General features: G+C 48.0%; 84 protein-coding genes and 2 tRNA genes (2 of these 86 running past the window's edge). 46 read left to right on the forward strand and 40 right to left on the reverse strand.

Annotation, left to right across the window (positions count from 1 at the left end; translation table 11 throughout):
* The 14 genes from pgi to AC2CG4_RS00565 form a co-directional block, all read left to right on the forward strand.
* A protein-coding gene (gene pgi / locus AC2CG4_RS00500) for a glucose-6-phosphate isomerase (RefSeq protein ID WP_484484389.1) crosses the window boundary here: on the forward strand, positions 1–1,094 show its 3' portion. It extends 574 nt beyond the left edge of the window; only the last 1,094 of its 1,668 coding nucleotides appear in the window; its start codon lies off the left edge, out of view; its stop codon occupies positions 1,092–1,094.
* A 120-nt stretch (positions 1,095–1,214) separates the two neighbouring features.
* Positions 1,215–3,041 (forward strand): phosphogluconate dehydratase, encoded by a 1,827-nt coding sequence (edd, locus tag AC2CG4_RS00505; RefSeq protein WP_484484390.1) that lies wholly within the window; start codon positions 1,215–1,217, stop codon positions 3,039–3,041.
* A gap of 97 nt (positions 3,042–3,138) precedes the next feature.
* Entirely contained in the window at positions 3,139–4,626 is a 1,488-nt protein-coding gene (zwf, locus tag AC2CG4_RS00510) for a glucose-6-phosphate dehydrogenase (protein WP_062060695.1), read from the forward strand.
* The gene (gene pgl / locus AC2CG4_RS00515) at positions 4,620–5,330 is read left to right on the forward strand and encodes a 6-phosphogluconolactonase (protein ID WP_484484391.1); all 711 of its coding nucleotides are present in this window, start codon (positions 4,620–4,622) and stop codon (positions 5,328–5,330) included. The genes zwf and pgl overlap by 7 nt, the downstream gene beginning before the upstream one ends.
* Before the next feature lie 69 nt (positions 5,331–5,399).
* Positions 5,400–6,035: a bifunctional 4-hydroxy-2-oxoglutarate aldolase/2-dehydro-3-deoxy-phosphogluconate aldolase gene (gene eda, locus AC2CG4_RS00520; RefSeq protein WP_007642915.1), complete on the forward strand. Its 636-nt coding sequence runs from the start codon at positions 5,400–5,402 to the stop codon at positions 6,033–6,035.
* Between the two features lie 104 nt (positions 6,036–6,139).
* A complete protein-coding gene (gap, locus tag AC2CG4_RS00525; protein ID WP_484484392.1) occupies positions 6,140–7,144 on the forward strand; it encodes a type I glyceraldehyde-3-phosphate dehydrogenase in 1,005 nt (334 codons plus the stop codon).
* A 12-nt stretch (positions 7,145–7,156) separates the two neighbouring features.
* Complete coding sequence (gene pyk, locus AC2CG4_RS00530) at positions 7,157–8,602, forward strand: pyruvate kinase (RefSeq protein WP_484484393.1); 1,446 nt, start codon at positions 7,157–7,159, stop codon at positions 8,600–8,602.
* Positions 8,603–8,683: 81 nt separating this feature from the next.
* On the forward strand, positions 8,684–9,496 hold the full coding sequence (locus tag AC2CG4_RS00535; RefSeq protein ID WP_484484394.1) for a M23 family metallopeptidase: 813 nt from the start codon (positions 8,684–8,686) through the stop codon (positions 9,494–9,496).
* Between the two features lie 54 nt (positions 9,497–9,550).
* Entirely contained in the window at positions 9,551–11,383 is a 1,833-nt protein-coding gene (locus AC2CG4_RS00540; protein WP_484484395.1) for a C13 family peptidase, read from the forward strand.
* A 91-nt stretch (positions 11,384–11,474) separates the two neighbouring features.
* Positions 11,475–11,669, forward strand: a complete 195-nt coding sequence (locus tag AC2CG4_RS00545) for a Trm112 family protein (protein ID WP_484484396.1) — start codon at positions 11,475–11,477, stop codon at positions 11,667–11,669.
* Positions 11,670–11,730: 61 nt separating this feature from the next.
* On the forward strand, positions 11,731–14,355 hold the full coding sequence (gene alaS / locus AC2CG4_RS00550; RefSeq protein WP_484484397.1) for an alanine--tRNA ligase: 2,625 nt from the start codon (positions 11,731–11,733) through the stop codon (positions 14,353–14,355).
* 149 nt (positions 14,356–14,504) lie between these two features.
* Entirely contained in the window at positions 14,505–15,752 is a 1,248-nt protein-coding gene (locus AC2CG4_RS00555) for an aspartate kinase (protein WP_484484398.1), read from the forward strand.
* A 222-nt stretch (positions 15,753–15,974) separates the two neighbouring features.
* A complete protein-coding gene (gene csrA, locus AC2CG4_RS00560; RefSeq protein ID WP_062060719.1) occupies positions 15,975–16,166 on the forward strand; it encodes a carbon storage regulator CsrA in 192 nt (63 codons plus the stop codon).
* Positions 16,167–16,404: 238 nt separating this feature from the next.
* Positions 16,405–16,495: transfer RNA gene (locus AC2CG4_RS00565), tRNA-Ser, on the forward strand.
* 259 nt (positions 16,496–16,754) lie between these two features.
* On the opposite strand, the gene AC2CG4_RS00570 is transcribed toward AC2CG4_RS00565, so the two are convergent.
* The gene (locus AC2CG4_RS00570) at positions 16,755–19,613 is read right to left on the reverse strand and encodes a valine--tRNA ligase (protein ID WP_484484399.1); all 2,859 of its coding nucleotides are present in this window, start codon (positions 19,611–19,613) and stop codon (positions 16,755–16,757) included.
* A gap of 248 nt (positions 19,614–19,861) precedes the next feature.
* Between AC2CG4_RS00570 and AC2CG4_RS00575 the strand changes: the two genes are divergently transcribed.
* Together AC2CG4_RS00575 and AC2CG4_RS00580 are read left to right on the forward strand one after the other, a co-directional pair.
* Positions 19,862–20,674: a glycosyltransferase family 2 protein gene (locus AC2CG4_RS00575; protein ID WP_484484400.1), complete on the forward strand. Its 813-nt coding sequence runs from the start codon at positions 19,862–19,864 to the stop codon at positions 20,672–20,674.
* A 57-nt stretch (positions 20,675–20,731) separates the two neighbouring features.
* On the forward strand, positions 20,732–21,760 hold the full coding sequence (locus AC2CG4_RS00580; RefSeq protein ID WP_484484401.1) for a Stealth CR1 domain-containing protein: 1,029 nt from the start codon (positions 20,732–20,734) through the stop codon (positions 21,758–21,760).
* Positions 21,761–21,793: 33 nt separating this feature from the next.
* On the opposite strand, the gene AC2CG4_RS00585 is transcribed toward AC2CG4_RS00580, so the two are convergent.
* The 7 genes from AC2CG4_RS00585 to AC2CG4_RS00615 form a co-directional block, all read right to left on the reverse strand.
* Positions 21,794–22,618, reverse strand: a complete 825-nt coding sequence (locus AC2CG4_RS00585) for a glycosyltransferase family 2 protein (RefSeq protein WP_484484402.1) — start codon at positions 22,616–22,618, stop codon at positions 21,794–21,796.
* A gap of 33 nt (positions 22,619–22,651) precedes the next feature.
* Complete coding sequence (gene waaC, locus AC2CG4_RS00590; RefSeq protein WP_484484403.1) at positions 22,652–23,707, reverse strand: lipopolysaccharide heptosyltransferase I; 1,056 nt, start codon at positions 23,705–23,707, stop codon at positions 22,652–22,654.
* Positions 23,708–23,744: 37 nt separating this feature from the next.
* Positions 23,745–24,140 (reverse strand): DUF6165 family protein, encoded by a 396-nt coding sequence (locus AC2CG4_RS00595; RefSeq protein WP_062060737.1) that lies wholly within the window; start codon positions 24,138–24,140, stop codon positions 23,745–23,747.
* Between the two features lie 67 nt (positions 24,141–24,207).
* On the reverse strand, positions 24,208–24,903 hold the full coding sequence (locus AC2CG4_RS00600) for an MBL fold metallo-hydrolase (protein WP_484484404.1): 696 nt from the start codon (positions 24,901–24,903) through the stop codon (positions 24,208–24,210).
* Complete coding sequence (locus tag AC2CG4_RS00605; RefSeq protein ID WP_484484405.1) at positions 24,900–25,748, reverse strand: sulfite exporter TauE/SafE family protein; 849 nt, start codon at positions 25,746–25,748, stop codon at positions 24,900–24,902. Before AC2CG4_RS00605 ends, AC2CG4_RS00600 begins: the two co-directional genes overlap by 4 nt.
* Positions 25,748–26,275 (reverse strand): rhodanese-like domain-containing protein, encoded by a 528-nt coding sequence (locus AC2CG4_RS00610; RefSeq protein WP_484484406.1) that lies wholly within the window; start codon positions 26,273–26,275, stop codon positions 25,748–25,750. The genes AC2CG4_RS00605 and AC2CG4_RS00610 overlap by 1 nt, the downstream gene beginning before the upstream one ends.
* 15 nt (positions 26,276–26,290) lie before the next feature.
* Positions 26,291–26,623, reverse strand: a complete 333-nt coding sequence (locus AC2CG4_RS00615; protein ID WP_484484407.1) for an ArsR/SmtB family transcription factor — start codon at positions 26,621–26,623, stop codon at positions 26,291–26,293.
* Positions 26,624–27,004: 381 nt separating this feature from the next.
* On the opposite strand from AC2CG4_RS00615, the gene AC2CG4_RS00620 reads away from it, so the two are divergent.
* The 3 genes from AC2CG4_RS00620 to AC2CG4_RS00630 all read left to right on the forward strand — a co-directional run bounded on the left by AC2CG4_RS00620 (position 27,005) and on the right by AC2CG4_RS00630 (position 30,762).
* The gene (locus AC2CG4_RS00620; RefSeq protein WP_484484408.1) at positions 27,005–29,809 is read left to right on the forward strand and encodes a di-heme oxidoredictase family protein; all 2,805 of its coding nucleotides are present in this window, start codon (positions 27,005–27,007) and stop codon (positions 29,807–29,809) included.
* Between the two features lie 158 nt (positions 29,810–29,967).
* Positions 29,968–30,333, forward strand: coding sequence for a hypothetical protein (locus tag AC2CG4_RS00625; protein ID WP_484484409.1), 366 nt, complete (start codon positions 29,968–29,970; stop codon positions 30,331–30,333).
* A 9-nt stretch (positions 30,334–30,342) separates the two neighbouring features.
* Positions 30,343–30,762 carry a VOC family protein gene (locus AC2CG4_RS00630; protein ID WP_484484410.1) on the forward strand — a complete coding sequence of 140 codons (420 nt, stop codon included), beginning with the start codon at positions 30,343–30,345 and terminating at the stop codon, positions 30,760–30,762.
* A gap of 55 nt (positions 30,763–30,817) precedes the next feature.
* On the opposite strand, the gene AC2CG4_RS00635 is transcribed toward AC2CG4_RS00630, so the two are convergent.
* A complete protein-coding gene (locus AC2CG4_RS00635) occupies positions 30,818–31,363 on the reverse strand; it encodes a carboxymuconolactone decarboxylase family protein (protein WP_484484411.1) in 546 nt (181 codons plus the stop codon).
* 106 nt (positions 31,364–31,469) lie between these two features.
* Here AC2CG4_RS00635 and AC2CG4_RS00640 point away from each other — a divergent pair, with 106 nt between their 5' ends.
* From AC2CG4_RS00640 to AC2CG4_RS00655, 4 genes are all read left to right on the forward strand, one after another.
* Complete coding sequence (locus tag AC2CG4_RS00640) at positions 31,470–32,357, forward strand: AraC family transcriptional regulator (protein WP_484484412.1); 888 nt, start codon at positions 31,470–31,472, stop codon at positions 32,355–32,357.
* Between the two features lie 677 nt (positions 32,358–33,034).
* On the forward strand, positions 33,035–33,460 hold the full coding sequence (locus AC2CG4_RS00645; RefSeq protein WP_484484413.1) for a DUF1801 domain-containing protein: 426 nt from the start codon (positions 33,035–33,037) through the stop codon (positions 33,458–33,460).
* A 95-nt stretch (positions 33,461–33,555) separates the two neighbouring features.
* Positions 33,556–35,070 carry a glutamate--tRNA ligase gene (gltX, locus tag AC2CG4_RS00650; RefSeq protein WP_484484414.1) on the forward strand — a complete coding sequence of 505 codons (1,515 nt, stop codon included), beginning with the start codon at positions 33,556–33,558 and terminating at the stop codon, positions 35,068–35,070.
* Positions 35,071–35,182: 112 nt separating this feature from the next.
* A tRNA-Ala gene (locus tag AC2CG4_RS00655) sits at positions 35,183–35,258 on the forward strand.
* A 54-nt stretch (positions 35,259–35,312) separates the two neighbouring features.
* Here AC2CG4_RS00655 and AC2CG4_RS00660 read toward each other — a convergent pair.
* From AC2CG4_RS00660 to AC2CG4_RS00670, 3 genes are read right to left on the reverse strand one after another with little or no spacing between them, the layout of a single operon-like run.
* Positions 35,313–36,755 carry a hypothetical protein gene (locus AC2CG4_RS00660; RefSeq protein ID WP_484484415.1) on the reverse strand — a complete coding sequence of 481 codons (1,443 nt, stop codon included), beginning with the start codon at positions 36,753–36,755 and terminating at the stop codon, positions 35,313–35,315.
* Between the two features lie 43 nt (positions 36,756–36,798).
* Positions 36,799–37,113 carry an addiction module antidote protein gene (locus AC2CG4_RS00665; protein ID WP_484484416.1) on the reverse strand — a complete coding sequence of 105 codons (315 nt, stop codon included), beginning with the start codon at positions 37,111–37,113 and terminating at the stop codon, positions 36,799–36,801.
* A gap of 1 nt (position 37,114) precedes the next feature.
* The gene (locus tag AC2CG4_RS00670) at positions 37,115–37,411 is read right to left on the reverse strand and encodes a type II toxin-antitoxin system RelE/ParE family toxin (protein WP_484484417.1); all 297 of its coding nucleotides are present in this window, start codon (positions 37,409–37,411) and stop codon (positions 37,115–37,117) included.
* A gap of 299 nt (positions 37,412–37,710) precedes the next feature.
* On the opposite strand from AC2CG4_RS00670, the gene yafN reads away from it, so the two are divergent.
* On the forward strand, positions 37,711–38,004 hold the full coding sequence (gene yafN / locus AC2CG4_RS00675; protein ID WP_484484418.1) for a type I toxin-antitoxin system antitoxin YafN: 294 nt from the start codon (positions 37,711–37,713) through the stop codon (positions 38,002–38,004).
* 182 nt (positions 38,005–38,186) lie between these two features.
* Positions 38,187–39,116 carry a 23S rRNA (adenine(1618)-N(6))-methyltransferase RlmF gene (rlmF, locus tag AC2CG4_RS00680; protein ID WP_484484419.1) on the forward strand — a complete coding sequence of 310 codons (930 nt, stop codon included), beginning with the start codon at positions 38,187–38,189 and terminating at the stop codon, positions 39,114–39,116.
* Positions 39,117–39,189: 73 nt separating this feature from the next.
* On the opposite strand, the gene pyk (AC2CG4_RS00685) is transcribed toward rlmF, so the two are convergent.
* The 10 genes from pyk (AC2CG4_RS00685) to AC2CG4_RS00730 form a co-directional block, all read right to left on the reverse strand.
* The gene (gene pyk / locus AC2CG4_RS00685) at positions 39,190–40,602 is read right to left on the reverse strand and encodes a pyruvate kinase (RefSeq protein WP_484484420.1); all 1,413 of its coding nucleotides are present in this window, start codon (positions 40,600–40,602) and stop codon (positions 39,190–39,192) included.
* Between the two features lie 102 nt (positions 40,603–40,704).
* Positions 40,705–41,070, reverse strand: coding sequence for a DUF2956 family protein (locus AC2CG4_RS00690; protein WP_484484421.1), 366 nt, complete (start codon positions 41,068–41,070; stop codon positions 40,705–40,707).
* A 26-nt stretch (positions 41,071–41,096) separates the two neighbouring features.
* Positions 41,097–41,429: an EamA family transporter gene (locus tag AC2CG4_RS00695; protein ID WP_484484852.1), complete on the reverse strand. Its 333-nt coding sequence runs from the start codon at positions 41,427–41,429 to the stop codon at positions 41,097–41,099.
* On the reverse strand, positions 41,333–41,533 hold the full coding sequence (locus AC2CG4_RS00700) for a hypothetical protein (RefSeq protein WP_484484859.1): 201 nt from the start codon (positions 41,531–41,533) through the stop codon (positions 41,333–41,335). Before AC2CG4_RS00700 ends, AC2CG4_RS00695 begins: the two co-directional genes overlap by 97 nt.
* Positions 41,534–41,653: 120 nt before the next feature.
* A complete protein-coding gene (locus tag AC2CG4_RS00705) occupies positions 41,654–43,129 on the reverse strand; it encodes a flagella assembly protein FlgT middle domain-containing protein (protein ID WP_484484422.1) in 1,476 nt (491 codons plus the stop codon).
* 109 nt (positions 43,130–43,238) lie between these two features.
* Positions 43,239–43,976 carry an SPOR domain-containing protein gene (locus AC2CG4_RS00710; RefSeq protein ID WP_484484423.1) on the reverse strand — a complete coding sequence of 246 codons (738 nt, stop codon included), beginning with the start codon at positions 43,974–43,976 and terminating at the stop codon, positions 43,239–43,241.
* 18 nt (positions 43,977–43,994) lie between these two features.
* Complete coding sequence (locus AC2CG4_RS00715) at positions 43,995–47,276, reverse strand: hypothetical protein (protein WP_484484424.1); 3,282 nt, start codon at positions 47,274–47,276, stop codon at positions 43,995–43,997.
* A gap of 10 nt (positions 47,277–47,286) precedes the next feature.
* A complete protein-coding gene (locus tag AC2CG4_RS00720; protein ID WP_484484425.1) occupies positions 47,287–48,132 on the reverse strand; it encodes a fimbrial biogenesis chaperone in 846 nt (281 codons plus the stop codon).
* Between the two features lie 40 nt (positions 48,133–48,172).
* Positions 48,173–48,634 (reverse strand): DUF4402 domain-containing protein, encoded by a 462-nt coding sequence (locus tag AC2CG4_RS00725; RefSeq protein WP_484484426.1) that lies wholly within the window; start codon positions 48,632–48,634, stop codon positions 48,173–48,175.
* Between the two features lie 68 nt (positions 48,635–48,702).
* Positions 48,703–49,539 carry a DUF4402 domain-containing protein gene (locus tag AC2CG4_RS00730; RefSeq protein WP_484484427.1) on the reverse strand — a complete coding sequence of 279 codons (837 nt, stop codon included), beginning with the start codon at positions 49,537–49,539 and terminating at the stop codon, positions 48,703–48,705.
* A gap of 263 nt (positions 49,540–49,802) precedes the next feature.
* Here AC2CG4_RS00730 and AC2CG4_RS00735 point away from each other — a divergent pair, with 263 nt between their 5' ends.
* Positions 49,803–50,624 carry an HDOD domain-containing protein gene (locus AC2CG4_RS00735; protein WP_484484428.1) on the forward strand — a complete coding sequence of 274 codons (822 nt, stop codon included), beginning with the start codon at positions 49,803–49,805 and terminating at the stop codon, positions 50,622–50,624.
* 96 nt (positions 50,625–50,720) lie between these two features.
* On the opposite strand, the gene AC2CG4_RS00740 is transcribed toward AC2CG4_RS00735, so the two are convergent.
* Entirely contained in the window at positions 50,721–51,680 is a 960-nt protein-coding gene (locus AC2CG4_RS00740; protein WP_484484429.1) for a tRNA dihydrouridine synthase, read from the reverse strand.
* A gap of 129 nt (positions 51,681–51,809) precedes the next feature.
* Between AC2CG4_RS00740 and AC2CG4_RS00745 the strand changes: the two genes are divergently transcribed.
* The 9 genes from AC2CG4_RS00745 (at position 51,810) to AC2CG4_RS00785 (ending at position 68,556) form a co-directional block, all read left to right on the forward strand.
* Positions 51,810–53,186 (forward strand): DEAD/DEAH box helicase, encoded by a 1,377-nt coding sequence (locus tag AC2CG4_RS00745; protein WP_484484430.1) that lies wholly within the window; start codon positions 51,810–51,812, stop codon positions 53,184–53,186.
* Between the two features lie 412 nt (positions 53,187–53,598).
* On the forward strand, positions 53,599–54,405 hold the full coding sequence (locus AC2CG4_RS00750) for a PhoH family protein (protein WP_484484431.1): 807 nt from the start codon (positions 53,599–53,601) through the stop codon (positions 54,403–54,405).
* Between the two features lie 157 nt (positions 54,406–54,562).
* Positions 54,563–55,366, forward strand: coding sequence for a putative RNA methyltransferase (locus AC2CG4_RS00755; RefSeq protein ID WP_484484432.1), 804 nt, complete (start codon positions 54,563–54,565; stop codon positions 55,364–55,366).
* Between the two features lie 427 nt (positions 55,367–55,793).
* A complete protein-coding gene (locus tag AC2CG4_RS00760) occupies positions 55,794–57,596 on the forward strand; it encodes a TolC family outer membrane protein (RefSeq protein WP_484484433.1) in 1,803 nt (600 codons plus the stop codon).
* Positions 57,597–57,781: 185 nt separating this feature from the next.
* On the forward strand, positions 57,782–59,953 hold the full coding sequence (locus tag AC2CG4_RS00765) for a type I secretion system permease/ATPase (protein ID WP_484484434.1): 2,172 nt from the start codon (positions 57,782–57,784) through the stop codon (positions 59,951–59,953).
* Positions 59,950–61,368 (forward strand): HlyD family type I secretion periplasmic adaptor subunit, encoded by a 1,419-nt coding sequence (locus AC2CG4_RS00770; protein WP_484484435.1) that lies wholly within the window; start codon positions 59,950–59,952, stop codon positions 61,366–61,368. Before AC2CG4_RS00765 ends, AC2CG4_RS00770 begins: the two co-directional genes overlap by 4 nt.
* Entirely contained in the window at positions 61,365–61,961 is a 597-nt protein-coding gene (locus AC2CG4_RS00775; RefSeq protein WP_484484436.1) for a LuxR C-terminal-related transcriptional regulator, read from the forward strand. The genes AC2CG4_RS00770 and AC2CG4_RS00775 overlap by 4 nt, the downstream gene beginning before the upstream one ends.
* A 171-nt stretch (positions 61,962–62,132) precedes the next feature.
* Positions 62,133–68,168, forward strand: a complete 6,036-nt coding sequence (locus tag AC2CG4_RS00780; protein ID WP_484484437.1) for a retention module-containing protein — start codon at positions 62,133–62,135, stop codon at positions 68,166–68,168.
* Positions 68,169–68,226: 58 nt separating this feature from the next.
* The gene (locus AC2CG4_RS00785; RefSeq protein WP_484484438.1) at positions 68,227–68,556 is read left to right on the forward strand and encodes a hypothetical protein; all 330 of its coding nucleotides are present in this window, start codon (positions 68,227–68,229) and stop codon (positions 68,554–68,556) included.
* A gap of 58 nt (positions 68,557–68,614) precedes the next feature.
* On the opposite strand, the gene AC2CG4_RS00790 is transcribed toward AC2CG4_RS00785, so the two are convergent.
* From AC2CG4_RS00790 to ydiJ, 5 genes are all read right to left on the reverse strand, one after another.
* The gene (locus AC2CG4_RS00790) at positions 68,615–70,528 is read right to left on the reverse strand and encodes a bifunctional diguanylate cyclase/phosphodiesterase (RefSeq protein WP_484484439.1); all 1,914 of its coding nucleotides are present in this window, start codon (positions 70,526–70,528) and stop codon (positions 68,615–68,617) included.
* A 65-nt stretch (positions 70,529–70,593) separates the two neighbouring features.
* On the reverse strand, positions 70,594–71,244 hold the full coding sequence (locus AC2CG4_RS00795; RefSeq protein WP_484484440.1) for a transglutaminase-like cysteine peptidase: 651 nt from the start codon (positions 71,242–71,244) through the stop codon (positions 70,594–70,596).
* 214 nt (positions 71,245–71,458) lie between these two features.
* The gene (locus AC2CG4_RS00800) at positions 71,459–72,178 is read right to left on the reverse strand and encodes a GntR family transcriptional regulator (protein WP_484484441.1); all 720 of its coding nucleotides are present in this window, start codon (positions 72,176–72,178) and stop codon (positions 71,459–71,461) included.
* A gap of 569 nt (positions 72,179–72,747) precedes the next feature.
* Complete coding sequence (locus AC2CG4_RS00805) at positions 72,748–75,315, reverse strand: DUF349 domain-containing protein (protein WP_484484442.1); 2,568 nt, start codon at positions 75,313–75,315, stop codon at positions 72,748–72,750.
* Between the two features lie 58 nt (positions 75,316–75,373).
* A complete protein-coding gene (gene ydiJ / locus AC2CG4_RS00810; protein WP_484484443.1) occupies positions 75,374–78,427 on the reverse strand; it encodes a D-2-hydroxyglutarate dehydrogenase YdiJ in 3,054 nt (1,017 codons plus the stop codon).
* Positions 78,428–78,687: 260 nt separating this feature from the next.
* Between ydiJ and AC2CG4_RS00815 the strand changes: the two genes are divergently transcribed.
* Complete coding sequence (locus AC2CG4_RS00815; RefSeq protein WP_484484444.1) at positions 78,688–81,576, forward strand: TonB-dependent receptor; 2,889 nt, start codon at positions 78,688–78,690, stop codon at positions 81,574–81,576.
* 157 nt (positions 81,577–81,733) lie between these two features.
* Here the strand turns inward: AC2CG4_RS00815 and mltF are convergent, their stop codons facing one another.
* Positions 81,734–83,251: a membrane-bound lytic murein transglycosylase MltF gene (gene mltF, locus AC2CG4_RS00820; protein ID WP_484484445.1), complete on the reverse strand. Its 1,518-nt coding sequence runs from the start codon at positions 83,249–83,251 to the stop codon at positions 81,734–81,736.
* Between the two features lie 658 nt (positions 83,252–83,909).
* Between mltF and AC2CG4_RS00825 the strand changes: the two genes are divergently transcribed.
* The 4 genes from AC2CG4_RS00825 to AC2CG4_RS00840 all read left to right on the forward strand — a co-directional run bounded on the left by AC2CG4_RS00825 (position 83,910) and on the right by AC2CG4_RS00840 (position 90,824).
* A complete protein-coding gene (locus AC2CG4_RS00825) occupies positions 83,910–85,262 on the forward strand; it encodes a type II toxin-antitoxin system HipA family toxin (RefSeq protein ID WP_484484446.1) in 1,353 nt (450 codons plus the stop codon).
* A 20-nt stretch (positions 85,263–85,282) separates the two neighbouring features.
* Complete coding sequence (locus tag AC2CG4_RS00830; RefSeq protein WP_484484447.1) at positions 85,283–85,645, forward strand: helix-turn-helix transcriptional regulator; 363 nt, start codon at positions 85,283–85,285, stop codon at positions 85,643–85,645.
* 173 nt (positions 85,646–85,818) lie between these two features.
* A complete protein-coding gene (gene purL / locus AC2CG4_RS00835) occupies positions 85,819–89,688 on the forward strand; it encodes a phosphoribosylformylglycinamidine synthase (RefSeq protein ID WP_484484448.1) in 3,870 nt (1,289 codons plus the stop codon).
* 284 nt (positions 89,689–89,972) lie between these two features.
* Positions 89,973–90,824, forward strand: a complete 852-nt coding sequence (locus AC2CG4_RS00840) for a class I SAM-dependent methyltransferase (protein WP_484484449.1) — start codon at positions 89,973–89,975, stop codon at positions 90,822–90,824.
* Here AC2CG4_RS00840 and AC2CG4_RS00845 read toward each other — a convergent pair.
* Positions 90,821–92,407, reverse strand: a complete 1,587-nt coding sequence (locus AC2CG4_RS00845) for a winged helix-turn-helix domain-containing tetratricopeptide repeat protein (RefSeq protein ID WP_484484450.1) — start codon at positions 92,405–92,407, stop codon at positions 90,821–90,823. The two genes, AC2CG4_RS00840 and AC2CG4_RS00845, sit on opposite strands and share 4 nt — an antisense overlap.
* 343 nt (positions 92,408–92,750) lie before the next feature.
* On the opposite strand from AC2CG4_RS00845, the gene AC2CG4_RS00850 reads away from it, so the two are divergent.
* Entirely contained in the window at positions 92,751–93,434 is a 684-nt protein-coding gene (locus tag AC2CG4_RS00850; RefSeq protein WP_484484451.1) for a DUF3313 family protein, read from the forward strand.
* Between the two features lie 67 nt (positions 93,435–93,501).
* Here the strand turns inward: AC2CG4_RS00850 and AC2CG4_RS00855 are convergent, their stop codons facing one another.
* From AC2CG4_RS00855 to AC2CG4_RS00880, 6 genes are all read right to left on the reverse strand, one after another.
* A complete protein-coding gene (locus AC2CG4_RS00855; RefSeq protein WP_484484452.1) occupies positions 93,502–96,531 on the reverse strand; it encodes a TonB-dependent receptor in 3,030 nt (1,009 codons plus the stop codon).
* 388 nt (positions 96,532–96,919) lie between these two features.
* Positions 96,920–98,554 carry a family 43 glycosylhydrolase gene (locus AC2CG4_RS00860; RefSeq protein WP_484484453.1) on the reverse strand — a complete coding sequence of 545 codons (1,635 nt, stop codon included), beginning with the start codon at positions 98,552–98,554 and terminating at the stop codon, positions 96,920–96,922.
* A 243-nt stretch (positions 98,555–98,797) separates the two neighbouring features.
* Positions 98,798–99,514 (reverse strand): tRNA (adenine(22)-N(1))-methyltransferase, encoded by a 717-nt coding sequence (locus AC2CG4_RS00865; protein ID WP_484484454.1) that lies wholly within the window; start codon positions 99,512–99,514, stop codon positions 98,798–98,800.
* An 88-nt stretch (positions 99,515–99,602) separates the two neighbouring features.
* On the reverse strand, positions 99,603–101,693 hold the full coding sequence (fusA, locus tag AC2CG4_RS00870; protein ID WP_484484455.1) for an elongation factor G: 2,091 nt from the start codon (positions 101,691–101,693) through the stop codon (positions 99,603–99,605).
* Between the two features lie 127 nt (positions 101,694–101,820).
* Positions 101,821–103,047 carry an acyltransferase family protein gene (locus AC2CG4_RS00875; RefSeq protein WP_484484456.1) on the reverse strand — a complete coding sequence of 409 codons (1,227 nt, stop codon included), beginning with the start codon at positions 103,045–103,047 and terminating at the stop codon, positions 101,821–101,823.
* Positions 103,048–103,132: 85 nt separating this feature from the next.
* Positions 103,133–103,756: a CIA30 family protein gene (locus tag AC2CG4_RS00880; RefSeq protein ID WP_484484457.1), complete on the reverse strand. Its 624-nt coding sequence runs from the start codon at positions 103,754–103,756 to the stop codon at positions 103,133–103,135.
* Between the two features lie 197 nt (positions 103,757–103,953).
* On the opposite strand from AC2CG4_RS00880, the gene AC2CG4_RS00885 reads away from it, so the two are divergent.
* A complete protein-coding gene (locus AC2CG4_RS00885) occupies positions 103,954–105,597 on the forward strand; it encodes an RNA polymerase sigma factor (RefSeq protein WP_484484458.1) in 1,644 nt (547 codons plus the stop codon).
* A 134-nt stretch (positions 105,598–105,731) separates the two neighbouring features.
* On the opposite strand, the gene AC2CG4_RS00890 is transcribed toward AC2CG4_RS00885, so the two are convergent.
* Complete coding sequence (locus AC2CG4_RS00890; protein ID WP_484484459.1) at positions 105,732–106,718, reverse strand: zinc-dependent alcohol dehydrogenase family protein; 987 nt, start codon at positions 106,716–106,718, stop codon at positions 105,732–105,734.
* Between the two features lie 112 nt (positions 106,719–106,830).
* Here AC2CG4_RS00890 and AC2CG4_RS00895 point away from each other — a divergent pair, with 112 nt between their 5' ends.
* A complete protein-coding gene (locus AC2CG4_RS00895; protein WP_484484460.1) occupies positions 106,831–107,736 on the forward strand; it encodes a LysR family transcriptional regulator in 906 nt (301 codons plus the stop codon).
* Positions 107,737–107,869: 133 nt separating this feature from the next.
* Here AC2CG4_RS00895 and gcvP read toward each other — a convergent pair whose 3' ends face one another.
* Positions 107,870–110,779 (reverse strand): aminomethyl-transferring glycine dehydrogenase, encoded by a 2,910-nt coding sequence (gene gcvP, locus AC2CG4_RS00900; protein WP_484484461.1) that lies wholly within the window; start codon positions 110,777–110,779, stop codon positions 107,870–107,872.
* Between the two features lie 305 nt (positions 110,780–111,084).
* Here gcvP and AC2CG4_RS00905 point away from each other — a divergent pair, with 305 nt between their 5' ends.
* Positions 111,085–112,791: an ExeA family protein gene (locus tag AC2CG4_RS00905; RefSeq protein ID WP_484484462.1), complete on the forward strand. Its 1,707-nt coding sequence runs from the start codon at positions 111,085–111,087 to the stop codon at positions 112,789–112,791.
* 4 nt (positions 112,792–112,795) lie between these two features.
* Positions 112,796–113,596 (forward strand): hypothetical protein, encoded by an 801-nt coding sequence (locus tag AC2CG4_RS00910; protein ID WP_484484463.1) that lies wholly within the window; start codon positions 112,796–112,798, stop codon positions 113,594–113,596.
* Between the two features lie 88 nt (positions 113,597–113,684).
* On the opposite strand, the gene bfr is transcribed toward AC2CG4_RS00910, so the two are convergent.
* On the reverse strand, positions 113,685–114,161 hold the full coding sequence (gene bfr / locus AC2CG4_RS00915; RefSeq protein ID WP_062064161.1) for a bacterioferritin: 477 nt from the start codon (positions 114,159–114,161) through the stop codon (positions 113,685–113,687).
* Positions 114,162–114,318: 157 nt separating this feature from the next.
* Complete coding sequence (locus AC2CG4_RS00920) at positions 114,319–114,528, reverse strand: bacterioferritin-associated ferredoxin (protein ID WP_062064158.1); 210 nt, start codon at positions 114,526–114,528, stop codon at positions 114,319–114,321.
* A 386-nt stretch (positions 114,529–114,914) separates the two neighbouring features.
* On the opposite strand from AC2CG4_RS00920, the gene AC2CG4_RS00925 reads away from it, so the two are divergent.
* Positions 114,915–115,343, forward strand: partial view of a peroxiredoxin gene (locus AC2CG4_RS00925; RefSeq protein ID WP_062064155.1) — the 5' portion only. Its footprint extends 174 nt past the window's final position; the window shows 429 of its 603 coding nt (coding positions 1–429); the start codon lies at positions 114,915–114,917; the stop codon falls past the right edge of the window.

Here is a 115,343-nt window from a genome sequence, read left to right on the forward strand (position 1 = left end):
CTGAAGTACTCGCTGGCTTGAATCCTGAAACCACCTTATTTGTTATCTCATCCAAAACCTTCACCACCCAAGAAACCATGACTAATGCGCGCACCGCAGAGCAGTGGTTTATGGCGGCGGCAGGTGATAAGGCGGCAATTGCCAAGCACTTTGTTGCGGTATCGACGAATCGCAAGTTGGTTACTGCCTTTGGCATAGCAGAAGAAAATATTTTTGATATGTGGGATTGGGTCGGTGGCCGCTTCTCGCTCTGGTCGGCCATCGGTTTGCCGATTGTGTTGTCGCTTGGGTACGAGCTGTTTGATGAGTTGCTGCAAGGCGCTTATGAAATGGATCAGCATTTCCAAACCGCACCGCTGGCGGAAAATGCGCCGGTAATGTTGGCCTTGGTGGGTATCTGGAATCGCAACTTCCTTGGTTATCCGGCACAGGCGCTGCTTCCTTACGATCAATGCCTGCATCGCTTCCCTGCTTATATGCAGCAAGCGGAGATGGAAAGTAACGGCAAATCGGTGAACTGGGCGGGCGAACAGATCAGCTACGGCAGCGTGCCCTTGGTGTGGGGCGAGGTGGGGATCAATGGCCAACATGCGTTCTATCAAATGCTGCATCAGGGTACGGATATTATCCCGGCTGATTTTATTGGTTCGATCGCACCTACAGTGGCGGTAGAAGGGCATCACGATGCGTTGATGGCGAACTTCTTTGCCCAGACTCAAGCGCTGATGCTGGGTATTGATGCGGATCAGGTGCGTCGTGAATTAAGTGCCAAAGGCATGAGTCCTGCACGCATCGAAGAGATTGTGGAACACAAGGTGCATCGCGGTAATCGCCCCACCAATACATTCTTACTGAACAAGGTCGATGCGCGCTCACTCGGCGCCTTAATCGCGCTTTATGAGCACAAAATTTTTGTTCAAGGTATCATTTGGCGCATTCATTCATTCGATCAATGGGGTGTAGAGCTGGGCAAAGTGTTGGCCGCCGGTATTCAGCCTGAGCTGGATCTGGCCAAAGAGACCAATTCCAAGCACGATGCATCCACGCGCAATTTGATCGATTTCTACAAACGCGCCAAAGCGCAAAGTAATTAAGAGTAAGTAATCAGCTAGCTGAGAGACAGAAAAACCAAAGCGCCGGGCAACGTACCCGGCGCAATTGTGCGCAAACCCAAGGTTTGCGATAGATACAGCCCCACGAGCAATGGTATTCCCATGACTGATGTATTGAACACAGATCCACGACTTATTGAAATTACCGAGCGAATTATTAGCCGCAGCCGCGACTCTCGCGCTGCCTACCTCGCACGGGTGAATAAATTCCGCCGCAAAGGGCCTGCGCGTCATAATCTGGGTTGTGCCAACCTTGCCCATGGGTTTGCCGCCTGCAATACCGCCGATAAAGAAGCGTTGGCCGAAGGTCAGGCAGCTAATATCGGAGTAGTCAATTCCTATAATGAAATGCTTTCGGCGCACGTGCCATACGGTGAGTATCTTGAGCCGATTAAAGCAGCGGCCAAAGAAATGGGCATGACCGCGCAAATGGCGGGTGGTGTTCCGGCGATGTGTGATGGCGTAACTCAGGGTTTCCCTGGCATGGAGCTATCGCTGTTTAGTCGCGATGTGATCGCAATGAGTACCGCGATTGCTCTCTCCCACGATATGTTTGACAGTGCTATCTGCCTTGGCGTGTGCGATAAAATCGTTCCAGGTTTGATGATTGGTGCGCTGTCGTTTGGCCAGTTGCCCATTATTTTTATCCCCGCAGGTCCCATGACTCCCGGGTTACCTAATGCGGAAAAAGCCAAGGCGCGCCAATTGTTTGCCGAGGGCAAAGTGGGCCGTAAAGAGCTGTTAGCGGCTGAGAGTGCCTCGTACCACAGTGCGGGCACCTGTACCTTTTACGGTACGGCTAACACCAATCAAATGTTGATGGAAATCATGGGCATACATCTGCCCGGCAGTACCTTTATCAACCCTTATACGCCCATGCGTGAAGCGCTTACACGCGCCTCGGTGCACCAGTTGGCACGTATTACCCGCGATGATCCTGTCACTCTTGCCGATATAGTCACCGAAAAATCTATTGTGAATGGCATAGTGGGTTTGATGGCAACGGGTGGGTCAACTAATCATGCTATGCATATAGTTGCTATCGCTCGCGCTGCAGGCGTATTGATTAACTGGCAGGATTTGTCTGACATTTCAGATATAATTCCGCTCATGTGCCGAATCTATCCGAATGGTTTGGCCGATGTAAATCGCTTCCAAGCGGTAGGCGGTATGGGCTTCCTGATGCGCGAGCTGCGCAACGCCGGTCTGTTGCATGACGATGTTAAAACGGTCATGGGTGGCGCAGGTTTGTCTGCTTATACCAAAGAACCATTCTTGGAGAACGGTGAAATAATTTGGCGTGACTGCGTGCAGGAAAGCCTTGATGATGCGGTGTTGCGTCCAGTTGCCAAACCTTTCGCCCCAGAGGGTGGCATGCGTTTGCTCAAGGGCAATATTGGTCGCTCGGTAATCAAGATCTCAGCCGTTAAGCCGGATCATCGCAAAGTGGTTGCCCCTGCAGTTGTGTTTCACAGCCAGGAAGAGTTGCAATCAGCGTTCAAACGCGGTGATTTAGAGAAAGATTTTATTGCAGTTGTGCGTTTTCAGGGGCCAAAAGCCTGCGGTATGCCGGAGCTGCACAAGCTCACTCCACCCTTGGGTGTATTGCAGGATCGTGGTTTTAAGGTCGCGCTCCTGACGGATGGTCGGATGTCGGGCGCCTCTGGTAAGATTCCGGCAGCGATTCATATGACACCTGAAGCCTTGGATAACGGCCCTATTGGCCTGATTCGCGATGGCGATATGATTGAGTTGGATGCTGAATCCGGCACCTTACAACTGCTGGTCAGTGAGGATGAGTTAAGTGCTCGCCAACCTGCTCAATGTGATTTATCAGCCGTTCACTTTGGCATGGGACGCGAATTATTTGCCCCCTTGCGTGCCACAGTGGGCTTGGCTGAAGAAGGAGCTACAGTATTTAACTGGTAATAACCCGTTAAATCCCGGACCCCGGACCCATGTTCGGGGTCTTCGTTTTTAAAAAAGTAAATCCACTTTTCAAGATTCACAAACAGGATTACCCCTCATGCTTGAAGCATTTGATTTTGTCATCTTTGGCGGCGCTGGCGATTTGGCTTTGCGCAAGTTGATCCCAGGTCTTTATCGCGCCCATCGTGAAGGCTCGTTGGCTGCAGGTTGTCGCATTATTCCCACTTGTCGCAATCTTCAAATGGTTGCTGAATATAAAGACAAAGTGCGTGATGCAGCGGAAAAACACCTCAATGCAGATGAGTTTGATGCTGCAGCTTGGGAGGAGTTTGCCAAGTGTTTGGTTCCGGTATTTGTTGATATCGCCACTAAAGATGAGCACTGGGATGCTCTGGCGCAATTGCTGAATTCGGGCGGCAATAGCCAGCGCGTTTTTTATCTCTCAACACCGCCCTCTGTATTCAGTATTTGCTGTAAGCATTTGCATGAAATGGGGCTGATTACCGATAAGGCGCGTGTAGTGGTAGAAAAGCCGCTCGGATACGATGCCAAGACTGCCGAAGAAATTAATAGTCAAATCGCTGAATATTTCCGCGAAGAAGCCATCTTCCGTATCGATCATTATCTCGGTAAAGAAACCGTACAAAACTTGTTGGCTCTGCGTTTTGCCAATGGCATGTTTGAGCATTTGTGGGACGCTAAATCCATCGACCATGTACAAATCAGTATTTCTGAAACGGTTGGTCTTGAAGGCCGCGCTGGTTTCTATGATGGTGCTGGTGCACTGCGCGATATGGTGCAAAACCATATTTTGCAATTGCTTTGTCTGGTGGCGATGGAGTCACCCAATAAAATGACTGCTGATCGTATTCGTGCCGAAAAATTAAAAGTATTGGAGAGCTTGCGTCCATTACAAGGCAATACGGTTAAGTACAATACTGTGCGTGGTCAATATGTCGCAGGTGAAATGGACGGTAAAGCGGTTCCAGGTTATCTCGATGAGTTAGGTCAAGCCAGTAATACTGAAACATTTGTGGCTATTCGTGCCTATATCGATAGCTCTCGCTGGGCCAACGTGCCGTTTTATCTGCGCACCGGTAAGCGCATGAAGCAGCGTTTTGCTGAAATCGTAATTCAATACAAAGATGTTGCGCATCGTGTCTATCCCGAATCAGCAGGAATTGCTACGCCCAATCGTTTGATTATTCGCTTGCAACCGGAAGAGAGCATTAAAATCATCATGGTCTCCAAAGACTTGGAGAAGCATGAGACTCACTTGCGTCCGGTGGTATTAAATCTGAACTTTGCCGACACCTACAAAGACTTCTACTCAGATGCCTACAAGCGTTTGATGCTGGATGCCGCTGCCGGTGATGCCAGCTTGTTTATCCATCGTGCCGAAGTTGACGCGGCTTGGGCTTGGATTGACCCGATTATCGAAGCTTGGCAGCGCCCGGAAAACAAACCGCACGGCTATATGGCCGGTAGTTGGGGGCCGCAAGCATCCGCACAATTGATGGCAAGTGATCGCCGTCGTTGGTTCTCTATCGATGAAGTTTTGTCTGGAGCAGATCAAGAATGGTAAGCGAGCGTTTGTTTGAAAGTCGTGCGGAGATGATTGCCGCGCTGCAGGCAGAGTGTGAATCCGCTTTGCGAGAAGCAATTGAGGATCGCGGTGAGGCAACTTTTATGGTGTCTGGCGGCAGTACGCCAGAGCCACTGTACAAAGCACTGAGCGATGCGGATATTAATTGGGAATCTGTCTACGTCGCACTTGTTGACGAGCGCTGGGTTGAGTTTGAGCACGACAAAAGCAATGAAGCTTTTACTGTGAAACACTTGATCCAAAATAAAGCGGCTGTTGCCAACTTGGTCGGCATGAAAAACTCTGCGGCAACGGCAAGCGAAGGGCTTGAAGATTGCGAAGCGGCTTATCAGCAACTGGCGCAACCTTTTGATATAACGATTTTGGGAATGGGCTCCGATGGCCACACGGCCTCTTTGTTTCCCCATGCCCAGGGTTTGGATGAGGCATTAAATCCCGATTCGTCACAATTGTGCGCAGCGATTACCGCTAACCAAAGTGAAGTGACAGGTGCAATTGTTGAGCGTATGACCTTGTCTTTGGCTGGCTTGCTGCGTTCTAAATCACTGGTGTTGTTAATTACTGGCGATGAGAAACTGGCCGTATTGCGCGCAGCGCAAGCTGGGTCAGATGTAAAAGAAATGCCTATACGTGCGGTATTACAGCAGCAAAAAGTGCCCGTTGTGATTTACTGGGCACCTTGATTTTTTACTGAATATTGAACTGATCTTCGATCAGTTTTTCAAATTTTTTTGAACAACGAGGGACATACAGTGGCTTTAACTATCGATCAAATTGTCAGAGTAGCGCCAGTCGTACCCGTTATGGTGGTAGAGCGTATTGAAGATGCTGTGCCTTTAGCCAGAGCGCTTTATAACGGTGGTTTAAAAGTATTGGAAATTACCTTGCGTACACCTTGTGCGCTCGATGCTATCAGCGCCATGGTAGAAGACTTGCCCGATGATGCAGTTATCGGTGCGGGTACCATTATCACCCCGGCAGATTTGGAAAAAGCCGTAAAGGCGGGTTCTACATTTTTGGTAAGCCCAGGCACTACTCCTGCATTAATTGAAGCCGCTAAAGCCTGCCCGGTTCCCTTACTTGCTGGCGTTGCTACGCCGACAGAAGCGATGAATCTCTATGTGCAGGGTTTTACTCACCAGAAATTCTTCCCGGCTGAAGCAGCGGGCGGCGTACCTATGTTGAAATCTATTGCTGGTCCATTGCCGCAAATTACTTTCTGCCCAACTGGCGGTATTGATTTGGCTAAGGCGCCCAGTTATTTGGCTTTACCCAATGTGCACTGTGTAGGTGGCACTTGGATGGCGCCGAAAGAGTTGATGAAAGCAGGGCGCTGGGATGAGATTGAGCGCTTGGCTCGCGAAGCAGCCAGCTTGCCGCGCGGTTAATCTGAGGGCGCCGCTTGCTGCGCGCTACAAATACAACAAACAGGGCGCAGTAAACAGCGCCTCTACAGCAAAAGAATCAGCGAATTTTTACTTAGGAGAATGTAATGATTAGAGTGGCAATTAACGGTTACGGTCGTATCGGTCGCAATGTACTGCGTGCTTTATATGAATCAGGCAAGCGCAGCGAAATTCAAATCGTTGGAATCAACGATCTCGGTGATGCACATCTGAATGCGCACCTCACTAAATACGATTCGGTTCACGGTGGATTCGGCGGCACTGTGAAATTTGAAGGCGACACTATGTTTGTTAATGGCGATGCGATTCGTATTACCGCTGAGCGCGACCCAGCCAAATTGCCTTGGGGCGAATTGAATGTTGATGTTGTGTACGAATGTACTGGTATTTTCACCAGCAAAGAAAAAGCCAGTGCTCACCTTGCTGCCGGCGCTAAAAAAGTCATCATTTCTGCTCCAGGTACTGATGTAGATGCAACCGTAGTGTTCGGTGTAAATGACAAGGTATTGAAAGCTACCGATACCATTATCTCCAATGCTTCTTGCACCACTAACTGCTTGGCGCCAGTGGCAAAAGTATTAAATGATACCTTCGGTATTGTGCAAGGTTCTATGACGACCATTCACTCTTACACCAATGATCAGGTGTTGTCTGATGTGTTTCATAAAGACATTTACCGCGCGCGTTCCGCCACCCAATCAATGATCCCAACTACCACTGGCGCTGCCAAAGCGGTAGGTTTGGTGTTGCCTGAATTGAAAGGCAAGATGGATGGTATTTCTGTGCGCGTGCCTACCATCAACGTTTCTTTGGTTGACTTGAACGTACTGGTAGAAAAAGACGTAAGTGTTGAAGCAGTAAATGCAGCGATGAAAAACGCGGCGGAAACTGAAATGCCAGGTGTATTGGCTTATGTAGACGAACCACTGGTGTCTATCGACTTTAACCACAACCCACACTCTTCCAACTACGATTCACTGCAAACCAAAGTGTACGGCAAGTGGGTAAAAGTGTTGGCTTGGTATGACAACGAGTGGGGTTTCTCCAATCGCATGTTGGACAACACAATTGCATTGATGAACGCTAAATAAGAGAGCCCCATCATGTTAAGACGTACAAAAATCGTCAGCACTTTGGGTCCAGCGTCTGAGTCGGCAGAGGTGTTGGAAAAATTAATTCTGGCGGGCGTGAATGTGGTTCGTTTGAACTTCTCGCACGGCTCACCGGAAGATCATAAGCGTCGCGCGGAAATGGTTCGTGAGCTGGCTGCTAAACACAATCGCTTTGTAGCGGTGTTGGGCGATCTGCAAGGACCAAAAATTCGTGTGGCACGTTTTGCCGAAGGCAAGATCCACCTTAAAGTTGGCGACAAGTTTATTTTGGATGCCGCCTTGGGGCGTGACGAAGGCAATCAACAACAAGTGGGAATCGACTACAAAGAATTGCCCAATGATTGTAAGCCTGGCGATGTGCTGTTGTTGGATGATGGCCGCGTAGTATTAACGGTTGATAAAATCGAAGGTACTCGTATTTACACCACTACTAAAGTGGCAGGCCCTTTGTCGAACAATAAGGGTATCAACCGTCAAGGTGGCGGGTTAACTGCGCCAGCGCTGACTGAAAAAGATATTGCTGACATCAAAACAGCTGCTGAAATCGATGTGGATTATCTTGCGGTTTCATTCCCACGCTCTGCAGACGATATGAATTTCGCGCGCAAGCTAATGGTGGCCGCTGGTGGCCGTGCCGGCTTGGTATCCAAGGTTGAGCGTGCAGAAGCGGTAGCCGATGATGAAACCCTGGACGGCATTATTATGGCGAGTGACGCTGTAATGGTGGCACGTGGTGACTTGGGTGTTGAGATTGGCGATGCGGCGCTTATCGGCGTACAAAAGCGAATCATTGCGCGTTCACGTGCGTTGAATAAAACGGTTATCACCGCAACGCAAATGATGGAGTCTATGATCAATAGCCCGCTGCCAACTCGTGCAGAAGTGTTTGACGTAGCTAACGCCGTGCTTGATGGTACCGATGCTGTAATGCTCTCGGCAGAAACCGCTGCAGGCAGTTTCCCGGTAGAGACAGTTGAAGCGATGGTGCGCATTATTCTCGGTGCGGAAAAACATCCTACTGCCAGTTTTGATAACTACCGTATGGATCAAGCGTTCAGCAGTATTGATGAGTCAATCGCATTGGCTTCTATGTTTACTGCCAACCACTTGGATGGTGTGAAAGCCATTATTTGTTTTACCGAATCGGGTAGTACACCTCGTTTGATGTCTCGCGTAGGTTCACAGTTGCCTATTTTTGCGTTCTCGCGTCATGTGAGTACCCAGCGCAAAGTAGCGTTGTATCGCGGCGTGCAACCCATCGCCTTTGATACTGACAGTGTTCCTTGCGCAGAAGACTTTGTGCGAGCTATCGAGATGTTGAAGGCACAGGGTACATTGGTTAATGGTGACCTTGTGATTGTCTCTAGTGGCGATACCACTCTGTTGGGTGGTACCAATACGATGAAGATCTTGCGTGTTGATGACAAAATTATCTAATTGAAGATAATGATAAAAAACGGCAGCTAGTCTGCCGTTTTTTTTGCCCAAAATTTATTTTTGTTATTGGAGTTTATTGCGATGCTACAAAAGACTGCTGCATTTGTTGTGTTTTTGTTCGCCAGTATGGCCGCTAGCGCGCTCGAACTAAAAGGAGACTGGCAGCAGGGGGGCGTCATTGTTGGCAAAGTGCCGCAGGGTACGCTCGTTGAGTATCGTGGTAAAAAGTTGCAGATATCGCCCGCGGGAGAGTTTGTTATTGGTCTGGGGCGCGACGCCGCGCGACATGCAAAAATTATTACAATCAGTAGCGACGGCTTGCGTCAAGAACATGAGTTTGCAGTGAAACAGCGCACGTACAATATTCAAAAAGTGACCGGTGTACCACAGCGGACGGTTGATCCAGATCCCGCACAAGTTGAGCGCGCCAAGCGCGAAGCGCAAATGGCGGCTGATGCGCGCAAAGGTGACTTGCCGCTGACTTTTTTTGCGCAAAAATTTACATGGCCGCTAATTGGCCCGATCACCGGTGTTTATGGCAGCCAACGTTTTTACAATGGCGTGCCTAACTCGCCCCATTACGGGGTCGATATCGCCAAGCCTGTGGGAACTCTGGTAAAAGCACCCGCTGGTGGTGTGGTGACCCTTGTGCATCCCGATATGTTTTTTTCCGGTGGAACCTTGATTATCGATCATGGGCACGGCCTCTCATCTACGTTTATTCATTTAAGTGAAGTGCTGGTAAAAAAAGGTGATGTAATCACCCAGGGCCAAGCGATCGCTAAAGTGGGCAAAACCGGTCGCGCTACCGGTCCTCATCTCGATTGGCGGATGAACTGGTTTGAAGAGCGGGTTGATCCACAATTGTTGGTTGAGCCAATGCCGGCAGAATAGATCTGTCTTCTGCGCTTGTTACCATTTTCTATTTGCGTTTTTAGCGGGTGAAGTATGAAACGTATTTTTTTGATTGCTTGTGCGTTTGTTGCGGGCGTCATTTTTACTCTGATTGCAGTGCAAGGCACGTTTCGTGATTTGCGTTTCGCTTTTTCACCTTCGTTAGATTTTGCAGATGGAGCAAAGTATGTAGGCGATCTGAATGCGCAAGGTCAGCTGGAAGGGCAGGGGCGGATGAGTTGGGCTAATGGCGATAGTTATGATGGAGAGTTTTTTGCCGGCTTGTTTCACGGCAAAGGAAAATTTGTATCCGGAAGTTCTGGCTCCTATAAAGGCGATTACGTGCGGGGTCATATGGAGGGGCGCGGTGTACTGACTTATCCTGATGGTAATCGCTATGAGGGTGAATTTGTCGCCAATCAATTTGAAGGCAAGGGCCGTTTAATTTATGCCACTGGCGATATTTACGAGGGTGACTTTGCCAAGGGTGAAATGAACGGTTCAGGCAAGTGGCATTATGCGGACCAATCAATTTACATTGGGCAAGTGGTTCATGGCGTGATTCAAGGTAAGGGTGAGTTGCAGCGCGCAACCGGTGAAAAATACACCGGTGATTTTGTCGCGGGAAAAATGCACGGCCAAGGCGTATTCGATGATGGGCGCGGTAATCGCTACAGCGGTGAATTTAATGCGGACAACTTTACCGGTTCGGGTACTTACATCAATGAAGATGGCTATGCATATGTTGGCGAATTTAAAGATTGGCGGCTCAATGGAAAGGGAATACAAACTGATGCTGAGGGTAATCATTGGGAAGGTGAATATCAGGACGGCCAATTAGAGGGTAAGGGGAGCTATATTGCAAAAAATGGCCAGCATTACACTGGTAAATTTAAATATGGAAAATACCATGGAGAGGGAAAATTAATTGCCAGCAATGGCGATATTTACCAAGGTGAATTTTCTTACGGTAACAAACACGGTAAGGGTTTATTAGTTTACAAAACACCTATCGATGATGTTGAACGCATTAACGGGCGTTGGGAATATGGTCGTTTGGCTGACGGTGGCGATAGTGTAAAAATTTTCACCCCCGAAGAAGTTGCAGATTATGCGCTGTATAAAGAGTCTCATGAGTTGCAGCTCGCACTCGACGCTCTGCAGCCATCCGATCCACAAAAAATAGAGTTGTACAGTTTGGTGGTAGCGGGTTATGGCACAGAAGAAGTATTTCGCCGCGAAAGTAAATTTATTGAAAACTTGTTTAGCGCCCAGTATGGCAATAGAGCAACAGCACTCTATTTGGCCAATAGTCAGCGTTCGTTAGGTGAGCGCCCACTGGCCACATTAACCAGTATTCGTGCGGCGATTAGGCGCATTGCGGAGCGCATGGATAAAGAACAGGATATCTTCTTTTTGTATATCACCAGCCATGGTTCCAAGGATAAAAAAATTTTGCTCAATCACAATGGTCTCGCACTCAACGATATAGAAGCAAAGTGGCTGGGGGATTTGTTAAAGGCAACCGGCATCAAGCATAAAGTGATAGTGTTGTCTGCCTGTTTTTCCGGCGGTTTTATCGATGACCTTAAAGATCCCTATAGCTTGATCATGACCTCCGCTGCGGCTGATAAAACATCATTTGGTTGTGCGGATGACAGTCTGTTTACCTATTTTGGTAAGGCTTATTTTCAGGATTCACTCAAGCCGGAGGTGGATTTTGAGCAGGCTTTTTTTGCGGCAAAAAAGTTAGTTTCTTCATGGGAAAAAGAGCAAAAAATTACCAAGTCTAATCCTCAAATTCATTCTAATACCTTGGTGATTAAGCAATTAAAACGCTGGCAAATGGAGCTTATTTCTCCGTTTTTCAGTAGTTTAGAACCCTAATTGCCGCTATAGCTCCGCAGCTCTAGAGACAGGGCTGCGAAAGGCAGTGTAAGATAGCCGCCCCCAGTTGGCCTAAGCGTGAACTAAGACCATGATAGATAAAAAATTACTCAGTATTTTGGTGTGCCCTGTTAGTAAGGGCGAGCTTGAGTATCGTGCTGAACAGCAGGAATTAGTGTGTTGGGATAGTGGTTTGGCCTATCCCATTCGCGACGGCATTCCAGTGATGCTCGAGCATGAGGCGCGCAAATTAAGCGCAGAAGAGATAGAGGAACATCGCGCCTAATCAGGCATTTTTTGATCGTATTAACCAGATCGCATTAATTTGAACATTTAGTGGATGCATTATGAAGAGCGCTGAAATTCGCAACGCCTTTTTGAAATACTTTGAAAGTAAGGGTCACACCATTGTTGCCAGTAGTTCGCTGGTTCCTGAGAATGACCCTACCTTGCTGTTTACCAACGCGGGGATGAATCAATTCAAGGATGTATTCCTTGGCGGCGATAAGCGCTCATACACTCGAGCCACCAGTTCCCAGCGCTGTGTGCGGGCCGGTGGAAAACATAACGATTTGGAAAATGTTGGCTACACCGCGCGCCACCATACTTTTTTTGAAATGTTGGGTAATTTCAGTTTTGGCGATTATTTCAAGCGTGATGCCATCGCCTATGCGTGGGAATTTTTAACCGTGAGATTAAGTATTCCCGCTGAAAAGTTGTGGGTAACGGTCTACGCATCGGACGACGAAGCTTACGACATCTGGAATAAAGAAGTGGGTGTGTCAGCCGAGCGCATTATCCGTATTGGCGATAACAAGGGGGCACCTTACGCATCCGATAACTTCTGGACCATGGGTGACACCGGCCCTTGCGGTCCTTGTACCGAAATTTTTTACGATCATGGCGCCGATATATGGGGCGGCCCTCCGGGTTCACCCGAAGAGGATGGTGATCGTTACATCGAGATTTGGAATAACGTATTTATGCAGTTTAATCGCACGGCTGACGGGGTTTTGCATCCCTTGCCTGCGCCTTCCGTGGATACAGGAATGGGGCTTGAGCGTATTTCTGCGGTCATGCAGCATGTTCACTCCAACTACGAAATTGATTTGTTTCAGCACTTGCTGGCTGCAGCAGCTGAGGCAACCGGCACTAGCGATATGGAGAATAAATCCCTACGGGTGATTGCCGACCATATCCGCTCCTGTTCATTTTTGATTAGCGATGGTGTTGTACCTTCTAATGAGGGGCGCGGCTATGTATTGCGCCGTATTATTCGCCGCGCGATTCGCCACGGTAATCAGCTCGGTCAAAAGCAACCCTTCTTCCATAAGTTGGTTAAGTCCTTGGCAGAAGTGATGGGCGAGGCCTATCCCGAACTCCATAAAAATCAAGCACAAATCGAGCGTGTGTTGTTGCAAGAAGAAGAGCAGTTTGAAAAAACGCTCGATAAGGGTATCGCTGTTCTCGAAGACGCCCTGGCTAGACTTTCCGGTACCGAAGTTCCCGGCAAAGTGATATTTACCCTTTACGATACCTATGGTTTCCCAGTTGACTTAACTGCCGATATCGCCCGTGAGCGCGGTTTGACCATTGATCAGGCAGGTTATGAAGCCGCTATGGCTGAACAGCGCGCCCGCGCCCGCGCCGCTGGCAGTTTCAAAGTCGATTACAACGCCGCCGGTCTCGATTTACCTGCTAGTGAATTCCTCGGCTACAGCTCTTTAGCGGAGCAGGGCAAAGTAGTTGCACTGATTAAGGATGGTAAAAAAATAGAGCGTTTAGTCGAAGGAGATGATGGTGCAGTAGTGCTTGATCGCACACCTTTCTACGCCGAATCTGGTGGTCAGGCAGGCGACTGCGGCTATCTTGAATTGGGTGCTAATCGCCTTGAAGTGCGTGACTGTCAAAAGCAAGGCGCATCTCATGTACATGTGGTGCGAGTGCTGCAAGGCGTTGTGTCTGTCGGCGATAGTGTAGCGGCTAAAGTAGATGCCAATGTGCGCCAAGCGACCGCGTTAAATCACTCTGCAACACATCTGCTGCATGCAGCCCTGCGTAAAGTTCTTGGCGAGCATGTAACGCAAAAAGGTTCATTGGTAGATTCTGAGCGTCTGCGTTTTGATTTTTCTCATTTTGAGGCAGTTTCAGCGGATCAGTTGAAGGCAATTGAACTGTTGGTTAATGATCAAATTCGCGCTAACTCGGCGGTTGCGACCGAGCTATGCGATATGGAAGCGGCTAAAACCAAAGGTGCAATGGCGCTATTTGGTGAAAAGTACGGCGATACTGTACGTGTGCTGACCATGGGGGATGGTTTCTCTGTGGAGTTATGCGGTGGTACCCACGTTAACCGCACTGGCGATATAGGTCTGTTCCGTATTACCTCTGAATCTGGTGTGGCGGCAGGTGTGCGCCGTATTGAGGCGATCACCGGAGCTGCAGCGCTGGCATTGTTTGATCAGGTTGAGGCATTAGTGGATACCGCTGGCCGCAGTCTCAAGGCTAATCGCGATTCATTAATTGAAAAGCTTGACGCATTGGTTGCCCAAAACCGCAAGTTGGAAAAAGACCTAGCTGCGCTCAAGACAAAATTGGCTACTGCGGGTAGTGATGATGTTCTTGCACAAGCAGTTGATATTCAAGGAATTAAGGTATTGGCCTTGAATCTTGAGGGTGCCGACGCCAAGTCTTTACGTGAGACTGCTGATCAGTTCAAAAATAAGCTTGGTTCAGCGGTCGTGTTACTGGCTACTGTTGAAGACGATAAGGTCGCACTGATTGCAGGTGTCACCCAAGATACAACAAGCAAAGTTAAGGCGGGTGACTTGATGGCCTATGTCGCCGGCCAGCTCGGCGGAAAAGGTGGCGGTCGTCCCGATATGGCACAGGGTGGTGGGACAAATACTGCAGGCCTTGATGCGGCATTAGCGTCGGTGGTGCCTTGGGTAAAAACCCAGCTTGCTCAATAGCTGTACAGAACGACGCAGGAAATGCGATTAATCCGCATTTAATCGTCCATTTGGGTTAACTTTTGTCTCAATCTGGTGTTTAATTGGCGCCTTTTTGTGATCTAGTTAGTAAGTATTAGCAATCGTCAATTGATAGAGGATAGGCTGTAATGAGCTTATTGGTTCAGAAATACGGTGGTACTTCAGTAGGCTCCATAGAGCGTATCGAACAAGTTGCCGATAAGGTGGCCGGCTTTCGTGCGCAAGGTCACGAGATGGTTGTTGTGCTCTCCGCCATGAGTGGCGAAACCAATCGTCTGATCGGTTTGGCGCAGCAGATTCAGGACGTTCCTGATCCGCGTGAGTTGGATGTTCTGGTTGCAACTGGCGAGCAAGTGACTATCGCGCTTTTGTGTATGGCGTTGAAAAAGCGCGGTGTAGATGCCCGGTCCTACACCGGTGGCCAGGTGCGTATCCTGACAGATAACTCCTACAACAAAGCGCGCATTCAGGCTATTGATGAAGAGAATATGCGTGCCGACCTCAACGCCGGTCGCGTAGTGGTTGTCGCTGGCTTCCAGGGTGTTGATGAGCTGGGCAATATTACTACCCTCGGTCGCGGCGGTTCAGATACGACAGGTGTTGCGCTTGCTGCTGCTTTGAAAGCAGATGAGTGCCAGATCTATACCGATGTAGATGGCGTATACACTACTGATCCGCGGGTTTGTGAGCGTGCACGTCGTTTAGAAAAAATTACCTTTGAAGAAATGCTGGAAATGGCCAGCCAGGGTTCCAAGGTGCTGCAAATTCGCTCAGTTGAATTTGCTGGCAAATATAAGGTTCCTCTGCGTGTGTTACACAGTTTCAAAGAAGGCCCTGGAACCCTTATTACCCTCGATGAGGAAGACTCAACTATGGAACAACCTATTGTTTCCGGTATTGCATTTAACCGCGATGAAGCCAAAGTAACTGTTGCTGGAGTACCTGATACTCCCGGTGTGGCCGCAAAAATTCTTGCACCCATAGGTGCTGCTAACATTGAAGTTGATGTTATTGTTCAAAACGTGTCAGCAGACGGCACTACCGACCTGACTTTCACTGTGCACAAAAATGACATGAGCAAAGCTGTGGCTGTGTTAGAGTCGGTTGCTAAAGAAATTGGTGCACGTGAAGTACGTAGTGATGATAAGGTAGCAAAAGTATCCATCGTGGGTGTTGGTATGCGCTCTCATGCGGGAGTTGCTTCCACTATGTTTACTGCATTGGCAGAAGATCGTATCAATATTCAAATGATCACTACATCTGAAATCAAAATTTCGGTGATTATTGATGAGCGTTACTTGGAGTTGGCTGTGCGCAGTCTGCACACCGCTTTTGGTTTGGATGCCGAACCGTCAGAAGACCGTGTGAGGGGCTAGTCTTCTAAAAAGAGGCGGTTTAGTTAAGGTGTTTGAGTTGCATTGCTGTTTACGTAAAAAATAAACAGAAAAATGTTGGGGGTTTCTTCCCTTTCGCAAAAAGTAGTCAATACTTAACCTTAGACATTCGATTGTCGGGATGCGTTAGGGGGTATTCGGGGGTCGATGGTGGCAAGGGGTGTCTAAATCGTACTCTTACAGGATGAGTGAAGGAGATTAAAGATGTTAATTTTAACTCGCCGTATTGGCGAAACCTTGATGGTAGGTGACGAGGTTACTGTCACCGTATTAGGTGTTAAAGGCAACCAAGTACGTATTGGTGTCAATGCACCTAAAGATATCGCAGTGCATCGCGAAGAAATTTATCAGCGTATCCAACGCGAAAAGCAAAATCAGGAAGAACAAGACAGTTAATTTAATTGTTTTGTTGTTCGATGCTTTTCAACTACGCGGCGTATGAGAAATCATCCGCCGCGTAGGCGTTTTTAGCGATTGTATTTTTCTAATAATTCGCTAAATGAATACAAATTATGCAGATTTAAAATATTCATGATTTTGTTCTGTAATTTTGTCTTCAAGACTTTGATTTTTAGAGAATTATGGTATTATGCCGCACCTGCTGAGACGGAGCCTGCTTCGCTTCAGTAGACGTGGAGAAGTGGCCGAGTGGCCGAAGGCACTCCCCTGCTAAGGGAGCATACCTCAAAAGGGTATCGGGGGTTCGACTCCCCCCTTCTCCGCCATTGAATTCAAACAAAAAGCCCAATCGTAAGATTGGGCTTTTTGTTTTTTATTTCGTAAAAAATATTTGCTAGGCGTGTAGGTTGGGTCGGGCCGCGCAGGTCGGGCCGCGCAGGCTGAGCGCAGATGCCCAACACAAACATCTTTTTATTTAATGAATTCTTTAAAAAGAATAGATAAAGCTTTGTGAAATCAGAACAATAAAAAAGGCCAGCGCGCAAACGCTGGCCTTTGAGCTTTTAATGCCTGGTTTTTGAAAAGTTACAGCGCGCTGATCTTTTGAATCTGCTCGCGCAATTTTTCCACAGCAATTTTATTTTCTGCAACGCGATTGCGTTCATTGGCGACAACTTCGGCAGGTGCTTTTGCCACAAACGCCTCGTTTGCAAGTTTTGTTTCGGTGCGTTCGATATCCTGCTGCAATTTGTTGCTCTCTTTGGTCAAGCGAGCGATTTCAGCGTCTTTATCGATAATGCCTGCCATAGGCACCAAAATTTCCATTTGACCTACCAGCGCAGTAGCAGACATAGGTTCTGTATCACCAGCATTTAACCAGGTAACGCTTTCAAGAGATGCAAGCTTCTTGAGGAATTGTTGATTTGCTTGCAGGCGCTGTTGATCATCTGCACTGCCATTTTTAAACAGTACATTTAAATCTTTCGCGGGGGATATATTCATCTCACCGCGAATATTGCGCACACCTAAAATCACCGCTTGCAGCCATGCAACATCGTTCAGCGCTTGTTGATCGATTTTGCTTTCGTCTGCGACAGGGTAGGGGGCGTGCATAATAGTCTCACCCGTTACACCTGCCAGTGGTTTGATTTTTTGCCAAATTTCTTCGGTGATAAATGGCATTAGCGGATGGGTTAAACGCAGAATAGTTTCAAGTACGCGAATCAAGGTGCGGCGAGTACCTTTTTTGCGCGCTTCACTGCCTTCAGCTTTATCAAACAGAATCGGTTTGGATAATTCCAAATACCAATCGCAGTATTCATTCCAGATAAACTCGTAAATAGCTTGAGTTGCTAAATCCAAACGATAGCTGTCCAACGCTTCAGCAACTGTTTTTTCAGCCAATTGTAATTTGCTGATAATCCACCGGTCGGCAACCGATAATTCGTAATCAGTTGAGCCATCCTGCGCGCAATCTTGCCCTTCGCATTGCATCAATACATAGCGCGTCGCATTCCAGATTTTGTTGCAGAAGTTGCGATAACCTTCAACGCGGCCCATATCGAATTTAATATCGCGTCCGGTAGATGCTAATGAGCAGAAGGTAAAGCGCAGTGCATCGGTGCCGTAGGCTTGAATACCTTCCGGAAATTCTTTGCGGGTTTGCTTTTCGATTTTTACGGCGTCTTTTGGATTCATTAAGCCAGTGGTGCGTTTTTGCACCAGAGTTTCCAAATCGATGCCATCGATAATATCCAGTGGATCGAGCACGTTGCCTTTTGATTTTGACATCTTTTGGCCTTGGCCATCACGCACCAAACCGTGCACATAGACAGTTTTAAACGGGATCTGCGGTGTGGCATCTTCATGCTTCACCAAATGCATGGTGAGCATAATCATGCGCGCGACCCAGAAGAAAATAATGTCGAAGCCGGTTACCAACAAATCGGTTGGGTGGAATTTTTTCAAAAAATCCGTTTGCTCTGGCCAGCCCAGTGTTGAGAAGGTCCACAGGCCGGAGCTGAACCAAGTGTCCAGCACATCTTCGTCCTGATTTAAACTGATGTCGGCACCCAGATTATATTTACCGCGCACTTCCGCTTCATTGCGGCCAACATACACTTTGCCGCTAGCGTCATACCATGCCGGAATACGGTGGCCCCACCACAACTGGCGGCTGATACACCAATCCTGAATGTCGCGCATCCAAGAGAAATACATATTTTCGTATTGCTTGGGCACAAATTGGATGCGGCCATCTTCAACAGCTGCAATTGCAGGTTCAGCCAAAGGTTTGGTACTCACATACCATTGGTCGGTCAACCAGGGTTCGATCACCACACCTGAGCGATCACCGCGCGGTACTTTTAATCCGTGGTCATCGATACTTTCCAGCAGTCCAGCAGTTTCGAAATCAGCGACGATTTGTTTGCGCGCTTCATAGCGATCCAAGCCAGCGTATTGCGCGGGCAGGGTGCCATCAAGCTCGGTATTAAGGCTACCATCCAAATTAAAAATCTGTGATTGCGACAAAATCGCAGCGTTTTTATCAAGTACATTGATGAGCGGCAAGTTGTGGCGCTTGCCTACTTCATAGTCATTAAAATCGTGTGCTGGTGTAATTTTTACGCAACCGGTACCGAATTCGCGATCAACATAATCATCGGCAACGATTGGAATTAAGCGATTAACCAATGGCAATAAAACAAATTTGCCGATCAGGGATTTGTAGCGCTCATCTTCAGGGTGAACTGCTACGGCGCTATCGCCCAGCATAGTTTCAGGGCGGGTGGTGGCGACGACTAAATAATCCTGGCCATCTGCGGTAGTGGCGCCATCGGCTAATGGATAGCGCAGATTCCACAAAAAGCCTTTTTCATCGTGATTTTCAACTTCCAGATCAGAAATGGCAGTGTGCAGTTTAGGGTCCCAGTTTACCAGGCGTTTGCCGCGATAAATCAAGCCGTCTTCAAACAAGCGCACAAACGCCTCTTGCACTGCAGTTGAAAGGCCATCATCCATAGTGAAGCGTTCGCGGCTCCAGTCTACTGAAGAGCCAAGGCGGCGAATTTGGCGAGTGATGGTGCCGCCAGATTGCTCTTTCCATTCCCAGACTTTTTCAAGGAATTTTTCGCGCCCCAGATCATGGCGGCTAACACCTTGTGCAGCCAATTGGCGCTCTACCACCATCTGTGTAGCGATACCGGCGTGGTCTGTGCCCACTTGCCACAAAGTATCGTCGCCTTTCATGCGGCGATAGCGAATCACGGTGTCCATCACCGCATTATTAAAACCATGACCCATGTGCAAACTGCCGGTGACATTGGGCGGTGGGATCATCATGGAATAGGGAGTGCCGTCTCCAGCAGGCTTGAAATAGCCTTTTTCTTCCCAGGTTTGGTACCACTGGCGTTCAATAGCATGGGGTTCGTAGGTTTTTTCCATAGCAATAACAGACTCTTGCGGATGCCGCTGCGCGGCTGATCGATAGATGTAAATTAGGCTGGCGATTATACAGTCTGGGGCTGCTATGGCCTAGTTTGGATCTCGATTAGTTTCGCTGCTATCTGATACAGAATTAGTGCGCATCGGACGCTGGATATTTGCGCAACGCAAAATGGTATTATGCGGGCAAATTTCCTGCTGTCTGCGCGGGAGGTAATGCGGTAATGATTGTAAGGAATTGACTAGCGATGAAATTAAAAGAATTGCCACTTTCCTGGTGGACAGCGCGAAAATTAGCGCGTTTAACGGCAGATGAGTTGCTCAATGCTGGTGTGCCGCGTTTGCCGCTTATTGTATCGCTTACCTCAATACCCAGCCGTTTGGGCATTATTCATTTAACGATTCGCAGCCTGTTGGCCCAAACGCATCCAGCTGAAAAAATAATTCTCTGGCTGAATGACGATTTGCGCGGCCAGCTGCCTCAATCGTTGGTTGAATTGGAAGGTGGTGCGTTTGAAATTCGCTATGTGAATCTCACCTGTTCTCATCGCAAATTGATTCATTCGCTGGAATTGCATCCCGATAAAACTATTGTCACATGTGATGATGACCTGATGTACGACGCAACCTGGTTGTATCGGTTGTATCAAAGTCATTTAGTGCACCCAAAGGATGTCATTGCGCACGAGTGCCGGTTAATTCGGTTTGTGGCGCCGGGGCAACCAGCGCCTTACAGTGAATGGAAAACCGAGGCGCGTACCGACATCACCGAGCCATGGTTGATGCCGATCGGCTACGGCGGTGTTTTGTATCCGCCGCACTGTTTATATGCCGATGTGCAAAATCGTGAATTATTTTTGCGCCTAACACCAAAAGCTGATGATTTATGGTTTAAGGCTATGTCGTACCTTGCCGGGACTAATACTCGTCGCTCAGTAGATCCTGGAAAAAAACCTATCCCGATTATTGCATCGCAAAAAGATTCATTGAAGAAAACCAATGTGCGTCAGGATGGAAATTACCAGCAGTGGATGGCGCTGTGTAAGCACTATAATCTTTAGTTTTTTACCTAAGAAAATTTGAAATATCTTCGACTATTCTCGCAATAAGGTGTCATTTTGACCGCGGAACAAAACCCCAATAACTACCCTCCTATTGATGCCGTTATTACTTGGGTGGACGGTGCTGATCCAAATCACAAAGCCAAGTTAGATAATTATTTGTCGAGTATAGGCAGTGCTCGTCCGCACTCTGCCAATCCTGCGAGATTTAGCAGTGTAGGTGAGATTGAATACTGCGTTGTCTCTGTATTGCGTTATGCACCCTGGATTAGAACTATATTCATCGTTGCGGATCAGCAACAGCCAGAGTTTATGGCAAAGCTAGTTGGGACTGCTTACGAGTCACGGGTAAAAGTGATTGATCACCGAGTTATTTTCGCCGGTTACGAACAATACTTGCCGACATTTAATAGCATGTCGATCTCCAGTATGTTGTGGCGAATTCCCGGAATTGCAGAGCGATTTTTGTTTTTAAATGATGACTTTGCACTGATTCGCCCAATAGAACCTTCGGCCTTTTTTCGCGATAACAAGGTGGTTCTTCATGGTGGTTGGAGAACACAAACAAATAGACGCCTTGTGAAACGAGTCTCAGGTTTTTTTAAACGGCTGTTTGGTAAAAATGAAAAGATTAATAAAGATGAGCGTGTAAGATTTATAGGTGTACAGGAAAATGCCGCTCAAATGCTTGGCTACAGCGAGAAAGTGTTTCAACTAGAACACAATCCCCACCCGTGGAAGTTATCATCATGGAGCGATTATTTTTTAGCTCACCCTGAGCAGTTGGAAGAAAATATCAGTTTCCGATTGCGCTCTGCTAAACAGTTTGTTCCTGAAGGCTTTAGTGCGCACTACGAAATTAAAGTTGGTGGTGCTGTTATTGATAACAGTTTGAAAACCTTGCAGTTAAAACCGGCAGACCAGGCATTCCTTCGTTTGAAAGCAAAGCTGGTACAAGCTGAGCGCGATAACAATTATGTGTTCGTCTGTATTCAAAGTTTGGAAAACGCACAGCCTGAATCGTTTGTACTGGTTGTGGATTGGCTCGATGAAAAAATTGGCCGGTTTGATCAGTTGTTGCAGTAATGAAGCTGGCAACCAATGTTGCCAGCTAAGTGTTTATAGTTTTTTCTCAATCCCATTCTCCGCCCAAAATCTCCCTGTGCGTTTTACGTCATTGCGAATGGCGTAATTTTTTTTCCATGTTTCCGGGTTGTCGTAAGCGCGTGGGTGATCGAGGTGTAGGCAGTTAACGCTGTAGCGTACTTGTTTTCCTTTTAGGCCGTGATTGTATAAGCGCTCGCCTAATTCACGATCTAATCCGCCGTATTGCATATCTTCGTTAAAACCATTGCAGTCTTTAATGTCCGAAGTCCAGGTTGAGCTGTTCATACCGTTCCAAGTAGCTTTGGTGGGTGTGATGGCATTCAGTAGGGACTTGATGGTTTTGTTTTTAATTAGTTTCCACAGTTTGTGGTTGGAGGGTTGACCGGCCTTTTTGAGCCAGTCGATATTAAAAATGACACCGTTGGCGATATCTGTTTCGCTAATGGCTTCGGATACTGGTGTGGTTAATTTTACATAACCGCCCGATAAAAAATAACCCGGTTCTGCCAGTGTTTGGTGAAGGCGAATAAAATCCGGTTCGGGTATGCAGTCGCCATCTGTGAAAATTAAATAGTCACATGCAGTCTGCGCTATAGCTTTATTGAGAATCTGGCATTTTTGAAAACCTTTGTCTTCGTGCCAAACGTGTTCAATGGTTAATTTTCCGCGCGCTTGGAAAAATTCGATTACATCGCGTGTGGGTTGGCCTGAGCCGTCGTCGGCAATAATGACGGTGAAATTGTTATGGCGCTGCGCCTCATAACCAAACAATACATTTTTAAGCCACTTGGGTTGATTGTAAGTGGTGATGACTACGCCCATCTTTTGCGGTGTCATAAAAAATCCTAATTCAGTTTTGGTTTGAATCGATCAATGTGGGTTCGTATCGTTTACTACGTGTGCCGATAATTTTTCTTGTAAGGCTTGCCAAACCGCTTCGGCTTTCACACCGCTCATACACTGCGGTGTATCGTGGCTATTTTCAGGTAGCCATTTGCAGTGGCGTTTGTGGCAGGGCATGCAGTCTAGCGGTTCTTGTAATTGCAAATTCCGTGTGTGCTCACCAATTAAGCCCACCTTGACTGGCGATGTTGCGCCATAAAGGGCAATAGTGGGAGTCTCCAGCGCGCCAGCAAGATGAGAGAAGCCTGTGTCCAAGCCTACAACACCTACAGCTTCTACTAATTTTTCCGCAATGCGAGTAATGGATAAACGCTGTTCCGGTCGAGTGGCTTGTGGGCATGCACTAATAATATTGTCGGCAATAGCTTGCTCTTCTTGGCTGCCCCAAATAATTTCGATGCTGTAACCCGCATCTAGCGCAATTTTCCCCAGTGCCTGCCACTCGCTGGTTGCCCAGAGTTTGGTGACCCAGCTAGTGCCAATAATAAATACCAGTTTGCGCGGGTTTTCTTCAATGTGGGTAAAGTTTTGGTTGATGCCAAAATTTAATTTTTTCGATGGTGTATAACCAAGCGCTTGGCCAACCAATTGGCGTGTGCGTTGTACGGCGTGTTGATCTTTATCGATGTTATGGCGGCGTTTATAAAACCAATCGGTGATAGGTTCGCGCGCTGAGTGTTTGTCATAACCATCAATGCCTTGACCTTTGGCGCATTTGGCAACTACGGCGCTTTTGAGCAAGCCTTGTGCGTCGATAATATAGTCATAATTTTGTGTGCGTAATGACTGACGCCAGCGTTTAAATTCTTGCCAATTTTTTCTGCTGCGCTCTTTTGCCCAGAGGCGTAATTGGATGGGGATTACTTTGTTTACTCCAGGATGCCAGGCTACAATTTCTTTAAAACTGTCTTCCACTACCCAATCAATTTCTGCGTCAGGGAATTTTTTTTTGATATCGCTGATCGCCGGGAAGGTGTGGAATATATCGCCCATGGAGGACATTTTGACAAGCAGGATGCGCATGGGCGAAATCTTCAGTTAAGTCTGGCGGCAAATGGAACTATTGATAATTCTTGTACGACTTTTCTTCGATTAATTCCGAACCAAAGGCGAGGTTGATATCTTTTTTGACGGCGGCGCGTTTGTCGTTGGTGAAATACACGGCGCGCGCGAGTTGGATAAATTTATCGCTGAAGTCTTTAGCCAATTCACAATCGCGAATGTCGTCTTCAATGATCCACAATTCCTGATTGATGTCTTTCAAGGCTTGTTTGAGCGGCGCCAGTTTGGCTTGGCCTGCGGCGTCGAGCAATTGTGTCACCTTGGCATTGAGGATGTTCAGCTCGTGAGTCACATTCTTGAGTTTGGCTTCATCGCCAATATTGACGGCTTTGATTTCTAGAATGGTGATTTTATCGATCAGTTCGCCAAGGGAAATAGGGGCTTCAATCAACATAGTCGGGCTCTCAGGGATTTTTTTGTGGCGGCGATTCTAACAAATCAGTGGGCATCTAGCGAATGGATTAGTCCTTCCCACACGCCCGATTCGCCGGTACTGCAATGTCCATCATTTGCGGGTTCGGCAATTTGAGATTGTTCATAATTTCTACATAAGCGTTGATGTCTTTCACTTGTAAGCGAGGATTATGGGCTTTTTCTTCGCCGATGCTGCTCAGTGTCCAGCCTTTATAGTCGTGACCCGGGTAGACCAGGGTGTGATCGGGCAGGGCGAGTAGTTTGTTAAACAGGCTGTGATATTGGTCGCGCGCATTGCCATTTTGGAAGTCGGTGCGGCCTGTGCCACGAATTAACAACGTATCGCCACTGAATAAATAGGTCTGGCCTGCATCATCCAGCAGGTAGGAATAGGAGTCATCGGTGTGCCCAGGGGTATAGATTGCTTTGAGTTGAAGTTGGCCAATGCTAATCACATCACCATCTTGCAGCCCTTGCGATATGCAACTAGAACCCGCTTCTGCACCCAGCAGCGTGTTACAGCCAGTGGCATCGCGCAGGGCGCCAGCGCCGGTAATGTGGTCGGCATGAGTGTGGGTATCCAGCGCATAAACGAGCTTGAGCCCTAGCTCTTGCAGCAGTTGCAGGTATTTGGGCACTTCGCTTTTGACTGTATCGATAAGAACTGCTTGTTGGCTCTGCTCACAGCCAATCAGGTAGGTATAAGTAGACGATTCACGTTCAAACAGTTGACGGAAAATCATAAAAAGCTCCTCACCAGAGTAATGATGCAAACGATAACCAAGCTGACTGCAAAGATTTTTTGCAGTAGTGCGTTGGCAATTTTGTGACTCACCGCTTGGCCGATAATCATGCCCGCGACTCCACCTGCGGCGACTAACCCGAGGGTTGACCACTGGCTGCTGCCGGCAAGCGCGTCGTGGCTGGCGCTTAACCATAAATGGCTGATAAAACCCGAGCCGCTGATCAGGGCGATAATCATCAGTGAGGTGCTTACCGCTTGCGCCATGCTCACGGTGCTCAGTGCCAGCAGTAGCGGTACGATTAAAAACCCGCCGCCCACACCAAACAGCCCCGATAACAAACCCACAATCAGCCCCCCAATCAGCAACCCGCTAACGCAGCGTGGGCGCAGTTCAAATTGGCCGGTCTGGCTCAGCCGGCAGAGTAAATCGGGCGATGGTGTATCGCTAAAGTTACCTGCGCGCACCACGCTGGCAGCAGCGGGATTCTTCTGCGCGCTCGACCACATCCGCAGGGCGATAAGACCCGCCAAAAGGCTAAAGCCGCCGATCAACCAGAGTTCATCTAGCTGTAAACCCAGCCATTTTCCTGCTGGTGCGCTCATGGCACCGGCACCGGCGAGTATTACGCCGGGTTGCCAGAGTAGGGGCGCTGCACTCTTTTGCACCAGATTGCGCAGGCTGCCGTACAGTGTGCTGGCGGCCACCGCACCGAGTGAAATCCCCACTGCATCGGCCATCGGCATACCGGCCAGCAGCATCAGTAGCGGCACCGCAAACACCGAGCCGCCAGCGCCGGTCAGCCCTAAGATCAGCCCAATAATCATGCCGATTAAAAGCAGCATTAGCGGTTCCATGGCATACGCGCGATCAACATGCCCATCATGCAGGTGTCGGTAATGCCTGCGAACATCAGGCCGGCGCCGACGAACCCTGAGAGAAAGAAGAAGTTAGCGCTTAACTGAAACCCTAAGATCACCCCGATCAATACCAGAAAGCCCGCTGCGATACGCACTTGGCGCTCCAGTGACATGGCGCCTTTGCCTTCGGCGAGTGGGATGTTGGCGGCTTTCACCGCGTTAATGCCGCCTTCAATGACCACCAGTTCTGCCGGGATCTTGCCCTGCAGTTGCTCGGCTGCCATCTGTGCGCGCTTGCCGCCTTGGCAGAGTAAATACACGCAGCTACCGTTTTTGCCGCTCTTGGCAATTTCATCCTGCAGGCGCTCAGCGGTTAATTCGTGTAGCGGAATGTGCAGGCAGCCGGGCAGGTGGGCGGCTTTTATTTCGGCGGCGGTACGCACATCTAAAATGCACATGTCGGCCGTGTTATTGGCGATTAATTCTTGCGGATGTATGTGTTTGTGGCTCATGGAAACCTCGGCTGGTTAGTTGGGTGATTCGGTTGGGCAGTAAATGGATTGCAGCACCGCAATGATTTTCTGCGCTTCATCGCCCTGTAATGAGTAGTAAACGGTCTGCGCCTCTTTGCGTGTGCTCACCAATCCCGCTTCACGCAAACTGGCTAAATGTTGCGAAAGGGCTGACTGGCTCAGCGGCACCCGCGCATTTAATTCCCCCACCGACATCTCTCCGGCGATGAGTGTGCACAGAATCATCAAGCGGTTTTCGTTGCTCAATGCTTTTAGTAGAGCGACTGCGGCCTGGGCGTGTTGTTGCATTTCGGCCAGCTGTGTGTTGTTCAGTGAAATGGGGTTCATGGTCGCGCCTCGGGTGATCTGTACCTAATTATATTAGATTTAATTAAATTAGCAATATCTAATTTAATTAAATCTAATATTGCCTTGGGTGAGTTTGGTGGCGTCCCACCTGCAGATTTTGCTTAGTGGCACGCCGTTTTAAAGGGGGTCAACTCTGTGTTTGAGTGTGAAGAAAGTCGCGTTATCTTTGCCAAATTTGTTTCTTATATTCACGAATAGTTTCACCAGTTCGCATTTGTGAAGCTCACTTCACGCCAGTTCCATAGTGGGACGACACAGAATTTCCATCTGCCTAAAATCCCAGTCGTTAGTCGGACAACTCAACCCTCCACAACTCACTGTTTCAAAAAAACAATAATATTCAACAAGAGGCAAAATCACATGCGAATCACTCAAATTGGGCGCCGTGTACTCGGGCGCCGCGTTGTTTGTGCATTGCTGACGCTGGTCAGTAGCGCTTTTTATGTTCACGCCGCTAATGCGCAAATTATCAATATCAATCCCGTTTCTGCCAGTGGCAGCACTAATCTACAGCCGGCAAGTTTTGCCATAGATAACATTGGCAATACCCGTTGGGAATCCAATCACGGTGTTTCACCGAGTTCACTCACGCTCGATTTAGGGCAGCCTTACGCGCTAAATCAAGTGGTGATTTTGTGGGAGGCCGCCAATGCGGCGAGCTACGAAATTCTCGGCTCTAATAATAATTCCAGCTGGACACAATTAAGCCTGCGCACTGGCGGCACCTTTGGCAATCGTACCGACACCGTGCCTTTGTCTGGCACTTATCGCTATGTGCGCATGAATGCGTTAACACGCAGTGCGGGCAATAATTGGGGCTATTCGATTTTTGAAATGGATGTGTTCGGCGCAGTGCCTGCGGCTTCATTCGCTGCGGCATCCAGCGTGGCGACAGGTAATTGTAATCTCGGCTGTGTGACCACGCTCAATAGCACTACCTTGCGCGCGACTGTTACTCAGGCCGATATCGTTGATATTCACTACCGCATCAATAACGGCGCGCAACAAAATGTGCGCATGAATGTAGCGGGTGGTGTGTGGACCTATGACATTCCCAATTTGAATTCGAGCAGTGTGGTGAGTATCAATTTCACCATTATTAAAAACGGTGCGGGGCAGGATACGCCTTGGCAGAATTATTCCGTTAACGCGCCTGCCTCCAGCGTTGCGCCGTCAAGTTCATCACGCAGTTCGGTAGCGCCATCTAGTACACCGCTGTCCAGCTCTTCGCGCAGTTCTACGCCGGTAACGCCATCGAGCTCTTCTGCGGCGAGCCTTGGCAATATCGTGCCTTTATATAACTCATCAACCGTATTGGAAGGCGCGATTCAATTTGATCGCGGCGATGCATTAGTTACGCGTATTGCCGACCGTGGTCGCGACCGCCATGCAAAAGAAGATCAGTTCCAAGCCTACGATCACTTCCTCAGTTTTTATTGGGAGCATCGCACTGCAACAATTGAAATTGTTGACTACGTTGCCAAGGGTGGTAACACCGTACGGATGAATGTGGTTTCACAATTTAAGTTGAACGATACCGAAGCAGAAAATCGCTGGTTCTATCGCGGTGTAGGCACAGTGGCGGAATATTTCGATAACGGCACCATGAATGTGATTGATAATTTTCGCTACTACAAAGAGCGTAGCTACAACGCACGCGAAGGGCGTAACATTCAAATTGGCGATAAGCTTGAATTTGAGATGAGTCAATTCCTCGATCACAGTGTTCCCCATGGCCGCTCGGCTTATTACGGCACAACTTACTTGTATATCGTCGGCGAAGGTTTAGTGCCTTGGGACATCACCGGTAATTTTGGCACCTTGGGCGGCAGAAAAGATTCGGTAAAAATTCCAGAGAAAGCCTGGCTCGGCGGAAAAACAACGCTGCCGTATAACCATTCAAATGAGCCGGATAATCATTTCATCCAAATGGCGACCAATCTTGCATCGCAAAATGGTCAGCCATTTGTATTGGGTCGCCGCGTGCATCACGCTTCGTTTATCGATGGTTCGCACGATGAGCATGTTGTCGATAACGGCACTTTCCCTGACACAGTTGGCAAAGCGGGTCCGCATTATGTGAATGATCGCTGCGCCGGATGTCATGTGCGCAATGGTCGCGCGGCACCTGCACCGGTTGGTCAACCTCTCGATAAATGGGTATTTAAAGTGGCGGACATTAACGGCAATCCACACCCAAATCTTGGCCGCGCTTTGCAGCCAAAATCTACCAATGGTGCAGCGAGCGAAGGTCAAGCGTCGATTGCCTTCTGGTCAGATGTGAATGGTCTGCGTAAACCCAACTATCAATTCAGCGGCGTAACACCAGCGCGTTTTTCTGCGCGTGTTGCACCACAATTAGTGGGCATGGGTTTGTTGGAAGCAATTCCTGAAGCGACCATTTTGGCGAAAGAAGATATTAATGATGCTAATGGCGACGGCATTTCCGGCCGCGCTAACCGCATCAATGATCCTGCTACCGGTCAAACCCGCTTGGGTCGTTTTGGTTACAAGGCCGGTACTACCAGCGTGAAGCATCAAGTTGCTGCCGCATTTAATTCCGACATGGGGGTGATGACCAGTTTATTGCCCAGCCCGGATTGCGGTTCAGCGCAAACCGATTGCGGCAACAGTGGTTCCGAGTTGTCGGATACGCACCTGAATAATTTGGTGAAATACATTTCAACGCTCGGTGTTCGCCCACAGCGCAATCTAAATGATGCAGCGGTACAACGCGGCGAAACCCAATTCGCCAACATTGGTTGCGTGGGTTGCCACACGCCGCAGCATGTCACCAGCCAATACCATCCGCTCGGTGAATTGCGCAGCCAAACTATCAAGCCGTATACCGACATGTTGTTGCACGATATGGGTGCCGACATGGCGGATAATTTAGGTGAAGGTTTGGCGAGTGGAGCTGAATGGCGTACCGCGCCACTCTGGGGCTTGGGCTTGTCTGCTTGCGTAACCGGTGGTGTTACTAATGCAGGCCAAGGCTCGCAAGTGTGTACCCCAGTGCACAGCTACTTGCACGATGGCCGCGCACGTTCAATTGAAGAAGCAATCCTGTGGCATGGCGGTGAAGGTCAAGCATCTAAAAATGCCTACCAATCATTGTCTGCCTCTCAAAAACAAGATGTATTGCGGTTCCTCGAATCCCTCTAACGGTTACGTGCGTTAACACGTTAGGTTCTCCCTGCCCCAGCTAAATGCTGGGGCTTTTTTTACTACTGCCAATTTCTGGCGCAGGCTCACTGTAATTTGTCTATGCGAAATCAGTTGGTGGTTTCGTCAAGGTAGATAAATTAAACAGGAGCTTTGTTATGCGTTTTATGTCTTTTGGAATTTTTATTGCTTTTCTTTCATTGCATTCTATGGTCAGTGCGGGCGAATACTGCGCAGGAAAATCAGTTACTGAGGTGGTTATCTTCAAATTGGCTGCTGAGGCATCTATAGTTGAATTTAAAGCCTCGGCGCTTTCCGTTGAAAAAGAGTTACAAAAAATTCCCGGTTATCAACGGCGAAACTTATTGCAGAGCGATACAGGTGAGTGGGTCGATATTGTCAATTGGAGCCAATTAACCTCCGCAAAAGCAGCTGCTGTAGCAATACAAGAAAATCCAATTGCGCAACAATTTTTCAGTCACATCGACTTAAACTCTGTGACATTCAACTACTACTGTGAATAAGGAGGCTCTATGAATCAGGTTAATCCCTCGATTATTTCCCACGTATCGATTGGCACCAATGATTTTGCAAAAGCGCGTGCTTTTTATCAGCAAGTGCTCGCTGCACTCGATATTCAAATTCTAATGGATTTCCCTGGCGCGACTGCCTTTGGTCGTATGTATCCTGAATTTTGGGTGCAAACGCCGATTAATGGAAAGCCCGCAGGGCAAGGCAATGGCACTCACTTTGCGTTTATCGCCACCAACAAAGAGCAGGTGCATGCTTTTTACGAAGCTGCCATAGCCGCCGGTGCAACTTGCGATGGCCCACCCGGCCCGCGCCCGGAATACAGCGATGCTTATTATGGATGTTTCGTTCGCGATTTGGATGGACATAAAATTGAAGCGGCGTTTTGGGATGAGTCCTTAGCACCTGCGGCAGGGCATTAGAAAATATTTCAGTTGCTGAGTGAATTTGCTGCCCGTCAGGGCAGCAAATAATTACCTATTTTAGAAGAGCTAATACTTCAGGGTTCACTTCTGGGTGTGTGAGGTGGTTTATATAATTTGAAAGAGTTTTGATGGTTACCACCAAAATAATTTCCATAATTTGCTGCTGATTGAATCCTGCACCAAGAAAACTTTCCAGATCTGTATGTGCGAGATGACCTCTTTTGTTAACTACCGCCTGAGTAAAGTTAACGAGTGCGGCGTCTGTAGGGCATTCAATTTTCTGTCCAGTTAATATCGCATGGTAAGTTTGCTCTTTCACCCCAAATTTTTTCGCGAAAGCTTGATGCGCAATTCGGCAAAACTCGCATTGGTTTTCGATACTAGTGACCCATAGCGCTAACTGGGCGTTCTGTGGTGTCAATGATGATTTGGATATGAGTTCGTTTAAGGCTAGGTAGGCCTCGATTGTCGCGGGCGCTTCCGCCATGTAGGCGAATAAATTGGGAATGAACCCGTAGGAAGCATTGATTTTTTCAAGTAAGGGTTTCGCTTCAGGTGATGCGTTGATTAGAGAATAAAAATTAAAAAGACTGTCCATACATTAGCTCCGTTGTGAGGTGTTACTGAACTGGAGCTTGTACTTTACGCCTGCGGCTCTGTACTATTAATGCCTATAAGTGCACCTTTTATGCTGGATAGTACAAATGAATGCTTTCGTAGATTTGATTCGACGCACCCGCCTTAATGTGACGGTTTACCATAATGCGATGGTTTGTGGAGACTGGCAGTTGAGCGAATATCATTTGGGGGTGTGTTGTTTTCACATGGTCACCATAGGGAGCTGCCATATGTCTGTGATGGATCAAAAGATCGTGTTAAACCAAGGAGATTTGGTTTTTTTCCCGCGTGAAATCGCCCATAAAATTTACCCCGTTAATCCCTCCAAGGGAAACCATCAGCATCTGGCGTATTCGCGCAACGATGATCATGAGGGTACTGGCCTTTTATGTGGCGCTATTTATTTTGATCATCCGTCAGCTAGTCAATTGCTGGATTCTTTACCGGTATATTGTGTGATACCCGCAAACTCCAGCCAGGCTTGGTTTACGCCTCTTTATGAATTAATCCTAGCTGAGTGCTATGCGCCGACTCTTGCGTCTTCGGTGATTTTAGACCGTCTATCAGAATTGATCTTCTTTCAGTGCTTACAATATGTCCTTCAAACTTCACAGCAACACAATCTTCTTTCTTTGTATGCGCACTCACAATTAGCTCAGGTGGTTAACGCAATTCATAAGCAGCCGCAATATCCTTGGACGTTGGAGTCGCTGGCGCGACAGGCGAATGTCTCCCGCACGAAATTCGCCAAACTTTTTCGCGACACGAGCGGTTGGACACCTATGCAATACATCACGTGGTGGCGCATGCAAATTGCAGTGGATTTACTTCGCGATGGCGAGTCATTTGGCCAAATATGTGAGTCTATTGGGTACCAATCTGAGGCAGCTTTTCAACGTAGTTTTAAACAAATAATGGGAGTATCGCCGGGCAAGTTTCGCCACAATGCAGGTACTTCTCGACAAGTGAAATAACTTTCTTGAATGACGACAGTCCGCTATAACATGGCCGCGCGCGCCATTGAAAAAGCAAGCTTGTGGTGCGGCAGCTATGTGCGCGATCTCGATGTTAGTTGGCGCAGGCTGTGCAAATTACGTGTCATGACCAGCAGGGTTTCCTGTACTGCATCCTCGGCGTAATCGGCGTGGCAGTGCCGCTGCGAATAGCGGCGCAAATCCGGGTACCAAAAGTTCAATAAACTTTCGAGTGCAATAGGGTCACCTAATTGGTAGGTCAGCCAGGATTCGTTCTCGCGTTGAGTTAAATACTACTATTTCTTGAATGCCCGCAGACTCCAGTTCTTGTTGCCGTGTAATAAAACTGTGCAGGTGCAAATTACACACCGCACAGCCAGAATAGCGGCGGAACTGAATATGAGTCCAACGGTTTGCGTGAGGGATACACACCGGCTTGCGGTGTGCGTCGTGCCATTGTTGGGGTTGAAGTTGGTCGCCAGTCTGCAATTTGCTCATCTCTAATGTTCTCAGTCGATAGTGGATAAGTGCGGTTGTCGCACTGACTAGTGCTGGCAAATAGCAAAAAGGATTCGCAGGATAAAAAATATTTCAACTGCTGCAATTAGCATCCTGACTAATTCTGGCGCCCAACGGGGCTAGACTATGTAGGTAAAGTGAAATTGGGGAGTTAAGCGATGCAAACGATCCACAATCCCGCCGTTGCCGAAGTGGTTAACAATTACCCGCCTGAGATGCGCAAAAAATTATTATTCCTGCGTGAATTAATTTTACAAACCGCTGCAGAATTGGATGTGGGTAAAGTAGAGGAAACTCTGAAATGGGGTGAGCCCAGTTATATTGCCAAACAGGGCAGTACCATTCGTATGGATTGGAAGCCGCGCGATCCTGAGCACTATGCGCTTTATTTCAATTGCAATACCACACTGATCGAAACCTTTGAGGCGTTTTATGGCAATTTATTTTGTTACGAAGGGCATAGGGCGATCATTTTTACCCGCCTTGAACTTATCCCTGTTAAACAACTAAAACACTGTATCGCCTTATCCTTGCAGTATCATCGCCTCAAGCATTTGCCCTTGCTGGGTGCGCAGGCGAGCTAATCGCTAAATCCCCGTTTCTCCCACTGGCTGTTTCAAGCGTATAATGCGCGCCTTTTCCTATCTTCAATTTATCGATTCGCACAAAAGGCCGTTTCATGTCTGAAGTTCGCACCCGTATTGCCCCATCGCCCACTGGCGACCCCCACGTAGGTACCGCTTACATCGCCCTGTTCAATATGTGTTTTGCCCGTCAGCACGGCGGCAAATTCCTGTTGCGCATTGAAGATACCGACCAAACCCGCAGTACCCCCGAATCTGAACAGGCGATTCTGGACAGCCTGCGCTGGTTGGGCTTGGATTGGGACGAAGGCCCGGACGTAGGCGGTCCTCACGGCCCTTATCGCCAAAGCGAGCGGATGGATATCTATGGCAAGTACGCCATGGAGCTGGTTGAAAAAGGCCATGCGTTCTACTGCTTCGCCACCGCAGAAGAGTTGGATGAAATGCGCCGCGAGCAGCAAGCGCGCGGTGAAACACCCAAGTATGACGGTCGCGGTCTGCTGCTTTCGCAAGAGGAAGTCCAGGCCAAATTAAATGCGGGCGAGCCCTATGTGATCCGCATGAAAATCCCGGAAACGGGTGTGTGTGAAATCGACGATATGCTGCGCGGCAAGATCGAAATCGAGTGGTCGCAAGTGGATATGCAAGTGCTGCTCAAAGGCGACGGCATGCCCACCTATCACCTCGCCAACGTGGTGGATGATCACCTGATGCAAATCACCCACGTGATTCGCGGCGAAGAGTGGATCAACTCTGCGCCCAAGCATTTGAAACTCTACGAATACTTCGGCTGGCAGGCGCCCGTACTCTGCCACTTGCCGCTGCTGCGCAACCCGGACAAATCCAAACTCAGCAAGCGCAAAAACCCCACCAGCATCCTGTATTACAAGCGCATGGGTTACTTGCCCGAGGCCATGCTCAACTACCTTGGCCGCATGGGCTGGTCTATGCCGGATGAGCGCGAGAAATTTACCCTCGCTGAAATGCAGGAGCATTTTGACCTGCTGCGCGTGTCGTTGGGCGGCCCGATTTTCGATGTGGAAAAACTCAACTGGCTCAGCAGCCTGTGGATTCGCGAGAACTTCACCATCGAACAACTTGCCGAGCGTTTGCACGGTTGGGCGCTCAACAAAGACACGCTGCTGCAAGCACTGCCACACGCCCAATCGCGCATGACCACCCTGAGCGATTTCGCCCCGCTGGCTGGCTTCCTCGTCAGCGGCATGATGCCAGTGACCGAAGCGAGTTTCGCCGGCAATAAACTGGATGTCGAAAAACAAAAAGAATATCTGCAGTTCGCCCTCTGGCGCTTGGAAGCCCTGCGCACCTGGGAACGCGACAGTCTGTTTGCGGAGCTCAAACTGCTCGCCGACCAAATGGGCTTGAAGATTAAAGATGCTATAGCGCCCGTGTTTGTCGCCATCGCCGGTTCCACCGCATCCTTCCCGGTAGTGGATTCCATGCAGATCATCGGCCCCGACATGAGCCGCGCGCGCATCCGCCACGCGATCAACGCTTTGGGCGGCTTCGGTAAAAACAAACAAAAGGATCTGGAAAAGGTGTTTGATAAGTTGGGTGTAGTGGCCGAAGAGCCAGCGGCCAATAGTTAACCACTTGATTTATCGATAAAAACCCGGAGTACAAGCGGGAAACTTTTGCTTGACACTCCGGAGTCAGCTGCATAAAATGCGCGCCACTCAGAGACAGGATGTCGAAGATTCTGGGGCTATAGCTCAGCTGGGAGAGCGCAACACTGGCAGTGTTGAGGTCAGCGGTTCGATCCCGCTTAGCTCCACCAAATACTAAACCCGCTTATCGCAAGATAAGCGGGTTTTTTGTTTTTTCGTTTTAGCTAGTTGGAATTGTTATTTGCTGTTTCCTGCACGGATTGCCAATACATTCGGTTGTACCAGCCCTCGCGCGCAAGTGTGGGAGAGTTGATCTCAATTCCTTTTGGAACTTCTGCATCAAGCAAGATGAAAGCAAGTCGTTCAGAGAGTCGAGCGAAATGCCAGTGAGCTACAGCAATTGCTTGAGTATTGTGTCTCTGCCGTAAACCGTGCGCCAGAGAGTCTCGAATTTGTTTTAAGCCGGGTTTTTTTTCATTGCCTGAAACTGGCCACAAATCCGAAATATATCGGCTAAAGCTGGGATGACTATTTTGAAAATTTTTAAGCCTCACCATGAAGCTTGGGGATGGATTTTTGACTTTAGTGATTAATCCGTCTATTCGCGCTGCAAGTATGTCGGCATGAATCTCATTTTCGCTTTGGATGTTTAATTTTAACTTGAGCAGTGCCGAGATAAGCGCATCATCTGTTCCTTTAAGTTTCTTTTTCTCTTCTGCAGTTAATTTCTCAAGCGATATCACCTGCTCTAAAGCGCTAAATAAAGCCAAAAAATTTGCTGACGTTGTTTTTTCAATATGTGGTGCTAATGCGACAGATAGTAAGGTTACAGCCTCCTTCAAATCGGCATCGGCGACCAAAAAATTTTCAACCAAAATTTGTGCATGTGATTGAAATTCATTCGCAAGGCAGAGGTCTCTAATCGGTTCTAGTGCCATGTCAGGTGCGAGATTAGGTTTAAGAGGGTAAATCCAAGTGGTTTCTATGCCATCTCTTTTGCGCCATTCCCATCCATGCAGAGTGATGGCTTGCCGAGTCAATATTGACAGAGGAGTAAGAATGTCCCGGATTTTATTTGAAAGCTCTGCAATACGAGTTGTCATCGCTTCTTCACAATCTATTTCTGCAGCGAAGCTAGCATGAATTTCCGCCGTGCTCTCTTTGTTGCCAACTTGATGGATATGCCAATATTTGATGAATCGAATATCACCAAGTTCTGTTGTGTTTAATTTAAAGAGTTCTACTTCCATGCTCGGAGTATTTGAATAGTTCACAATTTTTGCATCGAAATGTTCTTGAAAGAACCTTATTGGTGATAGGTTAAATCTGAGCCGTGTCTGCTCACCTTTCCAGTTATTGATTCGTATTGAAAGCTCACTAGCATGATTGATATCAAATTTTGCTCGTGCATGTTTTCTGTGTGCGCTTCCAGTAAATATTGATCGATAGCAGAGATCCTTTATTTCAATTTCGTAGCTTCCGGTTGTACCGTGAAGTGTACAAGGGTTTTCCACGTCGTTGCATGTCCCACTACTTAGTGGAATTTCAACTGAAATATCTGCGGGTAAACCGCTTGAGAGTGGTTCGGAGATTTTGCATTCTGCTTCTAACGTTTTCCCGTTTGCATCGGTTATTACTGCGTCGAAGGAAATATTTCTAAGGTTCATGTATTCCTCTGGTGCTATGCAATGTTGTTAGGTAGGAAGTCTGTTAAACCTGAGCGCGCCCAGCTCCCACTTTGCTAACATGCAATTCCAAATTCAACGACTTGAGCACTTTGAGAATTGTAGCGAAGCTTGGATTGCCTTCACCCGATAAAGCTTTATAAAGACTCTCGCGGCCTAAGCCGCAATCTTTTGCTAATTGGGTCATGCCTCTGGCTTTGGCGACATTGCCTAAAGCTTTGGCGATGAAGGCTGCGTCATCACCTGCTTCTTCAAAGCAGGTTTCCAAATAAAGAGCTATGTCGTCTTCTGTTTTTAAATGTTCAGCAGATTCCCATTTGCGCAGTTTTAACTCGGCCATTTCACAACTCCAATTCTTCGGCGAGAGCTATCGCCATTTTTATATCTTTTGGTTGCGTTGATTTGTCGCCACCAACCAGCAGTACAATAATTTCCAGTCCCGAGCGTTTGAAATAAATTCTGTAGCCCGCGCCGTGATGTATGCGTAATTCAGATACCCCATTTCCGACAGGTTGGCAGTCACCAAAGTTGCCATCTTCCATGCGATCAATTCTGACTTGAACTAATGTTTTTGCCTTTCTATCGCGGAGGGCGCTGAACCACTTATCAAATTGCTCTGTGGTAAGAATGCTATACATGTTGAGTGTATCCCAAAATATACATATTTCAATCCTTGTGTGTTGCGGTAGTGTGAGGAATGTTTTACTTGTGGCCTAAGTTAGGTGTCTGGTTATTTTCGGTTCGCGCAATGTTTCCTGCAAATCACCTGAATATCAATAGCATGCTTTGCGCTCGGACTAATAAATATGCAGAAATCATCCAAGTTAGCGTAAGTATTGAAGCTGCAGCGAAAGGATTGGATTCTTGCCAAATATCAAAATGATGTATTATTTTGTACTATTAGATATACATTTAAATGTACATTGAGGTTTGCAACATGAATACCAGCCCGATTTATGCGGAGCAGACAGTATCAATTACCGAGTTGCGCAAAAGCCCGGCAAGTTACTTTATTAGTGAGCCGGTAGCGGTACTCTCCAACAATCGCACGGCGGGTTATATCGTACCTGCCGATATCTATCAGCACATGGTTAAGATGATCGAGCAAGCTTATCCTGAGGGGCGTAGCCGGTTTCGTCCTTCGCGGGCGCGGTTAGATGCGATTGTGAAAGAGGGTGAGGAATTGCTGGCGAATGCCAAAGCGGATGATCTGGGAGGTTTTTCTGAGTGATTCAGATATGTAAAACGGACTTTATTAAGCGGCAGCTTGAACCTGAGCAACTAAAATTTCCGTTATTACAAAGCACACCGAATATTGCCTAACTTATTTGGTCGGGATGCTCCGTATAATCACCCGAGTATATTCAAACCTCACAAGTGATAACCCCATTTTCCAGAGCGCCGAAATAGCCCGTGACTACACACAAGAACCCTTCAGTCGATAAACCTGTGATTCTTAAGCAAGGTCTACACCCTAAAAACCTGCATCGACATGGATACGACTTTGAATTGTTAGCTAATACTTATCCTCTACTGAAAACGTTTGTAGCAGAGAATGCTTATGGAAATCTTTCAATAGACTTTGCAGATGCTAATGCCGTAAAGGCGCTGAATGCGGCGTTGTTGGAGCAGTATTACGGAATTGTTGGTTGGAGTATTCCCGAGGGTTTTCTGTGCCCGCCAATTCCTGGCAGGGTGGATTACGTGCATTATGTTGCTGACTTGCTCGCGGAGGGCGATAAAAAAGTTGGTGTGGGCAGTGACATTAAGTTGCTCGATATAGGCACCGGCGCTAACGGAATTTATAGTTTGCTGGCGTGCAAAGTGTATGGGTGGCAGTGTGTTGCCAGTGATATTGATCCGCAATCGCTAGCAAATGTGGCGGAGATTATTGATAAAAATCCGAGCCTGAAGAGTGCCATAGATTTACGCCTGCAGCCCGAAAAGTCGCGTATTTTTGCTGGCATTATTCAAGCAAATGAAAAATTTGATGTGAGTGTGTGTAATCCACCTTTTCATGCGTCATTGGCGGATGCATTAAAAGGAAATCAAAAAAAGCGCAATAATTTAGGTGTAGGCGCAACATCATCCAGATTGAATTTTGGTGGCCAAAATGCCGAGTTGTGGTGTAAGGGCGGCGAGCAAAAATTTTTGCGCACTATGATTAAAGAGAGTCGCGAGTTTTCAACTCAGTGTCGCTGGTTTACCTCGCTTGTGTCTAAAAGTGAAAACCTGGCTCCGGCGAAAAAATTACTGCGCAAGCTTGCTGCAAGTGATATTCGTGAGATTGAAATGAAACAGGGCAATAAGATCACGCGGATATTAGCCTGGACCTTTGGTTAGGCTATTAATCCCGCGCAAAAAAAAAGCCCTCGGCGTTGTGCGCGAGGGCTTGGTAAGCGATTAAACAAATAAATTATTTGTTTAAGAAAGAATCCACGGTGTTGATTTCCATGCGGTTGGTTTCGCCTTTGGGTGCACCAGGTGCGCTTTTCGCGATAACCACCAAGCTATCGTTGGTTAAGGTTTTATTTTCCAGCAGCGGAGTGATTGAGGTCTTGATAATAGACGCTCGCTCTGGCGCATCTACCAGATAGGCATGAACGCCGTAACTTAACGACAGTAAACGCAACGCGCCAGGGGTATAACACGCAGCATAAATCGGAGCCGCAGGGCGGTGAGAGGCGATTTGGCGAACCGTGGAGCCGGTAGATGTCGGCACTATGATCCCGTCAACTTTAAGGTCGCGCGCAGATTTTGCCACTTGCTTACAGATGTACTCTTGCAGGTTATCTGTTTCAGAATCGAAGTTAATACCGTTGGCGGTTTTCTCTTCCACGTGAGTAGCAATGCGCGCCATGGTTTCTACGGCTTCAAAAGGGTAGTCGCCGTAAGCGGACTCACCAGAAAGCATTAATGCGTCGGTACCGTCTAACACGGCGTTAGCGACGTCCGAGATTTCTGCGCGGGTTGGGCGTGGGTTTTGGATCATGCTTTCCAACATTTGCGTAGCGGTGATTACTGGCACACGGGCTTTAATGCAACGTTGGATGATATCTTTTTGTACCAGCGGCACTTCTTCACCGGGAATTTCGATACCCAAGTCACCACGGGCAACCATTACGCCATAAACGACTTCTAAAATCTCATCGAGGTTTTCGACACCTTCGCGGTTTTCAATTTTAGCGATGATTTTAATCGGTGAGTTTTTCGCATCGAGAATGTTTTGTACATCAAGTACATCTTGCTTGTTGCGTACAAAGGAGTGGGCGATAAAGTCAACGCCAGCGTCAATCGCCATTTCGATGAACGTCTTATCGCGCTCGGTAACCGAAGGCAATTTGATGGCAACGCCAGGGACGTTAACGCTCTTTTTCTTTTTGATTTTGCCGTTGTTTAAGGCGGTAGTGTAAAGGGCGCCTTCGTCTTTGCTGTCAACTACCAGCTCTAACAGGCCGTCATCGATCAAGATGCGGGCACCCACGGGAACGTCTTTCACAAAACCAAGGTAGTTGACCTGCACTGCTTCGCGAGTGGTCGGTACGTCTAAACCATCTGCACGGAAAGTGACCTTGTCACCGGTTTTAATGGTTAAATCTTCCTCAATTTTGAGGTTGGTGCGCATTTCGGGGCCTTTAGTGTCCACCAGTACCGCCAGCTTTTCGCTCACGGCACGGACATTCTCGATCACTTTGGCCGTGTCTTCCGGGGTTTGGTGAGCGGTATTCAAGCGGATGACGTTAACGCCACGTTTATACAATTGGGTAATAAACTCAACATCGCCTTTGAGGTCGGAAACTGTAGCAACAATCTTGGTCTTTTTAGTCATTTTTCTATTCACACATTAGAGTAGGTAAAATTAGTAGTGCGCATTCTACCTCAAAAACACCGTTATTTTTATTTTAAGCATCAGGGCTAAAGCTTGAGGTGATCATTTCACTAAAATCATCACCCCTCCAGCGGCCAGAAATAATCCCCACGAAAGCGCAAGCAAAACCCAAGGTAAACGAGATTGCACGGGTGCATTGTTAACTTCTTCGCTCTCATCCCCTGATTTTTGTTGCGTTAATTGGTTTGATAGCTGTTTTACTTTTTTAACGCGCTTATCCAACTCCCGTGTTTTTTCACTCTGCTGCCGCAAAAATATTTCCATTCCGCGCTGGATACCATTGGCGATAGCTTTGGTTTCAACCGGTGTTTGGCCTTCGGTTTTGATGGTATTGGCGATTTTTATGGATTCGGCGCGCAGGTCGCGCGCGGTTTTTTTCTGTTTGGTCTTAGGGGTTGCTTGGGTCATGAGTGTGCCTCATTTAATTGCAGTGTTTATTTTTTGCTGGCTAGACTAACGCCGCCAATAACTAGCCCGGCACCCAGTAATTGCGCCAGAGTAATTTGTTCGTGCAGTACCAGTGCGCCTAAGAATAGGGTGATTACCGGACCTATGCTACCGAGTACCGCGGTTTTGCCGCTGCCGAATAAAATCTCCAATAAGCTGGATGCGTAATAGCTGAGTAATCCCAATCCGGCGATTTTCCAGCCATCACCTTTATTTAACGGTGTCAGTTGCTGTTTGTGTAACCAGAGCGCTGTGGCGGCGTAAAGGGCAGGGCAAATAACATGCGCAAGGTTAAGAGCGGAGTGGCAGTAATCCCGTATTGATAGGCGAGTTTGATCAGGATGCCTTTGCTGGCAAAACAAAAGGTGCCGGTAAATACACAGATAATTCCCAGAAACCGGGGCGATAGAGGCAAAGCGGACATGTGAGTGTTTATGCAAAAAACGGATGGCAACACTGCCACAGATTGTGCGGGCTAGCAAACCCAATTGACCTAATTGTGCGGACACCTAGATGCGTTGTAGATCTAGGTGTGGTGCAATATCTATCGCGCTCTTACCAAATACTGGCCGCTTAATACCGTTTCATCCACCACATGACCCACGCTGTGTGAGGGATAAATTTCAGTTAAATACACGCGGCCTTTACGTTTGACTAGTCGCGTATCAAAGCGTTGATATTCCCCAGTAATCGATTGGTATACCAGTTGATATAAATCCAGTGTGTCGCCGCTGTGCATGCCGTTATTGGTGCCGCTATGGATGACTACTTGTTGTTGACCTGGTGATGAATCTACTCGTGCCATATAGGGCTGGCAGTTAATGGTACTGGCCATATCGTCGCTGGCTTTGGCAACTAGATGCTGTATTTGAATGCCATAATCCGTTTTCCAAAAGCCCGGTGAGCCAAAACCCATCTGATTATCAGGCGATGTTTTCCATTTGCCAAAGGTTCGATACTGGTTGCTGAAAATAATCTGCCCGGTAAAACCATCGCGAATTTCCACGGTGAAACTAAATACACGGCTGCGTTTATCCAGCGGTGTGTTGATATGCAAAAGATTGTGCGCACCACTCATAAAGCGGGTGAAATAACTTGGATTCTCCACTGTATTAGGGAAGGTCATGGTCATATCATCTACTTCGCCACTAACAAAAAACTGCACACGGTTTTGTTGTGATATTGCCTGCACTTGTGTTGCAGCATTCACTTCGCCAAGTGCTTTTGTACTGGCAAACGAGTTGCGTAAATATGTTGGGGTCAGCATGGAATGGCGGTTGCGCAAATTGGCACCAATTAACATCGGCAGATGTTGTTCTACCTGATGCAAAGCACCCAAGCGGCTGGATATAGGCACTGCTCGTGGAAAACTCACAAACGCAATCGATTTTTTATAGCCATTATTAAAAGGCTCTGGGCAGAGGAACTGGCCAGGGGTATTAATGGGTGCAACTGCATCCACTGCGTAAGCGGTAGCGTCACTGGATGTGTGGATAAATGTTGTTGGTGGTATTGTGCTTGTAGCGCTGGCGTCAGGCTGATTGCTTAACGCGTTTTCAGCAAAAAATGGCGCAGTTGCCGGCGTCGTTGTAGTAGTTGGAGCAGTTGCCGGTTTTGTTATGGTTGTTTGAGCTGTAGTCGTCGTGTTAGTTGATGTTACCACCGGTGTGGTTTTAGCTGAGCTTAGTATCGGGGATGTTGTTTTAGCTGTTCCAGGTACTTGGCCTAAATCAGACATTTTGCTGACTTCGGATAATAAAAAAGACAAATCTGTTTCGAGCTTTGCGAGCCTGTCAATACTGGGTTTGCTGTTGTGCCATTCCTCTACGTACTGCTTGACGGTCTCGTCATTCAAATCGATAACTGTGCCATCCTCAGCTTTCAGTTTTTTTGTTTCGTTGCCCGTAAAAAAATTACCGCAGCCAGTAATACTTAATGTTAATCCACACAAAAATAGCACCAGCGGTAAACGATTGCCGGTTGCCTTGAACGAGTGAGTGTCATGCGATCGTTTTAACATCGTACCTTCCATCTTCATCAATTTAAGTGAGCCGGCGGAACTTTATTGCCGCTAGTAATGCTCCTGTTATCGATATCTGCAGATTTAATGCCAAAGCTGATCAAGTGTATTAATTGGTAATTTGATCAAAGTTAGAACTGGTGTAGTCCACTACCAAGCAGTTCATGCCTGCTGCTTTTAGATCATTACATTTGCGATTGGCATCTTGACGAGTAGCAAAGCTGCCAATTTTTAACCGGTAGTAATCGGTATTGCGCACATTGGTTTTTTGATAATTGGGCTCCATGTTGGCCAGTAATTGTGGATTTTTATCTAATAGTTGACCCCATATGGCAGGTAAACGGTAATACTCCGGAATGGATGCAACTTGCAGCGCGAAATTCGCATCCATTGGCGCGACTGGTTCGGTTTGTTCCGCCATGTCATCTGATGTTTCTATTGATACTGGTTCCGGTATTTCGGCGGTAGCTAGTACTTCCTGCACCGGTTGTGGGGAAGGGGTAGGGGTGTAGTGAGCAACGCTGGGTGTCGATGTATGATTTTCAGTGCTCGCCGCACTCTCTTCCAGGCTCGTAGAGAGTTGCGCGAGTTGTCCCAACAAGAGATTTAATTCTTGTTCAATGGCGAGTAGGCGCGTTAGACCAGGTTTGAGTTCGCTCCACTCTTTGAGCAGCTCATCGTGCTTTTTTAACAGTTTGTCGTGTTCTTGCTGTTTACGCGCAAGCGATTTCAGATCTGTCGCGGCGGCATCCGATGACTGCATTGGATTGGAACTGCAGGCGGCAAGGCTGGACAAAAGCCCAAGTAGGGCAAGCAATGGTAACGAGTGACGAATAAATTTTTTCATGATGTAGACTCGCTCTAATTAATACTTGAAATCTTGATATTGAACTTCGCATTGAATTTTATATTTGCTGAGGCCAATGCAGGCTTGATTGGCTTTTTTCTCTGCGTCAGTGCCCGCTTTCGGCGTGCCAGCAAAATAGGCTAACCCCAATTCATAACCACCTTTGTTAGGGTGTTTGATATAAAACGGTGTTTGAATAAATTGCGTGCCTAATTTTTTACGCAACAAGTGGTAATAGAGTTTTAGCATTTCAGGTGATTCAAATTTGCCTGCGCTTGCTACATAGCCGGCTGCTTCATCCAGTGGACGCAATACAAAATCGACTCCGGCGATGACATCCCCTTCAGAGGAAAAGTCCAGATTTTTATCGGCGCTTTTATAACCTCGCCGCTCGATAAATTCTTCATCCACTTTTAAGTGGTAGTTGCCAGGTTTGACGTTGGTAAACAGGTAGTAACCGTCGTATTCGGAGCGTGTGCTAGCAGCGATTTTTTTATTCTTATCTAACAAATTCAACATAATGTAAGGCGCTGGGCCACTTTCCCCGCCTTTTTCTTTTTGGTAGATAATGCCGTCTACTTCACCCGCTTTTACCACGGGTAGCTCAACCATATCGATAAAACCTTTACGGGCTTTAATCGCAACGCCGGGCGTGGCGTTAATCATAAACGGCCCGTCCAATGTAGATTCATCAACAATGATGTCGGTGGTTGTATTGTTGTAGAGTGAGCTTAAGACCGCGATGCCCGCTTCGTTTGTTTTTTCTTCGCGATAGGCTTGTACCGCTTTGACTGTGGCATTTTCGATCGGGCGTTCATTTGCATCAAACACGCCGTTCATATTAAGGTCTTCAAACACTAGCGCGGATACGGCACCTGATTGGGATATTGGGCGGCCAGAGGTAAACACACTTTTCCCTATGGGCTCATACCCCAAACTAAAGCGCAGGCCGATGCCGGCCGTCCAGGAGCCGTCTTCGTTATAACCTGCATTAGTACTTAAATGAAATGCATCTTTATTCCAGTTAAGTCCCAGCTTGATTTGGTATTTGTCGGCAAGCTTGTAATAAGCGTAGTTAAGCTCGCTGTTGAGGCTGGGTGACCAGCCATAATTCAAGGCTCCGCCGTAGCTATAAATTTCATTGGTCGGTTTAACTTCATAATTGGTAAACATGCGAGCATGTAGGCGACCAAAACTTTTACGGTACATAAATGACCCGGTAAGGCTGTCTTCTTTGGGAGGCATCCATTCCGGGTTTAGCAGTGGATCAAACTCCAAATTTACGGCCGCATCTTTGTGCAGCACGAGGCTATTGGAGAAATAACCTAATCGGCCACCTACGCCGATATTATTTTGAAAGTTTTCATTGCGTGTTTCTGAAGCTGCATCCTCGAGCCTATACCAGGAGTTTTGGTAGCTCAAAGGTAGCCAGCTGCCATTAAACAATTGCCCAGACATAGTGACACTTGAGGTATCGCGGATACTGATTTCCCCGTTGTTCGGGGAGCTGGGGGCATTAGTTTGAATTTCAGCGCGGTTGAAGTTGAAGGTGTAGGACGTATTCCATAGACGGGTGCGGTAATTGTAATCCTGACTCAATAAGTCATCTTTATTCTGTAGAGCCCGCGCACTCAGCAAGCCCAGCTTACCCATACTTGCACTGGCTCCCAGAGAAACAAAGTGCTGAGTTTCACCTTGCTTTGGCTCAAATACTGAGCTGCCGGCATTGAATGCGAGCCAATCGGTCAGGCCGTAATCTAATACAGTACTGGCCATGGTGCCTTGTTGGGTCGGATCATAGGCATAGGGAGCGATATTAAAAATAGATTCCCCCACCTCTACCAGCGAAAAGCGATACATGCTTTGGCCGCCGGCGACGGTGTTGCCCTCTACAATATAAGACTCTGATTTGGTTTCACGTTGCCCTTGCGGGCCGTAAAAAATCAATTCAAAGTCGTTATTACCGTAGTCCAACTGGGTGTCATTAAATTCGTAGCGACCACTGCTAATCCCCAGGCGTTGATCAATGAGTACGCCGTTGCGGTAAAGCTCTACATCCCAGCCCACCTGAACTTCACCGGTAATATTGACCTTGCGGTTGTCAGCTAATTGATTGATCGGAGTATTGCTAAAGCTCAATCCGCGACTCAAGGCCTGGGTGTTACCAAAACCAGCGTTTACCGGTACAACATCTCCAAACGCATACTCCGTGGCACCGAGGGGCCCCAGCAAATCGCCTCTGTCTGATTGGCGTGAAAATGTTAACCAAGCGTCACTTAATGAATCTGTTTTGTTACCTGCTAAAAACAATTCGGTATTGAGAAACGCAAGATCTTGGTTGGCAAGTATTGAGTAGTTTGCTGAGGTATTGCGATTCTCTGTGGCTTTTTCGCCAGCGGGTGAGTTGATTAATGGTTGAGTTACGGTGTTTGCTTCTTGCACCCAGGTTTGCACATCCAGCATGGGAGGGGAGAAGGCTTGGTATCCTGATTCTTGTAGCGGTAGCACCGATTTGGTGTTTGCTCCGGCAATAATTGCAGGCTTATTGAGGCGGTCGAAACGCTGCTGTACGGGAAATTTCTCCTTGCTGGTCAGTGACAGGCTGAGCATTGCTTCATTGAGCTGGTAATCAAAGTCAAACCAGCGTGCAATTTCATTCAACTCAACCAGCAAATCATCGTCCATAACATAATCATTCGCCGCTACCTGATAACTTGTTGAGCCGAGTTTGACTGCCAAAGCCCCATTCGCTTGATGAGTCAAATTAAAACGGTTTTGCTCGTTTTGATACCAGCCTTCGGCGGTTCCTGCGGCCACATCAACATAAATAGGAAGTTCGACAATTTGAAAAAAATCGTTGAGGCTAACTTGTAGGCCTTGTTCACTTTTAATTGCAAAAATACTTGCCAGTTCTTGGTCGCCAATCCAAACCGATAAAATCAATTCTTCACCAGCGGCAAAACGACTTGTATCGTCAGCTGTCGCACTCGTGGTTGTTACGTCAGAAAAATTGCTTTCGGCTGTCTCGTCAGGAGTGCTGTCAAAATTTTGGCTGGAGTTGGCGGAGGGGAGGCTAGCTTTTGCCGCTTCAGCTTGCGCAGCAAGAGCCAGTTGCTGCGCATCGTGGTCGGCATACTTTTGTTTGATGCTCTTAAAAATCGCTTGCAGATTATTGTTGACTTCAGTCAGTTTTGGATCTGCAGACTCTGCCGCATTAGATAATAAAATCGTTACTAAACAGGTAGTTATCGCATTTTTTTTGAATCTGATAACGGTTGTTTTTCGCGATTTTTTACGCATCTCGACCCACTCAATTAGCTGTTTTTATCATGCTCCTATTGATGGTGAAGGTTTTGTCGAAGAAGGTTTTGCCGCGAAAATCCTTGACGCCTTCATACACAATACGAAGCTTTCCATCTGTTACAGCAAAGTCCGCGCCAACCCATGCAAGCGAAGTTGTGGCAGATGCAAGCTCGGGCCAGAAATTGTAATCCCCTTGTTTAGCCAACAACACTTCCTTGCCTCCATTGGGAGTCCAATAAGCACTAATATGGCCGATGACGGAATGAGTTCCCGTGCGCGCCAAATTTATCGCTACCGAGCCATCTTTTCTGGTTGGGCTGTAGTTGATATGGGCATCATTTATAGCGATCTTGTAGTCAGGGGTACCTTGTTGAATGACAACCGGAATCGCGAAGCTGAGCACTATGTTCACCGACATGCTCGCTGCATTAGATTGCAAACCTTCTTCTGCTGTTTTTGGCGGAAGGGCTTTAAACAATAAATGTGAACGGTACTCGCCATTGGCTAAACCTTGAGGGCGCCTGATTGCTACTTTAATGGTTTGGCGCTCGTTGGGTTTGAGGGTTACTTGCTTAGGGGAAATTCGCAACATTTTGCTGGCGATAGGAAAGTTAGATGCATCCGTGCTGCTCAAATTGATATATCCACCATCAGACTTTGCTTTTTTTTCTTCCCATTCCAAGCGATAAGTAGTCGTTACTTTCGATATGTTGATGAGTGTGATGTCGGCGGTGCGGTCATTGGTGTTGATTTGTACCCGAGTGGGATTGATCAACAAATTGGCCCATGCGGTTTGGGCGATAAGGTAGAGTATCAGGCTGGGTAAAATATTTCTAAACAGGGTGTTGAGCATTTGTCAGATCCTTATTGGTCTTGTTAAATAGAGGAATCAATTAATAATCTATATTGATGTTTAGGTAAATAATATAGTCTGCGCCGCTGAAATAATTATTTTCAGGACTTCCCGAGGTGCTCAATGTTCCACCTAATTTAAATTGTGCACTGCCAGTTGCCCCCATATTAATCGACGATGGAATATCGACTGAGGTAAGGGAAAATTGTGCGGTTTGTGGATAGCTCATTGATGATGTTGCGGGTAAATCTACTGAAAGATTTACTGTAGTGTAAGGCGCAAAATTGCTAAGCGTGTATACACCAGGCGATCCAGGTTTAAGAATAAAAATATGGTTAGTACTTTGATAGGAACCATTTCGATAAATACTTACGGTGCTAACACTTGTGTTGCTGCGTATTGCGATCTCCCCAAAGTTAAGTGGGTTATCAACAGTAAAATCGGCAACTGATGTTGTAGATGCAAACACAAGAAAAAAAGCGTGGTATTTTTTTTTCAACATATTTCCTCATACAAAAAAGCCTTCAAACCAGTAGTTTGAAGGCTTTTTTGTCTTCAATCGCCTGGCTCTTAATAAGTTACGATAACATCAAAGCTACCAGTGTAGGCTAAGTCTTGATAATTACTGGTGGTGGGGCCGGTTGAATCAGTAATTAAGGTTGCGCCGACATTAAAGGTTGCGCCGCCGCCTGCATCGGTTGTGATGCCTGAGACGTTTGTAACAGCGCCCGCAGTACCAGAAGTTTTGTAGCCGGTAAAATCAACCAGTTTAAATTGAGCTGTACCTGGGCCTGTAGCTGCTGTTAAGTCTCTATTGCCGGGTAACGTCAGCTTGAGATTGGTGAAAGGTGCTACGCCTGCAATGGTAAATACAGGGCGAGCAGGGGTGCCGCCCACAGCTTGTAATGATAAACCGTTAGTGGTGTCTGTTTTGGTGGTACAAGCAATATCGTATGCCGTAGTAGTTCCCGTTGGGGCAACTAACGCCGCTGCACCTGCACCTGCTGGCAACTGTAAGCCAATGCATTTATTTGCATCCGGGCTTGCTTTGGCACGAACTTGACCAAAATCCAGGGTGCCAGTGAAGGTGAAGTTAATTGCGTTATTCACTGTCACTGTTGCAGGTACGGTAACAGTTTCCGCCAGTGCCACGTTGGCGCCCATTAACAGCATGGCAGCACTTAGGCCTGTAACGAGTTTTTGATTACGTTGTTTCATATGAGCACTTCCTATAGAAGAGTTGAACTGTTTAGGTAACAAAACGCCTGGGTACTGACATGCTTGCGCAAGGCGTATGAAGCTATCGACTAGTTTTTGCAAAGCTTTAATAATTAACGAATTATCAACACTTTGCTTACTTTTTGATCTCTTTTGCCGCTTTGCATTTCCCTGTGCGATCAAATCCATAAACGTGCCCTATTGATGCTGCAAAGATATTTACAGTCCTAATAAAGCCAGTGTTTCAAACTATAGAACAGGGGGGGCGCATTACAAGAAGGGTTCAGTATCAATGGCTGAGTAGAAATACGCAGCGCAAATATAAAAATATATTATCCCCTCTTATTGGGGATTTTTTATTCTGCCATTGCTATCTATTCATCCTTTGCTATAACAAATTCATGTAAAACGTTTTCATTGGTACATTCGGTCTTTATATAAGTGAGGGTTTTGTGGACTTAAAAAATTTAATCGATAACGCACAGAAGTTGCCACATATTCCTAAAGTGGTTCAGGAGCTGATAGAAAGTTTTGGCGATGAAAATATCAATAGTGACGAGATAGCGAAAAAGATCAGCGCCGATCAAGTGCTCACAGCAAAAGTTTTGCGCGCGGCCAATTCGGCGTATTACGGCGGTAACCGCAAGGTGTCCTCGGTGAACGATGCAGTATTCATCTTGGGTTTTAATGCGGTGCGCACTCTGGTGTTAGCTTCGGGCTTTACCGGAGCATTCAAGGCGCCGGAAGGTTTTGATTTGCCCGCTTTTTGGCGTAACAGCTTTGCGGTGGCGAGCACCTGTAAGTGGTTGGCGAAATTTTCTAAAGACGATGCAGAAACAGCCTTTACCTGCGGCATGATCCACAATATTGGCGAGTTGCTGATCCATATTATTCTGCCGGATGAGTGCAAAGACATCCAAAAAGTGGTAGATCGCGGTGCGCGTAGCTCGGATATTGAGAAGAACGTGCTCGGGTTTAATTTCCCGGAGGCAGGCGCTGAATTGGCTAATCGCTGGAAGTTTCCCGATACGATTGTCGCTGCTATTAATTACCAGCTAAATCCTGCTGCTGCCCCTGAGTTTTCACGCTTCGCAGCGTTGATTAATATTGCTGACTACATTGTGCTCGAAAATGAAAAAGGCAATAGCGCGGCGTTGATGGAGCATTTCCCCAATGACTTGGCAACTAAGCTCGGTATTAATTTGGCGAAACTGACTGAGCGGATAGACGAAACCAAAGATTTGATTGGCGGGTTTGACGATTTATTACATTGAGATAGTGTGTTGTATTAAGTTGCATTAGCAGTAAAGACAATAAGCGATGGTGAGAGAGCAAAGCCCGTGTTGATCACGGGCTTTTTTTGCTGGTTGTTAGTGACAGGATTGCAACGCATCCACAAAGCAAGCGTCGATTTCCGATGGCGTGGTTTTACGTTTGATCGCTTCAAAAAAAACGGTAGCTTGGGGATATTGGCGGCTTAAATACATCAACCATTGTTTAACCCGGTTGCCGCAGTTGCGCTCGCAGTAGAGCGGCGTGGTCAGTTTGTAGTAGTCGTAGAGCATATTGCAGATGTGGCTCCAGCTAAGCGGAGTGTAATCTTCACCTTTTATATGCGCTTTAATCTGGCGTGCGAGGTCAGGGCAGGCGAGCAGGCCACGGCCGAGCATTACATCGGCTCCATTTGATTGTTCGCGGCAGCGCAAGTAATCAGCTACCGACCAAATTTCGCCATTGGCGACAACGGGAATCTTCAGCTCAGCGCGAATGTCAGCAATGTAATTCCAATAGGCGGGCGGTTTGTAGCCATCCGCTTTGGAACGGGCGTGTACGGTGAGTTCATCGGCACCGGCAGCCTCTACGGCGCGGGCGTTGTCCATATAACTGCTGCGATCTTCATAGCCCAAGCGGATTTTGGCGGTGACAGGAATTTCGCGCGGCACGGCATCGCGCACGGCTTTAATGATTGAATACACACGATCCGGCGTGCGTAGTAAACAGGCGCCACCTTCGTGGGAGTTAACCGTTTTTGCCGGGCAGCCGAAATTCAGGTCAATCGCTTTGGCGCCATAGCGAACCAATTCCAGCGCGTTGATCGCCATAGGCTCGGGCTTGCTGCCGAGCAGCTGAACGCGTACCGGAGTTCCGTTCGGGGTTTTGCAATCGCTTTCCAGCTCTTGCGCGTACTTATAAAAGACCTTGTAGGGAAGTTTTTGGTCGGTAACGCGGATAAACTCGGTTACGCAGCCATCCAATCCACCAATACGCGATAATATGTCGCGTACATGATGTTCGACAACGCCCTCCATCGGGGCCAACATAATGCGCATAGGTTTGCTCAGGTTCGTTCAAAGGGCAGCATTTTAGCCGGATTTGATTGATAATTTGTTCTACTCTGCGTAGATTGCGCGGCCTTTTGCGGGTAAAACCCATCTTTTTACTGATTATCGAGGTTCTTAATGACGCAGCCTGTTTTTCACGACCTGATTAGCGATAGCCAATTGCGCAAAGCGATTGATGTATTGGGTTACGAACAGCCCACGCCAGTACAGCTCAAAGCGATTCCGGCGGCGGTGGCAGGGCAGAATCTCATTGTCAGCTCCAAAACCGGCAGCGGTAAAACGGCTGCATTTTTATTGCCCGCGATTCAGGGGATTTTGGCCAAGCCGCCGGTGAATCCGAGCTCAACCCGCATCTTGATTTTGACTCCTACTCGGGAGCTGGCTCGCCAGATAGTGAAAAATGCAGAACAGTTACTGAAATTCACCGGCTTGAAAGTAGGGATGGTGTGCGGCGGTGAAGAATTAAAGTATCAAAAGGCGATGCTTCGCAAGAACCCTGAAATCGTTGTCGGTACACCAGGGCGTTTGGCGGAGCATATCGCCCATAAATCTACCGAATTTTCTGGCTTGGAGTTTTTGGTGTTGGATGAGGCGGATCGCATGCTCGATATGGGGTTGAGCGAAGACGTACTGAAAATCACCAATACTTGCCGCACCGAACGTCAGACATTTTTGTTCTCCGCCACCATGGAGCAAAAAGGTCTGCGTCATTTGATTAAACAGGTAATTCTCGGTGAAGCGCAGGAAATTTATATTGACGAAAAACCCAATGACATTACACAGCAAATGTTATTGGCCGATGATTACAAACATAAAGAAAAATTACTGGTCGCGCTGCTGCAAAAATCGACCTTTGAAAAAGTCATCATCTTTACCAATACCAAACTTAAAGCCTCTCAGTTAGATAATTTGTTGCGCTATAACAAATTCCGCGTGGGCACCTTGCATGGCGATATTACGCAAGACCAACGCAAAATTACCCTCGACCATTTCCGCATGGGCAGAACAACGGTTTTGGTGGCGACGGACGTGGCGGCACGCGGGCTGGATATTCCCGGCGTAGAGTTAGTAGTGAATATGGATATGGCGTATTCGGGCGATGAGTATCTACATCGCATCGGCCGGACAGGTCGCGCCGATAACGAGGGCAGGGCAGTATCTTTGGTGGACGCAAAAGAGTGGAATCTCACCAAAGGTATCGAACGTTATTTGGGGGCAACGTTCGAGTTAATTACTATGCCGGGTTTAAAGGGTAAATATCAAGGGCCAGATAAAACTAAATCGTCCGGAAAATCGGTTGGTACTAAAAAGAAAACGAACGCAAAAGATAAAAAGCCAGACACTAAGGCACCCAAAGTGAAAGTGCGTGAGCGCGATAAGAAAAACATCGGCAATCGACGTGTGCCTACAGCGCTTAAGACAGCTGTTGCCGTCGATGGTTTTGCTCCGCCGAAAAAGAAAATTACTAAACAAGTTGAGGATAACGATGAGTAAAGGTGCTGCGGTTGTGTCTTTGCTTATGCGTTATTCTCATGTCAATTTTATTTCAATTAAGAGATTGACCGATTTTTAAAATAAGCCTAGTATCAAGTTAAAGGTGGTGAATAGATGAGTAACCACCTGATTTTCTTTAGTAGGTTCTGGCCAATGCGCCAGCGTCACCTAACTGTCACAGACTTTTGTTTTATTAGAAGTGCTCTACAAAAAGTGTTTTGCTTAAACTGTTTTATTGTTTTTAATCAGCGATTGAAGTGTAAATAAATCAACAACTGATCAATAAGTGATAGAAGGGGGTAAACGACACAAATATCATTCCATAGAAAATTGCGTTCTCGGGTAACTTCACGATACTGGGCTTTTGCGAAACCGCCCGTATTATTTTCAGACCTGAAGGGGATTATTCTTTATGGCAAGAAAAACGCATGCCAGACGTAGTGCAAACCATCACTCATACGATGATACCAGCTACCCAGCATCGCGACATAAATCGCGAAAAAATCAACGTAGTGATGACAACATTGTCGAAATAAAATCCCGCTCGCAGCAAGTCGAAACAGCTTACTCTCCCCCTCGCTCCCCCCAACCACTTCGCGCCAAAACAAAATCCCAGCAGCAGTACATCAATGCGATTAATAGTCACATGCTGACCTTTGGTATTGGCCCTGCCGGTACGGGTAAAAGTTATTGTGCAGGCGCATTGGCGGCAGAGGCGTTGGAATCCGGCCGCATTGAGCGCATTATTCTTACGCGCCCCGCAGTTGAGTCGGGTGAGAATCTCGGTTTTTTACCGGGCGATCTCGATCAAAAATTTTCCGTCTATATCGATGCCTTCCGCGATATTTTAAATGAACGTCTCGGTGCTGGTACAGTGGAGTATTGTTTGCGCCATGGTCGTATAGTAGCGGCGCCGCTCGCCTTTATGCGCGGCAAAACCTTTAATAGCAAAACCTTTGTTATTTTTGACGAGGCGCAAAATGCCAGCCCGGCGCAAATGAAAATGTTCCTCACGCGAATTGGTGAAGATTGCAAAGTCGTTATTAATGGCGATATAAATCAAAGCGATATTCGCGGTCCTAATGGTTTGGAGCATGCTGTGAATTTATTGGATGGCCTGGACAATGTCTATGTGCATGAATTTGAGCGTGAAGATATAGTGCGCAGTGGTTTAGTGCGCGATATTATTGATCGCTACGAATTGCCTGACGAAAATTAATCTATTTCAGGGCGTATAAGCGAGTTTACTAAAATTGCTTATACGCCCTTGTCTTTTGTGTCTGACTTGCTAAATGATGGGTGAGTCGGCATTCTGCGCGCTTATTTTTTAAGACCATTCTCGATTTTTATGATCCTCACTCGCTCTGATAATTATTATGAAAGATTTGCGCTGTCCACTGTGCCGTCACCCATTACTACAAAACGTCCAAGGCCTTGCTTGTGTTAATCGCCATCAGTTTGATCGCGCGAAAGAGGGCTATTTCAATTTATTGCCAGTGCAAAATAAGCACTCGCGTGAGCCAGGTGATGCTAAAGAACAATTGCTAGCGCGCCGCCAATTTTTACAGGCAGGTTTTTTTAATCCGCTTAAAAAGCGCTTGCAAGAATTGTTGCCCGCAACAACGGCGACGCTGCTGGATATAGGTTGCGGTGAAGGTTATTTCACCGCGGGGTTTTCAGAATCCCTACCTCGGGCGCAAGTGTATGGAATAGATATCGCCAAAGCCGGTGTGCGTCTTGCGGCAAAAGCCGCGAAAGATAAGGCTGGCTTACTCTACAGTGTGGCTTCCAGTTTCGCCTTGCCCTTTGCCGATGAGTCTATGGATGTGGTAACTCGCATTTACGCCCCAGGCAAAGACGCGGAGTTATGTCGTGTAATAAAACCCGGTGGCAAATTAGTTATAGTTACGCCTGGTGAAAATCATCTATTGGGGTTGCGTACGCGCATCTATAAGGAGGTGCGCCCACATCCCAAGCCAATTACACCCGAAGGTTTTGTAGTGGATGAACACTATCGACTAGGGAGCGATTTGCAGATTAAAGACCGGGAGATGTGTATCGCGCTTTTGACCATGACGCCTTTCGCCTGGAGGTTGGCTCCAGAGTTAAAAGCCTCCATTCTTGCAGATGAATTACAAGATACACTGGACTTTACGCTCAGCTCTTATAATAAAATTTAAATTAATCAATTGAATTAATAGCTTTTTCGTCCATATGGTAATTATAAGATGTGATTTTCATCACAATTTAGAATGCGGTTGTGGCATAAAGCATCAATGAGTTATGATGAAATCATTATTTATGGTTGTTTTTTGTGCCATAAACACAGTTGTTGACCTAAGAAACAGGTTTTATTGCCACTCATATTTACTAATAAGGTTATGTGCAAAAATTCTTGGATTTTACTGTTTGAATGCAGGTAGATTGGCCGCGCATAGGGATTTTTGCTTATTCGATTTCAGTGAGTGAACGGAATCCTTTACTAAATTATACGTTTGAACAAAGCGTACTTTTATAATGAGTTAATTTTAATCATCTTGCGTGCTCACTAAGTTGCTTTAGATTTTTTATCTTGTGGTTATGTGCAACCCATTTGGAAAAACATCAATGATTCCTTCGCTTTTTAATCGTTCTTCGCTTTTATATCCTACGTCGCTAATCGCTCATTCATTTGCGCTCTTCTCGATCCTAACCTTCACTGGACAAGTGGCAGCACAATCAGTGGGTACAGTTAAAGATGCGGCTTTACAGGCGATAGAGTCCAATCCTGATGTGCAAGCGAGCTGGCATGAGTTTAGTGCTTCGATACAAGATGTCCGCGTCGCCCGTGCAGGTTATTTACCTAGCGTTGATATAGGCGCATCGACCGGCAAAACCAACCGCGATTACGATGGCCGCGCGAGCTACACCAATAATCAAGCGCAAATTACCCTTAGCCAAATGTTATTCGACGGGTTCCGCACTGCTGGTGAAGTAGCTCGTTACGATAGCGCGCGCTTGGTGCGTTATTACGAGTTATTAAATACGCTGGAAGTTACGGCGTTGGAAGCGGTGCGCGCCTATGAAGATGTAAAACGCAATCGCGATTTGGTGAGTTTGGCGCGCAATAATTATGTCAAACATCAAGAGGTTTATAAGCAAATTGAAGAGCGCGCTGATTCTGGCGTTGGTCGCCGTGTTGACTTTGAGCAGGTTGCAGGTCGTTTGGCGTTAGCTGAATCGAATTTATTAACCGAAGCGTCTAATTTGCACGATGTGACAGCGCGCTATTTGCGTGTAGTGGGCCAATTACCGGCGGAAGATTTAGCAGCGGTTGAGCTTACACAACAAAAATTGCCTGATAACATTCGCGCGGCGTTAATGCTGGCTTATCAAGGCAATCCGGGTTTTCATGCGGCGATTAAAAACATCAGCGCTGCACAAGCAGCGGTGAAAGTGGAGCGCGCGGGTTATTATCCCAAAGCCGAGCTGCGCGCCCGTCAGGTGACTAGTCGCAATCAGGATGGTTTTGATAATCGCACTGATCCAAATAATTACGGTGATGAAAGCGCAGTAGAATTAGCGCTTACCTACAACTTATATAGCGGTGGCGCTAATCGTGCGGCAGTGCGCCGCTCGTTGGAGCAAGTTAATTTGGCGAAAGATTTACGCGATCAGGCTTGCGTAGATTTACGCCAGAACACACAAATTGCCTATAACGATGCCAAGCGTATTCGTGAACAACTTACTTCATTAGAGCAGCACCGTCTTTCAAGCGATAAAGTGCGCACCGCCTATTCTGAACAATTTAATATTGGCCAGCGTACGTTGCTCGATTTGCTCGATGCGGAAAATGAATATTTTCAAGCGAGCCGCGCATTAATTATTGCCAATGGTGATTTGGAGATGGCGCATGCTCGCTCGCTCGCTGCAATGGGTAGTTTGTTGCCTGCGTTGGGTATAGTGCGCGAGGGCTTAGGTATTATGCACGATACAAAAGTAAATGATTCGCTCAATATCACTGAGTCTGCCTGCCCGGAAATTGCGCCTGTCGCGTTAGGGCGCGACGATTTGATTAGCGAGTTAACACCTCTGGCAGGTGATGCCTTATTTGATGTAGGTAGCTCGCAATTAAAAGTCGGTGCAACGCAAAAGTTAGATCGCTTAATCGCCGACATCAAAGCCACGCCAAAAGTAGTGCAAATCAGTATTGAAGGACATACTGACAACACTGGTACGGATGCGCTCAATATTCCATTGTCCAAAGCGCGGGCCCAGCGTGTGCGGGATTATTTTGTGTTAAATGGCTTAGAGTCAATTCCAATGACTGTCGATGGTTTTGGCGCAACTCGCCCGGTGGCAGACAATACCAGCGTGGCAGGCAAGGCCGCTAATCGCCGTGTTGATGTGACTGTAACGCGCAGCGAGTGATTTGCGCAGCGAGTTTTCGGGCTTGCTACTCAAACCGTTAATCGAAAACGCATCAAATTCCAGTAATTTGGTGCGTTTTTTTATGCGCTATAGCCAGATACTCAGCAATGAAATTGCGCGACTAGTCATGGCCATCTATATTACAGAGGCTTTTGTTTTGCCCGCTTGCTGCACCCGGAGCCACAATGACCCTTGATGTTCAGTTTTCCTCGGATGTTTCCTCTGCTGCCGCTAGTGGCGGTCCGCTGCTGGAGTGTTTGTTGCTCATTGCACGTGCGCATCAAATTACCAGTACGCGCGAAGCCTTGTTGGCGGGATTGCCGTTGGAAGGACACCAACTCACACCTTCTTTATTTGCCCGCGCCGCCAAACGCGCTGGCCTCACCAGTAAAATCGCAGAGCGCGACTTGCTCCAATTAAATACGGCGCTATTTCCTGCGGTGCTTATCTTGCAAGACAACCAAGCTTGCGTATTGCTCGCCATAAAAGAAAATTCTGCGCAACTACTCTATCCTGAGTTGGGTGATGCAGTTGTTGATGTGTCGTTGGAAGACTTGGCTCAGCAGTACGCTGGCCGTGCGATTTACGTGCGCCCGCAAGAGCGATTTGATGCGCGCACCGTCGAAATTGGCAAAAAGGTCAATGCAAAAAATCATACCGGACACTGGTTTTGGAGTGTTATTACCGAGCATAAATATTTATATCGCGATGTGTTGCTCACCGCGTTATTGATCAATTTTTTTGCACTGGTAGCGCCGCTGTTTGTGATGAATGTGTATGACCGCGTGGTGCCAAATCATGCGACTGACACACTTTGGGTGCTATCGGTTGGCATGTTAATCGCAATCAGTGCTGATTTTGCGCTGCGCATGATGCGTACTTGGTTTGTTGATCTCGCTGCGAGCCGTATCGATGTCAGTTTGTCGGCAAGTATTATGGAGCGCGTGCTGGGAATGAAATTTTCCGAGCGGCCAGCATCGGTTGGCTCTTTTACCGCAGGCCTGCAATCTTTTGAGTCTATTCGCAGTTTCATTTCTTCCGCGACTATTTTGGCATTAGTGGATTTGCCGTTTGTTTTATTATTTTTAATTGTTGTCTTGTTAATTTCCTGGCCGCTGGTATTTCCCATCATTGTGGGCGTTGCGTTGGTGATGATTTACACCGCAGCGGTACAACACAAAATGCATTTGTTAGCTGAAAGTTCTATGCAGGCATCTGCGCAGCGCAATGCCACTTTGGTGGAAAGTTTAACGGGGTTGGATACAGTAAAAACCTTGGGCGCCGAAGGCCAAATGCAGGCGGTCTGGGAAAAAACCACGCTCCTTGCATCGCGGGTGGGAGTGAAAATGCGTTTTCTGTCTGGCTCGGTTGGCACAAGCACTTTGTGGATTCAACAAGCTGTATCAGTTGTCATTATTATTGTGGGTGTCTACCAGATTATTGATGGCAATTTAAGCCAAGGCGGACTGATCGCCGCTTATATGTTGTCATCGCGCATTATGGCGCCGGTAGGGCAGACTGCTGGTTTGTTGATGCAATATCACAGCGCGGCAACGGCATTGACGGCGCTGGACGCCATAATGGAAAAACCCGTAGAGCGGCCAGTGGATGCCAACTGGATTAGCCGCCCGCGTTTGCAGGGTGGAATTGAGTTCAAAAAAGTTTCCTTTAAGTACCCACAAGATGAGCGCGAAGTGCTGCGTGATGTGGCGTTCAACATTAACCCAGGTGAACATGTTGCAATACTCGGGCGCAATGGCTCAGGTAAAACCACGATTGAAAAATTAATTACTGGTTTGTATGAGCCGGCTGCAGGATCCGTGCTGTTAGATGGCATTGATATTCGCCAGCTCGATCCGGCTGAATTGCGCCGCAACATGGGGTATGTTGCGCAAGATGTGAATTTATTTTTTGGCTCACTGCGCGACAATATTGCGATGGGCGCATTGCACACAACAGATGAAGCTATTCTAGAGGCGGTGCGTTTGAGCGGCCTGATGGATTTTGTTAACCAGCATCCTATGGGGTTGGCCATGCCGGTGGGTGAACACGGGCAATTACTGTCTGGTGGGCAGCGTCAGTCGGTGAGTATTGCGCGTGCATTGTTGAGCGATCCACCAATCTTATTAATGGATGAACCGACCGGCTCGATGGATCACACCAGTGAAGAAGAGTTTAAGCGTAATCTCGCACAGTTTGCCGCGCACAAAACTTTATTGGTGATTACTCATCGCACCTCTCTGTTGGAATTAGTGAATCGTATTATTGTGATCGATGCGGGGAAAATTCTTGCCGACGGACCAAAAGAACAAGTAATAGAAGCGCTGCGTCAAGGCAGAATCGGGAGAGCATCATGACGGGCTCGCGCGATAAAATCTGGTTTGAGCGCGTTGGTCGCTGGATGAATAAAATCGGTCTGCCTGCAACAGCTTATATCGACAAACTCTATGCGCGCTGGTTTGATCCGCTGCATGAACAGCAGCAGGATTGGGTAACCGATTCGGATTGGGCGAAGTTGCAACAGGAGCCGATACGTGCGCGTGCACTGTTGCGGGTGGTTGCGTTGATTATGCTGTTGTTGCTGGTATGGGCGGCATTTGCGCCGCTCGATGAAGTGGCGCGCGGAGAAGGCAAGGTGATTCCTTCATCGCAACTGCAAATTATTCAATCCTTTGATGGCGGCGTAGTGCAGGAAGTTTTGGTGCGCGAAGGGCAAGTGGTCGAAAAAGGCGATTTGTTATTGCGCATTGATCCCACACGTTTTATTGCTACCTTTCGCGAGAACCGGGCTGAATCTGCGTCGCTGCAAGCCCGTGCCGCACGCTTGCAGGCATTAACTTCCAATACGGATTTACAGTTTGCCGATGACTTAGTGGCGGAAGCTCCGGATATAGTTACGCACGAACGCAGTCTGTACGAGTCCAATCGCAAAGAATTGGATGAGCAATTAAGTATTGCGCGCAGCCAATTAGATCAGCGCTCGGAAGAATTAAATGAAGTGCGTGCAAAACTGACACAAGTAACACGCGCATTAGAGTTGTCGACGCAGGAATTAAATGTCACCAAACCTCTGCTGGCCAGTGGTGCGATTTCTGAAGTAGAAATTTTGCGCTTGGAAGCGGAGGTATCCAACGCAAAAGGTGAGCGCGCGCAAGCCTTATCTCAAGAGTCGCGCTTGATGCTAGCTGTGCAGGAGTCAGAAGGAAAGTTGCGCGAGACAGAATTGCTGGTGAACAATAAATGGCGCAATGAATTATCGGAGGTGTTGAGCAAGCTAGCCTCCCTATCTGAAACCAGCACAGGCTTAGCCGATAAGATTAAATACGCCGAAATTCGCTCACCTGTGCGCGGTACAGTGCAGCGGTTATTTACCAATACCGTCGGTGGTGTGGTGCAGCCGGGGCGTGAAGTGATTGAGATGGTGCCGCTCGATGATCAATTACTAATTGAAGCAAAAGTGTCACCCAAGGACATCGCGTTTTTGCACCCGGGGCAAGCGGCGATTGTGAAGTTTACTGCCTACGATTTTGTGGTGTACGGTGGATTAAAAGGCACGGTTGAACACATCAGCCCGGATACGATTACTGATGAAAAAGAGCGCACCTTTTATATTGTTCGCGTACGCACCGAGCGTGCTGGTTTTGACCCCAGTCTGCCGATTATGCCGGGCATGATGACGCAAGTGGATATCCTTACCGGCAAAAAAACCGTGCTCGCGTATTTGTTAAAACCGGTGCTGCGTGCGCAGCATAATGCGATGACTGAACGATGATACAACACTTCTTTTTTACTTCTGCCGATATCACATCAAACCGCTGGTTGCAGGCATTTCCTGCGGCACAGATTAGTGATGTGCTGCCTATTACTGTTGCTACTGATATGGTGTGGTTGCTGTTGCGCGATGAGCAGAGTTTTACGCAGATTAAAAACCTGAGTTTCGCCGGTGCGCGGGTTATCGCTATGACTGCTATCGAATCACCACAGGAAGCGCGTCGTGCGCTGGAGGCGGGGGCGAGTGGTTATGTGCATTACTTGGCGATACCACAAGTGCTCGAGCAAGTGGCGCAAGTAGTCGCTGCTGGCGGTATGTGGTTAGGTGCAGATTTGATGCGGCAATTGGTATTGGCAACGGCGCGTATATTGCCAGCGGCTGAAACCGCTCAGGCTGATTTGTCGCAACTGACTAGTCGTGAAAGGGCCGTTGCTGAATTAGTCGCTGCCGGTAAAAGCAACAAAGAAGTTGCCCGCGAGCTGGACATTACTGAGCGCACTGTAAAGGCCCATTTGAGCGCTGCTTTTGGAAAGCTTCAGGTGCGCGATCGTCTGCAACTTGTATTGGTGTTATCTAACAGTTCTGGCGTTTAAAACATTTTCTGCAAAAAAGCCCCTCATCTATTCTTTATTCTTTTAAATAAATAAAAAACATCTTCTTATTGTCCTTTAGTCCAATGGCGTAAGTTTCAACACTGGCTAGACTTCAACTATCGCACTCACTTTGTGAGATGTATCACATATTTCTATTGCATGGAGTTATCTATGAGTACTGCTGTCGCCAAGGTTGCGTTTCTTCAAGGTCAAGCATGGGCGAAGGCCCCGGATGGGACTCTGCGTGCTCTTACAGTTGGTAGTACGCTGAACGATGACGATATATTGGTAACGGCGCAGGGCTCCCGTGTTGAGTTGGATGTGGGCAATGGTGAGCTTCTAGTAGTTAACGGTGGCCAAGAAGTGGGCATGAGCCGTGACTTTCTTGCCGAAACGGCGACCGATGCGGATGAAGCATTGTTGAGCGATGCCAGTGTGCAAGAGGCTCTGACCGTATTGGATCAAGGCGGCGACCTGTTGGATGAGTTGGAAGAAACCGCTGCGGGTGATAACACCAGCGGCGGCTCGGATGGTAGTAGCTTTGTGCGTTTGGCCAGAGTTGTTGAAGGGACTGGCGGGCAGTCCTTTGGTTATGATACGGCTAACCCAGCTGCGGCTGGCACCTCGCAAAACGATGCTGACTATATCAACCGCGCGCCTTTGGTAACTGATCAAACCTTGGCAGGTAATGAGGATGAAGTGCTCACTGGGCAAATCATCGCCACTGATATTGAAGGTGATTCAATCACCTATGCGCTGACCAGCGCGCCAGCCAATGGCACTTTGCAGCTCAATCCGATCACTGGCCAGTTCACCTTTATCCCTACCGCAAACTATTTCGGTCCAGACAGTTTTGTCGTCACCGTGACCGATAGTCGCGGTAATGCCAGTAGTACCACTATCACCTTAAACATACTATCGGTTAACGACGCACCTACCACCAACGATATCAACCTCACAACCGACGAAGATGTACCAGTTAACGGGCAGGTTGTGGCGGAGGATATTGAGGGCGACACATTGACTTACACTGTGTCTGGTCAGCCAGCGAATGGCAGTGTGGTGCTGAACCCGGCTACTGGCGCGTTTGTGTATACGCCTAATGCCAATTACAACGGTAGCGATGTGTTTATCGTGACAGTGGATGATGGCAATGGCGGTACAACCACCAGTACCGTGCGTATTGGTATCAATCCGGTCAATGATGCACCGGTCAGCAATGACCAAAACCTGATTACCGATGAAGATACTCCTATTGATGGCCAAGTCGTCGCCAGCGATGTCGATGGCGATACGCTGGGTTACAGTGTTTCCGGCCAGCCTAGCAACGGTGTGGTAGTCCTTAATCCAGCTACCGGTGGTTTTACCTATACCCCGAATGCCAACTACAACGGCAGCGATAGTTTTGTCGTCACCATTAGTGATGGCAATGGCGGCACAACAACCAGCCGAATTAATATCGGCATTAATCCTGTCAATGATGCCCCAGAGTCTGCTGACCAAAATCTCACTACGCCGGAAGATACGCCGCTCAATGGTCAGGTAGTGGCTACTGATGTTGAAAATGACACCCTTGCTTATGTTGTATCCGGCCAGCCGACAAATGGCAGTGTCACTCTTAATCCGGCTACCGGTGTGTTCGTGTATACCCCGAATGCTAATTACAACGGCAGTGATAGTTTTGTGGTGACTATTGATGATGGCAATGGTGGCTCTACTACTAGCCGTATCAATATTGGTGTTACTCCGGTGAATGATGCGCCGGTCGCTAGCAATTTGAATTTGACTACACCGGAAGACACGCCGATCTCCAATCAAATCAGTGCGTCTGACGTAGATGGCGATACGCTGACCTTTAGTCTTACTGGTGCGCCAAGCAATGGTTCGGTGAGCTTAAATCCTGCAACGGGTAACTTTACCTACACCCCGAATAACAACTTCAACGGTAGCGATAGTTTTGTAGTGACCATCAGCGATGGCAATGGTGGAACCACCACCAGTCTGGTCAATATCGGTGTAACGCCGGTGAATGATGCCCCGAACGCCAGCAATCAAAATCTCACCACACCGGAAGATACCCCCGTCAGCGGCGCTATCAGTGCCAGCGATCCAGATGGCGATACGCTCACTTACAGCGTGTCTGGTACACCCGCTAACGGCAGTGTGGTGCTGAACCTGGCAACGGGCAGTTTTACCTATACACCCAATGCGGCCTATAACGGCAGCGATAGCTTTGTGGTCACCATCAGTGATGGTCAAGGCGGCACTACCACCAGTACCGTCAATATTGGTGTTACGCCGGTGGCGGCGACTACCGTGAGCAGTGTCACTAGCCCATCGATAACGGAAGGTGGTGATCTGGTCTACGACGTGACCCTCAGTGGCCCAGCTGCCAGTGGCACTAGTCTGGCCTACAGTTTAGGTGGCGGTACTGCTAGCGCCGCTGATTATGGCAGCGCTAGCTTCAGTAATGGCGTGACGCTGGTGGGCGGCAATTTGATTATTCCAACCGGGGTAAGCAGTTTTACCGTGACTATACCGACGGTGGACGATGCTATTGCTGAGGTTACCGAAACCCTGCCGCTCAGTGTGGGTGGTGTGACGGGTACGGGCAATATTCTGGATAACGATCCTGCCCCCAAAATTACCTCGCTTGGCGTAACTCATGCCACAGAAGGCGCCAATCTGGTGTGTACCGTAACCTTCGATCAGGTACTTGGTGCGCCCCACACTTTGTCCTACAGTATTGGCGGCGGCACAGCATCGCTTGCAGATTACGGTACGCCAATTTTTAGTAATGGTGTTACGGTAGTGGGAGGGAATCTGTTAATTCCCAGTGGGATTAGCAGCTTTAACATCACCCTGCCAACCGTAGACGACACTCTCAATGAGCCAACGGAAACTGTTCCCTTTACCTTTGGTGGATTGACCATCAACGGCAACATTTACGATAACGATGCGGCGCCGAGCGTGAGTATCGACAATGTCAGCGTGAATGAAGCAGATGGTACGGCTACCTTTACAGTCAGTCTCTCTGCGGCTTCTGGTCGTGCTATCAGTGTTGATTACACCAGTAGTAATGGCAGCGCTACAGCGGGTACTGATTACACCTCGGTAAGCGGCACATTAAATTTTGCGGCCGGTGATACCAGCAAAAGCATCACGGTAAATATTGCCGATGACAGTATTTTTGAAGGCAATGAAAACTTCTTTATTACCTTAAGCAACCCGACTAATGCCACCCTCGGTACTGCGGTAGGTACAGGTACGATAGTGGATAACGACAGCGCCCCGACTGTTAGCGGCGTTTCCAGCCCATCGGCCACAGAAGGCGGTGATCTGGTGTACAACGTGACCCTAAGCAATCCATCGGCCACCACAACCACCGTGGCTTATACCTTGGGTGGCGGCACTGCAGTGGCTGCTGATATAGGGACACCGACATTCAGTAATGGTGTGACCTTGGTGGGTGGCAATTTGATTGTACCGGCGGGCGTCACCAACTTCAGCGTCACTGTGCCCACAGTCGATGACGCACTCAGTGAACCGACTGAAACCCTGCCATTGACGATTGGCGGTGTGACCGGTACGGGCAGTATTATCGATAACGACGGCGCACCAAGTCTAAGTGTCAACAGTGTCAGTGTGAATGAGGCAGGCGGCACGGCGACCTTTACTGTCACTCTGTCTGCGGTTTCGGGTCAGGCCATCAGTGTGGATTACGCCAGCAGTAATGGCAGCGCCACAGCGGGTAGCGATTACGCCTCGGTGAGTGGTACCTTGAATTTTGCGGCCGGTGAAACCAGCAAAACCATCATCGTCAATATCACCGATGACAATCTTTTTGAAGGCAACGAAAATTTCATCATCACTCTAAGCAATCCTACTAATGCCGCGCTAGGTGTAGCGGTAGGCACGGGTACAATTGTGGATAACGACAGCGCTCCAACGGTTAGCGGCGTATCCAGCCCATCCGTGACTGAAGGTGGAAGTCTCGTTTACAGCGTGACTCTGAGCAACCCATCGACTACTTCAACCAGCTTGGCTTATAGCCTGGGCGGTGGTACTGCAGTAGCAGCGGATATAGGCACACCCACCTTCAACAATGGCGTGACCTTGGTTGGCGGTAACTTGATTGTGCCAGCGGGCGTGACCAGCTTTACGGTCAATGTGCCGACAGTTGATGACACTCTCAATGAACCGACCGAAACCCTGCCGTTGACCATTGGTGGTGTAACCGGCACGGGCAGCATTGTTGATAATGACGCTGCGCCCAGCCTGAGCATTAACAATATCAGCGTGAATGAGAATGCAGGCACTGCGACCTTTACGGTCACCTTGTCTGCAGTGTCAGGCCAAGCCGTGAGTGTGGATTACGCCAGCAGCAATGGCACCGCCACAGCGGGCAGCGATTACACCTCGGTGAGCGGCTCCTTGAACTTTGCTGCCGGTGAAACCAGTAAAACGATTACGGTCAATATTACCGATGACAATCTTTTTGAAGGTAATGAAAACTTCACTATCACACTAAGCAACCCGACAAACGCCTCAATCGCCACCGCCGTAGGCACAGGCACGATTGTGGATAACGACAGCGCTCCAACGGTTAGCGGCGTATCCAGTCCCTCGGTGACGGAAGGCGGAAACCTTGTTTATAGCGTGACTCTGAGCAACCCATCGGCCACCCCAACCAGCTTGGCTTATAGCTTGGGTGGTGGCACTGCTGTAGCAGCGGATATAGGCACACCCACCTTCAACAATGGCGTGACCTTGGTTGGCGGTAACTTGATTGTGCCAGCGGGCGTGACCAGCTTTAGCGTCACAGTACCAACAGTGGACGACACTTTTGTCGAAGCAACTGAAACTGTGCCATTAACAATTGGTGGTGTGACCGGAACGGGCAGCATTATCGATAACGATACTGTGCCGAATGTTGCTCCTGTAGCTGGCGATGATCCTGCATCAACTCAGCTAACCGCCGGATTAAAAAGTGGCACAAACTTCACCTGGACCCAGCCCTTTATCAGTTCAATTAGCGCAATTGGCGGCACATTAATTACCAATAATGCAGATGGTGTTGCGGGTGCTATGGGCGTTGCAGGGAAGGGAAGCACTACAGAAGTTGATGATGAAATCCAAAATGGCGAAGCTATTTTGGTTACCTTTAATGCTCCAGTGGTAAGTGCAAGCTTTGGTTTTGACAAGCTCGATTTCGCTGGTGTTCCCGAAACCGGTTTGTGGATTGCTTATCTCGGTGGTGTGGAGGTAGGTCGGGGGCAATTCAATCCAACAGACGCTACCCGCAGAGGAACTGTCGATGTTAAAGATGCATCAGGCAATGCGATTGCATTTGATCAACTTAAATTTGATACAGCCACTGCTGGTTCAGACTATGTGGTTACTTGGTTAACAGTTGGGCGCAATACTGCGACAGTGCAAGAGGGAATGAGTGTTTCTATTCCTGCCGCTACAGGAGTATTGGTTAACGACTCAGATTCAGATGGGGGCACATTATCAGTAGCTGCTGTGCGTACTGGAGCAGAGGCCGGTGTAGGAACTGACGGTACTTTAGGTGTTGCATTGCAAGGTGCATACGGCAAGTTAATTCTGAATGCCAACGGTAGTTATAGTTACACCGCCGATAATCTTGCGAGTTTACATCCTGGTCAAATTGCCAAGGATCATTTCACCTACACCTTATCGGATGGTCAAGGTGGTACCGATAAAGCAACCCTAACTATTTCAGTATTTGGTGCTATGGGAAGCGATAATCAATTTTATGGCACGGCTGGAAACGACACTATTGTCGGCACTAGCGGCGCTGATTTTATTAGCGGTGGTGCCGGTAACGACACCATGACTGGCGGTTTAGGTGCAGACACGTTTAAATGGGCGCTTGCCGATAAAGGTACTGCCGGAACGCCTGCGAGGGATGTCATTCAAGACTTCAGTACTGGGCAAGGGGATGTGTTGCACCTCTCCGATCTATTGCAAGGCGAGAACTCCGCGAACCTGACTAATTATTTGCATTTCACCTCTGCAGCAGGCAATACAACCGTTCATATCAGTAGTGCTGGGGGCTATAGTGCTGGCTACGTTGCAGGTGCGACTGATCAAACCATTATTCTAAATGGCGTTAATCTCAGTGGCACTGACCAGGCTATTATCAACCAATTAAAAGCCGCAGGTAATTTAATTACTGACTGATAAATAAGTGTGAAAAATCCCGCTTTTTTAGCGGGATTTTTTTTATTGAGGCCATTCTATGTATGTAAAACGCAATCAAAGCGGTGAGATTGTTTCAATCAGCAAAGTGGCTGAGGGAGAATTTACTGAGTCGCTCGGCGATGATGCACCGGAAATACTGCAATTTTTGCAGAGTGAAAAATCGGCTGAACAGCTTGCACTTGAACAAACCGATCAGGCGATGGCGCGGGTATTGGAAGATGTGGTGAGTTTGCTGGTAGAGCAGGGCGTGATTCGTTTTACCGACTTGCCTGCAATTGCGCAGGATAAATTATTGGCACGCCGCGAATTGCGCGGCAAACGCCAAGGTATTCAACTGCTGGATGATGGCGACAATTTACATCTTTAATCGCACACGTTTAAAAGCGCATCGTTCACCATACACAGTTAATAAAAAGTTTTTAGCATCAGATAATGTGCGAGCCGGTAAACCCATCGAGTCCTATTTTACTCAAGGATTGTTGTTCAGCATCGCTGATTACACCCTCGGCAATCATCACAATGCCTAATGAATGACCCAGTGTGCAGAGGCTTTGCACAAATGTTTGGCTGCTCGTATTGCTGTCAATATCGCGCGTAATGGCGCTGTCTATTTTTAAATAGCTCAGCCCCATTGCCTGTAAATCACCAAATTGAGTGAATTCCAAACCAACATGTTCCAAGCCAATACGGCAACCTAAGCTGCGCAGCCGTGTAGAAAATGCGCGCAACTCTTCCAGATGGCGCAGCATGCAAATTTCAGGAAATTCTAGCCACAAGTTTTTTGTGTGCTCTGGCTCATTGCGCAACAGGGCGATTAGTTGTTCGCGAAAATTGGCGCTGCATAATGACGCCGCCGAAATATTAATCGCCAGGGGTTCATTTGTATGGCCAAGTTGTAACAAGGCTAACTTTATTATGGCCAAATCCACATCCGGCATTAATCCTAAACGTACGGCCCAATGCATGAAATAACCGGCGGACTTGAAGTCTTTATCTAATTTCATGCGCGCAGCGGTTTCATGGTGAATTAAATCGCCATTGGCGTTGCGCACGGGGAATTTAGCTAGCGCAATAGTTTGCGCGGTTAATGAAGCGGTAATGGCAGCGCGCCATTCGCTTAAGTTGAGTTGTACAAAATCCGGTTGATTGTTTTCCAGTATTACAACTGCACGGTTACCTTTTAATTCTGCTTGGGCGAGCGCCCCATCCAGCTTGTGTAAAAGTGCATTGCGATGATCGTTGCTATTGAAACTGCACAATGCCAGAGGCAGGGCGATTTTATCGAAGCCGTTGGCAATCAATTGAAAGTTTAATTTTTGCGATAAATCTGCACTGAAAATATCGATAGGTTTATCGGTTGGTGTGAGCAACGCAAAATCGCTGCCGTTTAAACGGCCTGCGTAGCTGTGGGAATAGTTCCCTTGCATGTCCTTGAATACATCGGCGAGCGTGCGCAATATCTGGTCGACTTGTTGATGCCCTAATTGATTGTTGAGTTCATTCAGATTCATTACCCGAGCCATTACTAAAATGCCTGACGACTGTGCGTCTTCGCGGGTTAATTGGGTGTCGAGCAAGTTTAAAAAATGGGTGCGATTGGCAAGCCCGGTGATCGCGTCTGTTTGCGATTCGCGGCGCAGTACTTCAAGTTGGCGCGCTTCTTTATCCAGCATTTGTTTAACGCCCAGCGAGAGAGTATTCATCGCGCGCACCAAACGCTGAAACTCTTTGGTTTTTGGCTCTTCCGAGGTGATAAAACGGCGCTCACCTATGGCTTCAGCTTGATGGACGACCAAATCCAAAGGGCGCGAAATATATTTCAAAATAAAACTGCCAATCAAGCCGCTCAGCAGTGTAGCCACAATAAACCAGTCTAATAAATCGCGGGTGTTATGCCAGAGCGCCTCTACAGCGTAGCGCGAGTGACTTTTTACAAGCAGTGTTCCCGCTTGTTGCCAGCCATCTTGTACCTGCGCAATGCCGGGGGCCACATTAAATTTTACGTATTTGGAAAACCATTGCGGCACAACAGTAACGGCAGCAGCATTTTCTTCAAAGCTGCGCGCAACAATGGGTTTTTGGTGGGCGTCCTGAAATATAATATATTCGTAATGGCCTGCATCAAATTGCGCAGTAATGAGCAGCTCCAGCGTGATGGGATCCTTCTCGGGCATTTGCGATATGGATAGCGCAAGCGAATTGGCATTGTCGATATTTTTTAAGCGTAGTTGCTCTTGCAGATAAGTTTTTGCAGTCAGTGTGCTGATGACAAAATTACCGCTCAGCACCATAAGTAAGAGCACAATAATACCAATCCACAATTGTTTAATTAATGACATGCTGGTTGCCTTTTAGTATTCATCGTCTTTGGTGATTTTAGGGTAGAGCACCATGGTATCCATTATTAAAATCCTTCTGCTTTTGCTCGCGCGAGCAAATCGCGCCAGCGCGATAGGCGAGCAGTTGGATCAGCTAGTGTCGATTGGTTGCCCACCCAGAGGCCTTCACTGTTGAAGCTGAATACCGGATGCAAATCGGGGCGTTTATTGGCGGGCTCAATAGTGTTAATCAAACTGTCAAGAATCAAGGGAATAGCATCGGGAGTGGGGTAATAGCCCAGTACCATATGCGCTTGAAATAATTTGCTCTGCGGGCCACCGATTTGCGCTTTTACATAAATCAGGCGCAATTGTTGCGTTGCAATACCTAATTGCAGCAAGCTGAAATATTTTGCGATAGTGTAATCTTCGCAATCACCTGCGCGCACGCCCATAATCTCTACCGGTGTGGCCCAGTAATCGCTTTTCTTCCATAGGACTTTGTCCTCGGTATAGCGCACATTTCGATTAAAAAATTGGTTTACCTCAAATAGCTTTTCTTCTGCCGGTGAATTGTTAGCTTTATCGAGCATGCGGCTCCATGCGCCCAGTAAGGCGCTGCCGTCGCTGCCGTAACGGTTTTGCATGACCTGCTGCATTTTATGTGAATCCAGCTGGGCGGACGCCAGAAGCGAGAAAATAAACGCCAGCAGACTCGATAGGATTTTGATACGCAAGCGAAAAAACTCAGGCCGGCACATCAAACAGATCCGTTAGGTGTAATGTCGCATGAAAACAATAAGGCATGATTGATTCGTTGTAATGATCAGCATGCCTTGGAGTATAGCCAGTGTTTGGAGAAATGCGCCTTGTCGTTCACTCACCGGATTATTGCACTTAAGAGCTGCCAGCTGTGGCGCCGCTTAAGTGCAATGGGGTGGTGGATGTTGCCTAAATAAAATATTCTGGATGTTCCTGCGGAATCAATTCCAAAATATTGTAAACGTCTTTTAAGTGGACGCTCATAGCCGCAGCTGATTTGTCTGCAGCGCCAGCTTTGATTGCCTTAATAATCGCTGCATGCTGACTGAGGACTCGTTTATATTGACCGCTCACATGCAAACTGAGATTGCGCACGCGATCCATATGGGCTTTCTCTGCCTCGATAAACGATGCAACACGCGGATATTGAGTAAAGTTTGCCAGCGCGTGGTGAAAGTTGTCATCGAGTTTTTGAAAGGCGAGCGCATCATCATCTGCCGCTGCCGCTTTTTGGTCGGCGATGATTTTTTCACAGGTATTCACCGCTTCCAAGCGGATGGCTGCGTCTGGATTGGTGGCAATCTGCGTGACTACAGCAACCTCTAGTGCTTCGCGAATAAAACGAGCCTCTAGAATTTTTTCAATACTGAACTTAGACACATAGGTTCCGCGCTGGGGCAATACTTCAACAAAACCTATATTAGAAAGTTGGATTAAAGCTTCCCGTACCGGGGTACGGCTAACGCCAAACTGCTGGGCGAGAGCGGTTTCGGAAATCATCTGGCCGGGTAGAAGTTCCATGCTGATAATTGCATCGCGGATAAAGCCAAATATCTGGCTGGCCGCTGGGCGGTCATAAGACAGGCCTTTGGATTCTGGGCGCATGCTAATCAAAGGCTGTTTAGCCACTCTGTATCTCCTCTGGAAAAATCAAACTGCCAACTTCTGGTGGCGCTGGGTAGCAAAGATGGATTGTGCCTTGTTACGCGCCGCTATGCCATATCCGTGTGTGCGTGATTCGAGGGGGCAGCAACAGGATTTAGGCGTCATTTATCTGCCTGGATTACTTATCAGTAAAAAAGTATCTATAGGTTGAATTGTTTTTATTAGCATAAAGTCATTATGACAAAAAGCTTGACCCACTAGTATGCAAGGGGTAGGATTACCTCAATGTTTACTGCGCTATCGACAGGGCAGTGGACAGGGGTTGTGTTTGACCTTATTTCTGGCGGATTTTTTCCGCCAGTTTTTTAAACCTTAATGTTGTGGTTGAACTATTTATATTGAACTTCTTTCGCATTGTTCATTGTAATAGCTCTCCTTTGTATGTTGTTTGACCTCTCCCTTATTTTGCAGTCACTGGTTTCAGTGACTGCTTTTTTTATCGAAATTTATTCGATTCCCCAAATATTAATGACAATAAAAAAGCGAGTCAGGTGTTAGCCGACTCGCTTTGAATATTTTTTTATTGATCTGGCTTAGTTTTTTACACCGCGTGCTCTGCTGTGATTAAAGCGTTCCAACAGCGATGTGTAAACGCCAGTTGCCACCCCACCCAGCGCAATCCACTCCAGTATCAATGGCTCAAAGCTGCTGTCGCGTTGGCCAAAGGCCTCCTGCATTTGTTTAACCTGATAAGCCATACGCACTTGTTTGTCTTCTGCTGGACTTTCCAGACCTGCCAAAATTTCTGCACGAATAGTTAATGTACGTAGCAGTTCGGTATTGTTTGCTTGCGCGGTACTGGTGATTGCATCTGCTTTGGCTACGCGCTGTTGTAACAGGCTAAACGTACCACTAGGCCAGCGCGGGGTATTGGCGATGAGCGCGTCCAATTTTTCTTTTTGTGCAGTAAGGTGTTCACCCGTGGTTTGTGCGATGACGGCAAGTTCATATTCACGCACTGCATCCAGTGCATTAAACAGGTCAGTCCAACTTTGTTCTTCCGCTTGGTTGCGCGCGCTATCACGTTTAGTGGCAATAGCGGTGATAGCGGCATTAAATTTATTTTGCAGTGCTTTGGCTGTTTCTTTTGGCAAATCTAACGCAAAAAATTCTGTTTTAAGCGCGTCGATATCCGTTTTGGCGGCATTGAGCTGTTCAAGTGTTTGGTTGCTGAATTGGTTGAGTTGTTCAATCAGATTCTCGGCTTGAGCTGTGATTGCCTGACGCTGCTCTTTGGCTGCTTCAAATGCTTGGTTACGCTGGGCGAATACCGCATCGCAATGGCTGCGGAATTCTTGCCAGAGTTGTTGATCTTCTTTGTGCCAGCTTTTGCCGATGGTTTTCCATTGGGCTTGTAATTGTTTGACGGTCTCGGTTGCCGCGCGTATATCGGTAGCTTCTACCAATGTTTGCGCCTGCTCTATTAAACCTTGTTTGGCGTTTTTGTTACTTTCGTATTCGCTGGTGATTTTGCCAAACAATTGTTCCATCAAACTTTCAAATTCTTTTTGCAGTTCATTGCCGGCTTTGCGCGGCACCGGCCAGTAGGTTTGCCATTCAGCGCGTGCAGTTTTTAAGGTTTGCTCAACGTCTTTCCATACTGCGTTGCTAAAATCGTAACCTTGTAAGTACTGTTGTAATTGATTCACTAATTCGCGGCGTTTATTTAAATTGCTTTCGCGCTCGGCTGCTTGCGCTTCAAAAAATTCTTTGCAGGGTGCATAGGCCACGGCGGATGCCTGCTGGAATTGGTGCCAGAGTTCGTCGTCTTGTTGCTGTACACCTTTGCTGACTTCTTTCCAGTTGTCTTGCAGTTCGTGCACTTTAGTCGCGAGAGCCTCTGGATTCATGCTGCTGTTGGCCAGTTCTTGCATCTGAGTAATCAGCGATTCTTTTTTAGGGGTGACAGCAAATTCGTGCCAATCGCCAAGTTTCGCCAGTTGCGCTTCAAAGTCATCGATTTTGGCTTGAATACCTTTAGGGATTTCTGCCAATTGCACACGTTTTTCCTCGAGTTCTTTTTGAATCGCGCGGGCTTTGCGCACAAAACCTTGCTCGGCCGCCCATAAACCTTTGCGCGCCAGTTCACTGAAGTCGCGCAGCGCATTTTTGGTCGCTTGTTCGGCTTGATGGCGCTGCGCCCAGATTGCATCCAACTTGGCTTTGGCTTCGTTTAATGTGTCGGGCAGTTCATCGCCCAATTCTTTTGCTGACTTAATTAATTGTTGCAGTTTTTGCTGTGCATTTTTGACCAGCTCGGAATCTTCCGCTTGCTCCAGCTTTTCCGTTAATTGTTTAACGGTGCCGGAAGTTTTGATTTGGTCGAGTAAATTCAAGGTTTGCTGTTTGCGCAGTTCGAACGCTTTGCTGAGTTTATCCAGCGGCAATTGACGGTTGGCAGCCAAACGCACAGCATTGCTCAACTCCTGAATTTTTAATTCGTAGTTAGCGTTGAGCAGTTCATCGACATGGCTTGCGCGATAAATATCGCCCGCCAATTGTTTCAGGCTGTTATACGCCTCTTCTGCCAATTGCAGGGCTTGTTGATCAAGCGATAGTTTTTCTTCTTCATCGGCGATGGCTTGCGCGCGGGCATTGATTTTTTCTTCGCATGCGGCAAGGGCGCTTTGGTAGCGCGCTTGCGCTACAGCAGACACTTGCCCCAAGGCATCCCACTCGCTTTGCAATACTGTCAGTTTCGCTTTGAACAGTGAGTCTGCTTCAAAATGGGAGTGGCGTTCCAGCTTTTCGCAAATGCGCACAGCACTGGCCTCCAGTTCTGCCACTTTTGCATCTTCCGCTTTAAATACATCCAATTTAGCTTTAACAATTTTAAATACGTTTTTGTCTTTGGTTTTTACTGTTTTGGCGAGTTGTTCCAGAATCTCACGGCTATGTATTTTTTCCGCAGCTGCTTGGCGCAATTGGCTGGTGGCGCCATCGCTGGCGAGTTTGAGCAGCTCGCTTTCATCGTTGGTTTGCTCAACCACATCCAAACTAATAACCGGTTTCGGCGCTTTGGATTCTGCAACCGGAATAGGTGCTGGCTTAATCGGTTCGGCTTTGGCTTTGCTTCCAAACAGTTTGCGTAATAATTTCATAGTCGTGGCTCGTCAGTCAGTGAAAGTAGTTAGTAAAGTTTGTCAGTTAAATAAAAAGTTAAATCATTTGCTGCAATAAAATCTGTACTGGGTGGGGCAGTTTTACATTGTCGATGCGTTTGGTTTGGCTGCGGCAGGAATAACCAGTCGCGGTTAACTTGCCGCTGTTGACTGGGTTGTTCACCACTTGCGACCAGGACAGCGCATAGATTTTTTTAGAGGTTTCGACATTGCTGCTCTCGTGGCCATAGGTTCCAGCCATACCGCAGCAGCCGGTTTCGATGACTTTTAATTGTTGGCCGAGTTGAGCGAAAACCGTTTGCCAATCTTTTACCGAACTCACTGCATTGGTTTTTTCAGTGCAATGGGCAAGCAGTGAAAACTCCGCAGCTTTGAAATCGCGGGTTTTGCCGCTGAGTTGTTCACTCTGTTGCGCGAGCCACTCTTGAATCAGTTGCACCTTAGGCGCGTTATCGCCCAGCACTTTTTTGTATTCGGCGCGGTAAGCGAGTGTCATCGCCGGTTCAATACCCACCAGTGGAATACCGGAAGAGGCTAAGCCGTTCAATTGCGTTGCGTTGGTATCTGCCGCTTTGGCAAACGCTTTTAAAAAGCCATGTACTTGCAGCGGTTTGCCATTGGGTTTGAATGGCGCGAGCAAGGGAGTGAAGCCGAGCTTTTGTAACAAGGTGATGGTGTCGATTACCAATGGTGTTTCAAAATAACTGGTGAAGGCATCCTGTACCAGAATAACCGCTTTGGTTTTTTCGGCAGGTGTGAGCTGCGCGATATTCTCCAGGGTGGCGTAATTAACCCCGAGTTTTTCTGCCGCTTTATGCAGGCTGATACCGGTGAGCAGCGGGCTATCGACCATGCCGATAAAACGCGCGATAAACTTCTGCATAAATTGCGGTTTCATCATCAGGTTGTATGCCCAAGGCATGTTGGCGAGGGTGGGAATCATAAATTCCAGGCCGCCGATAAAATAATCCTTGAGTGGACGCAGGTAGCGGCTGTAATACAATTCTAAAAATTTTGCGCGGAATTCCGGTACATCCACTTTAATCGGGCATTGACCGACACAGGATTTACACGCAAGGCAACCCATCATGGATTCGTGCACTTCGTGGGAGAAATCGTATTCGCCTTTGCGTTTGCCCAGAGTGTTGAAAATACGCGTAGGCAAATTAAAGACAAAATTTGCCCGTTTTACTTTTTTACTTTCATCAATAGCATTAACGCCGCGCTCGCTCATTTGTTTGAGCCATTCGCGCATTAACGACGCGCGCCCCTTGGGCGAGTGCTTGCGTTCGCGGGTGCCTTTCCAGCTGGGGCACATGGCATCATTCGGGTTCCAGTTGTAGCAGAGGCCATTGCCATTGCAGTGCATGCCTTCGCTATAACCTTCCCATACTTGCACAGGGATTTTACGATCCTGCTGGCCACGTGTGGTCACTTCATCAATTTTTAATAGTTTGATGTCGGCCGAAGGTGTGGCAATTTTGCCGGGGTTTAACTGGTTGCGCGGATCAAACGCCGCCTTGATGCGCTGGATTTGCGGATACAGCTCGCCAAAAAACGCCGGTGCATATTCCGAGCGAACACCTTTGCCGTGTTCGCCCCATAAGAGGCCGTTGTATTTTTGGGTGAGTGCAACCACGCGATCGGTAATCACGCGCACCATTTTTTCTTGCGCGGGATCTTTCATGTCCAGCGCCGGGCGCACGTGTAATACACCGGCATCCACATGGCCAAACATGCCGTAAGTTAAATTGTACTCATCGAGTACTGCGCGGAACTCGGCGATAAAATCGGCGAGGTTTTCGGGCGGTACTGCGGTGTCTTCCACAAAGGGCACTGGGCGAATTTCGCCTTGCACATTGCCGAGCAGACCTACCGCTTTTTTACGCATGCCCCAAATTTTATTGACCGCTTCATTACCCCAGGCAATGGAATAACTGATGCGGCCAGTGCTCGAATCCTGCGCGGCTTGATCGAGCATATCAGTGAGTTTTTTAACATCCGCATTTAACTCATCTTCTGTGTTTGCGGTGTACTCGACTAGATTGATGCCCTGGATTTTTTCGCCGCTCTCTGGCGCAGGAAAGAACTCGGATACGCTGTGCCAGACAATATCGTTCATCGCAAGATTCAATACTTTTGAATCCACCGTTTCAATGGAGGTCGGTTCAGCTTTCATCAGCTGAGCGGCATCGCGCAGGGCGACGTTGAAATCGCGATAGTTGACGTTAATCAATGCACTGTATTTTGGAATGGGCAATAAGCTGATCTTGGCTTCGGTGATAAAACCGAGCGTGCCTTCGCTACCGCACAGGATATTGTTCAGATTAAAACGACCTTGTTGATCGCGAATATGCGCCAAGTCATAACCGGTAAGGCAGCGGTTGAGCTTGGGAAATTTTTCCTCGATCAGTGCGTGATGTTCGCGTTGGATGGCATCGACAATGCGATGAACTTCACCCACGCGATCTTCCCGTTTCCACAATTCTTCTAATTCATTTTCATCAATTGCCTTGGATACCCAATCGGTACCGTCGAGCAAAACTGTGGTTAATTCCAATACGTGATCGCGGGTTTTGCCGTAGCGGCAAGAGCCTTGACCGGAGGCATCGGTATTGATCATGCCGCCGATGGTGGCGCGGTTACTGGTAGAGAGTTCCGGCGCAAAAAATAAACCGTGGGGTTTGATCGCCGCATTGAGCTGATCTTTAACAACGCCGCATTGCACGCGCACCCAGCGCTCCTCGACATTGATCTCCAAAATCTGATTCATGTACTTGGAGGTATCCACCACCAAACCATCGGTGAGCGATTGGCCGTTGGTGCCAGTGCCACCACCCCGTGGGCTGAGTATTACGGATTGGTATTTTGGTTGCTGGCTGAGCTTGGCGATACGTACCAGATCGGCAGTGTCGCGCGGGTAGAGCACACCCTGCGGTAGTACCTGGTAGATGGAATTGTCCGTCGCCAATACCGTGCGGTTGGCATAGTCAGGGTTCAAATCGCCACTGAAACCATTTTCGCGCAGGGCGTTAATAAAGTTCAGGTACAGGGCTTGGACGGGGGAGGTTTGATCAATACGTGGAATCATGGGGCGGTCATCAATCGGCTGCTATTCATGGGGCGGCATTCTACTCCCTTGCTTACCTAATGTCCTGATCTTGCATCTAATCCTTATACGTGTTTCGGCCCATGACTGATCTTTCCTGTTACCGCTTTACTCAGACTAATTTCCGCGGAAAGCAAAAGGCTGTACAAATGTTGACACACTAGTATACAAGTAATAGCATCGCGGCGTTTGTATTCATGTATACAAGTACACATCTAACAATAAGCCCATGGGAATTGATTATGAGAACAAATCACACACGTCCTTTTTTCGCGGTCAGCCTGCTCAGTTTGGCAATCGCATCCAGTGTTACCCAAGCGCAGCAAGCACCAAAAGCGGAAGTCGAAGAGGTTGTGGTAACTGGCTATAAGGCGAGTTTGCAAAGCGCCACGAACGCCAAGCGCGCTTCAACCAGTTTGGTGGAATCCGTATTTGCGGAAGATATCGGCAAGTTTCCCGATTTGAATGTGGCCGAATCGATTGGCCGTATTCCCGGTATTCAGTTGACTCGCGATATCAATGGCGATGGGTTGCAGATTGCGATTCGCGGTTTGGGCACCAATTTCACCAAGGTGTTGCTCAATGGTTCGCAGATTGCTGTGGCATCAGGTGGGAGCGTTGATTCGCAAAACCAGAACCGCGAAGTTGATCTAAACCTCTTTCCAACCGAATTGTTTACCCGTATTGATGTATCTAAAACGCCAGTTGCCAGCACGCTTGAAGGTGGTTTGGCCGGTGTGGTGAATATGCGCAGTGCGCGCCCATTTGATAGTAAAGATGAAGGTTTCCATACGACTTATCAGGGGCAGTTGGCCTATACCGAGATCAATCAAGAAACTAGTCCACGCGCGGCGTTCACGACTAGCTGGCGCAATGAAAACTTCGGCGTGTTGTTTGGGCTTGCCGGGGTTAATAGCAAATCGACCACTGAAGGTTATGAAACCATTGGGTGGTCAAATATGAATTTGTCGGCTGCCCAGTGCGGTACTGCAACGGCAGCGCCTTGCAATACAATTGGTGGAAACAACATCAACGTACCAGCTACAGTTCCTGCTGGCGCCGGTGCTGGCTTGGTTGCCGGTACAGTCGTGGATGCAGCTTTCCTGCGGGCTAATAACCCCAATGCGACCCTGCAGCAAATTGGTGACGGTCTGCTGCCGCGTTTGAGTCGCCCAGCCTACATCGACGGCACCCGCGACCGTGTGTCGGGTTTGTTATCGCTTGAGTATCGTTCCTCTGATGAAACCCAATTTTATCTGGACGCTATGTGGGCTGACGCCTCGCGGGATTTTGATCGTTTGGATGTGAATTGGGTTGGTCGTTTTGGTTCATTAATTCCGCTAAATATGGAAGTAGATGAAAACAACGTGGTGACCAAGGGGACCTTTGCTAATGCCCAGTTTTTCCTAGAGGCGCGCCCCTATAAAGAAGACGTTGATTTTTACAACTTTAACCCGGGTGCACACTTTGAATTTGGCGATGATCACACCTTGGATTTGCAACTCAATGCCAGCCGCAGTGATTTTTTCCGCGAGTCGCCCACCGTGCTAATCAATACTCCGATGGGGCAGGGCACTGTTGTTAACTATGAGAACAATGGCAAACCCTATCCGCAAGTCACGACCAATGTCGATCTTAATGACCCTAATGCAGGCTGGGTATTTGCCGGTGGCAGGTTAAATATTGCTAACGAAAAACGCATTACTGAAACCGAGGGTGCGCATCTGGATTATCGTTTTGGCGATAGTGTGCAAAATATTCGTTTTGGTTTGGCCTACGATCAAATATCACGCACCATCTCTGCGCGGGATAACAGTGCTCGCTGGGAGGATGTGGTCTGCCGCAATGGTCTGGATGCCGATGGCAATAGCCCCGCGACGGGCCGTTTGCCTTGCAATGGCTTGAACCCCAATTCCGGTATTCCCCAGTCACAGCTGGCGTCTTATCTCAAGCCTGGCCCATACGGTTTTATCACCGTTGACTTTGATCGCTTTATGGCCGACACCAATTATCATGAGTTAAGCAAAAACGCTCCGGAAAACAACAGTTCGCCTACTGGCGCCAGCACCGGGGGTGTGGATGAAGAAACTATGGGTGCCTATGTTGAAATCAATGGTGTGACCGAAGTTGCCTCGCGCCCGCTCAGTTTCAACCTGGGGACTCGCTACGTCACTACCGATCAGTTGATCTCTGGCCCAGTGACTATCGGCGGTGTACGTGAATATCAACATCTAGACTCTACCTATGATGCCTTCCTGCCATCGTTCAACTCCACATTGGATGTGATGGACGATGTGAAACTGCGCTTGTCGGCATCGCGTACTCTGACCCGCGCCAACCCGAGTGCGATGTTGCCTGCTACGCAGTTCAGCGATCCGTCGGCGCAGCAAGCCACTCAGGGCAATCCGAATTTGAGCCCCTACTTGTCGACCAACTTTGATATAGGTGGTGAATGGTATACAGGCGACGAAGGTTATGTCGGCGTGACTTTCTTCAATAAGCAGGTGACCGGTTTTACCGTGTTGGGCACCAATACGATTCCATTCCTACAGTTGGGTGTGCCCTACGATACTTTGACCGACTTACAGCGCGGTGCAATAGATAGCCGTGGTGGCCCGAATGCTGCGACTGTTACTGTGCAGCAGCAAGTAAACGCGCCAGGTAATCTGGAGTTGCGCGGTCAGGAAATCACTTGGGTGCAACCGCTGGATATGCTGGTAGAAGGTCTTGGTTTTAATGCCAACTTCACCAAGATCGATCAAAAAGGTGAAGGGCAGGGGGCACCGGCACAAGCGATTGGCGTATCGCCACAGACCTACAACTTTACTGGTTATTGGGAAAATTACGGCGCATCTTTGCGTTTGTCATACACATGGTATGACGCACAGGTTATCTCTGGCCCTAACCAAAATGGCATCTCTTTTGCGCAGTTAAAAGCAGATGAACGCGGTCAATGGGATTTGTCAGCCAGCTATCAGTTTGAAGGTGTTGCAACCGAGCCGATGGTGACGTTGAACATTAGTAACTTGACCGGCGAACCATTGCGCACTACCTATCATTATGACAATGCGACCTTCACCTATTACGATCCAGGCTACACCGCCACTTTAGGTATTCGCGGCAGCTTTTAAGGTGTAATTGTTAATATTATTTGAATCTTGTGTTTGCCCCTGGCTTAAACCGGGGGCTTTTTTTTGGCGCGATACTGGTAATGGGCGGTGTGCAGCTACAAACAAAAACTGCCGCAAGTGCGGCAGTCTGGTGGGTTTTTGTTAGGAGGGTTCAGAGTTACAGTATTGACACTGTGTTAGCTGTGCCTTCTAGAGTATCGCTATCAGTGCTATTTTCGGTATTCCCCTGTCGCGTATTGGCGGACAGGCGGCTGCCATTATTGGTTGTGGCGAGGCGGAACTCTTTTTGCTGTTGATGCCAGGCGATAATTTTGTAGTAGTTGCGCACGTTATCGACAAATCCAACTGGCTCCCAGCCCCGCATGTAACCGTGTTTGGCGCGGCTGTAATATTGCTGCTTGGCGAGTAGCGGCATGTATTTGCGCACATCTTCCCACTTGGTGGGGTCGCCGCCCATGCGCTCGGTTAGTACGCGGGCATCTTCCAAATGTCCAAGCCCTTGGTTATATGCAGCCAACGCCATGTTCAAACGATCTTCACCTTTAATACGTTTGGGAAGACGTTTCAGCACGATACTAAAATACTTGGCGCCACCCTGAATGCTTTGTTGCGGATCTTCACGGTCTTTGATGCCCATGGCTTTGGCAGTGTTGCGGGTGAGCATCATCAAACCGCGCACGCCGGTATGAGAGCGGGCATCGGCCTTCCAGTGAGATTCCTGATAGCTGATGGCAGCTAGCAATTGCCAATCCAGATTGTATTTAGCTGCCGCTGCTTTCATATCATCTAGCCACTGTGGCAGGCGCTGCTCAAGGCGATAGGTAAAGGCCATGGCCTCACCCGTCGTTACTTCTTCAATATGGCGATCAAAAAACTCTTCAGTCACTTTGGCCAAACTGCCATCGGCTTTGATGCTGTTTAAGTATTGCTGGGCTGCATCAAATAAGGTGGTGTCGTGCTGCGTGGGAAATGCCCAAGCCAATGGCTGTGGATCGCTTACATCAAAAGCGAGTCGCGCTTTAGGGTAGGACCAGCGATTGAGGTCGTAGGCGGTAGAGTCAATAACGGCGTAATCGGCTTCGCCTTTATTGATCATATCCAGCAAGTCGATCATTTCAATATTGTCCAGCGCTCGCCAATGCAGCTTGGGAAACTCGGTTTGTAGTGCCTTAAGGCGCTCAGCGTGTGAGTTGTTAGCGATTACTAGTACTTCTTTATCTTGCAAGTCTTTGATGCTGGTGGGTTGCGGGCGACGGCTGTTGTAAATCAACTGCTGCGTAACCTGCATAAAAGGGGTGGCAAAGGTGACTTGGGTGTTACGGCTTTCCAGCTCAGTCAAGCTGGCTGCGGCAAAGTGAACCTTTTGTTTGGTAACTCTATTGAGCATCGCGCCCAAATCAGGCTCATCTTCAATCACTAATTTCAGGCCGAGTGAATCCGCAAAGCCTTTTACCAGGCTATATTCAAAACCCGTCAGGCCATCGGAGCCTTCGTAGTAGGTAGTAGGGCCATTGGTGGATACAACACGCAATTCGCCTGCTTCAAGTACTTTCTCCAATTGAGTTGGAGGGGTGCTACGTACCAGCAATACACTGCTGGCAATAAATAACGAACCTATAATACAGCTCGTTAGGATGGACTTAATCACTAACGCTGATCGTTTGCGAATTTCCATAAAGGGGTTACTCCGGTTGCTGAAGTGCAACGCTCGAAAGGTTGTTCTCTTCGTGTGTGCGCATTCATGCCGAATCCAATCCATTAATGACCCGTGCAAATACCCCGCCATTTTATCTGTGGCGTTTGAGGTCGCCTAGCTTGTTTTTTGAGCATACATGGGCTAGCGAGTTGGTTGTAATTTGATCTTTTTTGCCTTTCCCCCTTAGTTTACAAGGGTTTTGGTCACTTTCAGCGCGACTGGAACAGCCGACAAACGGTCAAAAAAATACTAAAAAATGTGACTTTTGACGCCTTTGGCGTATTAGAGAACATCAAAAAAGGATCAGAAGGAGTAAGTTTTTGTTAAAAAATTGCACAAAAAAGCGCCAAAATTGAGATTTTTTAGTTATAAGCTGCAATGCGGTTCGGTTTTATCTACACCAACAAATCCAATTGCCAGTCACGCCTGTTTATTAAACTTGATCGATAACCCGACTGGCGGTAGGAGGTAGGGGCGTTAATATCAGGAGGATTTATGTATTGGGCAGACGTAGCTATAAAGATATTGAGTGATATTTTACTCAATATGACCAATTAAATATAATAATGTGCAAAATATTTCTCTTTTTTCAATTGAATGTTAATATTTGAGAAATATTTTTCTCAAAAGAGAAGCTATGACTCTCACTCTTCAATTATTTCACCATGATAAGTGGCAAGATGCCGCCCTGCTGGATATTGCCGATCCTGCGGCGGGGCGCTATGGGCTTGCACAGTTAAGCTACCATCCCCAGCGCTACGCACTTGAACACCTTGGGCGGGATGATGGATGTGCCTGCAGCTTGAGCTTGCCTGTGGATCTCATGCAAATCTACCGCAGTAAACCCTGGTTTGCTTTTTTGGATGACATCATGCCCGCCGGAGCCAGTCGGCGTTACTGGGTCAATTATTTGGATATTGGCCATTTGTCGCCCGCGCAGCAGGATTACCAGTTGCTCGCCCGAGGCACTATAGCGCCGGTAGGCAACTTGCGTATTAAAGAAGCGCTGCCGGTTAAAGTCGACGGCAGCCAACTAACACAGATGCGCTTTCAGCTCAGAGATGTTGTTGAGCGCCACAGTGACTTTCTCGAATACGCGCAAGCGATGGGTGCAGTCAGTGGTGGTGCCACAGGTGCCGGAGGGGAGGCGCCTAAGTTATTGGTGCGTTGCTCGGCGCGTGATGAAATTTGGATTGATACCTATCAAGACGATTTAACCAACAGCGATCAGCATTATTTAGTGAAATTCCCGCGTGGCAATCGCACTCAGGATGACTGCGATATTTTGCGCGCCGAATTTCACTACTATCAGGAACTGAATGCTCTAGGCATTGAAACTATTAATACGCAGCATATGCGGCTCCTGGAGGGCGAGCGCTATCCTTCACTTTGGTTGCCACGTTTTGATGTGGATTTTATCAGTGGCCAGCAGCAGCGCTACGGTTTGGAATCACTCTACGCTGTGCTTGGCAAAGCCCCTGGTGCTTATCTCAATCATTTCACTGCCCTGCGCGATACCTTGCGAGTTTTACGTGCGCAATATCGCGTAACAGAGTTAGGTGAACCATTTGATCAACAAGCATTTGTGGTCGAATGGGTAAAGCGCGATTTTTTAAATGTCGTCTTTGGCAATTCCGATAACCATGGGTGCAATACCTCCCTGATCAAGCGCCCGCAAGGTATTACCTTGGCACCAGTTTATGATTTTGCACCCATGAAAGCAGACCCTGAAGGCATAACCCGCAGCACTACCTGGGGTTCACCCTATGAAGAGGGCGGGCGTTTTGATTGGATTAAGATTGCCCACGCATTGGCTGATGTTGCACCGCCGGAAGCTATTATTGAAGAGCTGATGGGGCTGGCCAAAAAACTCAAAGGTTTGCCTGAGCGGCTTGCCGAGCGCGGTGTATCCACACGATTACTGCAACTGCCAGCGATAGGTTTTGATTTTTTGGATGAAAAATTAAAAGCCTGGGAGCTATTGAACTAACTTTTTGTAGCGGCGAGATGATGAAATTACTAACACCACAAGAGCGCGAAGCATTGCTAGTTACCAGCTTGCAGAAGATTTTGGATGGCGAGCTAAGTGAGGGCAAGGTTTTACGGCAATTACGCAAAGAGGTTTTAGGGATGAGCCAGGATCAATACGCCGCACTGGTAGGCGTTAGCAGGCGCACCCTGTCCGATATAGAAAATGATACCGGCAGCCAATCGATTGCCGTTATTAATTCGGTATTCAAACCCTTTGGGCTTCGTTTGGGGTTGCTGCCTCGCAGTAAATATTTATTTGAGAAATTAGCCCAAACCCAACACACAGAGGATGTTCTATTTACCGGGCAAGATAGATTGGTCGGTTTTAAAAGAGGGGCCTAAATGCGGCCCCCAAATTTATAGAGCGACAATTATTGACGAAGGGGCTCTATAGCCGCTTAAGCCTAAGGGGTAGTTGTTGCGCGGTGCGCAGTAAAAACCTGCCTGATCTGCTGGAAAATCCAGTACAATGGCGGCCTTTTTCATATCCCCCCGATGCTGAGGCTCTTCCCACTATGCTGATTCTGCGTGGCGCTCCCGCTCTTTCCAGTTTCCGTACGCAAAAACTTTTGGCCAACCTGCAACAGCGCGTTCCCGCTGTGACCGGTGTGAACTCCGAGTTTGTGCATTTCGCCAATGTTGCTGCGCCCTTGAGTGCTGAACAGCAATCTGTGTTGCAACAATTACTCACTTATGGCCCCAAGGTTGAAGGTCAAGTGAGTCATGACGGCGAGCTCTTTTTGGTAGTGCCACGCTTGGGAACTATCTCCCCCTGGGCATCCAAAGCGACTGATATCGCCAAAAACACCGGCCTTGAGTCAGTGCGCCGGATCGAGCGCGGCATCGCCTACTATGTGACAGGTGCTGTAAGCGCAGCTGATCGCGCTGTTATCGCCGCGCTGTTGCATGACCGCATGGTGGAAACTGTATTTGATCGCCTCGAAGCTGCTGAACAATTGTTTGTATCCCAATCACCAGCGCCGCAGACCTCGGTTGATATTCTTGGCGGTGGCCGCGATGCGTTGGTTGCCGCCAACAAATCCCTCGGTTTGGCCTTGGCTGAAGATGAAATCGACTACTTGGTTGATGCGTTCAAAACCCTCGGCCGCAATCCCATCGATGTTGAATTGATGATGTTTGCCCAAGCCAACTCGGAACACTGTCGCCACAAAATCTTCAATGCCTCTTGGACTATTGACGGTGTTGAACAAGAGCGAAGCCTGTTCAAAATGATCAAAAACACCAACGAAGTCGGCGGTGAAGATGTGCTTTCGGCCTATGCCGATAACGCTGCGGTTGTGGTTGGCCATGAAGCAGGGCGCTTTTACCCCAATCCGGATACCAAAGCCTACGAATACACCCAACAACCGATTCATTTATTAATGAAGGTTGAAACCCACAACCACCCGACCGCGATCTCTCCTTTCTCGGGTGCCGGTACTGGTGCCGGTGGTGAAATTCGCGATGAAGGTGCGGTTGGCCGTGGCTCCAAACCCAAAGTGGGTTTGAACGGGTTCACTGTATCCAACCTGCAAATCCCCGATTTTGTCCAGCCCTGGGAAGAGAACTACGGCAAGCCGGGTCGCATTGTGACCGCACTCGACATCATGCTCGACGGCCCTATCGGCGGTGCGGCGTTTAACAACGAATTTGGTCGCCCGAATATCTGTGGCTACTTCCGTACCTTTGAAGAGAACTTTGACGGCGAGCGTCGCGGCTACCACAAGCCGATTATGCTGGCTGGTGGTTACGGCAACATCAAAGCCGAACACATCGAAAAACCGCCCTTTGCGGCCGGTTCCAAATTAGTCGTGCTCGGCGGCCCAGCCATGTTGATTGGTTTGGGTGGTGGTGCAGCATCTTCTATGGCTTCAGGTTCATCGTCAGAAGATCTGGATTTCGCCTCCGTGCAGCGTCAAAACCCGGAAATGGAACGCCGCTGTCAGGAAGTGATCGACGCTTGCTGGCAGTTGGGTGACCACAATCCCATCGCCTTTATTCACGATGTAGGTGCGGGCGGTTTGTCCAACGCTTTCCCTGAGTTGGTGAAAGATGGTGGCACCGGCGGCAAGTTCGAATTGCGCAATGTGCCCAATGATGAGCCGAGCATGAGCCCATTGGCGATTTGGTGTAATGAATCGCAAGAGCGTTATGTATTGGCAATCAAACCGGAAGATCTGCCGCGTTTTGAAGCTATCTGCCAGCGCGAGCGCGCAGCCTATGCCGTAGTGGGCGAGGCGACGGACGAGAAACACCTGCTGGTTAACGACAAACACTTCGACGCTAAACCGGTCGATCTGCCTATGTCGGTATTGTTTGGCAAAGCGCCAAAAATGCATCGCGCTGCCGACAAACACCAAGCCGTCACACAGGCGTTTGCAACGGATGGCATTGCATTAAAAGAAGCGGCGGAGCGGGTACTTAAGCATCCTGCCGTGGCGAGCAAAAATTTCCTTATCACCATCGGCGACCGCTCGGTCACCGGTATGGTGGCGCGCGATCAAATGGTCGGTCCATGGCAAGTTCCCGTTGCTGACGTTGCCGTTACCACGGTGAGTTACGACAGCATCAAAGGCGAAGCTATGAGTATCGGCGAGCGCACACCGCTGGCGCTGCTCGATGCTCCCGCGTCTGGCCGTATGGCAATCGCTGAAGCGATTACTAACATAGCTGCAACACGCATTGAAAAATTGTCCGACGTAAAACTCTCGGCCAACTGGATGTGTGCTGCTGGCCACAAGGGCGAAGACGAAAAACTCTATCGCACCGTGCAAGCGGTCGGTATGGAGCTTTGCCCTGAACTCGGCATTACTATTCCAGTGGGTAAAGATTCCATGTCCATGCGCACCGCATGGAAAGACGGCAATGAAGATAAAGCGGTTACCGCACCACTCTCGCTGATTATTTCCGCGTTTGCACCAGTAGTCGATGTTCGCCAAACCCTGACCCCGCAACTGCGCACCGACAAGGGCGATACCGAATTGTTGCTGCTCGATTTGGGCAACGGCAAAAACCGTTTGGGTGGTTCGATTTTGGCGCAGGTTTACAACCAGTTGGGCGATGTTCCCGCTGATTTGGATTCCGGCGCACAACTCAAAGGTTTCTTTAATGCGATGCAAGCGAGCCTTGCCGCTAATGAATTGCTCGCCTACCACGACCGCAGCGACGGTGGTTTATTTACCACCCTGGCTGAAATGGCCTTTGCCGGTCACACAGGTGTCAGTGTTGATTTGGACGGTTTGGGTGCAGATGCGCTGGCTGTGCTGTTCAACGAAGAAGCGGGTGCAGTAGTGCAAGTCACCCGCGCCAATTCTGCAGCAGTGCAAGCACGTTTTACTGCTGCAGGTGTGAGTGTGAAAGCGATTGGCAGCTTGAATACAAACGATACCTTGGTGATTAAACAAGGTGCAAATGAGCTGTTCAACCAAGCCCGTGCGCAATTGCAATCACTTTGGGCAGAAACCAGCTATCGCATGCAAGCCTTGCGCGATAACCCGGCCTGCGCCAAATCTGAATTCGATGGCATCCTAAAAACTGATCCGGGCTTGAGTGTAAAACTCAGTTACGACATCAACGAAAACGTTGCTGCGCCCTTCATCAACACTGGCGTGCGTCCATCCATCGCCGTATTGCGTGAGCAGGGTGTTAACGGCCACATCGAAATGGCCGCCGCATTTGATCGCGCCGGTTTCAACGCAGTTGATGTACACATGAGCGATTTGCTCTCTGGCCGTGTATCGCTGGAAACCTTCAAAGGCTTGGTGGCTTGTGGCGGTTTCTCTTACGGCGATGTGCTTGGCGCTGGTGAAGGTTGGTCAAAAACCATTTTGTTTAACAACAAAGTGCGCGATGAATTCGAGCGTTTCTTCCACCGCGATGACACTTTCAGTTTGGGCGTGTGTAACGGCTGTCAGATGATGGCGAATCTGAAAAATATCATTCCCGGCGCAGATCATTGGCCGCGTTTTGTGCGCAACTTATCTGAGCAATTTGAAGCGCGTTTCAGCTTGGTACAAGTGCAGGAATCTTCATCGGTATTGTTCAAAGGCATGGCCGGTTCACATATGCCAGTGGCCGTTGCCCACGGTGAAGGTTACGCCGAATTTGCCAATGCCGATGCCTTAAAAACCTGTAACGACAGTGGCACAGTGGCGCTACGTTTTATCGACAACAATATCAATGCAACTGAAACCTATCCTGCCAACCCCAATGGTTCACCCTTGGGCATCACCAGTGTTAGCAGTAAAGATGGCCGTGTCACCATCATGATGCCGCACCCCGAGCGGGTCTTCCGCGCGGTGAGCAATTCATGGAAACCGGACGACTGGAAAGATGATGGTGCCTGGTTGCGTTTGTTCCGCAACGCGCGGGTATTTGTGGGTTAATCAATCCATCGTAGTAAATAGATGTAGTAAAAAACATCTAGTAAAAAACAAAGGAGGCTTCGGCCTCCTTTGTTGTTTATGGTTGACCAAGCTAATTCATCAATAAATTGGCTAGATGTAGTTTTCATGAAAGCTATCCAGCACCCGGCACTGTAATTTACTTTTTATCCAATCTTCAGCGAATCCCCATATTTCCCTCAAGTTAATCCACATCAATCTTATTAATCTGGTTATGACAGATTCCAGTTGGAAGCTGATTACTTTTGGATTGAAGGAGATATCCCATGAATGAAAATTTAACGACTCAACTAACTACAGAATCAATTGCTCGTCCTGATTTTGGAGCGATTAAAACCAAACAGCAAGCCATGTGGGCATCGGGCGATTACGGTAAAGTAGGCAGTACCTTGCAAATCACCGGTGAGAGTTTGTGCGAGGCTTTGGATGTAACCAGTGGCGATACATTACTTGATGTCGCTGCTGGCAATGGCAATGTTACTTTGGCGGCAGCGCGTCGTTATTGCCGGGTGACTTCAACGGATTATGTGCCAGAGTTGTTGGCACAAAGTAAGGTGCGTGCAGCAGCAGAAGGATGGCTGATCGACTATCAGCAAGCCGATGCTGAGCAGTTACCCTTTGCAGATAATTACTTTGACAATGTGGCCTCTAGTTTTGGAGTGATGTTTACCCCCAATCAGGCACAATCGGCAGCGGAATTAATTCGTGTGTGTAAACCGGGTGGAAAAATCGGTTTGGCTAACTGGGCGCCGGAAGGATTTATTGGCCGCTTGTTTAAAATAGTAGGGAAGTACGTTGCTCCACCAACGGGAATCCAGTCGCCTGCGCTTTGGGGGACGCCTGAATTTATTCAACAGCATTTTGGCTCTGCGGCAGAAAATATTGCTATTACTCGTCGTGAATATGTGTTCCGTTATTTATCCGCAGACCATTGGTTGGAAGTCTTTCGCACTTTTTATGGCCCCGTACATAAAGTATTTAATACATTGTCGAGCGAGCAGCAACTGGCTTTGACGCAAGACATAACTGCGTTGATAGATGAATTTAATGTGGATAAAGAAGGTCGGTTTAAAGTGCCTTCTGTTTACTTGGAAGTGGTTGTTACCAAGCGAGGTTAATTAAATCGCGCGCGCTGTAAGCCTTTTTTTAATAGGGTTTGCAGCGCTTTATTAATAAATGGAAAAGCGCAAAAAAAGTGCGAGCTGTTGGCATCTGGCTTATGGGCTAAGACACGAATGCGCCAATAGTGAGATTTCTTTTTCTCTCCTGCCAATGCATAAATGGTCGAGGCAATCATATAAATCAAAAAATGTGCGCCAGGTGTAGAGGCAGCCTTTTCTGCCCATAACATGGCTTTGGCCATATCCCCTACATGTAAATAACTAAAGGCTTTGAGTGCGTAATTGGCGTAGAGCAGTGGATCTAATGGACTTAAATGTAGTGAGAGTTCTGTATTTTCCAACGCCAATTCGGTTTTCCCCTGCATAACCTCACAGAAAGCGCGTGAGTAATATCCCTGTGCAAAATTAGGGCTGAGGGTTACTGATTTTTCCAGCCAACCTAACCCTGCTTCTGTCTCGCCTTGCAACCAAAATGATCTTCCCATGTTGTAGTTGGTAAAAGGGTCGAGCGGATCTAGTTCTACACTTTGTTCTGCCAAGTTGCGCGCATCTTTTATCGCTAAATCCAGATTGGTATCGTAGCGTAAAAATGCATCCTGAAACCGGGTAAACGATAAGCCAGCGTAAGCGCGAGCGAATTGTTTATCCTGCCGAATTGCTTGAGTGAAGTAGTGTGTTGCTTGGGTGTTGTCATTCGCCGTAAAGCGAAACATATAGCGCAAGCCTAAATGATAATTGGCCCATGCATCCCAATTTTCTGAGGAGCTTAGGCTGGCAATTCGAGCTTCATTTTGCGGGATATATATTTCCAGCGAAGCGATTACGCTGGCGGTAATAGTTTGACGAATCTGATGCAGCGAGTCTTGAGCGACTTCAAATCGCTCAGCCCAAATGACTTCCGAGTTTTCGCAGTCGTTGAGTTCTACTGTGATAACTCGTATTTGTCCAATGGCCACAATAGAGCCGCAGAGCGCATAACGTAGATTGAGTTGATGCCCTATTTGTCCGAGATCGGGATTAGGCATATCAAACTGAAAGGCGGTGCCGCGGTTGATAACCCTCAACCAACGCAAACGGGATAAGGCCTGAATTAAATCGTGCGCCATAGCTTCGGCAATCACCGAACCCAGTGGTGCGGAAATCTCTCCTTGAAATGGAAGAATGATAATCGAGGGTTTTCTCTGAGCAATCGAGAGTGATTGAGGCTGAGTAACAGAAATGTTGTTAGGCGTAGGGGAATTTGAAATACAGGATACAGAATTAAGTGTGTTTATTTCGACGCCATCAACAATAAATCGAAATCCTCGCCCGCGCAGGGTTTTGATGTAGCGCTGTTGATTGCCATCATCTCGTAATGCATGTCTAAGGGATTTTAAACAAGTTGTTAACGCTGCATCAGAGGTAAAGCGTCCACCCCAAACTGCATCGATAATTTCTTGCTTGGTCACTACCTTTTTGCGATTGGAAACTAAAAAAGTAAGTAGGTTAAATACGCGAGGTTCAAGTGTAATCTCCTCCTCACCAATCATTAATGTGGCGACATCAGTGTCTAATGTGAAATGATCGAAGATGAATTTCATTATTCAATCCTAACTTTCAGTCAGGTATCGGTCAACGTAGCTGGAACTATTCTTGTGGTGCTGTTTGTTTAATCGGAAAAGATTGGCTAGTTCAACGGTTAGGGCACAAAAGAAAGAAGCTAGCAGAGAAGGCTACAAAATATTACAAACTTAAACAAAGGCTTTAAATTGGTTCGTTCGATTTTATGCTTCAATAACTTACTGCCTCGGGGTGGTTTTGTTGTAATCTGCCAAACACCCTGTGGGATAAGTATCCACTGAACCCTGATTGACCAATAACGTCTTATAAATACACGGCGGCACAGGCCGCAACACTCTCTACAGAGATACAGGTAGGTAACTTATGAAAACCAGTATGAAAAAGTTTGCGCTGGCGCTGTTGGCGTCCAGTGTGGTTGCCGGTTGCTCTTTTACGCAACAGCATGAAAAAGACGCGCAATTAAAGGCAGATAAAGCGGGGCTAACGGCGGTAGAAAAAACCCGCTTTGACGGTACTTTTATCGCCAAAGGTGCAGAGTTTTCGCAATACAAAAAACTGCTGGTCGAGCAGTTGGATTTGAGCGATGTCAAAATCCGCAAACCCTCTTCTAATAACGCGCTAAATGATACACCTTGGGATTTGAATGACAGCGATCGTCGCTATTATCAGGAGCGTTATACCGAAGCCTTGATGAGTAATCTGATTGCCGATGGCGCCTATTCAACGGCGATGAAAGCGGGAGCTGATGTGATGACGGTATCGGCCAAAGTATTGGAAATAGCGCCGCTCGCCAGTAAAGACGATATGAAAGGGCGCCCAACCCGAATGAAAGTCTATAGCGAAGGCATGGGCACTATGACGCTGGAAATTTCGCTCTACGATTCCGTATCTGGTAAACCCTTGGCCATTATTACCGACCAGCGCGATTTGGGGCGCATATGGGAAGAGAATAATCGTGTCACCAATAACATTCAGGTACGCCTTGCATTTAACCAATGGTTGCGTCATTTGCGTACAGAATTGGATAAACTCTCCGCCAGACCTTAACCCGGTAGAAAATAAAAACGCCTGACCAATGTTGGTCAGGCGTTTTTATTTTGGCGCTTGTCGAACTTTAGAACTTTACGGTGACCCCAGCAAAGATGCGTGGACCGTAATCATTCACTTCACCTAAATTATCTTCTGCGTAAAAGTATTGCTCTTTAGGTGCGCTAAACAGATTGATTGCTTCCAGTTTGACTTTGACGTTATCGGTAATGTTGTACGACGCTCGCGCCTCCCAAGTCCCTACATCACCGACATAGCGCAGGCGAGTGCCGTTACTGGTGTAAGGTTGGAAGTAGCCACTGCGATATTTGTAGATGATCGCTGCGTCAAATTCACCGATTTGATAGTAGACCTGACCGTTGAATACATGCTCGGAAAAACCGGGAACCGATGCGGGTGGAACTATCCCGGCGGTAAGCTGGGTTGTAGTGCCGTCCAAACCTGTTACATAAGTATCGCCATAGTTACTGTCTTCAAACTCAAAGTCAGTATCGGCCCAGTTGTAGCCAAGTTTTACCCCTATACCGGAATCAAAGCGGTAAGCCACAGATGCCTCAAGCCCATAGAGATTGCTGGATTTGTCCGTGGTCACTGCATTGGTGATCGGCAAACTAACGTTTTGGCCATCAATGACGAAGTTTTCCATAACGGTGCGTTGTTCAAAACCACCTTGGAACTTCTTGTAATAAAGACCCGCCGCAAAAATGGCGTCATCATTGGGGTACCACTCCCACGACACATCAGCGTTCCACGACATGAGTGGCTGCGCATCAGGATTGCCTGAACCATTGGCGCCAACGAGCAGATCGTCCAGCGTAGTGGGATCGGCGTCATCATCCGTGGTAAAGGTGCGCGAGTAACCCATGTCAGATGGATTTATGCGCGACATGCCACGGTAAATGCCACCGCGAATGATTTTGTCGTCGTCGTAATCCCACACGACATTAATGCTGGGCAATAACTCGGTATAACTGCCACCACCTTTTACCGATTCAATATCGCCATCAATGGTGTCGATGCTGACAACACCGGTGACCGGGTCGGTCGCTACTTGATAGCGATCGCGATAGCCAATGGAGCTGACATCGGTATCTACCACACGCACACCAAAGTTACCGCGCAAGCCCCGCTGCATGAATTGGGTTTCATAATCGGCCATCAGGTAGGCAGCGTAAGTCGTTTCGGTGACGTTAGTTGAGCCGGGATTTGCCAGTTCGACATCGGGATAAGCAAAGGCTTCACCGTTTGCATCTGCCAGCGAGTTAGCCACACATTGATTTCTAAATGCTGCAAATGAGTTGCCCGTACCTTGCGCAATAACATTGCCATCGCTGTCCAGATTGGTAATCAAGTTGCCGTCACGCACAGAAGACAAGAAGCCGCTTTCGGGGAAATCAATAGCACAATTGTCGATAATTGCATCTACTACAGCGCTGTTGCTCGAGGTGTATTCAGTGCGTGAGCCATTGCCCTGACTGCCGCCGAACTGCACAAAACGCAATTCTGAACCGCGTAAACCACCCTTAATGCCAGTGATAAAACCGCCATCGGTTTCATAATCAAAGTCTACACGCAGGCCTTTAATTTCATTCTCACGCACATTCTCGCGGTCAACGCGCGCGCGGTAACCCCCGTCAAACCAGCTGTGATCGGTGAGGTCCTGATTTTCCACTGTGATTGTGGGAATGGTGCTTCCCATGGTCCAGGTAAGTGGAATGCGATCGCCCTGGGCGCGGTTGGAGATCTGTAATTCTTCACGCAAAGTCTGTGAATAGGAGGCGTCCACATCAATTTTCAAGCGATCATTGACCTGATGCCCAACACTCAAGCCATAGGCTTTGTAGTTTTCTTCGCGTGAAAACTTCTCGCCGTTAGCCTCAATGCGCGGAACACCTTCCCAGTGCAGGATGCCGCCATTGCCATTGGTTACCAGGGTTTCGCCAGTTACGCCCGGGGTGACACGCTTTTGCTCGAAGATAAGATCATGGCGATCTTCAGCCTGAGTGCGATCTGAAATCTGTGTATCTAGGTTGATGTCCCAATCCTCAGACGGCTGATATTGCAAGGCGAAAAAGATCGAGTCGCGCTCATCTGAGGTTTCATTTTGACGAAAGCTGCGTGAACTGCCGGTCCAGGCATAGGGGGTTCCATCGCTAATCGCTTTGCCGGTAGTTGGGTCAATTTCAGTATCGTAGCCTTGATTGCTGCCGCCTGAGCGTCTGTCTTCACAATCGCCAGACGAACTGCGGAAAAAGCCTTCATTGGTGTTAGTGGGGTCATTTAAACAGGCCCATAGGGAAGAGCCAGTAGGGCTTGAGCTGCGATATTCTGCTTCTGGCTGCGATATGTTTTGGCGCTGCATGCCGAGAGATATGCCCAATGCTTGGCCATTGCCCAGTTCAAATTGATCCACATAACTGAATGTGCCGCGATACCCCAAGTCACTTTGCAAACTGTTATCGACGTTTTGCTGATCCGGGTTGTAGTTGGCTTTTGCATCTATTTGGATACGCTGTTTGCCATAGGTCAGCGGCTTCAGTGTTTCCAGCATAATGACACCGGCCACGCCGCCTTCAATCATTGACGCGTCCTGAGTTTTAGCGATGGCCACTTTACTCATCAGCTCGGACGGGAATTGTGAAAAGTTAACTGAGCGGTCGCCGCTGCCGTTGGTCGCTTCGCGGCCATTAAAATGAGTTGCGCTCAGGAATGGGCCCAAGCCGCGAATAGTGATCTCGGTAGCGCCGCCATTTTCACGGTGCGATGCGGCGCCAGTAATGGCTTCCAGGGCTTCACCAATGGAGAGTGCAGGCATCTCGCCAATATCAGATGCAGACAAGCCGTCAACGATGGTAGTGGCATCGCGTTTGATTGCAATCTGGTCTTGAACCAATTTGCGGGTGCCGGTCACTATAACTTCCTCGACCGCACCTGCTGCCGGTTTTTGTTGTTGAGCAAGTGCTGCTCCGCTCATCAGAGGGCTGGTAATACCAGCGACTGACAGCACTGCAATCCAGCGAGTCAAAGGTCGCTGTGTGAATGATAATTGCTGCGCTATCGTTGATGATTTGCGCTGCTTCGTTTGCTCTATCGACATGATGTTGCCTCCGCTTTATGGTTATCATCGTTTTTTAGTATATGTATCATAATGCGTCAGGTCAACCAATTGGTATTACCAATATTGGTGGTGGTAATTACCTATATTTCGATTTTTGCACCAAGTGTGTGCAATTAATGCTAAATAAAGGTGGGTTGGGTGAATTTCAAGCTGTAATTGGATTGGTTTTTTGTGTTTCTAATAGCGAATAGGTCTAAAAAGTATTGGTCTATTGTATGTTTATTGTCCGTCGTTCTTTGGTATGCAGTTATAGGAAGGAGTGTTTGGCTCTGGTACGGCTTATTGGTAATACCTGTTTGCGAAGAAAAAGGGGCGCCAAATGACTGGCGCCCCTTTATTCGGTCGATGATTTGAAAAGTGTTTTCCGTTAGGGGAGTGCGCGATAGACCAAATTGCGAAAACGCACTTTGCCTTTGCCTGCGGCATAAATTGCTGGGCGCAAACTCATAAAGCCATAGGCGACATTATGGTGATAAGCGGATACGTCCATTTGCACACCGTATTTCACCCAGGTTTTGCCTGCATCGGTGCTGGTGTGAATCGTTAAGATGTGGCGATTATTGGTGACACGAATGCGCAATGTATTTTGCATCCCCTCGGGCTTGGGGGTGGTGCGTTGATCCATGCCATAGCGATGCAGCACCATGCCATCTTTATTGATGCCGACACCGGCATAGAGTTTATCGTTGTAAAATAATAAGGCTCCGCCTTGGGCATCCGGATCAATTTCCATATCCACTTCAAATTGATACGCCTGATCGCCAGCTAAAAATGTCAGCGGCGATGTGTTGCTGGGCGATGTGCCTTTTGCCGTTAATTCGAGTGCGCCATCTTTATATTTCACTCGTTGATTTTCGCTAACATCACCGCGGAAAAAACTCCACTGCACGCCAAATTTATTGGTAGAAAAATCATCGGATAATGCCATGCCGTGCGAAACCGCTTGGCCACCTTTTGGTTTGGCAATCGGCTTGCCGGCATCGACACCTTTGGCTTTAAACCAGCCGTCTTTGGTCCATTCAATCGGTTCCATCATCGCTTGGCGGCCAAGGGTGTAAAAACCATTTTCGTAGGCGTGATACATCATGTACCAGTCGGGTTTTCTGTTGGTGCTAGTGGGGCCCTCTACTAAAGTGGCGTGACCTTTTGACCACCATTTTTCTGCGGCGGATTCGGTGCGGATAATCGGATTGTAGGGAGAGTTCTCCCACGGGCCGTGAATGGATTTTGAGCGTGCCGACACTACCATATGGCCAGTCGGTGGGCCAGCGGTGCCTCCGAGCGCGAGGGTCATGTAATAGTAGCCCCCATGTTTCATCATTTTAGGGCCTTCTTGCGCGTAGCTTTCTACATCCCACTCTTCGGGATATTGCCAGCCGTCGTATACATGTTCCATCTCGCCCACTATTTTTAATCCGTCATCACTTAGTTGCACGCGGTCGCCGTGGGATAAAAACAAATAGCGCTTACCGTCCTCACCGACAATATGACCCGGATCAATTCGGTCATTATTGAGTGCAACAGGTTCCGACCAGGGGCCGCGAATATCGTCCGCCCAGATAACGTAAATATTATTGTTGCCTGGTAATTTTGCCGGGATATACAAATAAAAACGGTTGTTGTGTTTGGTCAGTTCCGGTGCCCAAATACTGCCAACATATTTTGTCAGTGCCGGCGCTATGGGTTGCCAATTCACCAAATCTTTTGAATGCCAAATAGTGAGGGCAGGGTAGGCCTCGAACGATGAAAACGTCATGTAGTAGTCGTCACCGTCTTTGAGCACGCTGGGGTCGGGGTGATCACCCGCCATTATGGGATTTAAATATTTTCCGTTGCCGAGGTCGGCTTTGCGTTGACCTTCAATGCCTTGCGCCCACTGCTGGCAATGCTTAATAAAGGCGTTGCCTAAATGCGGAGTGCATTGTTTTTTGGTGTCAGCTTGGCTGGCGCTACTTATTATTAGCAAGAGCGCGCTTAACAGTAGTGGATAGGTTTTTTTCACATTTGTCTCCCAATTATTTTATTAAAGTGATTAAGGGTGTGGTAACGCTTAAGTCACTTTGTAAGTGGTAGAGACCGAAATCAGATGCCGAAAATAATATTATTTTAATGTCGCTGGTGTTTTGAAACTGGAGGTGAATGATTGCTTAAAAATTTACTGTTGTCAGCTTGGGCTTAAATTTATTACATATCATTACTTTGGTATGAAACCCAAAAAGTGCTGGAGCTTACGCCGTGCGTTGGCTCAATAGTTGTGGGGTGGAATCGTAATAGCGCTATATGCATCAATAATATGCTGTACTGCGGCCTCGGGGTTTAGTTGGTTTCTGTTGTAGTGAGCTAAGGTCTTTTGTAAGTAATTGCCTGCAATTTTGCTTTGTTGTGGCGTGTTGCTTTGCCAAATCAGGCTGCCAACAGGGTGTATTTTTGCGTGTGGATTGTCGGTTGTGGATACTAATAGGATTTCATAAAAACGTTGGTTCTCAGTGATGAGTCTTTCGTTTTTCAAACTGAAGTCCAGCTGGATTAATTGCTGCCTCAAAGTGAATTGGTGGTGTACAGGGCAGAGTAAGAAATCGATATTACAGGTTGGATTTTTTTGGTGTATCGCTGTAACCAGTTCGGTCATCAAGTCGCCGCCTATACCGGCAATGATTACTAGATGTCTACCGTTGAAGTCTTGCAAGGGCAGGGTTGTCGCATCCAGACAATGTGTGTGCCAGTGTGAATTTGATTCAGTGTTTGCGGGATAAAATTGAGAGAGTTTAATTTCCAGTGCGTGCATCAGTGCGGGCGCTACATCCACGAAATGAATGTGTGATGCGGCTTGCCGCGAGAGTAACGCAGCACCTAATAATCCATGGTCGCAGCAGCAGTCCCAGATGTGATCGTAGTGTTCGCTCACCATGGCTTCAATGTGCTGTAAGCGTTTGCCCAGTTTGATTTTTGTATCGCTGCTCACTGTTGGCTATTCTCTTGCGGATTGTTATCGACCATAAAAAAGCCCCGGCAATTCACACTGCCGGGGCTTTTTTGCTGCTTGCTAAAACTTACTTAGCGGCAGCTGCTTTCTTTTCTTTCTCTTTGGCAATTACTGCTTCAGATACGTTCGCAGGGCATGCGGAGTAGTGAGAGAACTCCATAGAGAACTGACCGCGACCAGAGGTCATGGTACGCAGGGTGCTGATGTAGCCAAACATTTCTGAAAGAGGAACGTCAGCTTTGATGCGTACACCGGTAACGCCAGCTTCTTGACCAGAGATCATGCCGCGACGACGGTTCAGGTCACCAATTACATCACCTACGTGATCTTCTGGAGAGAACACATCAACCTTCATTACTGGCTCAAGCAATTGTGGGCCAGCTTTAGGCATGGATTGACGGAAAGCGCCTTTAGCAGCGATTTCAAACGCGATTGCCGAGGAGTCAACGGCGTGGAATGCACCATCGTTTACATCGATCACAACGTCCAATACCGGGAAGCCAGCCAATGGGCCGGTGGCCATCATTGAGCGGAAACCTTTCTCGATTGCTGGGTAGAATTCTTTTGGAACGCTACCGCCCACACAAGAGGTGGTGAAGGTGAAGCCAGTGTTTGGCTCGCCTGGTTTAATGGTGTAGTCGATCTTACCGTACTGACCAGAACCACCAGATTGCTTCTTGTGGGTGTAGCTGTCGGCGATTTCGCGAGTAATGGTTTCGCGGTAAGCAACCTGTGGTTGACCTACGATCAACTCAACACCGTAAGTACGTTTCAGGATGTCTACTTTAATATCCAAGTGCAATTCACCCATACCTTTAAGGATGGTTTCACCTGAATCTACGTCGGTTTCAACGCGGAAGGTTGGGTCTTCTGCAACCATTTTACCAATGGCGATGCCCATTTTCTCAACTGAACCCTTGTCTTTCGGAGTTACCGAAATAGAGATTACTGGCTCAGGGAATACCATCGCTTCAAGCGTACATTCATGCTTTGGATCACACAGGGTGTGACCAGTTTGCACGTTCTTCATGCCTACGATAGCAATAATGTCGCCCGCTTCAGCGCTGTTCAATTCGTTACGCTCGTTTGCCTGCATTTCAACCATGCGGCCTACGCGCTCGGTTTTGCCGGTAAAGGAGTTAAGAATGGTGTCGCCTTTGTTCAGGCGGCCAGAGTAAATGCGGCAGAAAGTCAGGGCCCCGAAACGGTCATCCATAATTTTGAATGCCAAAGCGCGGAACGGCTCATCGGCACTAACGATAGCGAATTTGCCGTTGGGATTGCCTTCTTCGTCGGTCAAAGGCTGTGGGTTAACTTCGTGCGGAGCTGGCAAGTATTCAACTACCGCGTCCAACAACAGTTGCATGCCTTTGTTTTTAAAGGCAGAGCCACAGTAGGTTGGGAAGAATGCCAGTTCCAAAGTACCTTTACGGATGCAGCGCTTAATATCGTCGACAGAAGGTTCTTCGCCTTCCATGTAAGACATCATCAAGTCGTCGTCCATTTCTACCGCAGTTTCGATCAATTGGCCACGGTACAACTCAACGTCGTCAACCATATCGGCAGGTACGTCAGTGACGGTGTAGTTTTCTGGTTGGCCAGTTTCGTCCCACACGTATGCTTTGCGGGTTAACAGGTCAACAACACCAACGAACTCGTCTTCGCGGCCGATTGGCAAAGTCATAATCAGTGGGTTTGCGCCCAATACTTTCTTAACTTGTGCGGTAACTTTCAGGAAGTCAGCGCCGATACGGTCGAGTTTGTTTACGAAAATCAAACGCGATACTTTTGAGTCGTTCGCATAGCGCCAGTTGGTTTCTGACTGAGGCTCAACGCCGCCAGAACCACAGAATACGCCAATGCCGCCATCGAGAACTTTCAATGAACGGTAAACTTCAACGGTGAAATCAACGTGTCCGGGGGTATCGATAACGTTGAAGCGGGTGCCTTTCCAGAAACAGCTTACCGCTGCTGACTGAATGGTAATACCGCGCTCAGCTTCTTGTTCCATGAAGTCGGTAGTTGATTCACCTTCGTGAACTTCACCGATTTTGTGAATACGGCCAGTGAGCTTGAGGATACGCTCGGTGGTAGTGGTTTTACCGGCGTCCACGTGAGCGAAGATACCGATGTTTCTGTAAAGGGATAAGTCAGCCATAGGACTCTCTTAATGTTATGCAAGGTTAGAAAAAGCAGGGTTGGAAAATAGCGGCGTAATATACAGGAAGTTATCCGGTTTTGCTCAAGGAAAAAGGAGTCTAAAGCGCTTCTTTTACATTTTTGGGTCAAAATCTGGGTTTTCTGCGGGTTTGTTGGGATAAATATGGGGTTTTTCGTTTTCCATTTAGTATGAAACCGATAAACGTAGAGCGAACAAATACGGTGTAGAGCACCAAAGACAGTGAAATAGTAATGGCGCAAATGGATGCTAACTTTAGCGACCAGTGCAGCGGTAATTCGGCGAAGGCGATTTGCAACCAAATAACAATGGGCAGGTGGATAAGGTAGAGCCAGTAGGATGAGTCGGCGAGGTAGCGAATGGTTTTGCTTGGCCGATCAAAGCAGCGTTTAAACAGCCCAAGCGTCAGTGCGACCAGTGACCACATCATCAGCGCATAGCTGAAAGCAAAACCGGTTTTTAGTAAATAATAATGCGGATGGGCGAGTTGCATTTCAAAAGCCGAGAGTAAGTTTGCGGCAATAATTGCCATCACACAGAGCATAAGTTTTCCCGCAGTGATGCGTGCAAACTGTGCGACTAAATCCGCTTGCCGATGCAACAGCCAGCCCAGCAGAAAAAAGCCACCGTAGATGAGTGTTGCCGGAATATGCGGCACAAGGGATTTATCGGGCGTGTCCATGCCCCAGCGATCCATAAACCAAAGGCAGGCGGCAGTGGGCATTGCGATGGCAATCAGTGCCAGGCGCGAGTGGCATAACCAATGGGCGATGCGATCAGCGATAGCCATTAATTTATCCTTTGTCGGCTTATGCTTGTTCACTAATGACCGCATTAACACGACACTCAGACTGATGAATAACAGGTAATACAAAAACCAGAGGTGTGAGCCAATCAGTAAATCTTTTGGTAGATCACCCAGTGTTGCAAAACCTGCCTGCAAGGCCGCTAATATATTCACCTCACCGCGCAGACTTTCGGCACCCATAATCCAGCCGGATACCAGCAGTGGGCGCAATAAAAACCAGCCAATCACCAATGGGATTGCAATACGCACTATACGCGATTGTAAAAATTTGGCAGTTCCTGTGCGATGAAAAGTCATGTGGCTAAAAAATCCGGCGATGAGAAAAAACAATGCCAGGCGAAACGAGTGGCTGATCAGCATAAACATCGGCACCAGGTCACTGGTCGATATATCCATCACTGCCCAGCCGATAAAAATAGGCATAAACGATATGCTGGCGTGAAAGACAATACCCAGCAGGAGTGCAAACGCGCGTGCTGCATCTAAATAGTCGAGTCGCCCATGTTCTGGTGATGACATTTTCATAATATTTTTTCAGTTAATTTAAAAGAGAATTTATTTGCGCCGATGTGCGCCCAGCCAGTGTAATGGCCGGGCGCCAAGCAATTGCTTAGTAAAAACTCACTTCATCCAGCGCAAAATTAAACGCACTTTTTTGCACACCAAAAGCGACAATGCTCAAGCTGGTAATCGTTTTGGTATTGAGTGGTGTCTGCTCTGACCAGGCGCGTTTCATACTGGCGAAAGGAATTTTCACCTCGTGAAATTTGCCGTCGGCTGTGACGGCAACAGGTGCAGCGTGATAATCGAAATTGCTAATCTCGGTGCTGTTGGCTGAAACTGATAAGCTGCCGGTATTCATCTTTATCAGTAGGCGCACACCTTCAAACGCACTGGCATCGCGCGGCAGGCTCTGGGCATGGAGCGGCAGAACCAAGCTGGCCCAACCCGGTTGTCCACGCGGTGGAATAATGTCACCCTTTGCATTAATTACCCCCTGTGTTACTTCCTGGGTAGTAGTGGTGCCTCCTCCGGCAATGGAGTCGTTGATGAATTGGCGCGCAATGCCCAAGTTGTTATTGTTGGCATCGCTAAAGTCATCAATTATTGGATTTAAATTCTCACCAAAACTGGCGCAAGAAAAACTGAACAATGCGCTGAATGCAAAACCCTTGATTAGGGTGATAGCGGTATGGGTGATAAGCGTATCAGTGGTAAATGTACGAGTTTTCATAAGATGCGTCTCTCTGGGTTGTAGTGGATTTGATCGTCACAACACTTAAGTGCCCAAGGCGGACCCGAAGGTGACAAAAAAATTGTTTTTTTTGCGCATGGCTAAAAAATTCAGTAGTTGAATATTTATTTAAAAATTCTTGTCACCTTTAAACGGATGTCGGGCACTTAATAGTTCCAGACGAGAGATAGAGAACAATGAATATTTTTAACAACTTCACCCGCCGCAAAACAGCGAGCACTATGGATTCCAGCGATAGCGCGCTGGTGCTGGCAACTCTGGGCGGCGATCGCAGTGCCTTCTGTCACATAGTCGCGCGCTACCAGAATTTGCTCTGCTCGCTGGCCTATTCCGCAGTGGGCGATCTGAAACACAGCGAGGATGTCGCACAAGAAGCGTTTATCGAGGCTTGGAAAAAACTCGACACGCTCAATGACCCGGAAAAATTAAAATCCTGGCTGTGTGGGATCGTGCGTTTTAAAGCGAGCCATTTTCGCCGCAAAGAAGCGACTCAGCCGGTCACTGGCGCCGATGAGCTGGAGGAATTACATGAGCCGGGCGCGGAGCATTTGGCACCGAGCAACATGGAAGATGACGTAATTAGCGCGCAAGAGCAGGCGCTGTTGTGGCAGGCGCTGGAAAAAATGCCGGACACCTATCGCGAACCCTTAATCTTGTTTTATCGCGAGCACCACTCGGTGGAATCTGTCGCGAGCCAATTAGATCTGTCGCAAGACACAGTGAAACAGCGGCTCTCCCGTGGGCGCAAACTATTGCAAAAAGCCATGGTGAGCTTCGTGGAAGATACCTTAAGTAAAAGTAAACAGGGCACAGGCTTTGCCTTGGCGGTGATGGTGGCAATTAATAGTATTTCGCCACCGGCAAAAGCCGTCGCACTTGGCGCAGGTTCGTTTAAAGCGGGCTCGCTTTTTAAGTGGGGCACCTTTTTAGTCACCCTCGCTTCTTTATCCGGTCTGGTGAGTTCATTTTTCGGTTTACGAGCAGCACTTGATCAGGCGCGCACGCAAAACGAGCGTCGTAATGCGATACGAATTACGGCGCTATTTTTTATCTTCGCCATTATTTATGTGCTGGGGATGTTTGGTTTAATCCATCTTGCCCAGCGTTACGCTGCAGCAGCGGGAATTTATGCCATCGCCTCGCAAATGTTAGTTGTGGGATTTGTTACCAGCTACATTATTTTGTTAATGCAGGTGTTGCAGGGTGGCCGCAAGCTTAGGGCACAAGAGCGCTTGTTAAACCCGCACGCATTTCAGGCTGAGGCGGATCAAATCGGCGCAAAACAACGCGAATACAAAAGCCGCATTTGTCTGGCGGGAGTACCCTTGTTTCATTTTCGTTTCGGCACAGCGGAGCAAAGCGATAAACCAGTATTCGGCTGGGTCGCAGGCGGCGATCAGGCTTACGGATTGTTATTTGCCTGGGGTGGTTTTGCCGTTGCGCCGATTAGTGTCGGGATTGTTTCTATTGGTGTATTTAGCGTCGGAGCCATAGGTATTGGACTGTTTGGAATAGGCACTATTGGGATTGGCATTATTGGTTTTGGCGCTTCGGCGCTGGGTTACAAAGCCTATGCCTCGTTTTCAGCGTTGGGTTGGGAGAGTGCTTTCAGCGGTGTTGGATTTTCCATCGCAAAAGAAGCAGCAATCGGGCCTATAGCCTATGCACAACATACCAATAATGAGCAGGCCGCTGAAATGCTTAACCTGACCATGATGAGCCAAAGTTATTTTTGGATTCTAGCGGCGATTGCCATACTGGTAATTGTCCCGGCGGCCTGGCATTCGAATCAGGTTCGCCAAAGAATGAAACAGAAATAATGTGAGTAGTGTTCGTTCGCGCCCTACACATTAAAGCTATTTTTTGTTGTGCTTTATTAAGTGGCCAGCCAAAATTTTTGATTCATAGTGCCACCGAGAGTAAAACGATTCGTCCTTGAAGAAATTTATGCTGATCAAATGGAAACCACAATTTTCCCCGTAGCTTTGCCACTGGCCAAGTGAGCATGGGCTTTACCGATTTCATCTAAGGTGTACTCGTTCTCATCCAAAATCGCCTTCAAGCTTCCCGCGTCGGCAATTTTTGCGAGTTCGCTCAATATTCTCCCGTGCTCTTTGCGTTTAAAGTCGTGCAGCATAGGAATGAGCATAAATACGACGTGAATGGACAACCCTTTAAAGTGGGCTTGGGTTAAATCTAGCTCCAACATAGATACTGTTGTAATGACCTGCCCATTCAGGGCAGCTGCCGCAAATGATTTCAACATGTTTTCGCCACCGACAGAGTCGAACACCACATCAAATCCTCTGCCGTTTGTGTGCTTATCAACATAATCCTCCACAGTTTCATTGCGATAATTAATTGCTGTAAGCCCAAGGTTCTGCATGAGTTGAACATGCTCATCGCGGCCTACCGTGGTAAATACCTCGGCACCCAAGTGCCGCGCTATTTGTGCCGCTATATGCCCCACGCCGCCGGCACCTCCGTGAACTAATACCTTGTCACCAGGTTTGACGCCTGCCCGTATCAAACCCTCATATGCGGTAATACCAACCAGAGGTATGGCAGCTGCTTCACGCATAGACATAGACTTTGGTTTTAGGGCAATCAAGTTGGCATCAGCCACTATGTATTCGGCCAGCGTTCCCTGCAGATCGGCAAGCCCTCCGGCGCAACCATAGACTTCATCGCCTTGCTTGAAACTTAAAACGTCTTTTCCTACTTCTTCAACGGTACCCGCGAAGTCCATGCCCAATATTGCAGGCAGGTCTGGTGATAGAGGTAAATCTTTACCCATTGCGCGGATCATGGTGTCGACTGTGTTGACGCTGGTTGCAGAAATCTTGATTAGCACATGGCCGGATTTAACCTTGGGTTTTTCAACTTGGGCGGCCTCAAATACATCAGTATCGCCATAAGTATTAATAATCATCGCTTTCATGGGAGTATCTCCAGTTCAATAAATAGTAGGATTCCATGGTATTTAATTGTGATATTTTTGATAATCGCTATTTTAATTGAATCACTTTATTAATTTAATTGATAATTAACCTATGAATCTTGACCATGTGCGATTGTTTGTTCGAATTGCAGCACTACATAACATTAGTGTTGCAGGCAAAGAGCTGGGGTTATCTCCAGCGGTGTCTAGTACCCATGTCAATAAACTGGAAGAGGATTTAGGGGTTCGGCTGATTCATCGCACTACCCGGCATGTTTCTCTCACCGAGGAAGGTAGAGCCTTTCTTCCTCACGCGGTGGATTTATTAGACAGTGCAGAGATGGCTCGCTCATCGGTGGGATCAGGAGTCGTTAATCCACAAGGGCGATTGCGAGTTGCCGCACCGGCATCGCTGGGGCGAATGCACTTGCTGCCGGCATTGCATAACTTTTTACAGCGGTATCCCGAGCTGCAGGTAGATCTGTATTTGAGTGATAGCGTGACAGATATGGTGGAAGGCGGATTCGATGTTGCGATTCGCGATGCTGAATTAAATGACTCCAATCTTATTGCCAGAAAGCTGGCGCCAGTGACACGAGTTCTATGCGCTTCTCCCGACTACATATCAAAATACGGTGAGCCTCAAACGCCTCAAGATTTGGTCAATCATTTGTGTGTGAATTTAATTGGCTTGGAGACTTGGAAGTTCGACTTGCCTTCTGGCCCATTCAGCATCAAAACAAATAACCGGCTGCGCACAGACAATGGCGAAGCCGCGCGCGATGCAGCGGTTAAAGGTCTTGGTATTACGCTGAGTTCAACTTGGTGTTGTTATCAAGAGCTGCAGCGGGGGGATTTAGTTCAGGTGTTGAAAAATTACCGGTTGCTGTCAAAAACAGCCATTTGGGCTGTGTATCCCAGCTCACGGTTACTTGCCCCAAAGGTACGCGTCTTTATCGACTACTTTTTTGAATGTTTTGGCGAATCGCCATACTGGGACAAGGGCCTTATGCCCTAAACAGGATTCCGGCGTTTCTTATTTTGGTGTTGGGATAAAACAGTATGCTGTTTGTTGTGGATATAAAACGCACATTAAATTCCGAACAAATGAAGCACTTGTCCGGAATTTAATGTCTTGTTACATGCAAAAATTATTCGATGTAATTTTCAATGCTCGGGCATGAGCAAACCAAGTTGCGGTCGCCGTAGACGTTATCAATACGATTTACCGTCGGCCATACTTTGTGGTTTTTCAACCAACTGGCTGGGCGGCCTGCAGTTTCGCGTGAATAAGCGCGGGACCAGTTTTCTTCCAGTACATCATCTTGTGTGTGCGGTGCATTGTGTAATGCGCTCGCTTCAGCAGCGATTTCGCCGCTGATCACTTGCTCGATTTCTTGGCGGATAATTAGCATCGCTTCGATGAATTTATCCAATTCAATTTTGGATTCAGATTCAGTTGGCTCGATCATCAAGGTGCCCGCCACCGGGAATGACATGGTCGGTGCGTGGAAACCAAAATCCATTAGGCGTTTGGCAATATCTTCTTCGCTGATGCCGCTCGCTTCTTTTAACGGGCGCAAATCAAGCAAACATTCATGCGCAACAAAACCGTTAGTGCCTTTGTACAAAATCGGATAAGCGCTTTCTAATTTTTTCGCAACGTAATTTGCATTGAGCATGGCAAACTCAGTGGCTTGGCGCATACCGACCGCGCCCATCATTTTGATGTACATCCAGCTGATCGGCAGAATGCTCGCGGAACCCCAAGGTGCAGCAGAAATAGTGCCGTTGTTTACATCGGTGCCCGGAACCGCTTGTACCGGATGCGCAGCGAGGAAGGGTTCTAAATGTTTACCTACGCCGATGGGCCCCATACCTGGGCCGCCGCCGCCGTGGGGAATACAAAACGTTTTGTGCAAATTTAAATGCGATACATCGCCACCGAATTTACCCGGTGCGGCTACACCCACGAGTGCGTTCATGTTGGCACCGTCGATATAAACCTGCGCGCCCACTGCGTGCACCATATCGCACAGTTGGGTGATGCCTTCTTCAAACACGCCGTGTGTAGAAGGATAAGTCACCATAATGCAGGCGATTTGCTTGTCGTAAGTGGCGATTTTTTCAGCTAGATCTTCTAAGTCCACGTTGCCTTTGTTATCGCAAGCAACCACCACAACTTTGTAGCTCACCATTTGTGCCGACGCCGGATTGGTGCCGTGGGCAGAGGCGGGAATTAAACAAATATCGCGCTCGGTTTCGCCTTTGCTTTCAAAATATTTTTTGATCGCGACAAGGCCAGCATATTCACCTTGCGAACCGGCGTTAGGTTGTAAGCTGATGGCATCGTAGCCGGTGCAGGCTTTGAGCATCTCTTGCAGTTCTTCAAATAATTCTTTGTAACCTTCGGCTTGGTCGATCGGCGCGAATGGATGCAACTTGCCAAATTCCGGCCAGGTGACGGGAACCATTTCGGCAGTCGCATTTAATTTCATGGTGCAAGAGCCAAGTGGGATCATCGCGTTGTTCAATGCGATATCGCGCGATTCCAAACGCTTTAAATAGCGCAGCATTTCGGTTTCACTGTGATAAGTGTTGAACACCGGGTGCGATAAAATCGCATCGCTGCGCAACAAATCAGCTGGGATTGCATTGCTGGCGGTAATATTTTTTCCGGCCAGTACTTGCTCGTCGAATGAGGTTAATTCAATGCCGGTTACACCAAAGACCGCGAGCAGTGCTTCAAGGTCGGCTGCAGAAGTGGTTTCATTCAAACTGATGCCGAGTGAATCGCTACCTATTAAACGCAAATTAATTTCTGCGTTTAATGCCGCTTGGTAAATCGCTTTTTGGTTATCGCCCACGTTGACGGTGATGGTGTCAAAAAATTGTGTATTGGTGATGCCAAAACCTTTGGCTTTTAATGCCGCTGCAGCAATTGCGGTTAAGCGATGAATACGATTGGCGATGCGTTTTAAGCCATCTGGGCCGTGGTAAATCGCGTAGAACACGCTCATTACCGCGAGCAATACTTGTGAAGTACAAATGTTGGAGTTGGCTTTTTCGCGGCGGATATGTTGCTCGCGAGTTTGCATTGCCATACGCAGCGCTTGTTTGCCGCGAGTATCAATCGATACACCGATAATTCGGCCCGGAGCGGAGCGCTTATAAGCATCGCGGAAGGCGAAGAAACCGGCATGTGGTCCGCCAAAGCCCATGGGTACACCGAAGCGCTGGCTGGTGCCTACCACTACGTCTGCACCCATGGCACCGGGGGATTTGAGCAGCATTAATGCCATCAAATCTGATGCGACGGTAACCAGCGCATTGTTGCTGTGGGCGGTTTCAATCAGCGCGGTTAAATCGCGCACTTGGCCGCTGGAGCCGGGGTAAGAGAGCAGGGCGCCGAAGTAATCGCCATTGGCCAGTTCATCGGCCTTGGCAACAGCGACTTCAAAACCGAAGTGTTCAGCGCGGGTTTTGACTACCGCGATAGTTTGTGGATGAGTATCGGCATCGACAAAAAACACATCGGACTTACTTTTCTTGTTTTGACGCTTGCACATCGCCATAGCTTCGGCCGCGGCAGTGCCTTCATCTAATACTGACGCATTGGCCATTTCCATGCCGGTGAGGTCGATGATCATTTGCTGATAATTGAGCAAAGCTTCAAGACGCCCTTGGGCAATTTCCGGCTGATAAGGCGTGTAAGCGGTGTACCAACCCGGGTTTTCCAATACATTGCGCAGTACCACTAAAGGTACGTGGGTATCGTGGTAGCCCATACCAATGTAGTTTTTGAAGATTTTGTTTTTGCTAGCGATGGCTTTCAGTTGTGCCAGGGCATTGGCCTCGCTCACCGCATCGCCCAGATTGAGTTCTTGTTTCAGGCGGATATTGTCCGGTACTGTTTTGTCGATCAGCTCCTTGACTGAGCTGACGCCCAGTGTTGCCAGCATTGCGGCAGTTTGTTGGGCATCCGGGCCTATATGACGTTGGATAAACTCGTCGTGATTGGCCAATAAGGATAGCGAAGCTGAGCGAAAATCAACTGACATAGAAACTCTCTGTGTAAGGAAATCAATAATAAAGGCGGGAGCGGCGTGCGGCCGGAGAAGCGGTTAAAACCTGCTAAAAAAGGGGCCTGCTTAAAAAGGCGGCAATGGTATCAATTTGGCGCTTTTCGGGCAATCGAGCTGTGATTGAATCCGGGTTTTACTGGAAGGATGCTATAGCGGAGACGATTTGGCAGTGCTTTCTTGCGCTAGTCAGGGAACAAGAAGGTAACAGCTGAATCTTAGGCCTGCTATGATTCAGCTCCGCGCCAGTGCGGCCCCCATAATAACTCTGTATTGAAAGGCCTATGTACCACGACTTTTTCGGGCTAAAAGAACCCGCTTTTTCCATCGCCGTAAACCCGCGCTACCTCTTTATGAGCGACCAGCATCGGGAGGCCTTGGCGCATCTTTTATATGGCATCCAAAACGGCGGTTTTGTGATGCTCACCGGCGAGGTGGGCACCGGTAAGACCACTATCATCCGCTGTTTACTGGAACAGCTACCACCCAATACGGATATGGCGATTATCCTCAACCCCATGGGCAGTGCACCAGAGTTACTCTCGACGATTTGCGATGAGTTGGGTGTAGGTTATATCGCCGATGAGCTGACGGTAAAAAACTTAACCGATGCGCTCAATCAATTTCTGCTCGACAATCATCGCAAAGGTCGCAAAACAGTTTTATTAATCGATGAAGCGCAATTATTAAAAGTGCCGGTGTTGGAGCAGATTCGCTTACTCACCAACCTTGAAACCACCACAGAAAAATTATTGCAAATCATGTTGGTCGGCCAGCCGGAATTAAAAAAATTATTGGCGCGGCCAGCGCTGCGGCAATTATCCCAGCGGATTACCGCGCGTTTTCACTTGGAGGCTCTGAGCCTGCCAGAGACCAAAGCCTATATTGCGCATCGCTTGAAAATTGCGGGGTTGCCTGATCATCAGCGGCCATTTAGTGATGCGATGATCAAAAGAATCCATCAGTTTAGTGGTGGAGTTCCGCGCTTGATCAATGTCATCAGTGAGCGTTTGTTGCTCGGTGCTTATGCGCAGAATCATCATCATATTGATAAGCAGATTTTTGCAGCGGCAGTGAAGGAAGTCGCTGGCACTGCTACGCAGGAAGAAGAAAAGCTGGCGACTACACGCACATCTTGGCATGCGCTATTTGTCGTGGTATTGATCGGCATTATGGCGGCAGTGTGGCTCTTGGTTCCCGACGAAGCTCCACTACCTGTTGCGGTGGCACAAACGTCAAGTAGTGCCGCTTCTGCACACTCATCCGTTGCGGATATTAGAACCCTGAGTGAGCAACAAGCGCTCTCGGGTTCGCTGAAGGAATTACGTAATCAGCCGCCCAAATTAGTTGTGCCCAGAGTCGTTACTATGGCAACCCGGGATTTGATAGCAGCGCAGTTGGCGTTATTCGCACATGTGGGAATTTCGGCTGCTGATGCAAAAAATCCCTGCCTGGTTGTCAGTGCCTCAAACTATGTGTGTGAAAAAACACAGATCAATTCATGGGATGAACTAAACGATATTAATCGCCCGGGGCTGATTACCTTGGAGACGCCCGATAAAAAGTGGGTCTATGCCTTGCTGATTGGCTTGAGCGAAAACCATGCATTGTTGCTGGACAATGGTGAGGAAAAAGTAGTGCCATGGCACGAGCTTGCCAGCGTGTGGAATGGTGATTTGTTATATGTCTGGTCGCGCCCGCAGGCGTTTGAAAGTGACTTGAGCCTGGGTGACAAAAGCGATTTGGTCACCTGGATTGCCGAGCAATTCGCCACGCTTGATCGGCAATCAGCGCCGTTGACGCGGCAGTTTTTTACCGAGCGCTTACAGAAGCGGGTAGAGCTGTTTCAATCGACACAAAATATTCTTCCGAATGGTGTTATTAACGCGCAAACCTTGCGCCGCTTAAATGAAGTGCTGGGAGTAGATAAACTTCTAGTGAAATTGGATGAGCAACAGTTAGTCGCTCCGTTGGAAACTGAGGGGCTGTAGTGATATGTCATTAATATTGGATGCCCTGAACCGCGCCGAGAATGAGCGCAAAAATCAAAACACCGTGCCGGATCTTAATACCTCGCATCACCCGCAAGCACTAAATAGCGCACCGGGTTTGCGCCCGCCGATGCAGTGGATGATCGGTATAGTCTTAATATTAATTGCGATTATTGTCGCGCTTGTTTGGGTGCTGCGGCGAGAGCCGGTATCGGCAATTAATAACATGCCGGTGCAGCCATCATCGGTAGCGCCGGCAAATAATCCGATTGCCGTTGAGCCGAGTTCGACTGTAGTCACAGCTGCGACTCCAGCGACTGTTCCGGTGGTAGAGGTAACACCAAAAGCTTCTGCGCCAGATGCGGATATCAATAAACTCTATTCTGCTGAGGATACTGCGCCTGCAGCGGCAGTTGATTCTGGCGTAAGTGAACTCTATGCCGCCGAAGCGGCAACTGCGGCTGCATCTGAGACCATTGTCGATCCGTTTACATCGGGAAATGCAGGTGTGCCATTACAAGAGCAGGCGCCCGCGCGCACGTTTGATAGTATCAAAAATATTCCCGACTTTAATGCGCTGCCGTGGAATATGCGGCAGAAAATTCCTACCATCTCCTACGCGCGACATAATTTTTTGGTGGGCGGTGTGAGCACTGTCGTTATTAATAATCAAACGTCGGGGGTGGGTAATATTATTGGGGTGGGGCAGTTTGTGGTGCAGGAAATTTTTGTCGATGGCGTGGTTTTAAAACATGGCAACGCGGTATTTAAACTGCGCGCGCTCAATGGCTGGATCAACATGTAAGATGTCATCTTATTGCAGCATTCAATTCAACATGACAAAAAAGGAGCAGGTAGCTCCTTTTTTGTTGGTATCGAGCAAACAAAAAGACTTAGTCGTGCGATGCCATTTTGCTTTGTAAGTAATTTTGGATGCCGACTTTATCGATCAGTGATAATTGTGTTTCCAGCCAATCGACATGTTCTTCTTCAGATTCGAGAATGCTTTTTAATAAGTCGCGGCTAACAAAGTCGCGCACACCTTCACAAACGATAATACCGTCGCGTAAATCGGGAATGGCTTTTAGTTCCAGTTTTAAATCGGACTTGAGCATTTCCGGTGTATCTTCACCAATATGCAGTTTGCCCAGATCTTGTAAGTTAGGCAGACCTTCCAAAAATAAAATGCGCTCGACTAACGCGTCGGCGTGTTTCATTTCGTCAATGGATTCATGGTACTCATGATCGGCTAGTTCTTTGAGACCCCAATCTTTATACATGCGGGAGTGTAAGAAGTATTGGTTAATTGCAACCAATTCGTTTGCCAGAACTTTGTTTAATGCAGCTATAACCTGTGGATCGCCCTTCATGGAATTCTCCTATGCGAATAAATAATAAAATAAAGGGGAGAGTCTGGTCTTAGGGGCGAGGGATGTCAAGCAAAGGGTGGTTCTAAGTGATTGACGATAAAGGGAAATATACTAAGATTAAGAATGATTTCGATTCTATTTAGCGGCTGCCTTGGGTTCAGGCGACTGCAAAAAATTGTGGCAAGCCATTAATCATAGGGGTGTCATTAAGTGCTTCGTCGAGAATTTCACGGGTCATCATAGAGCATTTACCGCATTGGCTTGCGACCCCCAAGGCCTTGCGCAGGCGGCCAAGCGAGTTGGCACCATCATCGATAGCGGCTTTGATTTGACGATCAGTAATACCTTTGCAGAGGCAGACGTACATAATGGCACTTCCAAAATGGTTGTTCTGAATGCGGTTGAATTGCACACAATCAAACTTTAATGTTAATGAGAATCTGTGTCAATGGTGCATGCGAAATAATCGCGTTTGGCAGGAATTTATATTCGCGGTTATAACTGAAGAGTAGGAATGGCCACAATCTGCCAGCTGAATCGTCATAGTTACAGTTTTAAACAGGCTATATAGAAAATTAATATGACTCCCTCGCGCGCCTGTGTATGATAGTTGCGCACTATTAATAAATGGCAGGTAATCAATAAATGGCCATGAAATGTTCACATTCAGTGAATAATATGTTGGTTTCCGATTCCTGTTTTTCGCGTTGGTTTCTGAATAACCCTTAACTACTAACCATTAGGAGACTCGCTATGGGCGTATTAGTTGGTAAAAAAGCACCGGATTTCACTGCAGCAGCGGTATTGGCAAACGGCGAGATCGTAGACAATTACAACTTTGCTGAAGCCACCAAAGGCAAAAAAGCCGTTGTATTCTTCTACCCACTGGACTTCACCTTTGTATGTCCATCTGAGCTGTTGGCGTTTGACCATCGCGTAGAAGAGTTCAAAAAGCGCAATGTAGAGGTGATCGGTGTTTCTATCGATTCACAATTCACTCATAACGCATGGCGCAACACGCCAGTAAATGACGGTGGTATTGGCCAAGTTAAGTACACCTTGGTTGCTGACATCACTCACGCAATCTGCAAAGCTTACGACGTAGAATCTGCTGATGGCGTTGCTTTCCGTGGCACTTTCATCATCGACGAAGCTGGCGTAGTGCGTTCACAAATCGTTAAT

This window comes from Cellvibrio sp. ATLC23 (genome assembly GCF_057196725.1).

What these genes read in the sequence shown, in the direction of transcription:
- AC2CG4_RS00775 (WP_484484436.1), top strand. Translation starts at nt 61,365, where the DNA reads ATGATACAACACTTCTTTTTTACTTCTGCCGATATCACATCAAACCGC.
- pyk (WP_484484420.1), bottom strand. Translation starts at nt 40,602, where the DNA reads ATGACTAAAAAGACCAAGATTGTTGCTACAGTTTCCGACCTCAAAGGC.
- purL (WP_484484448.1), top strand. Translation starts at nt 85,819, where the DNA reads ATGCTGATTCTGCGTGGCGCTCCCGCTCTTTCCAGTTTCCGTACGCAA.
- AC2CG4_RS00625 (WP_484484409.1), top strand. Translation starts at nt 29,968, where the DNA reads ATGCGTTTTATGTCTTTTGGAATTTTTATTGCTTTTCTTTCATTGCAT.
- mltF (WP_484484445.1), bottom strand. Translation starts at nt 83,251, where the DNA reads ATGGAAATTCGCAAACGATCAGCGTTAGTGATTAAGTCCATCCTAACG.
- AC2CG4_RS00540 (WP_484484395.1), top strand. Translation starts at nt 9,551, where the DNA reads ATGAAACGTATTTTTTTGATTGCTTGTGCGTTTGTTGCGGGCGTCATT.
- AC2CG4_RS00615 (WP_484484407.1), bottom strand. Translation starts at nt 26,623, where the DNA reads ATGAACCCCATTTCACTGAACAACACACAGCTGGCCGAAATGCAACAA.
- AC2CG4_RS00895 (WP_484484460.1), top strand. Translation starts at nt 106,831, where the DNA reads ATGAATCTTGACCATGTGCGATTGTTTGTTCGAATTGCAGCACTACAT.
- AC2CG4_RS00730 (WP_484484427.1), bottom strand. Translation starts at nt 49,539, where the DNA reads ATGGATTTGATCGCACAGGGAAATGCAAAGCGGCAAAAGAGATCAAAA.
- AC2CG4_RS00830 (WP_484484447.1), top strand. Translation starts at nt 85,283, where the DNA reads ATGAAATTACTAACACCACAAGAGCGCGAAGCATTGCTAGTTACCAGC.
- AC2CG4_RS00640 (WP_484484412.1), top strand. Translation starts at nt 31,470, where the DNA reads ATGAATGCTTTCGTAGATTTGATTCGACGCACCCGCCTTAATGTGACG.
- gltX (WP_484484414.1), top strand. Translation starts at nt 33,556, where the DNA reads ATGTCTGAAGTTCGCACCCGTATTGCCCCATCGCCCACTGGCGACCCC.
- AC2CG4_RS00875 (WP_484484456.1), bottom strand. Translation starts at nt 103,047, where the DNA reads ATGAAAATGTCATCACCAGAACATGGGCGACTCGACTATTTAGATGCA.
- AC2CG4_RS00595 (WP_062060737.1), bottom strand. Translation starts at nt 24,140, where the DNA reads ATGTTGATTGAAGCCCCTATTTCCCTTGGCGAACTGATCGATAAAATC.
- AC2CG4_RS00670 (WP_484484417.1), bottom strand. Translation starts at nt 37,411, where the DNA reads ATGTATAGCATTCTTACCACAGAGCAATTTGATAAGTGGTTCAGCGCC.
- AC2CG4_RS00885 (WP_484484458.1), top strand. Translation starts at nt 103,954, where the DNA reads ATGAATATTTTTAACAACTTCACCCGCCGCAAAACAGCGAGCACTATG.
- AC2CG4_RS00585 (WP_484484402.1), bottom strand. Translation starts at nt 22,618, where the DNA reads ATGACACCGCAAAAGATGGGCGTAGTCATCACCACTTACAATCAACCC.
- AC2CG4_RS00660 (WP_484484415.1), bottom strand. Translation starts at nt 36,755, where the DNA reads ATGAACCTTAGAAATATTTCCTTCGACGCAGTAATAACCGATGCAAAC.
- csrA (WP_062060719.1), top strand. Translation starts at nt 15,975, where the DNA reads ATGTTAATTTTAACTCGCCGTATTGGCGAAACCTTGATGGTAGGTGAC.
- AC2CG4_RS00600 (WP_484484404.1), bottom strand. Translation starts at nt 24,903, where the DNA reads ATGATTTTCCGTCAACTGTTTGAACGTGAATCGTCTACTTATACCTAC.
- AC2CG4_RS00570 (WP_484484399.1), bottom strand. Translation starts at nt 19,613, where the DNA reads ATGGAAAAAACCTACGAACCCCATGCTATTGAACGCCAGTGGTACCAA.
- AC2CG4_RS00610 (WP_484484406.1), bottom strand. Translation starts at nt 26,275, where the DNA reads ATGAGCCACAAACACATACATCCGCAAGAATTAATCGCCAATAACACG.
- AC2CG4_RS00740 (WP_484484429.1), bottom strand. Translation starts at nt 51,680, where the DNA reads ATGCGCATTATGTTGGCCCCGATGGAGGGCGTTGTCGAACATCATGTA.
- AC2CG4_RS00720 (WP_484484425.1), bottom strand. Translation starts at nt 48,132, where the DNA reads ATGCTCAACACCCTGTTTAGAAATATTTTACCCAGCCTGATACTCTAC.
- AC2CG4_RS00665 (WP_484484416.1), bottom strand. Translation starts at nt 37,113, where the DNA reads ATGGCCGAGTTAAAACTGCGCAAATGGGAATCTGCTGAACATTTAAAA.
- AC2CG4_RS00880 (WP_484484457.1), bottom strand. Translation starts at nt 103,756, where the DNA reads ATGAAAACTCGTACATTTACCACTGATACGCTTATCACCCATACCGCT.
- AC2CG4_RS00725 (WP_484484426.1), bottom strand. Translation starts at nt 48,634, where the DNA reads ATGTTGAAAAAAAAATACCACGCTTTTTTTCTTGTGTTTGCATCTACA.
- gap (WP_484484392.1), top strand. Translation starts at nt 6,140, where the DNA reads ATGATTAGAGTGGCAATTAACGGTTACGGTCGTATCGGTCGCAATGTA.
- AC2CG4_RS00705 (WP_484484422.1), bottom strand. Translation starts at nt 43,129, where the DNA reads ATGTTAAAACGATCGCATGACACTCACTCGTTCAAGGCAACCGGCAAT.
- AC2CG4_RS00770 (WP_484484435.1), top strand. Translation starts at nt 59,950, where the DNA reads ATGACGGGCTCGCGCGATAAAATCTGGTTTGAGCGCGTTGGTCGCTGG.
- AC2CG4_RS00785 (WP_484484438.1), top strand. Translation starts at nt 68,227, where the DNA reads ATGTATGTAAAACGCAATCAAAGCGGTGAGATTGTTTCAATCAGCAAA.
- AC2CG4_RS00715 (WP_484484424.1), bottom strand. Translation starts at nt 47,276, where the DNA reads ATGCGTAAAAAATCGCGAAAAACAACCGTTATCAGATTCAAAAAAAAT.
- AC2CG4_RS00840 (WP_484484449.1), top strand. Translation starts at nt 89,973, where the DNA reads ATGAATGAAAATTTAACGACTCAACTAACTACAGAATCAATTGCTCGT.
- AC2CG4_RS00765 (WP_484484434.1), top strand. Translation starts at nt 57,782, where the DNA reads ATGACCCTTGATGTTCAGTTTTCCTCGGATGTTTCCTCTGCTGCCGCT.
- AC2CG4_RS00635 (WP_484484411.1), bottom strand. Translation starts at nt 31,363, where the DNA reads ATGGACAGTCTTTTTAATTTTTATTCTCTAATCAACGCATCACCTGAA.
- zwf (WP_062060695.1), top strand. Translation starts at nt 3,139, where the DNA reads ATGCTTGAAGCATTTGATTTTGTCATCTTTGGCGGCGCTGGCGATTTG.
- AC2CG4_RS00890 (WP_484484459.1), bottom strand. Translation starts at nt 106,718, where the DNA reads ATGAAAGCGATGATTATTAATACTTATGGCGATACTGATGTATTTGAG.
- AC2CG4_RS00575 (WP_484484400.1), top strand. Translation starts at nt 19,862, where the DNA reads ATGAAATTAAAAGAATTGCCACTTTCCTGGTGGACAGCGCGAAAATTA.
- AC2CG4_RS00780 (WP_484484437.1), top strand. Translation starts at nt 62,133, where the DNA reads ATGAGTACTGCTGTCGCCAAGGTTGCGTTTCTTCAAGGTCAAGCATGG.
- AC2CG4_RS00545 (WP_484484396.1), top strand. Translation starts at nt 11,475, where the DNA reads ATGATAGATAAAAAATTACTCAGTATTTTGGTGTGCCCTGTTAGTAAG.
- AC2CG4_RS00690 (WP_484484421.1), bottom strand. Translation starts at nt 41,070, where the DNA reads ATGACCCAAGCAACCCCTAAGACCAAACAGAAAAAAACCGCGCGCGAC.
- fusA (WP_484484455.1), bottom strand. Translation starts at nt 101,693, where the DNA reads ATGGCTGACTTATCCCTTTACAGAAACATCGGTATCTTCGCTCACGTG.
- pgl (WP_484484391.1), top strand. Translation starts at nt 4,620, where the DNA reads ATGGTAAGCGAGCGTTTGTTTGAAAGTCGTGCGGAGATGATTGCCGCG.
- bfr (WP_062064161.1), bottom strand. Translation starts at nt 114,161, where the DNA reads ATGAAGGGCGATCCACAGGTTATAGCTGCATTAAACAAAGTTCTGGCA.
- AC2CG4_RS00845 (WP_484484450.1), bottom strand. Translation starts at nt 92,407, where the DNA reads ATGAAATTCATCTTCGATCATTTCACATTAGACACTGATGTCGCCACA.
- edd (WP_484484390.1), top strand. Translation starts at nt 1,215, where the DNA reads ATGACTGATGTATTGAACACAGATCCACGACTTATTGAAATTACCGAG.
- yafN (WP_484484418.1), top strand. Translation starts at nt 37,711, where the DNA reads ATGAATACCAGCCCGATTTATGCGGAGCAGACAGTATCAATTACCGAG.
- AC2CG4_RS00605 (WP_484484405.1), bottom strand. Translation starts at nt 25,748, where the DNA reads ATGCTGCTTTTAATCGGCATGATTATTGGGCTGATCTTAGGGCTGACC.
- AC2CG4_RS00555 (WP_484484398.1), top strand. Translation starts at nt 14,505, where the DNA reads ATGAGCTTATTGGTTCAGAAATACGGTGGTACTTCAGTAGGCTCCATA.
- alaS (WP_484484397.1), top strand. Translation starts at nt 11,731, where the DNA reads ATGAAGAGCGCTGAAATTCGCAACGCCTTTTTGAAATACTTTGAAAGT.
- AC2CG4_RS00745 (WP_484484430.1), top strand. Translation starts at nt 51,810, where the DNA reads ATGACGCAGCCTGTTTTTCACGACCTGATTAGCGATAGCCAATTGCGC.
- AC2CG4_RS00825 (WP_484484446.1), top strand. Translation starts at nt 83,910, where the DNA reads ATGACTCTCACTCTTCAATTATTTCACCATGATAAGTGGCAAGATGCC.
- waaC (WP_484484403.1), bottom strand. Translation starts at nt 23,707, where the DNA reads ATGCGCATCCTGCTTGTCAAAATGTCCTCCATGGGCGATATATTCCAC.
- AC2CG4_RS00850 (WP_484484451.1), top strand. Translation starts at nt 92,751, where the DNA reads ATGAAAACCAGTATGAAAAAGTTTGCGCTGGCGCTGTTGGCGTCCAGT.
- AC2CG4_RS00855 (WP_484484452.1), bottom strand. Translation starts at nt 96,531, where the DNA reads ATGTCGATAGAGCAAACGAAGCAGCGCAAATCATCAACGATAGCGCAG.
- AC2CG4_RS00815 (WP_484484444.1), top strand. Translation starts at nt 78,688, where the DNA reads ATGAGAACAAATCACACACGTCCTTTTTTCGCGGTCAGCCTGCTCAGT.
- AC2CG4_RS00905 (WP_484484462.1), top strand. Translation starts at nt 111,085, where the DNA reads ATGTACCACGACTTTTTCGGGCTAAAAGAACCCGCTTTTTCCATCGCC.
- pyk (WP_484484393.1), top strand. Translation starts at nt 7,157, where the DNA reads ATGTTAAGACGTACAAAAATCGTCAGCACTTTGGGTCCAGCGTCTGAG.
- AC2CG4_RS00710 (WP_484484423.1), bottom strand. Translation starts at nt 43,976, where the DNA reads ATGAAAAAATTTATTCGTCACTCGTTACCATTGCTTGCCCTACTTGGG.
- AC2CG4_RS00700 (WP_484484859.1), bottom strand. Translation starts at nt 41,533, where the DNA reads ATGTCCGCTTTGCCTCTATCGCCCCGGTTTCTGGGAATTATCTGTGTA.
- AC2CG4_RS00630 (WP_484484410.1), top strand. Translation starts at nt 30,343, where the DNA reads ATGAATCAGGTTAATCCCTCGATTATTTCCCACGTATCGATTGGCACC.
- AC2CG4_RS00910 (WP_484484463.1), top strand. Translation starts at nt 112,796, where the DNA reads ATGTCATTAATATTGGATGCCCTGAACCGCGCCGAGAATGAGCGCAAA.
- AC2CG4_RS00760 (WP_484484433.1), top strand. Translation starts at nt 55,794, where the DNA reads ATGATTCCTTCGCTTTTTAATCGTTCTTCGCTTTTATATCCTACGTCG.
- AC2CG4_RS00755 (WP_484484432.1), top strand. Translation starts at nt 54,563, where the DNA reads ATGAAAGATTTGCGCTGTCCACTGTGCCGTCACCCATTACTACAAAAC.
- ydiJ (WP_484484443.1), bottom strand. Translation starts at nt 78,427, where the DNA reads ATGATTCCACGTATTGATCAAACCTCCCCCGTCCAAGCCCTGTACCTG.
- AC2CG4_RS00535 (WP_484484394.1), top strand. Translation starts at nt 8,684, where the DNA reads ATGCTACAAAAGACTGCTGCATTTGTTGTGTTTTTGTTCGCCAGTATG.
- AC2CG4_RS00620 (WP_484484408.1), top strand. Translation starts at nt 27,005, where the DNA reads ATGCGAATCACTCAAATTGGGCGCCGTGTACTCGGGCGCCGCGTTGTT.
- AC2CG4_RS00790 (WP_484484439.1), bottom strand. Translation starts at nt 70,528, where the DNA reads ATGTCATTAATTAAACAATTGTGGATTGGTATTATTGTGCTCTTACTT.
- AC2CG4_RS00645 (WP_484484413.1), top strand. Translation starts at nt 33,035, where the DNA reads ATGCAAACGATCCACAATCCCGCCGTTGCCGAAGTGGTTAACAATTAC.
- AC2CG4_RS00805 (WP_484484442.1), bottom strand. Translation starts at nt 75,315, where the DNA reads ATGAAATTATTACGCAAACTGTTTGGAAGCAAAGCCAAAGCCGAACCG.
- gcvP (WP_484484461.1), bottom strand. Translation starts at nt 110,779, where the DNA reads ATGTCAGTTGATTTTCGCTCAGCTTCGCTATCCTTATTGGCCAATCAC.
- AC2CG4_RS00920 (WP_062064158.1), bottom strand. Translation starts at nt 114,528, where the DNA reads ATGTACGTCTGCCTCTGCAAAGGTATTACTGATCGTCAAATCAAAGCC.
- AC2CG4_RS00750 (WP_484484431.1), top strand. Translation starts at nt 53,599, where the DNA reads ATGGCAAGAAAAACGCATGCCAGACGTAGTGCAAACCATCACTCATAC.